At 32.9% G+C, this 115,343-nt stretch carries 117 protein-coding genes, 2 tRNA genes and 1 other RNA gene (1 of these 120 running past the window's edge); 69 read left to right on the top strand and 51 right to left on the bottom strand.

Translation table 11 applies throughout. From position 1 onward, the window contains the following. Nucleotides 1-224, bottom strand: partial view of an AAA family ATPase gene (locus ACXHHC_RS14185; protein ID WP_458227026.1) — the 5' portion only. The gene continues 325 nt to the left of window position 1, outside the view; the window shows 224 of its 549 coding nt (coding positions 1-224); the start codon lies at nt 222-224; the stop codon falls past the left edge of the window. A gap of 86 nt (nt 225-310) precedes the next feature. Between ACXHHC_RS14185 and ACXHHC_RS14190 the strand changes: the two genes are divergently transcribed. Genes ACXHHC_RS14190 through ACXHHC_RS14210 form a run of 5 tightly spaced genes read left to right on the top strand, consistent with a single transcriptional unit; the run spans nt 311 to nt 5,372 of the window. Further along, complete coding sequence (locus ACXHHC_RS14190) at nt 311-592, top strand: DUF493 family protein (RefSeq protein WP_458227027.1); 282 nt, start codon at nt 311-313, stop codon at nt 590-592. A gap of 24 nt (nt 593-616) precedes the next feature. Continuing rightward, entirely contained in the window at nt 617-2,215 is a 1,599-nt protein-coding gene (locus tag ACXHHC_RS14195) for a peptidylprolyl isomerase (RefSeq protein ID WP_458227028.1), read from the top strand. A 2-nt stretch (nt 2,216-2,217) separates the two neighbouring features. After that, nucleotides 2,218-3,063 carry a hypothetical protein gene (locus ACXHHC_RS14200; RefSeq protein WP_458227029.1) on the top strand — a complete coding sequence of 282 codons (846 nt, stop codon included), beginning with the start codon at nt 2,218-2,220 and terminating at the stop codon, nt 3,061-3,063. Continuing rightward, nucleotides 3,050-4,402 carry a peptidylprolyl isomerase gene (locus ACXHHC_RS14205; protein ID WP_458227030.1) on the top strand — a complete coding sequence of 451 codons (1,353 nt, stop codon included), beginning with the start codon at nt 3,050-3,052 and terminating at the stop codon, nt 4,400-4,402. The genes ACXHHC_RS14200 and ACXHHC_RS14205 overlap by 14 nt, the downstream gene beginning before the upstream one ends. Before the next feature lie 55 nt (nt 4,403-4,457). Beyond that, nucleotides 4,458-5,372, top strand: coding sequence for an ion channel (locus ACXHHC_RS14210; RefSeq protein WP_458227031.1), 915 nt, complete (start codon nt 4,458-4,460; stop codon nt 5,370-5,372). Between the two features lies 1 nt (nt 5,373). Here ACXHHC_RS14210 and ACXHHC_RS14215 read toward each other — a convergent pair whose 3' ends face one another. Beyond that, entirely contained in the window at nt 5,374-5,562 is a 189-nt protein-coding gene (locus ACXHHC_RS14215; RefSeq protein WP_458227032.1) for a hypothetical protein, read from the bottom strand. Nucleotides 5,563-5,594: 32 nt separating this feature from the next. Here ACXHHC_RS14215 and ACXHHC_RS14220 point away from each other — a divergent pair, with 32 nt between their 5' ends. From ACXHHC_RS14220 to ACXHHC_RS14245, 6 genes are all read left to right on the top strand, one after another. Beyond that, entirely contained in the window at nt 5,595-5,981 is a 387-nt protein-coding gene (locus ACXHHC_RS14220; RefSeq protein ID WP_458227033.1) for a pyrophosphohydrolase domain-containing protein, read from the top strand. 37 nt (nt 5,982-6,018) lie between these two features. After that, a complete protein-coding gene (locus ACXHHC_RS14225) occupies nt 6,019-7,332 on the top strand; it encodes a D-arabinono-1,4-lactone oxidase (RefSeq protein WP_458227034.1) in 1,314 nt (437 codons plus the stop codon). A 63-nt stretch (nt 7,333-7,395) separates the two neighbouring features. Further along, on the top strand, nt 7,396-8,061 hold the full coding sequence (locus ACXHHC_RS14230) for an HAD family hydrolase (protein ID WP_458227035.1): 666 nt from the start codon (nt 7,396-7,398) through the stop codon (nt 8,059-8,061). Then, a complete protein-coding gene (locus ACXHHC_RS14235; protein WP_458227036.1) occupies nt 8,062-9,279 on the top strand; it encodes an NAD(P)/FAD-dependent oxidoreductase in 1,218 nt (405 codons plus the stop codon). A gap of 35 nt (nt 9,280-9,314) precedes the next feature. Then, on the top strand, nt 9,315-9,656 hold the full coding sequence (locus ACXHHC_RS14240; protein ID WP_458227037.1) for a hypothetical protein: 342 nt from the start codon (nt 9,315-9,317) through the stop codon (nt 9,654-9,656). A gap of 98 nt (nt 9,657-9,754) precedes the next feature. Further along, complete coding sequence (locus ACXHHC_RS14245) at nt 9,755-10,324, top strand: pentapeptide repeat-containing protein (RefSeq protein ID WP_458227038.1); 570 nt, start codon at nt 9,755-9,757, stop codon at nt 10,322-10,324. A 148-nt stretch (nt 10,325-10,472) separates the two neighbouring features. Here ACXHHC_RS14245 and ACXHHC_RS14250 read toward each other — a convergent pair whose 3' ends face one another. Then, entirely contained in the window at nt 10,473-10,703 is a 231-nt protein-coding gene (locus ACXHHC_RS14250) for a hypothetical protein (RefSeq protein WP_458227039.1), read from the bottom strand. 131 nt (nt 10,704-10,834) lie between these two features. Next, nucleotides 10,835-11,707 (bottom strand): IS3 family transposase, encoded by an 873-nt coding sequence (locus tag ACXHHC_RS14255; RefSeq protein WP_458227040.1) that lies wholly within the window; start codon nt 11,705-11,707, stop codon nt 10,835-10,837. Between the two features lie 135 nt (nt 11,708-11,842). Here ACXHHC_RS14255 and ACXHHC_RS14260 point away from each other — a divergent pair, with 135 nt between their 5' ends. Beyond that, complete coding sequence (locus tag ACXHHC_RS14260; protein WP_458227041.1) at nt 11,843-12,229, top strand: transposase; 387 nt, start codon at nt 11,843-11,845, stop codon at nt 12,227-12,229. A gap of 5 nt (nt 12,230-12,234) precedes the next feature. Beyond that, complete coding sequence (locus ACXHHC_RS14265) at nt 12,235-13,125, top strand: IS3 family transposase (protein WP_458227042.1); 891 nt, start codon at nt 12,235-12,237, stop codon at nt 13,123-13,125. 78 nt (nt 13,126-13,203) lie between these two features. Here ACXHHC_RS14265 and ACXHHC_RS14270 read toward each other — a convergent pair whose 3' ends face one another. Next, the gene (locus tag ACXHHC_RS14270) at nt 13,204-13,947 is read right to left on the bottom strand and encodes a tyrosine-protein phosphatase (RefSeq protein ID WP_458227043.1); all 744 of its coding nucleotides are present in this window, start codon (nt 13,945-13,947) and stop codon (nt 13,204-13,206) included. Between the two features lie 152 nt (nt 13,948-14,099). Between ACXHHC_RS14270 and ACXHHC_RS14275 the strand changes: the two genes are divergently transcribed. Continuing rightward, entirely contained in the window at nt 14,100-15,056 is a 957-nt protein-coding gene (locus ACXHHC_RS14275) for an acetyl-CoA carboxylase carboxyltransferase subunit alpha (RefSeq protein WP_458227044.1), read from the top strand. A gap of 54 nt (nt 15,057-15,110) precedes the next feature. On the opposite strand, the gene ACXHHC_RS14280 is transcribed toward ACXHHC_RS14275, so the two are convergent. Further along, entirely contained in the window at nt 15,111-15,680 is a 570-nt protein-coding gene (locus ACXHHC_RS14280) for a uracil-DNA glycosylase family protein (RefSeq protein ID WP_458227045.1), read from the bottom strand. 109 nt (nt 15,681-15,789) lie between these two features. On the opposite strand from ACXHHC_RS14280, the gene guaC reads away from it, so the two are divergent. The 7 genes from guaC (at nt 15,790) to ACXHHC_RS14315 (ending at nt 24,218) form a co-directional block, all read left to right on the top strand. Continuing rightward, nucleotides 15,790-16,830, top strand: coding sequence for a GMP reductase (gene guaC / locus ACXHHC_RS14285; RefSeq protein ID WP_458227046.1), 1,041 nt, complete (start codon nt 15,790-15,792; stop codon nt 16,828-16,830). Nucleotides 16,831-17,067: 237 nt separating this feature from the next. Then, nucleotides 17,068-18,648 (top strand): tetratricopeptide repeat protein, encoded by a 1,581-nt coding sequence (locus ACXHHC_RS14290; RefSeq protein ID WP_458227047.1) that lies wholly within the window; start codon nt 17,068-17,070, stop codon nt 18,646-18,648. Beyond that, complete coding sequence (locus ACXHHC_RS14295; RefSeq protein ID WP_458227048.1) at nt 18,648-20,258, top strand: glycosyltransferase family 2 protein; 1,611 nt, start codon at nt 18,648-18,650, stop codon at nt 20,256-20,258. The genes ACXHHC_RS14290 and ACXHHC_RS14295 overlap by 1 nt, the downstream gene beginning before the upstream one ends. A gap of 15 nt (nt 20,259-20,273) precedes the next feature. Then, nucleotides 20,274-21,050: a glucose-1-phosphate cytidylyltransferase gene (gene rfbF / locus ACXHHC_RS14300; RefSeq protein WP_458227049.1), complete on the top strand. Its 777-nt coding sequence runs from the start codon at nt 20,274-20,276 to the stop codon at nt 21,048-21,050. Then, complete coding sequence (gene rfbG / locus ACXHHC_RS14305) at nt 21,044-22,144, top strand: CDP-glucose 4,6-dehydratase (protein WP_458229262.1); 1,101 nt, start codon at nt 21,044-21,046, stop codon at nt 22,142-22,144. The genes rfbF and rfbG overlap by 7 nt, the downstream gene beginning before the upstream one ends. Beyond that, a complete protein-coding gene (locus ACXHHC_RS14310; RefSeq protein ID WP_458227050.1) occupies nt 22,135-23,037 on the top strand; it encodes an NAD-dependent epimerase/dehydratase family protein in 903 nt (300 codons plus the stop codon). The genes rfbG and ACXHHC_RS14310 overlap by 10 nt, the downstream gene beginning before the upstream one ends. An 11-nt stretch (nt 23,038-23,048) precedes the next feature. Beyond that, complete coding sequence (locus ACXHHC_RS14315) at nt 23,049-24,218, top strand: glycoside hydrolase family 26 protein (RefSeq protein ID WP_458227051.1); 1,170 nt, start codon at nt 23,049-23,051, stop codon at nt 24,216-24,218. A 119-nt stretch (nt 24,219-24,337) separates the two neighbouring features. Here ACXHHC_RS14315 and ACXHHC_RS14320 read toward each other — a convergent pair whose 3' ends face one another. The 5 genes from ACXHHC_RS14320 to ACXHHC_RS14340 form a co-directional block, all read right to left on the bottom strand. Then, on the bottom strand, nt 24,338-25,711 hold the full coding sequence (locus ACXHHC_RS14320; protein ID WP_458227052.1) for a 3-keto-disaccharide hydrolase: 1,374 nt from the start codon (nt 25,709-25,711) through the stop codon (nt 24,338-24,340). 111 nt (nt 25,712-25,822) lie between these two features. Beyond that, a complete protein-coding gene (locus ACXHHC_RS14325; protein ID WP_458227053.1) occupies nt 25,823-27,277 on the bottom strand; it encodes a serine hydrolase in 1,455 nt (484 codons plus the stop codon). Between the two features lie 61 nt (nt 27,278-27,338). Further along, nucleotides 27,339-28,922 (bottom strand): L-aspartate oxidase, encoded by a 1,584-nt coding sequence (gene nadB / locus ACXHHC_RS14330; protein WP_458227054.1) that lies wholly within the window; start codon nt 28,920-28,922, stop codon nt 27,339-27,341. Between the two features lie 3 nt (nt 28,923-28,925). Further along, nucleotides 28,926-29,924, bottom strand: coding sequence for a quinolinate synthase NadA (gene nadA, locus ACXHHC_RS14335; RefSeq protein WP_458227055.1), 999 nt, complete (start codon nt 29,922-29,924; stop codon nt 28,926-28,928). 77 nt (nt 29,925-30,001) lie between these two features. Further along, the gene (locus ACXHHC_RS14340; RefSeq protein ID WP_458227056.1) at nt 30,002-31,075 is read right to left on the bottom strand and encodes a branched-chain amino acid aminotransferase; all 1,074 of its coding nucleotides are present in this window, start codon (nt 31,073-31,075) and stop codon (nt 30,002-30,004) included. A 128-nt stretch (nt 31,076-31,203) separates the two neighbouring features. Here ACXHHC_RS14340 and mnmD point away from each other — a divergent pair, with 128 nt between their 5' ends. Both mnmD and ACXHHC_RS14350 read left to right on the top strand, forming a co-directional pair. After that, nucleotides 31,204-31,875, top strand: coding sequence for a tRNA (5-methylaminomethyl-2-thiouridine)(34)-methyltransferase MnmD (mnmD, locus tag ACXHHC_RS14345; protein ID WP_458227057.1), 672 nt, complete (start codon nt 31,204-31,206; stop codon nt 31,873-31,875). Further along, complete coding sequence (locus ACXHHC_RS14350) at nt 31,872-32,006, top strand: hypothetical protein (RefSeq protein WP_458227058.1); 135 nt, start codon at nt 31,872-31,874, stop codon at nt 32,004-32,006. The genes mnmD and ACXHHC_RS14350 overlap by 4 nt, the downstream gene beginning before the upstream one ends. Nucleotides 32,007-32,015: 9 nt before the next feature. On the opposite strand, the gene ACXHHC_RS14355 is transcribed toward ACXHHC_RS14350, so the two are convergent. The 5 genes from ACXHHC_RS14355 to ACXHHC_RS14375 form a co-directional block, all read right to left on the bottom strand. After that, nucleotides 32,016-32,930: a bile acid:sodium symporter family protein gene (locus ACXHHC_RS14355; protein ID WP_458227059.1), complete on the bottom strand. Its 915-nt coding sequence runs from the start codon at nt 32,928-32,930 to the stop codon at nt 32,016-32,018. 86 nt (nt 32,931-33,016) lie between these two features. Continuing rightward, a complete protein-coding gene (locus ACXHHC_RS14360) occupies nt 33,017-34,312 on the bottom strand; it encodes a serine hydrolase domain-containing protein (protein WP_458227060.1) in 1,296 nt (431 codons plus the stop codon). Between the two features lie 12 nt (nt 34,313-34,324). Continuing rightward, on the bottom strand, nt 34,325-34,639 hold the full coding sequence (locus ACXHHC_RS14365; RefSeq protein WP_458227061.1) for an SdpI family protein: 315 nt from the start codon (nt 34,637-34,639) through the stop codon (nt 34,325-34,327). Between the two features lie 11 nt (nt 34,640-34,650). Continuing rightward, nucleotides 34,651-35,232 carry a YIP1 family protein gene (locus ACXHHC_RS14370; RefSeq protein WP_458227062.1) on the bottom strand — a complete coding sequence of 194 codons (582 nt, stop codon included), beginning with the start codon at nt 35,230-35,232 and terminating at the stop codon, nt 34,651-34,653. 3 nt (nt 35,233-35,235) lie between these two features. Further along, nucleotides 35,236-35,511: a DUF2089 family protein gene (locus ACXHHC_RS14375; protein WP_458227063.1), complete on the bottom strand. Its 276-nt coding sequence runs from the start codon at nt 35,509-35,511 to the stop codon at nt 35,236-35,238. Nucleotides 35,512-35,714: 203 nt separating this feature from the next. Between ACXHHC_RS14375 and ruvC the strand changes: the two genes are divergently transcribed. Continuing rightward, on the top strand, nt 35,715-36,272 hold the full coding sequence (gene ruvC, locus ACXHHC_RS14380; RefSeq protein WP_458227064.1) for a crossover junction endodeoxyribonuclease RuvC: 558 nt from the start codon (nt 35,715-35,717) through the stop codon (nt 36,270-36,272). A gap of 160 nt (nt 36,273-36,432) precedes the next feature. Continuing rightward, nucleotides 36,433-37,557: a radical SAM family heme chaperone HemW gene (hemW, locus tag ACXHHC_RS14385; protein ID WP_458227065.1), complete on the top strand. Its 1,125-nt coding sequence runs from the start codon at nt 36,433-36,435 to the stop codon at nt 37,555-37,557. Here the strand turns inward: hemW and ACXHHC_RS14390 are convergent. Both ACXHHC_RS14390 and ACXHHC_RS14395 read right to left on the bottom strand, forming a co-directional pair. Beyond that, the gene (locus ACXHHC_RS14390; RefSeq protein ID WP_458227066.1) at nt 37,554-39,497 is read right to left on the bottom strand and encodes a tetratricopeptide repeat protein; all 1,944 of its coding nucleotides are present in this window, start codon (nt 39,495-39,497) and stop codon (nt 37,554-37,556) included. The genes hemW and ACXHHC_RS14390 overlap by 4 nt on opposite strands. A gap of 26 nt (nt 39,498-39,523) precedes the next feature. Further along, a complete protein-coding gene (locus ACXHHC_RS14395) occupies nt 39,524-40,870 on the bottom strand; it encodes an aldehyde dehydrogenase family protein (protein WP_458227067.1) in 1,347 nt (448 codons plus the stop codon). Between the two features lie 70 nt (nt 40,871-40,940). Here ACXHHC_RS14395 and ACXHHC_RS14400 point away from each other — a divergent pair, with 70 nt between their 5' ends. The 3 genes from ACXHHC_RS14400 to ACXHHC_RS14410 all read left to right on the top strand — a co-directional run bounded on the left by ACXHHC_RS14400 (nt 40,941) and on the right by ACXHHC_RS14410 (nt 42,725). Next, entirely contained in the window at nt 40,941-41,300 is a 360-nt protein-coding gene (locus ACXHHC_RS14400; RefSeq protein WP_458227068.1) for an MmcQ/YjbR family DNA-binding protein, read from the top strand. Nucleotides 41,301-41,373: 73 nt separating this feature from the next. After that, a complete protein-coding gene (locus tag ACXHHC_RS14405) occupies nt 41,374-41,982 on the top strand; it encodes a GDSL-type esterase/lipase family protein (RefSeq protein WP_458227069.1) in 609 nt (202 codons plus the stop codon). A 14-nt stretch (nt 41,983-41,996) separates the two neighbouring features. Beyond that, entirely contained in the window at nt 41,997-42,725 is a 729-nt protein-coding gene (locus tag ACXHHC_RS14410; protein WP_458227070.1) for an esterase family protein, read from the top strand. Here ACXHHC_RS14410 and ACXHHC_RS14415 read toward each other — a convergent pair. Both ACXHHC_RS14415 and ACXHHC_RS14420 read right to left on the bottom strand, forming a co-directional pair. Beyond that, complete coding sequence (locus ACXHHC_RS14415) at nt 42,722-43,189, bottom strand: OsmC family protein (protein ID WP_458227071.1); 468 nt, start codon at nt 43,187-43,189, stop codon at nt 42,722-42,724. The two genes, ACXHHC_RS14410 and ACXHHC_RS14415, sit on opposite strands and share 4 nt — an antisense overlap. Further along, nucleotides 43,179-44,579, bottom strand: a complete 1,401-nt coding sequence (locus ACXHHC_RS14420; protein ID WP_458227072.1) for a dipeptidase — start codon at nt 44,577-44,579, stop codon at nt 43,179-43,181. The genes ACXHHC_RS14415 and ACXHHC_RS14420 overlap by 11 nt, the downstream gene beginning before the upstream one ends. A gap of 89 nt (nt 44,580-44,668) precedes the next feature. Between ACXHHC_RS14420 and ACXHHC_RS14425 the strand changes: the two genes are divergently transcribed. Together ACXHHC_RS14425 and ACXHHC_RS14430 are read left to right on the top strand one after the other, a co-directional pair. Beyond that, a tRNA-Leu gene (locus ACXHHC_RS14425) sits at nt 44,669-44,750 on the top strand. Nucleotides 44,751-45,136: 386 nt separating this feature from the next. Continuing rightward, nucleotides 45,137-46,693, top strand: a complete 1,557-nt coding sequence (locus tag ACXHHC_RS14430) for an alpha-L-fucosidase (protein WP_458227073.1) — start codon at nt 45,137-45,139, stop codon at nt 46,691-46,693. Nucleotides 46,694-46,757: 64 nt separating this feature from the next. Here ACXHHC_RS14430 and ACXHHC_RS14435 read toward each other — a convergent pair whose 3' ends face one another. Both ACXHHC_RS14435 and ACXHHC_RS14440 read right to left on the bottom strand, forming a co-directional pair. Next, nucleotides 46,758-50,321 (bottom strand): TraB/GumN family protein, encoded by a 3,564-nt coding sequence (locus tag ACXHHC_RS14435; protein ID WP_458227074.1) that lies wholly within the window; start codon nt 50,319-50,321, stop codon nt 46,758-46,760. A 127-nt stretch (nt 50,322-50,448) separates the two neighbouring features. Next, entirely contained in the window at nt 50,449-51,081 is a 633-nt protein-coding gene (locus ACXHHC_RS14440) for a hypothetical protein (RefSeq protein ID WP_458227075.1), read from the bottom strand. Between the two features lie 78 nt (nt 51,082-51,159). Here ACXHHC_RS14440 and ACXHHC_RS14445 point away from each other — a divergent pair, with 78 nt between their 5' ends. Next, nucleotides 51,160-51,699, top strand: a complete 540-nt coding sequence (locus ACXHHC_RS14445; protein WP_458227076.1) for a Smr/MutS family protein — start codon at nt 51,160-51,162, stop codon at nt 51,697-51,699. A gap of 59 nt (nt 51,700-51,758) precedes the next feature. Here ACXHHC_RS14445 and ACXHHC_RS14450 read toward each other — a convergent pair whose 3' ends face one another. From ACXHHC_RS14450 to ACXHHC_RS14460, 3 genes are read right to left on the bottom strand one after another with little or no spacing between them, the layout of a single operon-like run. Beyond that, nucleotides 51,759-53,486: a phospho-sugar mutase gene (locus tag ACXHHC_RS14450; protein ID WP_458227077.1), complete on the bottom strand. Its 1,728-nt coding sequence runs from the start codon at nt 53,484-53,486 to the stop codon at nt 51,759-51,761. Between the two features lie 58 nt (nt 53,487-53,544). Then, nucleotides 53,545-54,498: a glycosyltransferase family 2 protein gene (locus ACXHHC_RS14455; RefSeq protein WP_458227078.1), complete on the bottom strand. Its 954-nt coding sequence runs from the start codon at nt 54,496-54,498 to the stop codon at nt 53,545-53,547. Between the two features lie 6 nt (nt 54,499-54,504). After that, nucleotides 54,505-55,020, bottom strand: a complete 516-nt coding sequence (locus ACXHHC_RS14460; protein WP_458227079.1) for a DUF4199 domain-containing protein — start codon at nt 55,018-55,020, stop codon at nt 54,505-54,507. 141 nt (nt 55,021-55,161) lie between these two features. On the opposite strand from ACXHHC_RS14460, the gene ffs reads away from it, so the two are divergent. Next, nucleotides 55,162-55,260: signal recognition particle sRNA small type (gene ffs, locus ACXHHC_RS14465), an RNA gene on the top strand. A 69-nt stretch (nt 55,261-55,329) separates the two neighbouring features. Here ffs and ACXHHC_RS14470 read toward each other — a convergent pair. Continuing rightward, nucleotides 55,330-56,184, bottom strand: coding sequence for an RluA family pseudouridine synthase (locus ACXHHC_RS14470; protein ID WP_458227080.1), 855 nt, complete (start codon nt 56,182-56,184; stop codon nt 55,330-55,332). A gap of 116 nt (nt 56,185-56,300) precedes the next feature. On the opposite strand from ACXHHC_RS14470, the gene ACXHHC_RS14475 reads away from it, so the two are divergent. Together ACXHHC_RS14475 and dusB are read left to right on the top strand one after the other, a co-directional pair. Then, on the top strand, nt 56,301-56,627 hold the full coding sequence (locus ACXHHC_RS14475) for a 2Fe-2S iron-sulfur cluster-binding protein (RefSeq protein ID WP_458227081.1): 327 nt from the start codon (nt 56,301-56,303) through the stop codon (nt 56,625-56,627). A 100-nt stretch (nt 56,628-56,727) separates the two neighbouring features. Further along, nucleotides 56,728-57,732 carry a tRNA dihydrouridine synthase DusB gene (dusB, locus tag ACXHHC_RS14480; protein ID WP_458227082.1) on the top strand — a complete coding sequence of 335 codons (1,005 nt, stop codon included), beginning with the start codon at nt 56,728-56,730 and terminating at the stop codon, nt 57,730-57,732. A gap of 95 nt (nt 57,733-57,827) precedes the next feature. Here dusB and ACXHHC_RS14485 read toward each other — a convergent pair whose 3' ends face one another. Both ACXHHC_RS14485 and rbfA read right to left on the bottom strand, forming a co-directional pair. After that, a complete protein-coding gene (locus tag ACXHHC_RS14485; RefSeq protein WP_458227083.1) occupies nt 57,828-59,027 on the bottom strand; it encodes an ABC transporter permease in 1,200 nt (399 codons plus the stop codon). A 12-nt stretch (nt 59,028-59,039) separates the two neighbouring features. Then, nucleotides 59,040-59,435: a 30S ribosome-binding factor RbfA gene (gene rbfA, locus ACXHHC_RS14490; RefSeq protein WP_458227084.1), complete on the bottom strand. Its 396-nt coding sequence runs from the start codon at nt 59,433-59,435 to the stop codon at nt 59,040-59,042. A gap of 274 nt (nt 59,436-59,709) precedes the next feature. Here rbfA and ACXHHC_RS14495 point away from each other — a divergent pair, with 274 nt between their 5' ends. From ACXHHC_RS14495 to ACXHHC_RS14515, 5 genes are all read left to right on the top strand, one after another. Further along, nucleotides 59,710-60,588 carry a cell division protein FtsX gene (locus tag ACXHHC_RS14495; protein WP_458227085.1) on the top strand — a complete coding sequence of 293 codons (879 nt, stop codon included), beginning with the start codon at nt 59,710-59,712 and terminating at the stop codon, nt 60,586-60,588. Nucleotides 60,589-60,591: 3 nt separating this feature from the next. Then, entirely contained in the window at nt 60,592-60,828 is a 237-nt protein-coding gene (locus ACXHHC_RS14500; protein ID WP_458227086.1) for a DUF3098 domain-containing protein, read from the top strand. A 21-nt stretch (nt 60,829-60,849) separates the two neighbouring features. Further along, on the top strand, nt 60,850-61,644 hold the full coding sequence (locus ACXHHC_RS14505) for an undecaprenyl-diphosphate phosphatase (protein WP_458227087.1): 795 nt from the start codon (nt 60,850-60,852) through the stop codon (nt 61,642-61,644). A 123-nt stretch (nt 61,645-61,767) separates the two neighbouring features. Beyond that, the gene (gene truB / locus ACXHHC_RS14510) at nt 61,768-62,475 is read left to right on the top strand and encodes a tRNA pseudouridine(55) synthase TruB (protein ID WP_458227088.1); all 708 of its coding nucleotides are present in this window, start codon (nt 61,768-61,770) and stop codon (nt 62,473-62,475) included. Between the two features lie 94 nt (nt 62,476-62,569). Next, entirely contained in the window at nt 62,570-63,865 is a 1,296-nt protein-coding gene (locus ACXHHC_RS14515) for a hypothetical protein (protein WP_458227089.1), read from the top strand. A 109-nt stretch (nt 63,866-63,974) separates the two neighbouring features. On the opposite strand, the gene ACXHHC_RS14520 is transcribed toward ACXHHC_RS14515, so the two are convergent. Beyond that, complete coding sequence (locus ACXHHC_RS14520; protein WP_458227090.1) at nt 63,975-64,451, bottom strand: ABC transporter ATPase; 477 nt, start codon at nt 64,449-64,451, stop codon at nt 63,975-63,977. A 52-nt stretch (nt 64,452-64,503) separates the two neighbouring features. Continuing rightward, entirely contained in the window at nt 64,504-65,142 is a 639-nt protein-coding gene (locus tag ACXHHC_RS14525) for a thioredoxin family protein (protein WP_458227091.1), read from the bottom strand. A gap of 85 nt (nt 65,143-65,227) precedes the next feature. Between ACXHHC_RS14525 and ACXHHC_RS14530 the strand changes: the two genes are divergently transcribed. Next, nucleotides 65,228-65,785 carry a hypothetical protein gene (locus ACXHHC_RS14530; protein WP_458227092.1) on the top strand — a complete coding sequence of 186 codons (558 nt, stop codon included), beginning with the start codon at nt 65,228-65,230 and terminating at the stop codon, nt 65,783-65,785. A 37-nt stretch (nt 65,786-65,822) separates the two neighbouring features. Here the strand turns inward: ACXHHC_RS14530 and ACXHHC_RS14535 are convergent, their stop codons facing one another. The 6 genes from ACXHHC_RS14535 to ACXHHC_RS14560 all read right to left on the bottom strand — a co-directional run bounded on the left by ACXHHC_RS14535 (nt 65,823) and on the right by ACXHHC_RS14560 (nt 73,554). Then, complete coding sequence (locus ACXHHC_RS14535; RefSeq protein WP_458227093.1) at nt 65,823-66,305, bottom strand: regulatory protein RecX; 483 nt, start codon at nt 66,303-66,305, stop codon at nt 65,823-65,825. A 65-nt stretch (nt 66,306-66,370) separates the two neighbouring features. Further along, nucleotides 66,371-66,910: a porin family protein gene (locus ACXHHC_RS14540; protein ID WP_458227094.1), complete on the bottom strand. Its 540-nt coding sequence runs from the start codon at nt 66,908-66,910 to the stop codon at nt 66,371-66,373. 99 nt (nt 66,911-67,009) lie between these two features. Further along, nucleotides 67,010-70,453 (bottom strand): efflux RND transporter permease subunit, encoded by a 3,444-nt coding sequence (locus tag ACXHHC_RS14545; protein WP_458227095.1) that lies wholly within the window; start codon nt 70,451-70,453, stop codon nt 67,010-67,012. Between the two features lie 7 nt (nt 70,454-70,460). Then, nucleotides 70,461-71,597, bottom strand: coding sequence for an efflux RND transporter periplasmic adaptor subunit (locus ACXHHC_RS14550; RefSeq protein WP_458227096.1), 1,137 nt, complete (start codon nt 71,595-71,597; stop codon nt 70,461-70,463). A gap of 15 nt (nt 71,598-71,612) precedes the next feature. Further along, a complete protein-coding gene (locus ACXHHC_RS14555) occupies nt 71,613-72,941 on the bottom strand; it encodes a TolC family protein (protein WP_458227097.1) in 1,329 nt (442 codons plus the stop codon). Between the two features lie 7 nt (nt 72,942-72,948). Continuing rightward, complete coding sequence (locus tag ACXHHC_RS14560; protein WP_458227098.1) at nt 72,949-73,554, bottom strand: TetR/AcrR family transcriptional regulator; 606 nt, start codon at nt 73,552-73,554, stop codon at nt 72,949-72,951. A gap of 220 nt (nt 73,555-73,774) precedes the next feature. Between ACXHHC_RS14560 and ACXHHC_RS14565 the strand changes: the two genes are divergently transcribed. Together ACXHHC_RS14565 and ACXHHC_RS14570 are read left to right on the top strand one after the other, a co-directional pair. Continuing rightward, nucleotides 73,775-74,746: a polyprenyl synthetase family protein gene (locus ACXHHC_RS14565; RefSeq protein ID WP_458227099.1), complete on the top strand. Its 972-nt coding sequence runs from the start codon at nt 73,775-73,777 to the stop codon at nt 74,744-74,746. A gap of 60 nt (nt 74,747-74,806) precedes the next feature. Then, nucleotides 74,807-74,880, top strand: a tRNA-Ile gene (locus tag ACXHHC_RS14570). Between the two features lie 126 nt (nt 74,881-75,006). On the opposite strand, the gene ACXHHC_RS14575 is transcribed toward ACXHHC_RS14570, so the two are convergent. Together ACXHHC_RS14575 and ACXHHC_RS14580 are read right to left on the bottom strand one after the other, a co-directional pair. Beyond that, nucleotides 75,007-75,162 (bottom strand): hypothetical protein, encoded by a 156-nt coding sequence (locus tag ACXHHC_RS14575; protein WP_458227100.1) that lies wholly within the window; start codon nt 75,160-75,162, stop codon nt 75,007-75,009. Between the two features lie 243 nt (nt 75,163-75,405). Further along, a complete protein-coding gene (locus ACXHHC_RS14580) occupies nt 75,406-75,561 on the bottom strand; it encodes a hypothetical protein (protein ID WP_458227101.1) in 156 nt (51 codons plus the stop codon). Nucleotides 75,562-75,849: 288 nt separating this feature from the next. Between ACXHHC_RS14580 and ACXHHC_RS14585 the strand changes: the two genes are divergently transcribed. The 7 genes from ACXHHC_RS14585 to ACXHHC_RS14615 are packed head-to-tail and all read left to right on the top strand — an operon-like array spanning nt 75,850 to nt 82,090. Then, nucleotides 75,850-76,263: a response regulator gene (locus ACXHHC_RS14585; RefSeq protein ID WP_458227102.1), complete on the top strand. Its 414-nt coding sequence runs from the start codon at nt 75,850-75,852 to the stop codon at nt 76,261-76,263. Continuing rightward, the gene (locus ACXHHC_RS14590) at nt 76,264-76,803 is read left to right on the top strand and encodes a heme NO-binding domain-containing protein (protein ID WP_458227103.1); all 540 of its coding nucleotides are present in this window, start codon (nt 76,264-76,266) and stop codon (nt 76,801-76,803) included. It abuts the gene before it with no gap. A 3-nt stretch (nt 76,804-76,806) separates the two neighbouring features. Next, complete coding sequence (locus tag ACXHHC_RS14595; RefSeq protein ID WP_458227104.1) at nt 76,807-78,786, top strand: PAS domain-containing sensor histidine kinase; 1,980 nt, start codon at nt 76,807-76,809, stop codon at nt 78,784-78,786. A gap of 10 nt (nt 78,787-78,796) precedes the next feature. Next, nucleotides 78,797-79,930, top strand: a complete 1,134-nt coding sequence (locus tag ACXHHC_RS14600) for an FIST signal transduction protein (RefSeq protein WP_458227105.1) — start codon at nt 78,797-78,799, stop codon at nt 79,928-79,930. A gap of 2 nt (nt 79,931-79,932) precedes the next feature. After that, nucleotides 79,933-80,982, top strand: a complete 1,050-nt coding sequence (locus ACXHHC_RS14605; protein WP_458227106.1) for a sensor histidine kinase — start codon at nt 79,933-79,935, stop codon at nt 80,980-80,982. Nucleotides 80,983-80,985: 3 nt separating this feature from the next. Beyond that, the gene (locus ACXHHC_RS14610) at nt 80,986-81,303 is read left to right on the top strand and encodes an Hpt domain-containing protein (protein ID WP_458227107.1); all 318 of its coding nucleotides are present in this window, start codon (nt 80,986-80,988) and stop codon (nt 81,301-81,303) included. A gap of 10 nt (nt 81,304-81,313) precedes the next feature. Then, nucleotides 81,314-82,090, top strand: coding sequence for a LytR/AlgR family response regulator transcription factor (locus ACXHHC_RS14615; protein ID WP_458227108.1), 777 nt, complete (start codon nt 81,314-81,316; stop codon nt 82,088-82,090). Here the strand turns inward: ACXHHC_RS14615 and ACXHHC_RS14620 are convergent. Next, nucleotides 82,082-84,163, bottom strand: coding sequence for a tetratricopeptide repeat protein (locus tag ACXHHC_RS14620; protein ID WP_458227109.1), 2,082 nt, complete (start codon nt 84,161-84,163; stop codon nt 82,082-82,084). The genes ACXHHC_RS14615 and ACXHHC_RS14620 overlap by 9 nt on opposite strands. Before the next feature lie 134 nt (nt 84,164-84,297). Between ACXHHC_RS14620 and ACXHHC_RS14625 the strand changes: the two genes are divergently transcribed. Together ACXHHC_RS14625 and ACXHHC_RS14630 are read left to right on the top strand one after the other, a co-directional pair. Continuing rightward, nucleotides 84,298-85,566, top strand: coding sequence for an oligosaccharide flippase family protein (locus ACXHHC_RS14625; protein WP_458227110.1), 1,269 nt, complete (start codon nt 84,298-84,300; stop codon nt 85,564-85,566). Between the two features lie 98 nt (nt 85,567-85,664). Further along, a complete protein-coding gene (locus tag ACXHHC_RS14630; protein WP_458227111.1) occupies nt 85,665-86,867 on the top strand; it encodes a glycosyltransferase in 1,203 nt (400 codons plus the stop codon). Here ACXHHC_RS14630 and ACXHHC_RS14635 read toward each other — a convergent pair. From ACXHHC_RS14635 to ACXHHC_RS14645, 3 genes are read right to left on the bottom strand one after another with little or no spacing between them, the layout of a single operon-like run. Next, nucleotides 86,857-88,377: a cellulase family glycosylhydrolase gene (locus ACXHHC_RS14635; RefSeq protein ID WP_458227112.1), complete on the bottom strand. Its 1,521-nt coding sequence runs from the start codon at nt 88,375-88,377 to the stop codon at nt 86,857-86,859. The genes ACXHHC_RS14630 and ACXHHC_RS14635 overlap by 11 nt on opposite strands. Then, nucleotides 88,377-89,555 carry a hypothetical protein gene (locus ACXHHC_RS14640; RefSeq protein ID WP_458227113.1) on the bottom strand — a complete coding sequence of 393 codons (1,179 nt, stop codon included), beginning with the start codon at nt 89,553-89,555 and terminating at the stop codon, nt 88,377-88,379. Before ACXHHC_RS14640 ends, ACXHHC_RS14635 begins: the two co-directional genes overlap by 1 nt. Next, nucleotides 89,556-92,639 carry a hypothetical protein gene (locus ACXHHC_RS14645; protein ID WP_458227114.1) on the bottom strand — a complete coding sequence of 1,028 codons (3,084 nt, stop codon included), beginning with the start codon at nt 92,637-92,639 and terminating at the stop codon, nt 89,556-89,558. A gap of 356 nt (nt 92,640-92,995) precedes the next feature. On the opposite strand from ACXHHC_RS14645, the gene ACXHHC_RS14650 reads away from it, so the two are divergent. From ACXHHC_RS14650 to ACXHHC_RS14660, 3 genes are all read left to right on the top strand, one after another. Continuing rightward, complete coding sequence (locus ACXHHC_RS14650; protein ID WP_458227115.1) at nt 92,996-93,760, top strand: glycosyltransferase; 765 nt, start codon at nt 92,996-92,998, stop codon at nt 93,758-93,760. 259 nt (nt 93,761-94,019) lie between these two features. Then, nucleotides 94,020-94,340 carry a glycosyltransferase gene (locus tag ACXHHC_RS14655; protein ID WP_458227116.1) on the top strand — a complete coding sequence of 107 codons (321 nt, stop codon included), beginning with the start codon at nt 94,020-94,022 and terminating at the stop codon, nt 94,338-94,340. Nucleotides 94,341-94,650: 310 nt separating this feature from the next. Beyond that, the gene (locus tag ACXHHC_RS14660; RefSeq protein ID WP_458227117.1) at nt 94,651-95,415 is read left to right on the top strand and encodes a glycosyltransferase; all 765 of its coding nucleotides are present in this window, start codon (nt 94,651-94,653) and stop codon (nt 95,413-95,415) included. Nucleotides 95,416-95,528: 113 nt separating this feature from the next. On the opposite strand, the gene ACXHHC_RS14665 is transcribed toward ACXHHC_RS14660, so the two are convergent. Together ACXHHC_RS14665 and ACXHHC_RS14670 are read right to left on the bottom strand one after the other, a co-directional pair. Next, nucleotides 95,529-95,933: a cupredoxin domain-containing protein gene (locus ACXHHC_RS14665; RefSeq protein ID WP_458227118.1), complete on the bottom strand. Its 405-nt coding sequence runs from the start codon at nt 95,931-95,933 to the stop codon at nt 95,529-95,531. 121 nt (nt 95,934-96,054) lie between these two features. Next, on the bottom strand, nt 96,055-96,642 hold the full coding sequence (locus ACXHHC_RS14670; protein WP_458227119.1) for a riboflavin synthase: 588 nt from the start codon (nt 96,640-96,642) through the stop codon (nt 96,055-96,057). A gap of 51 nt (nt 96,643-96,693) precedes the next feature. Here ACXHHC_RS14670 and pdxA point away from each other — a divergent pair, with 51 nt between their 5' ends. The 6 genes from pdxA (at nt 96,694) to accC (ending at nt 101,660) form a co-directional block, all read left to right on the top strand. Further along, nucleotides 96,694-97,731 (top strand): 4-hydroxythreonine-4-phosphate dehydrogenase PdxA, encoded by a 1,038-nt coding sequence (pdxA, locus tag ACXHHC_RS14675; RefSeq protein WP_458227120.1) that lies wholly within the window; start codon nt 96,694-96,696, stop codon nt 97,729-97,731. A 73-nt stretch (nt 97,732-97,804) separates the two neighbouring features. Then, the gene (locus tag ACXHHC_RS14680) at nt 97,805-98,341 is read left to right on the top strand and encodes a YceD family protein (RefSeq protein WP_458227121.1); all 537 of its coding nucleotides are present in this window, start codon (nt 97,805-97,807) and stop codon (nt 98,339-98,341) included. A 12-nt stretch (nt 98,342-98,353) separates the two neighbouring features. Next, entirely contained in the window at nt 98,354-98,548 is a 195-nt protein-coding gene (gene rpmF / locus ACXHHC_RS14685; protein ID WP_010135057.1) for a 50S ribosomal protein L32, read from the top strand. Nucleotides 98,549-98,716: 168 nt separating this feature from the next. Beyond that, complete coding sequence (locus ACXHHC_RS14690; RefSeq protein WP_458227122.1) at nt 98,717-99,712, top strand: beta-ketoacyl-ACP synthase III; 996 nt, start codon at nt 98,717-98,719, stop codon at nt 99,710-99,712. Nucleotides 99,713-99,770: 58 nt separating this feature from the next. Further along, on the top strand, nt 99,771-100,262 hold the full coding sequence (gene accB / locus ACXHHC_RS14695; protein WP_458227123.1) for an acetyl-CoA carboxylase biotin carboxyl carrier protein: 492 nt from the start codon (nt 99,771-99,773) through the stop codon (nt 100,260-100,262). 51 nt (nt 100,263-100,313) lie between these two features. Then, nucleotides 100,314-101,660, top strand: coding sequence for an acetyl-CoA carboxylase biotin carboxylase subunit (gene accC / locus ACXHHC_RS14700; RefSeq protein WP_458227124.1), 1,347 nt, complete (start codon nt 100,314-100,316; stop codon nt 101,658-101,660). Between the two features lie 72 nt (nt 101,661-101,732). Here accC and ACXHHC_RS14705 read toward each other — a convergent pair whose 3' ends face one another. The 3 genes from ACXHHC_RS14705 to ACXHHC_RS14715 form a co-directional block, all read right to left on the bottom strand. After that, entirely contained in the window at nt 101,733-102,569 is an 837-nt protein-coding gene (locus ACXHHC_RS14705) for an IS3 family transposase (RefSeq protein WP_458229263.1), read from the bottom strand. Beyond that, nucleotides 102,566-103,075 (bottom strand): transposase, encoded by a 510-nt coding sequence (locus ACXHHC_RS14710; RefSeq protein ID WP_458227125.1) that lies wholly within the window; start codon nt 103,073-103,075, stop codon nt 102,566-102,568. The genes ACXHHC_RS14705 and ACXHHC_RS14710 overlap by 4 nt, the downstream gene beginning before the upstream one ends. A gap of 205 nt (nt 103,076-103,280) precedes the next feature. After that, entirely contained in the window at nt 103,281-104,735 is a 1,455-nt protein-coding gene (locus ACXHHC_RS14715) for an IS1182 family transposase (protein WP_458226392.1), read from the bottom strand. 143 nt (nt 104,736-104,878) lie between these two features. Between ACXHHC_RS14715 and ACXHHC_RS14720 the strand changes: the two genes are divergently transcribed. From ACXHHC_RS14720 to ACXHHC_RS14760, 9 genes are all read left to right on the top strand, one after another. Further along, nucleotides 104,879-105,835 (top strand): asparaginase domain-containing protein, encoded by a 957-nt coding sequence (locus tag ACXHHC_RS14720; protein WP_458227126.1) that lies wholly within the window; start codon nt 104,879-104,881, stop codon nt 105,833-105,835. Between the two features lie 109 nt (nt 105,836-105,944). Continuing rightward, nucleotides 105,945-106,760: a MotA/TolQ/ExbB proton channel family protein gene (locus ACXHHC_RS14725; RefSeq protein WP_458227127.1), complete on the top strand. Its 816-nt coding sequence runs from the start codon at nt 105,945-105,947 to the stop codon at nt 106,758-106,760. Nucleotides 106,761-106,768: 8 nt separating this feature from the next. After that, complete coding sequence (locus ACXHHC_RS14730) at nt 106,769-107,215, top strand: hypothetical protein (protein WP_458227128.1); 447 nt, start codon at nt 106,769-106,771, stop codon at nt 107,213-107,215. Nucleotides 107,216-107,226: 11 nt separating this feature from the next. Continuing rightward, nucleotides 107,227-107,844 carry an ExbD/TolR family protein gene (locus ACXHHC_RS14735; protein WP_458227129.1) on the top strand — a complete coding sequence of 206 codons (618 nt, stop codon included), beginning with the start codon at nt 107,227-107,229 and terminating at the stop codon, nt 107,842-107,844. 9 nt (nt 107,845-107,853) lie between these two features. Further along, a complete protein-coding gene (locus ACXHHC_RS14740; protein ID WP_458227130.1) occupies nt 107,854-108,327 on the top strand; it encodes an ExbD/TolR family protein in 474 nt (157 codons plus the stop codon). Nucleotides 108,328-108,493: 166 nt separating this feature from the next. After that, complete coding sequence (gene eno / locus ACXHHC_RS14745; RefSeq protein ID WP_458227131.1) at nt 108,494-109,786, top strand: phosphopyruvate hydratase; 1,293 nt, start codon at nt 108,494-108,496, stop codon at nt 109,784-109,786. Nucleotides 109,787-109,919: 133 nt separating this feature from the next. Next, nucleotides 109,920-110,399 (top strand): N-acetyltransferase family protein, encoded by a 480-nt coding sequence (locus ACXHHC_RS14750; protein WP_458227132.1) that lies wholly within the window; start codon nt 109,920-109,922, stop codon nt 110,397-110,399. Nucleotides 110,400-110,607: 208 nt separating this feature from the next. Next, on the top strand, nt 110,608-111,030 hold the full coding sequence (locus ACXHHC_RS14755) for an HD domain-containing protein (RefSeq protein WP_458227133.1): 423 nt from the start codon (nt 110,608-110,610) through the stop codon (nt 111,028-111,030). A gap of 6 nt (nt 111,031-111,036) precedes the next feature. Beyond that, the gene (locus tag ACXHHC_RS14760; RefSeq protein ID WP_458227134.1) at nt 111,037-111,246 is read left to right on the top strand and encodes a hypothetical protein; all 210 of its coding nucleotides are present in this window, start codon (nt 111,037-111,039) and stop codon (nt 111,244-111,246) included. 56 nt (nt 111,247-111,302) lie between these two features. Here the strand turns inward: ACXHHC_RS14760 and ACXHHC_RS14765 are convergent, their stop codons facing one another. The 4 genes from ACXHHC_RS14765 to ACXHHC_RS14780 form a co-directional block, all read right to left on the bottom strand. Beyond that, complete coding sequence (locus tag ACXHHC_RS14765; RefSeq protein WP_458227135.1) at nt 111,303-111,911, bottom strand: superoxide dismutase; 609 nt, start codon at nt 111,909-111,911, stop codon at nt 111,303-111,305. 144 nt (nt 111,912-112,055) lie between these two features. Continuing rightward, nucleotides 112,056-113,375, bottom strand: coding sequence for an aspartyl protease family protein (locus ACXHHC_RS14770; RefSeq protein WP_458227136.1), 1,320 nt, complete (start codon nt 113,373-113,375; stop codon nt 112,056-112,058). 67 nt (nt 113,376-113,442) lie between these two features. Next, a complete protein-coding gene (locus ACXHHC_RS14775; protein ID WP_458227137.1) occupies nt 113,443-113,865 on the bottom strand; it encodes a DUF523 domain-containing protein in 423 nt (140 codons plus the stop codon). A 36-nt stretch (nt 113,866-113,901) separates the two neighbouring features. Then, entirely contained in the window at nt 113,902-115,245 is a 1,344-nt protein-coding gene (locus ACXHHC_RS14780; RefSeq protein ID WP_458227138.1) for a glycosyltransferase 87 family protein, read from the bottom strand. Nucleotides 115,246-115,343 lie beyond the last annotated feature (98 nt).

The following is a 115,343-nucleotide window of genomic DNA, read 5'->3' on the forward strand; positions in this document are numbered from 1 at the left end:
GTATTGGCACTGGCATCAAACTGTTCTATTCTTTTATTAAGTATGGTTTCACTAAATAAAATAGGGTCCGATAGAAATAAATTTTTGTTGCCCTCTCTTTCTGCTTTTTGTATTATTTCTCTGGAGATTTCTTCCATACAAAAAAAGCCTTCTTCTATAAGAAGGTTCAATGTTGTGGATTTTCCAGTTCCAGGAGCACCCGTAAGAACTACTTTTAGTGACATATAGCAAAATAAAATTGAATACTAGTTAAGTAAAAATAATAAATATTATAGTTTTGTAGGCTGATGTTCTAGATGAAAGACGAATTATGACAAAAAAGGAAACGTTTTATAGAGATTTAAAGATAAAATTAGAGGAGAATACTAAATTTCCTTCGGATTATCTATACAAGTTTATTGTACCAACGGATAAAAATCAAGAAAAAGAAGTGTTAGCAGCTTTTGTGGGTAAAAAGATTGCTACTGCTAAAAAGGCTTCTAAGAATGGTAAATATGTTAGTATTTCAATAAAGTTAAGAGTAAAAAATGCAGATGAAGTAATTCAGAATTACTACAGTGTAGAAGGAATAGAAGGATTGATATCGTTATAATTGCTCAAAATTAAAGTTTAAAAGATGAAAAAGTTTTTAGTCGCAGTTGTTTTGTCGAGTTTAGTAGTAAGCTGCTCTGTTTTTAGAAAAAATAAAGAACAGGTGTTGTTTTATTTAGATGGGACTCCTAGTTATGTTTCAGAGTTTAAGGATTTGTTTCAACAAAATAAGAATACCATTTCTAATTCAGATTTAGATCAGAATCTAAAATTGATGGTAGATTATAAGTTAAAATTAAAGCAAGCTAAGTTAGAAGGGTTAGATACCTTAAGGCAAATTAAAAAAGAGTTAAAGGGGTATAAAACAGATTTAGCAGCACCTTATTTAACAGACGATGAAACGTTGCAGAATCTTTTAAAAGAAGCATACCACAGAACAAAGTGGGAAAGAAGAGCGAGTCATATTTTAATTTCTATTGAGAATAACGATACAGTAGCTGCTTTAAATACTATAGAAAAAATTAAAAAAGAATTAAAATCGGGTGCTGATTTTGGTGATTTAGCGGTAAAGTATTCTGCAGATAGAAGTGCTAAAACCAACAAAGGAGATTTGGGTTATTTTTCAGCGTTTAAAATGGTATATCCTTTTGAGCAGGCTGCGTATACTACTCCTGTAGGAACAGTGTCCGAACCAGTAAAAACTCAGTTTGGTTACCACTTAGTAAAAGTTGTAGACGAGAAAAAAACAGCGGGTAAAGTTCGTGTAGCACACATAATGTTACATGATTTAACATCTAAAGGAAAGCAAAAAATAGATTCTATCCACGGTTTGTTAAAAAATGGTGGAAGCTTTAGATTGTTGGCAAAAGAATTTTCTACAGATGGTAGAACAAAAAATAACGGTGGAGAGCTAAGGCCTTTTGGAAAAGGAGACTTGCCAAAAAGTTTTGAGAATGTAGCATTTGCTATGAAAACAGAAAACGAGCTGTCTGCACCTTTTACAACTCCATATGGTTGGCATATAGTTCAGTTTAAAGGTAAAGACACTATTGCTAGTTTTGAAACGCTTAAAAAAGACTTAAAGAAAAAGATATTAAGTAGTGATAGAGGTAGTAAGCCTAAAGAGGTTGCATTTGCTAAATTAGAAGCCAAGCATACGGTTACTTTTAACAAGGTGGCACAAGAGGTGTTTAAAGATAGTAAAGTGTTAAAATTTCCTTCGGATAGTTTACAAGCAGTGTTTTTAACAATAGATCAAACAGAATATTTACAAGAGGATTATTTAAATTTTATTAAGTACAAACGATTAAAAGATCAATTGTCTTTGGTAGAAAGTTACAAGCAAGCTAAATTAAAAGATTACATCATAGATCATTTAGAGGATGAAAATCTAAAATTTAAAAAAACAATAGATACCTACAGAAAAGGACTAATGATATTTGAATTGATGAAGTCTCATGTGTGGGATGTGCCAAAGAAAGAAGAAGAGAAAGTAGAGGTATATTACAACGAGAATAAAAGTAAATACAATGAAAAAGGAACTGCTTTTAAAGATGTAAGAGGATATGTAGAAAGCGACTATCAGAATATGATAGAGAAAAAGTGGTTGCAAGAATTAAGAGATAATAGCGAAATAAAGTTTAAAAAAGGAGCTGTTAAAAAGTTAAAGAAAACCGATAAGTAAGAATGAATAAGTGGTATCCTTTTTTAGTTGTATTAGCTTTGTTTGCATGTGATGTAAAGCAAGAACCAACTATAGCTAAAGATTTAGCAGCTAAAGTCTATGAGTATACGTTAACCAACGATGAGTTAAAGTCTAAAATAGCGACTACAGATTCTAAAGTAGATAGTATTAGGATATCTAAGCAATACATTCAGGAATGGGCAAAAAAGAAACTATTGTATAGAAATGCCATTATCAATTTAGACAAAACGGATGAGCTAGATAGAATGGTAGATGAGTACAAGGAAGAGTTGTATGTGTCTTACTATAAAAACGCTCTGGTGAACAAAAAATTAGACACTTTGGTGTTTCAAAAAGAGATTGATAGTTTTTATGTGCACAACAAGGCTAACTTTAAGTTAGGCGAGACTTTAATTAAATTTAAATACATACATTTAGCCCCTGAACAAAGAAAGCGTAAAACGGTAAGAAAGCTATTCCTTTCGGGCAAACCAGAAGATCAACAAAAGTTATTAGAAGCGTATAAAACGGTAGATGATTATTCTTTAAATGATTCTGTATGGGTGTCTCTAAAAGATGTATACGTACAAAAACCAGAGTTTCCAACATTAACTCAGTATCAGTTATCTAAGGAGAAGATATTAGTTGAAACAAAGCTAGCCGATAGGAGTTATTATTTAATTTACATACAAAAGGTACTAAATATTGGAGATGTAGCTCCGTTGCCGTATGTAGAGAAAACAATTAAGAGTATATTACTACATAAAAATAAGATGAAGTTTTTCAATCAAATGGAACAAATTTTGATTGATGATGCTGTAAAACAAAAGAAGTATGAAGTTTATTAAGAAGAGCCACTTGTTAGGTGTGGTCTTATTGAGTATTACAAGTGTATTTGCTCAGGATAAGATTAAGATAGATGGTGTTGCTGCGGTGGTTGGTGATAAAATAATTTTAGATTCAGATATTGCAAAATACAAGCAAGAAGTAGAATCAAGATCAGAGGGGAAAGTAACTTTTGATGACTGCCAAATATTAGAGGATGTAATGAGTCAGAAACTATTGGCTCACCAAGCAGTTATAGATAGTGTAATTGTGTCTGATGCAGAGGTGAATTCTGGGGTAGATAGAACCTTAGCTCACTTTAAGCAACAAGTTGGTAACATGAATAAAGTAGTGGAACTGTACGGTTTTGATGACTTAGAAGATTTAAGGTCTGAGTTGACAAGAATAGAAAAAGAAAACTTATTAATTCAAAGAGAGAGAGCAAGTGTTGTTAGCGATATTGCTGTAACTCCAGAAGAGGTTCGCTTTTTTTACAACGATTTAAAACAAAAAGGAGATTTACCAAGTTTTGGTATAGAGGTACAATTGTCTCAGATAACTATGAGAGCGGCTGCAACTAAAGAAGCAGAACAAGAAGTTATAGATAAGTTAAATGAGATAAAGAAAGAAGTAGAGACCGGGTACAGCATGCGATTAAAAGCAATATTGTATTCAGAAGATCCAGGGGTTTCTCAAAATGGAGGAAAGTATACCATAACAAGAGAGAGCCAGTTTGTAAAAGAATTTAAAGAAGCTGCTTTTAGTATAGAAGAAGGAGAGGTTTCAGAACCGTTTAAGTCTCAGTTTGGGTATCATATTTTACAAGTAGAGAAAGTAAAAGGTCAACAAAGAGATGTAAGACACTTATTAATTAAACCAAAAATTGACGATGCAAAATTAACTTCTGCAAAGAAAAAAATAGAATCTGTTAAAGCTCAAATTTTAGCAGGTGAGCTTACTTTTGATGCTGCGGTAAGAAAACACTCAGATGATGAAGCTACAAAATTAAATAAAGGGAAATTGGTAAACCCTTATACAAACGATGCTAAGTTTGAGCTGAATAAAATGGATGCTAAGTTGTTCTCTAAAGTAGATAAATTAAAAGAAGGGGAACTAACAGATGTGTTTTATGAAGAGACTAGAGAAGGAGAAAAAATGTACAAGTTCATAAAAGTGGTTAAGAGAACAGATGCACACGAAGCAGATTTGGTAAAAGATTATGTGAAGATTCAGGAATTGGCTTTGCAGAAAAAACAACAAGAAACTTTAGAGAAGTGGTATAACACAAAAATTAAAGATACTTACGTAAAGCTCAACGGTAAATTCAAGGATTGTAGCTTTAAACAAAATTGGAAACACTAAATTAACAGCAGTCTTGAGAAATCAAGGCTGTTTTTTTTTAATTTAGTTGCTTCGTATGGCTAAAAAATTAAAAGACCCAGGTATAGGTCATAAGTCCAATAGAAATGCACAACGAATTATTGTTGATGGACAACCCAATATAAGGCATATAAACAAACCTAAGAGTGTTGACGATTTGTATACGTACTTAATCGACATTCCTTGGTGGTTGTTTTTATTGTTTGTGTTGTGTGGATACGTGTTGATAAACGCTTTTTTTGCTTTGGTGTATTTATGTATTGGAGCACAGGAGTTTTTAGCAACTACGGGGAGTGTGTGGAAAGACTTTGCTTATTTGTTCTTTTTTAGTGCGCAGACAATTACTACGGTTGGGTATGGTGCTATTGCCCCCAATGGAGTGTTGGCAGGTTTTATTTCGTCTTTTGAGGCATTGATAGGTTTATTATCCTTCTCATTTATTACAGGGCTTTTGTATGGTCGATTTTCGAAACCCAAGGCCAAGATCAAATTTTCTGATTTTTTGGTAGTAAGAGATTTTGAAGAAAGTAGAGCACTTATGTTTAGGGTGATGAATAGAAGGACCAATATGATGATAGAGCCTGAGTTGAACGCGGTAATAAATATCACAGAGAAGAAAGAGAACGGAGAGTTTAAAAGAGAGTTTTACCAGTTGCCTTTAGTAAGGAATAAAATTATGTATTTGCCTACTATGTGGACTTTGGTTCATAAACTAGACGAGGATAGTCCTTTGACTAAATACTCTAATGAGGAGTTAAAAGAGCTAGAGGTAGAAATATACATTCTGTTTAAATATCACGAACAAGCATTTAATCAACAAGTGTATCAAATGCAGTCGTACGATTTTAGTGAGTTAAAAACAGATTATAAATTTGGTGCTTCTTATGCTTTTGATGCGCATGGGTACACAGTAATAGATCATGATTTGTTAAATCATATAGAGAAAATGTAGACTATTTTAAAGCAAGTCTAACCATAACAAAAGCAACGGTAATAAGAATACCTAAAGCAAAAACTGTAATGGCTGCATTTTTATAATGAATTTTATGAAGTTTTAAATCTTTACGATAACTCCATATCATAGCACTAGTAAAAGCAATAATAAAGAATATAGCAAAGTAAATTTGTCCCGTAGAAAACATAAAAAATAATTTTCCCCAAAATTACTAAACAAATGAAGAATAAAATCAAAGCAGTTCAAGAATTTCACACCGCGTATAAGTTAGGTTATAAAGAAGCTCCTATAGCAGCTATTGGAGATAGCAAGATAGATCTAAGATTTAATTTAATGGACGAGGAAAATAAGGAGTATTTAGAAGCTGCTAAGAATGGAGATTTGGTAGAAGTGGCAGATGCTTTGGGTGATATGTTGTACATACTTTGTGGAACCATTATAGAACATGGAATGCAACATAAAATAGAAGAAGTTTTCGAAGAAATTCAGCGTAGTAACATGAGTAAATTGGGAGAAGATGGAGAACCTATTTACAGAGAAGATGGAAAAGTGTTAAAAGGGCCTAATTATTTTAAGCCTAATATTGCTAAGATTTTAGAGAATTAACAACTATAGAGTAATCAAATAACACCTCCCCCAAATTTTGAAAGGTTCTGGTAAAACAAAAAAAGTAAAAGAGTGGGTAAGCTGGAATAAGAATATAAGGCATCCCTACGAAAAAATTGTAAAGGTTACCAAAGAAAAAGAAATTGTAAAAGCAGTCTTAAAACACGACTCAATACGTGTGTTCGGTAACAGGTATTCTTCATCGGATATATGTGCTGGTACACAGGCTTTAATAGATATAACATCGTACGATAAGATTGTAAAGATAGAGATGTCTAAAAAAGAAGTAACCATACAAGCTGGTGCAACTTTAGAAAGAGCTTTAAACGCAATCCAAGCTTGTGGTTGGTGTATTCCTTGTTTGCCCGATATTGATAAGGTAACCGTTGGAGGTGCTTTATCTACAGGAACACATGGAACCAATGGATTTATTTTAGCCAACTATGTGTCTAAGTTTAAAATGGTGTTGGCAGATGGAACTATAAAAGAGTACACAGACAAAGATAAAGAAATGCCTGCGGTAAGAATGTCTTTAGGTGTGCTAGGGGTTATTTCTGAAGTTACTTTTAAATGTGAGGATAATTATAAGTTGCATTTAAAGGAAGCACCCATGAAAGACAAAGAATGGGTAGAAAATTTAGATTTGTATTTAGCTACTTACGATTTTGTTCGTATTCTTTGGCTTCCACATACCAATCACGGTTATGTTATTTTGGGAAATAAGGTGCCGTTTAAATACGAGTACAAAAATCAAAAAGACCCTAACTACCTAAAACATCGTAGAAAGATGTCTAAAAGGTTGTATAAGAGAACTCATAAAAAGCCTAGGTTTACTACACGAGCTAATAAAATATTGTACCGTATGTTTTTTAGACATAAAAAAGAACATGTAGGTTCTTTGTACGATGCAACCGTAACCAAGAGCAGAGGGGTAACGATGGAGTTGGCAGAATGGACTGTGGAGTATACCAAGTTTAAGGAGTTGTTTTTTGAGTTAAAAGAAAAATTAGACGATATAGCTAATGATGCCTATGTTCACGTACCAATGGATGTACGTTTTCTAAAGAAAGATGATATATGGCTAAGCTGTGCATCGGAAACAGATGTGGTAACCATGGGCTGTGTTTGTAGAAATGCTGCTGCCGCAAATGAATATGAGGCTTTTAATTTAATAGAAGAAGTTTTTTTAAAGTATGGTGCAAGGCCACATTGGGCAAAACGATTTAAAATAAAATACAAGGAGTTGTCTAAGTTGTATCCAAAATGGAATGATTTTGTAAAACTAAGAGCGGATTTAGATCCTAAAGGAAAGTTTTTAAATGGATACTTAAAAGAATTACTTGTAAAATAAAAATGACAGCCTTAAAGTTTATACTTTTAGGCTGTTTTTATAAACCAAAAATTAACTTAACAAATGAAAAAATTACCTTATCCTAAAGCTATTTTATTTGACTTTGACGGTGTCATTGTTGATAGCTTTAAAAGTCATTATTCGGCTTGGACATCAGCTTTTAAAGTATTGTTTAATCAGGATATTTGTCCTTTTCCAGAAGCTACACATGCAGGGAAAGCTCCACATATTATTGCAGAGTATTTTGCGGAGTTTGGAGGAGATATTAGTAAGGCAGCTGAGTTAAATAAACTAAAGCAAAGACATTTATTAACAAAACCAACCCCGCCAGATTTATTACCGGGTGTACGAGAGATAAAATCTTTTTTAGATAAGAAAAATATAATACATGGAATTGCGAGTAATGCTTATACTGCTTTTGTAGAGAATTCTTTAAAACATGCTGGTGTTCCTTTTCCTGTATGTATGGGAGTAGATCAGTTTTCTGAGCCTAAACCAAGCCCGGTTCCTTACTGGACTTTGGCAGAGAGATTGGGTGTAAAAGAAGAAGATTTTACAAAAACGCTTATTTTTGAAGATAGTTTAACAGGAATTAAAGCTGCAGCTGCTACTGGTATGGTGGCTATTGGTTTGTTAACTCAGTATACAGAAGAAGAGTTAAAAGCTAATGGAGCAGTTAAAGTTTTTCCTACGTTGTTAGAAGCGTATCAAGAATTAGTATCAGAATAGATGAAGAAATACGATGTAATTATAGTAGGAGGTGGGGCGGCTGGATTTTTTACAGCGATTAACATCAAAGAAAAAAACGAGTCTCTTTCTGTAGCTATTTTAGAGAAAGGGAAAGAAGTACTCCAAAAAGTTAAGATTTCAGGAGGAGGACGTTGTAATGTTACCCATGCTTGTTTCGATCCTAAAGAACTTACCGAATTTTATCCAAGAGGAAAAAGAGAACTGTTAGGGCCTTTCCATCAGTTTATGACTGGAGATACGATGGAGTGGTTCGAGAATCATGGAGTGCCTTTAAAAATAGAAGCAGACAATAGAATTTTTCCTGAGTCTAATTCTTCTCAGTCTATTATAGAGTGTTTCTTAAATGCTACTCACCAGTTGGGGATTGATGTATTAAAAAACACAGGGGTAACCACTATTGATAAAATAGAAGATACTTGGAAAGTAAGTACGAAAGAGTTGGAATTCGAGTGTGATAAACTGGTGATTACAGCAGGAAGTAGCAAACAAATGTGGAAGTTGTTAGCGGGGTTAGAACATAAAGTAGTAGCCCCCGTTCCGTCTTTGTTCACGTTTAATATTAAAGATCCTTTACTAACGGATTTACCTGGGGTTTCTGTTCAGAATGTGGCAGTAAGCATAAAAGATACCAAGTTAACAAGCACAGGTCCTTTGTTAATTACGCATTGGGGAACTAGTGGACCAGCAGTGTTAAAATTATCCGCTTTTGGAGCTATTTTGTTGGCGGAAAAAGACTACCAATACCAAGTAAAAGTAAATTGGTTGAATTGTAACAAACAACAAGCCTTAGATGTATTGTTTCAGATGAAAAAGAAACAAGCGAAGTCTATTATAGAAAAACACAGCCCTTTTGAAACCATTAGCAAACGTTTGTGGAGTCGTTTTTTAGAGGTTTCTGAAATTGAGGGTCATACCAAATGGGCAGATATATCGAATAAAAAGTTAGAGGTACTGGCTAATCGTCTTACCGATACGGTGTTTCATGCCCAAGGGAAAAGTACCTTTAAGGATGAGTTTGTAACTGCTGGAGGTGTAAACTTAAAAGAAGTAAACTTTAAACGTTTTGAAAGCAAGTTACATCCAAACCTGTTTTTAGCAGGTGAGGTGTTAAATATAGATGCAGTAACAGGAGGATTTAACTTCCAAAACGCATGGACTGGTGGTTGGGTGATTTCGGAAGCGATAGCGTATTCTTAAGTGTTTTTATATATTGTTTTTTCTAAACTTCTGTTATGATAAAGATTTTTGCTAAGTATCTTTTAAAAATTATATACAATCAAGCATGTTTTTTCTCAAAAATTGATAGCTCTGTTAGTTTGAGAATGAAGTTTGGAGGTATACTTGGATTTTATATTTGTTTTTGGTTAGCATTTTTTAAATTATTGCCGTTAAAAAGGTATGGTGGCATAGTATTTATTTATTGCTCTCTATTTATAATCGCTTTGAGTTTCATAGTGGGGTTTTTTATGAAATTTGAAAAAATTGATTCTATAAGTTTTAATAAAAAAGAGAAAATTATGAATAGGGTTATTTTGATAGCTCTTGTTTTAATTCTAATTTTTTTAAAAAACTAAATGATTGCTCTTTTATGCTCGAACTAGATGGTTCGGATTTAAGGTGCAAATCCTAGCCATTTGGGTGATTTCGGAAGCGATAGCGTATTCTTAAAACTATGGATGCATATTTTGATGAAATAGCAATAAAAAATAAGACCTACGTTAAGGGTGAGTTTGAACAAGGAGAGTACGAGCAATGTACATTTATAAATGTAGATTTTACTCAGGATAGACTGTATAAAATTATTTTTGTGGATTGTGAGTTTGTGGACTGTAATCTATCCAATATCAGTATAAAAGACACCTCTTTTCAGAACATTACTTTTAAAAACTGTAAACTGTTAGGTTTATCTTTTGAAGAATGCAATGACTTTGGCTTTTCGGTAAATTTTGAAAACTGTCAGTTAGATCATTCTTCTTTTTACCAAGTAAGATTAAATGGAGCTAGCTTTAAAGGTTCTAGTCTGATGAACATAGAATTTACGGAAGCAGATTTAGAAAAGGCCAACTTTGCTCACTGTGATTTATCAAAAACTATTTTTGAAAATACTTTTTTAGAAAAAGCAGATTTTAGAACTGCAATTAATTACCAAATAGCACCTGAAAGAAATAAAATACGAGGAGCAAAGTTTTCGTTGGAGCAGGTAAAGGGTTTATTGGCTGATTATAAAATAGTGATAGAATAACGGGGATATTAAGCAAGACGAAATTTAGAATCACGAATTTTACTTAACCAAGAACCAAGAACCAAGAACCAAGAACCAAGAACCAAGAACCAAGAACCAAGAACCAAGAACCAAGAACCAAGAACCAAGAACCAAGAACCAAGAACCACTAAGCTACCTCCCCTCTATGAGGTCTTAAAGCATCTCTATAGGTTTTCATATCTTGCTCGTCGACTACAATAAAAGCTGTAGCCCACATTTCGTTTACTTCGCTATGATCTATTTCGTAGTAGTTTAACGTTTCTGTTTCAGCAAATTCTTTTAAGTGTATGCAGTGATGCTTGGCAGTTCCTAAACCAGTAGGTCCTTTGAAATCCCAAATCAGTTTTATTTTTCTCATGGGGTGAATTTATATGTCTTGTCCTAAATAATCGATACAAGATTAATAATTTAAAGGTAATGATATTTTATATTGCTACCTTTCTCTTTTTGTACGATTTATATTTGAGTTCTTTTTGTCTATGCATTTGGTTAGGAGTTAATAAATTGTTTGACCAGTGTGGTCTTATTTGATTGTAAATTTTTAGTCAATTCCTTTCTGTTTTCAAACTCAACATCTCGAATATCAATAGTAAATTCTTGCTTTAACACCCCATTAACCCTTTCAGCTATTGCATTTTCATAAGGGGCATACTGCTCAGTCATACTAGTCTCTATTTGGTTATCTACCAATAGCTTTTGATATTCATTAGAACAATATTGTAGGCCTCTATCAGAATGATGTATCAGTGGCTCATTTATATATTTTTCATTTTCAATAGCCATTTCTAAAGCTCTGATAGAACCAGATACATTTAAGCTTTTAGATAAATCGTAACCTACAATTTTCTTTGAATAAGCATCGGTTATTAAAGCTAAATAGCTAGGATTGTCTCTATCTCCCGTATAAGTAATATCACTTACCCATGCTTGATTAGGCCTAGTTATTTCTAACTCCTTAACTCTGTTTTTATGTTTTTTAAAACGGTGATGAGAGTTAGTGGTTACATGATATTTTCGTTTTGGGTAAATAAGCATATTATTAGTTTTAAGAATATGAAACAATTTATCCCGACCAACCTTTAGTGTGCTTAATTGTGTTTTTAAAATATGATATAACTTTCTTGTTCCTATTCTAGGCATTTGAATACGAATAGTTTTAACCAACTCTACCACTTGATTTGCTAAAGATTGACGATGATTGAGTCTTTGTAAATCCCTATAATAAACCTGACGATTTACCCCGAGTAGTTTACAGGTAGCTGTTATGCTTTGTTGCTCTTGTTGAGCATGCGTTCTAACAACTTGGGGTTTAAAAGACAAACTATAGTCTTTCTGTGTGCGTTTTTGAGGAATGTTTTCCATAAATAATAATGTTGAACTGTATCATTATTTTAGGACGGACAATATATTCATAAAAAAACTCTAGTAAAATTAACTAGAGTTTTTTTAAAGAAAGAATGTCCCGTTCTGAAATAGCGTTACACTAATTTTTTAGCAATGAATAAAAATTATGTAAAGCGTACTCAAAAGGACTACACTATGTCCTTTAAACTTCAAGTAGTATCAGAGATTGAGCGAGGTGAACTTTCCACAACCGCTGCTCAACGTAAATATGGTATCCAAGCAAGAAGTACTGTTGTAAGTTGGTTACGAAAATATGGTAACTTTGATTGGGAAAATCAAACTCCTTCCAATATGCCCAAGACTCCCGAACAAAAATTAATGGAACTTGAACAAAAGGTTCGATTATTAGAAAAACAAAAGGCACATTTAGAAAAACAATTAGAGCAATCCGATAAGAAATCTATCTTATTTGATATGATGATTGATCTGGCTGAAAAGGAGTATAATATTCCTATCAGAAAAAACTCCAAACCCAAGTAATCGATATGTTTAGAATAGATTATCAGCAAAGTATCTCCGCTACCTGTGAGTTACTTGGGGTGAGCAGACAGGTATATTATAGAGCGGTACAATCAAAGAAAAAAAAGAAAGAAATAGCTCAACAAGTAGTTGATTTAGTTGTTTCTATTCGTGGGAATCAACCTCGTATTGGCACAAGGAAATTGTATCATATTTTACAACAGCCTTTACGGGAATTAGGAGTGGGTAGAGATAGGTTGTTTAAGATTCTCAAAGCAAATCATCTATTAATCAAACCCAAACGAAGTTATCATATAACCACTAACTCTCATCATCGATTTAGAAAGCACAAGAATTTGATTGAGCATCTGAGTATTACAAGACCAGAGCAGGTATGGGTATCTGATATTACTTATGTGGGAAATAGACAAAATCCGATGTATTTATCACTAACAACGGATGCTTATTCCAAGAAGATCATGGGCTATTCTCTAGATAATACCCTTGAAGTAAATGCTAGTATTAAAGCATTGAAAAAGGCTATCAAAAATAGAGTATACCCCAAAAATCAATTAATTCATCATTCCGATAGAGGGCTGCAATATTGCAGTAATAGGTATCAAGAAATACTTAAGAAAACAAAAATCAAATGTAGTATGACTGAGTCCTATGATCCTTATCAAAATGCAATAGCAGAAAGAGTGAATGGTATTTTAAAACAAGAGTTCTTAATTAATACTTCAAAACTGAATATTAGGTTAATGTCAAAGGTCGTAGAAGAAGCTATCAAAATATACAATACTCAAAGGCCTCATTTATCATGTTTGATGAAGACTCCTGAACAAATGCATAAACAGGACACAATAAGGATAAAGTCCTATAAAAAGAAAAATATCATCACAAATCATGATTTGTGATGATATTTAATAAATTTAATCTTTTATAAAACTGTAACGGTTTTTTAGGACGTAACACATATAGCCTATTGTCTGTTTTTAAAAAGAAAAAGTGTCTATGTTGTTTTTAAATAGAGGCTGTAAAAGTTCTTGATTTTTAGCCGTAGCTAATTTTTCTATTACAGGCAAGTGTCTTTCTTTGTGTATATCTGTTCCTACATAAGTATATAGGTTGTTCTTTAATAATTTATGCGCTGTTTTCATTACCTCTTTTCCATAATGACCCGCTAAAGAAAACAAATTCAATTGCAATAAGCATCCCGCATCTATCAATTCTTTATAGATAGCAAAGTTATTATGATAAAATAAGTAACGCTCTGGGTGTGCCAATACAGGTGTGTACCCTTTTAGTTGAATTTGAAATAGAATTTCTTTTAGATTGATTGGAGGGTTTAAAAAAGACATTTCAACTAAAAGATATTTGCCTTTTAGCGGTAATATATCATCCTTTTCTAAAAGGTCAGAAAAGAAAGGGTCCATTAAATATTCGGCAGCAGCATGAATTTGGATGTGCTCTAGTCCTCTTTTATTAAGTTCTTCTTTTAAATATAGCTCTGTTTCTTTTATGGTAGTAGAACTATTTTCCCAAACACCGCCTAATACATGTGGAGTAACTCTAAAGTTAGAAATTCCATATTTGTTTAAACCTTGTATTAGATTTATAGAGGTCTCTATGTCTTTAGCACCATCATCAATTCCGGGAAGAATGTGTGAGTGCATGTCTACAAAATCAGAAGGGAAAAACGCATTAAGATCTATTTGCTTTTTTTTAAAGAATATCATGCTGCTTGTTTGTTCTTTTTAGTTGCGTAAAATTACTGAAAAACTCTTGATGATGAATATTTGACCTGTGTTATTGTTAATTAAAAAAAAGTCAAAATTTATCGTGAATGATTTGAAGTTAGTATATTTGTCGTCAGCCCAAATTTAGAACAATGGAATATTTAGATTTTGAATTACCAATCAAGGACTTAGAAGAGCAGTTAGAAAAATGTGCTGCTATTGGTGAAGAGAGTGATGTAGATGTTACCAATACTTGTAAAGAGATTGAGGACAAAATAGCCAATCTAAAGAAAGAAATTTTTGAAAACCTTACACCTTGGCAAAGAGTACAATTGTCAAGACACCCAAATAGACCTTATACCCTAGATTATATTAAAGCTTTGGCAGGTGATACCTTTATGGAGTTACATGGAGATAGAACTGTTAAAGATGATAAAGCAATTGTAGGTGGTTTAGGAAAAATTGGGGATCAGAGTTTTATGTTTATTGGTCAGCAAAAAGGTATTAATACCAAAATGAGACAATACAGAAACTTTGGTATGGCAAACCCAGAAGGATACCGTAAAGCGTTACGTTTAATGCGTATGGCAGAAAAGTTTGGTATTCCTGTGGTAACTTTTGTTGATACTCCTGGTGCTTATCCAGGTTTAGAAGCTGAAGAAAGAGGACAAGGAGAGGCAATTGCTCGTAATATTTTTGAAATGTGTGTATTAAAAACACCTATTATCACAATTATTATTGGTGAAGGAGCTTCTGGAGGTGCTTTAGGAATTGGTGTTGGAGATAGAGTGTTAATGATGGAGAATTCTTGGTATTCTGTAATTTCTCCAGAAAACTGTTCTACTATCTTATGGAGGTCTTGGGAGTTTAAAGAGAAAGCAGCAGCTGCTCTTAAGTTAACTTCTAAAGATATGAGTGCTTTAAAATTGGTAGATGGTGTTATTCCAGAACCTTTAGGAGGTGCGCACGCAGATAGAAATACTACATTTGAGACTGTTAGAGAAACGATAATTAAATCGTTAACAGAATTACAAAAGAAAAATGTAGACACTATGGTAAACGAGCGTATTGATAAATATGCAAATATGGGAGTTTACGAAGAAAAATAGTATACAACTACTTGTAGTAAGATATAAAACCAAAACATATTGTTTTGGTTTTTTTTATGTTATAATTTCTTGAATTCGAGCTCTAATATAGGGAAGATTGTCCTTTTCGAACCATTGATTTTTCTTTAACCAAATATTATTTCTAGGTGATGGATGAGGTAAAACAATATGTTTAGGCGTATATAAATGAAAATTTTCAACCGTTTCGGTTAGTGTTCTTTTTGCAGTTGGTAGGTAGTGTTTCTGAGCATAATTCCCAATCAAAATAAATAATTCGATATGTTTTAGCTGTTCAAAAAGTAAAGGATGCCATTTAGGAGCACATTCTTTTCTAGGGGGTAAGTCTCCTGTTTTACCTTTGCCAGGATAACAAAATCCCATGGGGATAATGGCGAAAATTTCTGTATTGTAAAAAGTTTTACTGTCAACAGCTAGCCATTCACGTAGTCGTTCACCACTTTTATCGTTCCATGGTATTCCCGTATTGTGGACTATACTACCTGGAGCTTGGCCTATAATGGCAATTTTGCTTTTAGGGTGCGCAGTTAAAACAGGATTGATTCCATGTGCAAGGTGTTTCTCGCAGATGGTACAGTTTTTTATTTCTTCTAAAAGTTGCTCCATTGGGTTAAAGTACTAATAAATTGTTGATAAGTTTAAGCCTAGAACTGACTTTTAGAAGTGTCTATGTTTTTAAGAAACCTTACATTTAATTAGAACAAAAGACAAGCTTATGCGTATAGAGTACGATATTAAATTAGGTTTTAAAGATGTTATGATTCGTCCTAAAAGATCCACCTTAAAAAGTAGATCTCAAGTAGATTTGGAAAGAGAATTTACTTTTCTAAACAGTAAAGCTACATGGAAAGGAGTTCCAATTATGGCTGCCAATATGGATACTGTTGGTACTTTTGAAATGGCGAAAGAATTATCTAAGCATAAAATATTTACAACGATTCATAAGCATTACTCAATAGAGGAGTGGGCAGCGTTCTTAAAAGGTGCTTCTAGTGATGTGGTAGAGTATATTGCTGTGAGCACAGGAACTGGGGCTAAAGATTCGGAAAAGTTAGCACAAGTTTTAGCATTGTCTCCAGATTTAAAATTTATTTGTGTAGATGTAGCGAATGGCTATTCAGAACATTTTGTAGATTTTGTAAAAGCTACGAGAGAGAAATATCCGTATAAAGTTATTATTGCGGGGAATGTAGTTACGGGAGAAATGGTAGAAGAATTGTTAATTTCTGGAGCAGATATCATAAAAGTAGGAATTGGTCCAGGGTCGGTTTGTACTACTAGAGTAAAAACAGGAGTTGGGTATCCTCAATTATCTGCAATTATAGAATGTGCAGATGCTGCACATGGACTAAGAGGACAAATTATTAGTGATGGTGGTTGTGCCATACCAGGTGATGTTGCAAAAGCTTTTGGAGCAGGTGCCGATTTTGTAATGTTAGGAGGAATGTTGGCAGGGCACGACGAAAGTGGAGGAAAGGTTATTGAAAAAAATGGCGAAAAGTTTAAGCAATTTTATGGAATGAGTTCTAGCACTGCCATGGAAAAACATGTAGGAGGTGTAGCAGAGTATAGAGCAAGTGAAGGGAAAACAGTGGAGGTTCCTTACAAAGGAAAAGTAATTAAAACACTTCAAGATATTTTAGGAGGTATCAGAAGTACTTGTACTTATGTTGGGGCTCAGAAATTAAAAGAACTGACAAAAAGAACTACTTTTATACGAGTTGCAGAACAAGAAAACAAAGTATATACACGATGATTTCTGTTTTAAATTCTGTGTTAAAAAGAATAACATAGGCGTTTTATAAAAGAATGATAAGAGAAAGCCTTACTTTTAATGGTATCGTAACATAAACTCTGCTATTAATCAGAAACAGGACAAAAAAAGATTTATATCTTTGCTCTTGAATATGACAAATGTTAACTCTACTGTATTGTGGGCTTAGTATTTGTCTTTAATTTTTTAATATAGAGAGTTAATAGCTCCTTTTTTTGATTGATGAGATACAGAGGTTTGATATTAGCAATGGTTCTTCACTTTTTCTCCTTGGGGTTTTCTCAAGAAACGGAGAGGAAAGTGATATTGGAAAGTATTCAGAATGAAATAGAGACCAAAGATCAAAGGGTGTTGCAGGGGATAAGATCGCTTATAGAAAGAGAAGAGAACTATAAGGCGAAAGAAAGACTTGGTAATTATATTAAAACCCACCCTAAAGATCCACAAATTACATGGTTGTATGCGTATGTTTTACATATCAATAGAAACTATAAACTTTCAAGAGAAACATACAGAAAAGCGATGTCTCTAGCACCTAAAAACAATAGTATAAAGATGGATTATGCTAGAGTGCTTTACGAAAAAGCTCAATTTAAAAAGGCAGTTACGGTATTAGAAGGGCTTAGGAATCTAGATGACAATTTAAAGGCAGAAGGATTAATAATGTTGGCCAAAATAAGTTACTGGCAAGGGAATATAGATAAGTGTAAAAGAATTATACGAAATTTTAGAAGTGAGTTTCCTGGTTCTGATAAATTAGATGAGTTGTCTGTTGAAATGTCTAATGCTACCGCAATTTATGCAAAGGCAAGTTATGAAATGCAAACAGACAGTCAGCCATTGGATTATTCTGCCATTAAAGCAGAAGCAGGAATGTATAAATCAAAATTTTTTAGTCCTAAAGTAGAAGTAGCAAGTTATACATATACTCCTACAGCAAGTGCAATGGTCTTAAAAGTAAGCAATCAGTTTTATTTTTCTAGTATTGGACTTTCTGCAACAGCTAACATAGGAACTTTTAGTAACGATGGAGGGAGTGCTTCTTTGTTTGGTGTTACGTTGAATAAAAAATTACCATATAGAACTTCCGTAACTTTAGGGTATAATGTAAACCCTGTTTTGGGTACAATTGCTAGTACTGTAAAGAATGTAACAAATACAACAATTTCAGGAGGAATAGACTACAGCAACAAAATATTTTCTACGAATTTAGAATACAATCAGCAAAACTTTACTGTAGAAGGTACAGAGGATAATACCATAAAAAATTATGTTTTTTGGATTATTAGTCAGCCCATAAAAATTTCTAAACTAGAATTTCAAATAGGATATAGTTATGGTTATTCAGACTCTGAAAAAGTTTTTTACATAGCAGATGCTGCCGTTTTTAGTGAACCTGAAACGGCAGAGGAAGGAGAAGAAGTAGAAGAGCCGCAGTTATTGAGTTATGAGAAAATATATGATCCCTATTTTACACCTAAGGGCTTAGAGTCTAATTCTCTTTTATTAGTTGCTAACTACGAAATATTTGACTTTTTAGAAGTTGGTGGGAAAACAAATTATGGTATAGAAGCAAAGGCTATAAATCCTATTATAGAAGAATCTTCTATAACGGTGTTAAATCCTAAAGGAGATCTCTATTTGCCAACAGAGAAAACATTATTTTATCCATCAGAGTCTTCTCTGTATGTAAAGTATTTCGTGAATAGTCAATTTACTATCAAAGCAACGTATCTGTACCAAGAAACGTTTTTCTACGATAGATCTAATATAAGCTTAGAAGCAAAGTATAGATTCTAATGAATGTACAATTAAGAGATGATTTATGGGTTTTTAAGCAAGCTAAAAATGTAAAGTTTGTAGACAAGATAGTTCTGCTGGTATTAGCCATTGCCGGAATTATTAGTATTGTGAATTTAGCTGAGTGGTGGTTTAGAAAAGAACATATAAGCAACTTGTTTTTGTTTGTGCTGTTAAGTCTGTTTTTTTGGTACGGAATTATAAGAATTGCTCTTATATGGGTTAATTATTTGCGTTTAAATAAACCCAAAGAAGTTCCAGTTCCCGAAAAGAATTTAAGTGTAGCTGTTTTTACAACATCGGCACCAGGGGAGCCACTTTCTATGTTTGAGAATACTTTTAAAGCTTTGCAGAATTTAAATTATCCACATACTACTTACTTGTTAGATAGTACCGAAGATGTTGCTTTTAAAGAATTGGCCGAAGCGCACGGAGTGGTTTGGTTAGACATGGTTGGAGTTCCGGGAGCCAAAGCGGGGAAAATAAACGAGACCTTAAAAAAGACATCCGAAGAGTTTATATTAATATTAGATCCAGATCATATTGTATTTCCTGAGTTTTTAGATCAGACCTTAGGTTTTTTTAAAGACGAAAATGTAGGTTTTGTACAAGTAAGTCAAGGGTATTATAACATGTACCGTTCTTTTACTGCCAAGGGAGCTGCAGAACAAACCTATACATTTTATGGACCCACTCAAATGGGATTAGATGGTTATGGTGGGGCGGTAGCTATTGGTGCCAATTGTACTTTTAGAAGGAAAGCTTTAGAGAGTATTGGCGGTCATGCACAAGGATTAGCAGAAGATTTACAAACGTCAATTAGAATTCACTCAAAAGGGTGGAAATCTATTTACAATCCTGTTATTGTAAGTCGTGGATTGGTACCCGAAGATTTTGCTTCTTTTTGTAAGCAACAGTTAAAATGGGCTAGAGGAGTTTTTGAGTTGCTTTTTGATGAAATGCCACCATTACTAGGCAAACTAACGTTCTGGCAAAAAGTATCATACCTGTCTATTGGTAGCTATTATTTATTTGGTGCTATTACTGCTTTTTTTATCTTCGTACCTATTCTGTATTTTTTTACAAAGATATCGCCTGCTAGAATGGATTTTGCGGAGTTTTTAACGCACGGTGCAACGATATTTACGATAGCTATTTTAATATATAGTTATGTACAGAGGTTTTTATGCGATAGAGAAACAGAAAGAGGTTTTCACTGGAGAGGAATGATATTAAAGTATTCTTGCTGGCCAGTTTTTACCTATGCTTTCTTTTTAACGTTGATTAATAAAAAGATACCTTATATACCCACAGCAAAAATTGCAGAAAGAAAGTTTATGAATCCTTTTGTAAAACCGCTTATTGTATATGTGGTTCTTTTTTTGCTAATGATGGTTGGAGTGTATGTTGAGAGGAAATATTTTATACCTCAGAGTGAACTAATATTCACTGCGCATAGAGCTTGGGCTATGATGGGATTTGCTATGATTGCTGTTTTACAAAGTATTGGAGGGATTTTTGCAGCTTATGAAGCTGTGCATTTAAAGGTGGAAGATGCATGGAGTAGAATTAAAGTAAAAGAAAATAAAGAAATAAAAATTAAGAATTAAAACTAAAAGAGAACTATGAAAGTATTATTATTGGCTGGTGGGTTTGGTACAAGATTTAGTGAGTCTACTAATAAAATACCTAAACCAATGATTCCAATTGGTGGAGAGCCAATATTATGGCATATCATGAAAATTTATTCTAAGTATGGATTTAATGAGTTTGTTGTTTTATTAGGTTACAAGGGGCACATTATTAAAGAGTATTTTGCAAACTACTTTTTGCACAATAGCGATGTTACCATTGATTTAACCAATAATGAAATGCAAATTTTAAACAATACTTCTGAACCTTGGAAAATTACCTTGTTAAATACAGGTTTACATACCATGACAGGGGGAAGAATTGCACAAGCAAGAGAGGTTATTGGAGATGAAACATTTATGTTGTCTTATGGAGATGGTGTAGGTAATATTGATATTCAAAAACTAGTGAATTTTCATAAAAACCATGATAGGGCTGTAACCATGACAACGTTCCAACCTAGTGGACGTTTTGGTGGTGTTTCTATGGATGAAGAGTCTGGAGAAATAAGCTCGTTTATTGAAAAACCGAAAGGAGATGGTAGGTGGATTAATATAGGTTTCTTTGTATGCGAACCTAAAGCGTTTGATTATATAGGAGATGATTTTTCTACGGTTTGGGAGAAAGAACCTTTAGAGAACTTGGCAAAAGATGGTGAGTTATCTGGTTATAAGCATTATGGATTTTGGAAACCTATGGATACTTTAAGAGATCATACGGAGTTGAACGAAATGTGGAGAAATAAAGAAGCAGAGTGGAAAATATGGTAGATTTTGAAAATCTTTTCGGAGGTGTTTATAAAGGTAAAAAAGTACTATTAACTGGGCATACTGGTTTTAAAGGTTCTTGGTTGGCTCTTTGGTTAGAAAAAATGGGAGCCAAGGTATATGGTTATTCTTTGGAAAATACAGAGCAGCACCATTTAGATTATTTAGATTTAAAAATACAACAAAATCTAAATGACATAAGAGATACTGATGAGTTGGAAAGATATTTTAAAGAAGTACAGCCAGATATTGTTTTTCATTTAGCAGCACAAGCTTTGGTAAGACCTTCTTATGAAAATCCTGTAGAAACGTTTTCTTCTAATGTAATGGGGACATTACATATTTACGAAGCTTGTAGAAAAACACCTTCTGTAAAGGCTATTGTAAACATTACCAGTGATAAGTGTTACGAGAATAAAGAGTGGTCTTGGGGATATAGAGAAAATGAGGCGATGGGAGGATACGATCCTTACAGTGCATCTAAAGGATGTGCAGAGTTGTTGACTGCTTCTTATAGAAATTCGTATTTTAACACTAAAGATTTTGGAACCAAACATAATGTATTAATCGCTAGTGGTCGTGCAGGTAATGTAATTGGTGGGGGTGACTGGGCTATTGATAGACTGATTCCAGATATTGCAAAGGCAACTTCTAAAGAGGAAGCTGTTTTAATAAGAAATCCTAAAGCAACAAGACCTTGGCAACACGTTTTGGAACCTCTAAGTGGTTACTTAACTCTAGGATGGAAGTTGTTAAATAAGGAAGTTTCTATAGCCGAAGGTTGGAACTTTGGGCCAGATTTAGATAGTAATTTACAAGTTGGAGAAATTGTAAAACTATCCAACAAATATTGGGATAGTGTTAAGATTGAATTCAGCAAGAATACCGATGAGCACCACGAAGCAAACTTATTAATGTTAGATTGTTCTAAGGCAAATAAGTTGTTAAAGTGGAAAGGTGTTTGGGGGATAGACCAAACCATTGATAAAACAATTAATTGGTATAAAGAGTTTTATTTAAATCAAAAAATCATGTCTTATGCAGATTTAGAAGCATATGTGACAGATGCTAAAGCAGCTAATATAGTATGGGCATAGAACTAAAAAATAAAAGAGTTTTAGTTGTTGGTGGTAATGGCTATTTAGGTTCTTTTTTAGTTAATGCTTTGCACAAAGAAAAAGCAATCGCTTATATTGCTTCTATAGATTGTAAAACGGAGGGACAATTTTATCAATTAGATATTACCAATTTGGAGGCTACCAGAAAAGTAGTACAAGAAATTAAACCCGATGTAATTTATCATTTAGCGGCAAGTATTAGTAGAAATAGAGATTTTTCCATTTTTAATGGCATGTCTAAAGTAAATGTAGAAGGAACACTAAACGTGCTAAAAGCAATAGAAAATTTAGATACTCATTTTATTTTTACATCTACAAGTGAAGTATATGGTAATAACGAATCTCCATTTCATGAAGATCAGTTTCCTAAACCAGTATCTCCCTATTCTTTAACAAAATATCAAGCAGAGTCCTTAATTAATACCTATTGTACCAATCATCAAAAAAAGCACACAATTTTACGCGTGTTTAATTTTTATGGAGAAGGAATGCCTGTGTCTTTTTTTATTCCTCAGATGATTCAGACCCTAAAAAAGGGAGAAGACTTTTTAATGACCAAAGGAGAACAAGTAAGGGATTTCTTATATGTAGATGATGTTGTAAATGCCATGTTGCTTTCTGCTGGTAAAGAAAAAGCATACGGACAAGTGTTGAATGTTTGTAGTGGAGAAGGAACTCAATTAGCAGAATTGGCTCTGGAGGTACAGACCAATTTACAAACCAATGCTAAAATAGTATTGGGAGCTATTCCGTATAGAGATAGTGAGGTTTGGGAAATGATAGGAGATAATAAAAAAATTAAAGATTGTATTGGTTTCTCTCCAAATGTGAGTTTGGCGGAAGGAATGCGAAGAGTAATAGAAAATACGTAAAAAGAACGTCTATGTTTAAAAAAATTTCGAGATTATTATATGTTGTTCTCGCTATAGTACTAGGTTACTTTTTGGTCTATTTAATTGCGGCTGCCAGTGATCGTTCTAAGGGACCTATTGAGGCAGTTTTAGAAAGAGTAAGCGATTGGGTCTATGGAGTAGAACATAACCTAATTTTAGAAGAGAGAGAAGAAAATAGAGAAAATAAGCTGGCATGGTTTGCCCAACAAAAAGAAGATAAAAATGCTTTAATAAACTCTAAAGTTATTTTGTTTGGAGCTTCTGATGACTCTAAAGAAGAATCTTATGAGAGAATCTATAATTTAGAAGATTCTTTGGCTATGTCTTTTCCTATCATTCATATCTATCAAGCTTGGGGAGAAAAATCGGAACATAAGTTTCCTGTTAATAAAGTAGAAGCAATTAGCAGAACAGGTTCTGTACCGCTAATAAGTTGGGAACCTTGGTTGGCTTTGTTTAGTCAAAAAAACTTTCCTAAAATTAAACCCAAAGAAGATAGAGATAAACATTGCATGACAAGTATTGCACAAGGAGATTATGATTCTTTTATTTTTGATTGGGCGATTGAAGCAAAGAAATTTGGGAAACCAATCTACATTCGATTGGGGCATGAAATGAACGATCCATACAGATATCCTTGGGGGCCTCAGAACAGCGATCCTGTAGAGTATATTTCTGCATGGAGACATGTGCATAATGTGTTTAACAAGGCTGGTGCTACCAATGTAATATGGGTTTGGAGTCCGCACTTGGCTTATGGAAAGTTTAAAGAATATTATCCTGGGGGTGACTATGTAGATGTAGTGGCTACAGGAGCTTTAAATTATGGAACAAGTACAAGTTGGAGTAATTGGTGGTCTTTTGAACAAATTTTTGGTAATTTTTATAAGGACTTAGCTTTTTTTGAAAAACCAATTATGATTGCTGAATTTGGTTCTTTAAAACCAGGAGGTAATAGAGCACAATGGTTTTCACAGGCTTTAAACAATTTTCATGAAAAGTATCCATTGGTAAATTCGGTATTATTCTTCCATTATTCAGCAGATGGAACTACTACTTATAAATCTGTTAGTTGGTATATAGTTGATGATTCTGAAGTTACACAAGCTATTAAAGGAGCATTAAACAAATGGGATGCTGCTATAAAGCAACCAGAGTAAGATGTTTATTTGTGTATCTTTAAATTAGATATAAAAAATGCTTCCTTGTTTAGGAAGCATTTTTTGTTTTCAAGATATCTTATGATATATTTTGTAGTTATATCACCTTTTAAAGAGTCTTATAGTTCTTTAATTTTAATGTTTTTAAAGTGAACTTCGTCACCATGGTCTTGTAGTAAGATTAAACCTTCTTTAGCTTCTCCAAACTTAGGCCATTTTTTGTATTTGCTATACTTTACCAAAGCTCTCCATTGTTGGTTTCCTCTTACATATTCTACCATTTTACATCCGTTTAAAAAGTGTTGTACTTTAGCTCCATTTACAACAATACGAGCTCTGTTCCATCCTTCTTTGTTAATGTATTTTTTTGTGTATAAAGACGGAATGTATTCTTGCGCATCTCCTCTAATTAAATCGTATAAAGAAGAGATTGTTCTGTTACCATCGTTTCCTCTTTTTGCATCTGGATGTTTCTTGTCATCCAAAATTTGGAACTCACAACCAATAGCAGATCCTTTTCCTTTGTTTAATTGTGTATCTACAAAATATTTAATTCCACTGTTAGCTCCAGGCGTGTATTTAAAATCTACTTCTAAAATAAAATTCTCGTAAGGACGTGTAGTTACAATATCTCCTCCGTGAACAGATTCTCCACCACCAGAAGCATGTACCGTTAAGATCCCATCTTTCATGGTCCATCCTTTATCTGGAAAATCATTTCTTTTAGCACCTCTCCAACCGTTAGATGTTTTTCCATCCCAAAGTAATTTCCAGTTGTTATTTTTCTCCTCTGTTGTTAATTTATTGGTTAAATAGCTAATTACAGGAGCAGTGGTTTCAAATTGGTAGTTTTCATCAATTTCTGTAATGTTGATGTTTTTCCACATTGTTTTCTTACCTACTTTTTTACCACCACCTGCATGCACTTGTAAAGCAATAAAACCTGTTTCTACTTGGTTCTCTACTAAATTAGATACGTTTACACCGTTTAACCAAGTTGCTATTCTATTTCCGCTTGCTATTACTTTAATTTTATTCCATTGTTCATGTTTGTAAGCCGCTTTAACTTCTGGGTTGTATTCTACTGTATACCTCCAGTTATACCTACTCTGATCGAAAATACCTCCTGTCCAACCTCTTGGTGATGGATCTGCTTCTACCTGTGGTCCGTAAACAGAGTTTTTACCTTTAGACTTGTCGTACTGACTTCTAATTTGAACTCCTCCGTTTAAGATGTCATTAATTTTAATTTCGTACTCCAAAATGAAGTTGGTATATTTCTTTTTAGTCGCTAAATAGGTGCTTGGAGAACCTTTGGTTGTAACTCCTACAATAGCATTGTCTTCTACATAATATTTAGCAAAACCATTTAAAGCTTTCCAGCCTCTTAAATTTTTTCCGTTAAATAGGGCTTTCGTTTTTCCTTGTGCACTCACATTTGCTGTTGAGATTCCAACAAAAAGAGCACAGATAACTAATAAACTTTTTTTCATTTTTAGGTTTGATTTTTAGATAATTCAAATATAGTGTGCGCAAACGGTAAATGAAAATTTATTATTTGAATAAATAAAAAGAAACTTTGGTGATTCTTTTAAATAGTCTTGTTATTTCTTCCCCATCTCTATAGCTATAATCTCTTTTCCATAATTCCCTAAGTAATGAGTTAAAAGTTTCTCGTATACTTTATAACCATCATCTACATTGGTGAAAATTAGAATTCCTTGTTGGGTTCTAGGGAAATAAAAAAAGATGGTTTGTGCACCTCTGTCTGCTCCACCGTGGGATAAAGCGTAATTTCCGTCTTTAAAATCGTAACGTTCAAAACCAAGTCCAAAATGTTTCCCGTTGTTAGAAGCCACTTGTGGTTTGTGCATTTCACTACTCAATCCTTTATCATTTATAGAAGAAAGAATAAAAGTAGCATAATCTGGAATGGTTGTTAACAAGTCGTCAGCAGCATTGTTTATTTGTCTTTTGTGGGTTTTGTAGACATCTCCTTTAGGGTTGTAACCCGCTACAACTCTACTTTCGTCAATTTTATCGTTCCAGACATATTGTGTATCTGTCATACCTAAAGGTTCAAAAATTAACTCAGAGGCTAATTCGTTCAAAGATTTCTTAAACTTCTTTTCTAAAGCCCTACGTAAGTACTCCATTCCTTCTCCTGAATACTGATATTTAGTACCTGGTGTAAAAAGGAATTGTAATTTTTTATTCCTCCAGTTTGGAAAACCTGTTTGGTGACTTAATACATGCCTAGTTGTTAGTTTTTTAACTCTAGCATCGTCTTTAACATCAGGGTCTACCCAATATTTATATAAAGGTTTGTCTAATTTCCACTTTCCTTGACTAATTAATTTTAAAGCAACTACAGCGGTTACAGGTTTGGTAAGCGATGCTACGTTAAAAATAGTATTATACGGAGCTCTTTCTCCGTTGTTTAATTTACCTATAACTTTAATTTCTTGCAGTTTTCCTTGTTTGATGATTCCCAATCCTAGGGTAGGAATATTATTTTCTTTTAGCCATAATTCTAGGTTTTTAGAGTTTTCTAGATCTATTTTTGGATGCACCATTTTAGCTTGATGATTATAGCTTAAGCTGCGCGTAAGTTTCCAACGATTGTTTTTTAGTTGCCAAACATGTGTAAAGTCCGCAGAGCTTCCAAATCTTTCTTTTTGTCCTTTAATACTTTCAAAAAAGAGGTGGGTTCCAGTTTGTATGGCTCCATAGAGCTTCTTTTTATTATAAAGTGGGTATATGTTGGTAGATCCTTTTACGAGTTCTCTTCTTGCCTGATAATTATCAGGAGAACCACAGAGTCCGTTTTTTAGGTTGTATAAAAATGTTTTCTTGTTAGAGATACTGTCTTTGTCATGAAAAAACTCAAAATCTTCACTGTATAAGTTTTTAAATTGATTAATATCACAAGTATTAAACCCCACTGAAAAAAGTAGACTGTCTAGTTTAATAATAGTTTGGTAAATGTTAGACTTAGGAGAGACTTGTGCTACAATAGATGTAGTTGCGAATACTAAAAAAAGGAATAGTTTTTTCATATGCTAAATATAGAGAAATCTATCAAGCACCATGAGTAAACTTATTAAATCGAGTTATTTTTTACTCAAAATCTTTGTTGTAAAAACCACCTTTGTTTTCGGTACGTTCCATAGAAGATTGAATAATTAAGTAGGCATTGGTAATTAAATTACGAAGCTCACAAATAGGAACAGACAGTTTTGCTGTTTTGTACAATTCTTTATTTTCTTGGTATAAAATTTCCAAACGATTCGCAGCTTTTTGCAAACGAATATCAGAACGTACAATGGCAACGTAGTTACTCATTATCTTCTGAATGTCTTTTCTATCGTGGGTAATTAAGATTTTCTCTTTGTTTAAAGAAGTATCGGTGTCGTCCCAGGCTGGAATGTCCTCTTTAAAAGAAATTGTATCAATAATAGAAGAAGCATGCTCATAACTTCTATGTGCATACACAACAGCCTCTAATAAGGAGTTAGAAGCTAATCTATTGGCTCCATGCAACCCTGTTCTAGAGCATTCTCCGCATGCATATAAATTTTCTATAGTAGTACATCCGTTTTTATCTACAGCAATTCCACCACACACATAATGAGCAGCAGGAGTCACTGGAATAAAATCTGTATGTACATCAATTCCTAAAGTTTTACATTTTTCGGTAATGTTAGGAAAGTGTTTTACAAAAGCTTCGTTTTCTAAATGTGTACAATCTAAATACACATAGTCTTCACCGGAAATTTTTAATTCGGTGTCTATGGCTCTTGCTACAATATCTCTAGGAGCTAACTCCAAACGAGTGTCGTATTTTTCCATAAAACGCTCTCCTTGCGTATTTCTTAAGTAAGCTCCTTGTCCTCTTACGGCTTCGGTAATTAAAAAAGCAGGAGATTGTGCTGGTTCTTGATATAAAGCGGTAGGGTGGAACTGAATAAATTCAAAATCTTGAATTTTAGCTTTTGCTCTATAGGCCATTGCAATCCCATCACCAGTAGCAATTTTTGGGTTGGTAGTAGTTCTATAAACCTGTCCGCTTCCACCAGCAGCTAAAAGCGTTGTTTTAGCTTGTATGGTTTTAATTTGTTGACTTGCTTCGTCTAGAACATAAGCTCCGTAGCAAACAATATGGTCTCTGTGAGTTACCGTTTTTTCGTGACCCTGTGCTCTTAAAATATGGTGATCCGTAATAAAGTCTATGGTAAAATGATCTTCTAATAGCGTAATATTAGGAGTATTTACAACTCTGTCTAACAAGGCACGAGCAATTTCGTAACCTGTGATGTCTTTGTGGTGTAAAATTCTATTTTGCGAATGTCCACCTTCTCTTCCTAAGCTATAGTCACCGTCATCGGTTTTATCAAACTTAGTTCCCCATTCAATCAATTCATTCAAACGCTCAGGAGCTTCTTCAACCACCATGCGAACCACTTCTTCATCACATAAACCATCACCCGCAATAAGAGTGTCTTGTACGTGTTGTTCAAAAGAGTCCGCATCTGTATCTACCACTGTGGCTATTCCACCTTGAGCATATTTGGTATTGCTTTCTTCTTTTTCTGCTTTGGTCACTAAAATTACCGAAGCATCTTTATGGTTGTCTGCAACCTTTAAAGCATAAGAAAGTCCTGCAATACCAGAACCGATTACTAAGAAATCTGTTTGAATCATAGATTATTTAGAAAGAGCCAACATTTTTTCGATAGGAGCCAATGCTTCTGCAGCTAATTTTTCTTCTACCTCTATAGCAGGCAATTCATGTTCTAAACATAAGAATAATTTTTTCATAGTATTCATTCTCATGTAGAAACATTCACTACAAGCACAAGTATTATCTTCTTCTGCCGGAGCAGGAATTAGATGTTTATTTGGCACTTGCTTAATCATTTCGTGTAAAATACCCGCTTCTGTAGCAACAATAAATTTCTTGTTTTTACTTTCTCTTGCGTATTTTAACAATCCAGCAGTAGAACCAATATACGTTGCTGTTTTTAAAATATGTGATGGAGATTCTGGGTGAGCAATAATTTCTGCATCTGGGTGCTCTGCTGCTAAGTCTAATAATTTTTCTATAGAAAAAGCTTCGTGAACCATACATGCACCGTCCCATAATACCATGTCTCTACCTGTTTGCTTGTTAAGATAATCTCCTAAGTTTTTATCTGGAGCAAAGATGATTTTTTCATCTTTAGGGAAAGAGTTAATTATTTTTACTGCGTTAGAAGAGGTACAAACAATATCACTTAATGTTTTAATCTCTGCAGAACAGTTGATATAGGTAACCACTTTGTGGTCTGGGTATTTTTCTTTGAATTTTCTAAAATCTTCTGGCGGACAAGAATCGGCTAAAGAACATCCTGCTTTTAAATCTGGTAACAATACCTTTTTGTTAGGATTTAAAATTTTTGCCGTTTCTGCCATAAAATGAACCCCAGCAAAAACGATAATATCTGCTTTGGTTTTTGCAGCTTCCTGAGCTAATTGTAAACTATCCCCAACAAAATCTGCAATATCTTGAATAGCTTCTTCTTGGTAGTAGTGTGCTAAAATAACCGCATTCTTTTCTTTCTTTAGTCTATTAATCTCTGCGACATAGTCTGTGTTGTCTTCTACACTAATATCTAAAAAGCCTTTGTTGTCTATATTTTCTTTTGCTTGAGCTAAAGTGTCCATTTGTTAAAAAGATTTGGAATACAAAATTACAAAAAAAGAGCCATTTAGGCTCTTTTTGTATTATTAGTCGTACTTATTTAGATTGACCTTACTTGATATCTCCATCCAAAAGTATCTTCCGATTTTCCTGTTTGGATATCTGTAATTTTTTGTTTGAATAAAGAAGCAAAACTATCGTCTAACTTAGGTAAGTCATAATCAGTTCCTTTAAAGTTAAAGCTAACAATAGGATTGATTACAGCTGCAGTACCAGCTCCAAACATTTCCTTTAAGCTTCCGTTTTTAGCCGCTTCTTCAATTTCGTAAACAGATACGTCTCTAACTTCTACGTTAATTCCCTCTCTTTCCGCAATAGCAATTACACTTTTACGTGTAATACCATCTAAAATACGGTCAGATGTTGGTGCAGTAATTAAAGTATCGTTTACTCTAAAGAAAACGTTCATCGTTCCAGCTTCTTCTAAGTTTTCGTGTGTACTAGCATCGGTCCAAACAATTTGTTGGTATCCTGCTTGTTGTGCTAATTTAGTAGGATAGAATTGCCCTGCGTAGTTTCCTGCACATTTAGCAAAACCAACCCCTCCATTTGCAGAACGGCTAAATTTATCAGCAAATAATACACTTACTTCTCCACTGTAGTATGATTGCGCAGGAGACAAAATCAGCATAAACTTATATTTTTTTGCTGGATTTGCAGATACTCCAGGTTCTGTTGCAATAATGAATGGTCGGATGTACATAGAACTTCCTTCAGTAGTCTGAATCCATTCTTTGTCAATATTTAACAATGTTTCCATTCCATCAAAGAACAAGTCTTTAGGGAATTCTGGAATTGCCAAACGCTCCGACGATTTGTTTAAACGATTTAAGTTCTCCTCAGGTCTAAATAACCAGACGACCTCATCAAACGATTTGTAGGCTTTCATTCCTTCAAATACAGCTTGACCGTAGTGAAATACTTTGGCTGATGGGTCTAATGAAATAGGACCATAAGGTCGAATTTGTGCATTCTTCCACTCCCCATCAACATAGTCACATTCAAACATGTGATCTGTAAAGATTTCTCCAAACGATAAGTTGCTAAAATCTACCTCGTTTATCTTGGTAGTTGTAGATTTAGTAATCGTGATGTTCTGGTTGTTAATTCCCATGATTCGTTTGTAAAAAAAATAAATAATGCAAACGCAAAAATAAATATAATATTCCTAATAGAAGCATTAAAAACGCTTTTTCGCAAACTATATTATTAGCTATCTTTGCCAAAAGAATTCAAACCATTTTGAAGAGACAAATTATCATAACATCCGATGGGTCTACCACCATACACCTGCCAAACTGGAATGAGAGTTATCATTCCACACATGGTGCTATTCAGGAAGCTTATCATGTTTTTATAGATAATGGCTATAAGGCTTTAGATTCTGATGAGATTTCTATTTTAGAAATAGGTTTTGGAACTGGGTTGAATGCTTTTATTACACTCTTAGAGACTTCTAAAGAAACGCGTAAGGTAAATTATGTGGGGGTAGAGGCTTATCCTGTAAGAGAAGACGAACTGCTTGCCTTAAATTATGTTTCTGAGTTGGAAACAAGAAACTTAGCGCATAAGTTTGAAGAAATGCATTTAACTCCTTGGAACAAACCACAGCAGGTGAGTCCTAATTTTACATTGACCAAACGTCAAATGTTTATTCATAATATAACAGACGAAGCTGCTTTTGATTTGATTTATTTTGATGCCTTTGGAGCACGTGTACAACCTGAACTTTGGACAGAAGAAATTTTTGAGTTGATGTTGAAAGCACTAAAGCCAGGAGGTAAATTAGTTACCTATGCTGCCAAAGGAAGTGTGCGTAGAGCTATGCAAGCGGTAGGTTTTGAAGTTGAAAGATTGCCTGGACCTCCGGGAAAAAGAGAAATGTTAAGAGGAACTAAAACAATAGAAGAATGACAGAGTTTTCTAGAACAAGAAGAAAAAAGCCTAACAGAGGTAGAGTAATTTTATTAGTGGTAGTGTTGTTTGTTGTATTGTATTTGTTAAAAAATGCAGATGCATTGATTGCTGCATTCTTTGGACAATAGTTACTAAAGTTAATCTTTCCTTTTAAAAACCTTTACAAAACTAATCCCCGCTACATTGTGCCAAACACTAAATAGTACAGATGGGAGTGCAATAATTTTTGAAAAATGAAGCAAAGCCAGAGTTACTCCTAAGCCTGAGTTTTGCATTCCTACTTCAAAGGCAATGGTTTTACAAACATCTTTTGGGAATTTTAAAGCTTTTGCAATTCCATATCCACTAAAGAACCCTGTTAAGTTGTGTAGGACAACAGCTAGAATAACCAGTAAAGGGAAACTCTTTAAAGTTTCATGATTCAATCCTACCACACAAGCAATAATCAAAGCAATCGAAAAAATTGAAATCGAAGGAAAAATAGCGATGATTGGTTGAATTTTCTTTTCGAACAATCGTCTTAAGACCAATCCATCAATTAAGGGGAAAATAACAATCCAAAACGTAGTTTTAATCAGAGCAAAAAAGGATACGTCTATAGATTCTCCTACCAAAGAATAAATCCAAAAGGGAGTTAATACAGGAGCAAGTAATGTAGAAACCAAGGTCATAATAACCGATAAAGAAATATTTCCTTTGGCCAAATATACCATTACATTAGAGGCTGTTCCACCCGGACAAGATCCTACAATAACCAATCCTATTAATAGTTCTTGGGGAAGTTGAAGCAATTTTCCAATTCCAAAAGCCAATAAGGGCATCAATATAAATTGTAAAGCAACTCCTACAAATATCCATTTGGGTTGTTTTCCTACTCCAATTAAATCCGAAAAGTTTAAGGTAAGTCCCATACCCAACATAATAACACCCAATAAAAAGGGGATGTAGCTTTTTAAATCTATAAATGTGTTGGGAAAGAAAAAGCCAATTGCAGAGAAAATCAATACAATGGCAAGAAAGTTTTTTTCTATTTGATGCAATACTACTTTCATAAAAAAGTTTTGCTGTAAACTTACAAAACCATTTTATGAAAGTAGTTTAAAAAGGAGTGTTAAAGCAATAGATTGTAAAGAGTAGCCTATTCTTCTTTGGTGAATAAATAACGTTTTCCTTGTATTAAAATAAATTGTTTCTTTTTGGGATTAAAATTTATCTGAATCCCAGCAGTTTCGAACTTAAATATATTCGGTTTTATTGTTTTATCTAAAACAAAAGAGCTTTGACCCGTTGCTTGTGCTGTTAGTTGTTTTTTAGCATTGATTGCAATGGTCATTTTTAAAGGGAGTTGTTTAGAGCTATACGTTCCTAACAATTGAGAAACATCACCGTAATTTTTAAAATCAGGTAGTTGATACTTTTCGTTAAAAACAGCTTTTAGTATTGTAATACCAATGTCATTTATGTTATTGCGTTCTCCGTTAGAAATAATAGCAAGTGCTAGTTTTTCTTTTGGAAAATAAGAAACGATGGAACGATACCCGTTAATACGTCCATTATGACCTAGAGAGACTTTATTTTTAAAAGGAATTCTAAAAATTCCCATTCCTACACGACCTTTTAATGTAGTCATTTTTTCCAAACTTTCCTTAGTGATGAGCTTTTCATGAAATAGTCCTTCAATAAATAGGTTTAAATCACTAGGAGTAGAAACAATTGCACCTGCTCCCATAGGGATTGAAGAATGTGTTGTTTTTTGACCTAGCCAATTGTTTAGGTACAGGTATGATTTACTGTTGGGTTCTTTATCGTAATAAGTTTGTGTTAGGTGTAAGGGTTTGGTAATGTACTTTTCTAGAATTTTACCATAGGGTAGATCAAAAACACTTTCTAGTATATAAGATAAGACATAGTAGTTAGAGTTGCTATATTTAAATTTAGTATCGGGAGCAAAGTCGCTACCTGAATCAACTATCAAATCAAGTACTTCTTTTTGGGTTTTAGGTTGCGTTCTATCCCATTTTCTATATAAAGGCTTCCCCGTATAGTTTGCAATTCCGCTTCGGTGATATAATAAGTGTGCAATAGTTATTTTAGAACTGTTTTCAATTTCTGGCAAAAAAGAATCTAATTTGGTGTCTAAGCTCAATAACTTTTTTTCAATTGCCAAAAACGTCAATACAGACGTAAAGGTTTTAGAGACAGAACCTATTTTATAGGTGGTTTTTGCATTGTTTTTTACATCGTTAGACAAATCACTAAAACCAATGGATTTCTCGTAAATTGTTTTTCCTTCTTTAGACACAGAAACACTTCCCATAAATTGGTTATTTTCTTCTAAAGTGTTAAAAAACTGATCTAGTTTTTTTGAGTCCAGCTCTTGTGAAATCAATAACTGGAAAGTAAGAAATGAGAGTAATAAGCAAATTTTTTTCATTTGAGTATGTGTTTATTTAAACTTACGTTTTAATGTAATTTCTGTGTCTAGAATTAAATAGGCTACAGCAAGTAATGTGATTGTTAAATTGTACGGTTCAGGAAATGAAACTTTTAAAAGAAAACTTACAAGTCCCAAGGAGCATAGCAATCCCCCGATGAGCATCATTTTTTTTGCGCTATATATTTGTGCAAAATCCCAACTCTCCTGATTTTTCATGGATCTAGGGGTTTTGTATCCATAAAGGAAATTGATGTTTTTAGGAGGGAATTTATACATAATAAGCCCTGTGATTAAAAAAATAGGCGGTATAATTAAGAGTAACATGTTTTTAAGATTTAATGAAAGAAAGAGATGAGTACTTTAGAAAGTATTTCAGCACTTATCAAGGCAACAATAAATAGTATTACAGGTTTTTTACCTTTTCCATTGGTGGCAGTTTTATATCCATTGTATAGCAAGGCAATCATCCAAACTAAAAATAGAATAGAAACAATACTAAAAACAATAATTAGTACAAGGTTAGCAATTGAAAGGTTCTCTATAGTTCCTGTTTTCTGAATTTCGAGCAATTTGTAGGTTGCATTTTGTATGGTGTTATTAATATTAAATAAGGGAAGTAGTGAATAAGGAATTCTACTGACCAAAATACTACTTAGGATGTCTATCCATCGGGTTTTATTATTTACTATTTTTCCAACAATATATAATGGCAGAAGAAGGCAAAAAACATTGATGAAATTATCTACAAAAGTTTGTGTTAAGAATGGGTTTGTGTTTAAGTGAAAGTCCAAAGCTCCATCAAACCTAGCATTGAATAAAAAAGCCAAGTAAGAACCTAAAAGAGTACATATAATTCCAATAAAAATTAATGTTTTTTCAGCGTATTTTTCAAAAGGGTTGAATAAAATGGTTTTCATAGTCTAGTTATTTTGTAATGCGTTTATTTTTTCGATAATATCATCGAGCTTGTTTCGAACAGTAGGGTAGCTTTTGTTCATTTTGGCTGCCATGGTTTTTAAACTACCGCTAGACATTAAAAACTCAAACGCAAATTCTTGATCTTCTACAGGGAGTTGTAATAAAATAGGTAAGGAGTAGTTTCCAGATATTTTAGTTTCACAAGAATCACATGTTAATTCACTAACAGCTAATTTGTTTTCGCAGCTTGGACATTTTATGGGTAGTTTTTTAATCATAGACTTTAATATTGTTAAGTCAAATGTAAATAAAATTTAAATATAATTCAATTTTGTTTCAATAAAGTTAATTTTAGGTTTGTTATTGTTAAGGTGGTTTTGTAATAAACGAATCAGATGTTCAACAAATCAATTTTTAAATTTATGACAGAATAAATTTAAAATTGTATTGGGTATCTTTGCTGGAATCCAAAAACAAATCGTTGGCTACAGAAAAAATCATATTAGGAATAGATCCAGGAACTACCATAATGGGGTTTGGAGTTATAAAGATTATCGGAAAGAAAATGGAATTTGTTCAGATGAACGAGCTGCACTTAAGTAAGTACAATGATCCTTATGTAAAATTAAAATTGATTTTTGAGCGTACCATACAGTTGATTGATACCTATCACCCAGACGAATTAGCCATTGAGGCACCTTTTTTTGGTAAAAATGTACAATCTATGTTAAAGTTAGGTAGAGCACAGGGGGTGGCAATGGCTGCAGGTTTGTCTAGAGAGGTACCTGTAACAGAGTACTTACCTAAAAAAATAAAAATGGCCATTACGGGGAATGGTAATGCTAGTAAAGAACAAGTAGCACTAATGTTAAAAAGTCTACTGAATTTAAAGGAGTTACCTAAAAATTTAGATGCTACAGATGGATTGGCAGCTGCCGTTTGTCATTTTTACAATAGCGGTGTTAAAGTAGGAGGTAAGAATTATTCGGGTTGGGCAAGTTTTGTGAGTCAGAATAAGGATAAAATCACTGGAAGGTAATGTGCAATGAACAATTTACAATGTGTAATTAGCAATTTAGTAATTGAGAATTACGAATGACGAATTGAGAATTACGATTTTTCTTAACCATTAACCATTAACCATTAACCATTAACCATTAACCATTAACCATTAACCATTAACCATTAACCATTAACCATTGTCCGGCATCTACATTCATATTCCTTTTTGTAAAAAAGCATGTCATTACTGCGATTTTCATTTTTCTACTTCTTTAAAGTATAAGGAGGCTTTTCTACAAGCTTTAGAAATAGAAATGGAATTAAGAGCTAATGAGTTCAAAGGCGAAGTAGTAGAAACTATTTACTTTGGAGGTGGAACACCTAGTGTTTTAGAGATTGATGAGATAAAGGATATACTTTTTGTTGTTCATAAATACTACAGTGTAGTCAAAAATCCAGAGATTACTTTAGAGGCCAATCCAGATGATTTGTCCAATGATAAAATACGATCTTTAGCACAAACTCCAATAAATAGGCTGAGCGTAGGGGTGCAGTCTTTTGGAGACAAGGAATTGCAAATGATGAATAGGGCTCATTCGGCAAAGGAAGTGCTACAGTCATTACAAACTGCCACTCAATTATTCCAAAATATCACCATTGATTTAATGTACGGAATTCCGGGGTTGAGTAATGAAGAATGGGAGGCAAACATTCAACAAGCGTTGGATTTTGGAATTCAACATATTTCCTCATATGCTTTAACGGTGGAAGAAGGGACAGCCTTACATCATTTTATTCAAAAAGGAACGTATCCAGAATTAGATGAGAACTTAGCAGCTACTCATTTTAATATTTTAGTGGATAAACTCACAAAAGCTGGATTTGATCACTATGAAATTTCCAATTTTGGAAAACCAGCCTTTTATTCCAAACACAATACCTCTTATTGGTTAGGAAAAACCTATTTAGGTTTTGGGCCATCTGCTCATTCTTATAATGGGAATATCAGAAGTTGGAATGTATCCAATAATGCCAAATATATAAAGACGTTAAATAAGGGGGAGTTACCATCAACCCAAGAGGAATTATCTAGAGCGGATGTTTATAACGAATTGTTAATGACAGGCTTGCGAACAATTTGGGGAGTTTCTTTAGAAAAAATTGAACAAGATTTTGGAGCACAAAAATTATTAGAACTGAAACAACAAATAACACCATTCGTGGCACAAGGAACTTTAGTGGTAGAAAAACATCAGCTAAAAACAACCCAAAAAGGGAAATTCTTAGCCGATGGTATTGCTAGTGAATTGTTTTGGGTTTAATCGACTTTTTTACAGGGAGTAAGCGTTAATAATCTATTTGTAAGCTTATTATTTACAAAAGGTCTCAATGCCAATTCGTATGCATCAATATCTACAATTTTATAGATAAGGTATTTACTACGGTTGTTCTTAGGTATTAGATACAACAATTTGCTTTTGTATCGAATAGAAAACTCTCCCTCAAAATTTTTAGTTTCTGAAGAGAATTGAGCTTTTTGAATTCCTTTTAGGTTGATGGTAAATTCTAATTGCTGATTTTTTTCAATTTCTTTACCTAATTTTTCAATCTCAGTTACAGACCAACAACTCTTTAAATATTCTTTTATTTTTTCTGATAAAGTTTTCTTGTTTGCATAAGCATTTCTTTCAACAGCTTTTTGTTTTCTGTATGCTTTGTATTTTTTTAATTCATTATATCTTTCTAACAAGGCTTTAGATTCAGGAGCTAGTTTTAGTCCTTTTTCTAAAATTGAAAACATAGTATTTACTTCCTTGTATTCATATGATGTAGCAGCAGTAATATAAGCTCCGTCAACAAAATTTGGATCTATTTTTAAATCTGGAGCCTCCTTCATTACTTGCTCAAATTCAAGAATTCTCACCAATCCATCTTCTTTGTCTTTACGCATGTAAGCCTGGTAAATTGCTCTTAAGTAGCTACCTGTATAGCTTAGTTGATAGTATTCATTATCTCTTAAAAAAGGGAATACTTCAAAGTAAGTGTTGAACTTGTTTAATTGCTCATCTGTATCTGTTATTACAGATATCATTCCGCTAAACGTATTTTCAATATTGTTTTTAGTTTGTAGGTTGTTAGGGTTGATTAATAAACCTTCGGAAAGATGATGAATGGTTTTTTCATAATCTCTTTTTAGGTAAAAGTAATTAGCTAAAGCCTCATGATATAGCTCTTGAAAATCGTCAAACTCAACATCTTCATTTACGTTGTTTTTAAATTCAGAAAACAAGGTTTCGAACTTTTCTAGATTTTGGGTTTTAATTAAGAATTCATCTGCTGCAATACGAAATGTATTGAGTACTTGGTTTTTCTCTAGCTGATTTTCATGACTGATATTTAAAAACTTTGCAAATTGTTTACCATTGTATTTTTTTGCTACTAAATCAGTATTAATAACTTGTGCAAGAGTTGCATAGTATAAGTGATTTGTTTGATTGTCAGGGTTTAAGAATAGAGCCTTTTCTAGAAAAATTAGGGCTTCTGAGTTTTTATCCTCTGTAGCTAAAATTTTTGCCCTTTGGTAATAACTAACACCTGCTAATTGTGTTTTATTAATGGTATTGTTAGCGCTAAAGTGAGTCTTAAATAATTCGTCAACACTATAAGATTCTTTTTCTGTTGAAGAGATTAATTTTTTTTCTGCTAAGTAGTTTATGTAAGCCTGTTTAAATTGATGATCGTAGCTAAAACCTCCTCCCTCAGGTAACCTTGATGGTTGAAGTATTAATTTGTTTCCATTGTTAAAAATTAACAAATAAACACTTCCGTTAGCATAATTAATAGAGTATGGAACTTTATAATAATCTAGTAAAATGGCACCTAACATCGCAGCCGATGTAGCGTTGTATTTATTGTTTTCTAAAAGTTCTTTAAACGATCCGTCGTATTTGTAATCTTTGTAGAAATAGGTTTCTAAAAACTTAGAAATACTTTTAATTTTCTTTTTTGTGCTTTTGTTGGCTATTTTCTTACTGTCTAATCTTTTTTGAATGCTTGTAATCTTACTGTTTAATGAACTAAGAGCTATTGAGTCGTAATCAATAGAAAAAAGTAAATCCGTAAAGTTCTCAGCATCATTGTTTAATGATTTAGAAAAAGATACTTTTTCAAAGTTTGAGCTAAAAGAAATGTCATCAACTGAAACTTGAGAAAAAACAGAAATTGTAAATAATCCAAATAAGAGTCCTAATTTAATTTTCATAGTTAAATTTTAAGACTCAAAAATAATTATTTGGTCTTAATTACGACCGTTTTTGCGTTTAAGAAACTCTTAAATCCTTCTTCGCCTAACTCTTTTCCATATCCCGAGTTTTTTACTCCTCCAAAGGGAAGTTTAGGATCTGAAACTACCACCGAATTGATGGCTACATGTCCTGCCTGAATTAGAGAAGCCATGGTTGTTGCTTTTTCTATGTCTTTAGACCAAACTGCTGCTCCAAGGCCATAGTCGGTATTGTTAATTTGGTCTATCAGTGTGTTTTCTTCCTCGTAAGGAATTAAACATAAAACAGGTCCAAACACCTCTTCTTGTAAAACAGGGTTTTCTGGATTTACTACAAGTAGTGTAGGGGGGTAAAAAGGTGCAGCTATTTTTCCGCCAACTATTAATTTAGCACCGTTTGTAACAAAATCTTCTACTTGTTGTTGCAGTATAGGTAAAAATTCATCTTTAGCTATGGGACCAATATTTGTTGTTTTGTCTAGCGGGTTTCCAAGTACTAGTTCGTTTATTTTTTTTGTTAAAATTGTTACAGCTGCGTTTATATCATCCCTAGGAATAAAAATTCTTTTAGCAGCTATACATACTTGTCCTCCATTTTTTAATCTAGAGGTAAAAGCGTTGTTCAGTGCATCTTTTAGATCGGCATCCTTAAGAATGGCAAATGCATCTGTACCGCCTAGCTCTAAAATAGATTTTTTTAAATACTTACCCGCCAAAGCAGCAACAGAACTTCCTGCTCTTGTGCTACCAGTAACGCAAACTCCTTGTGTTGCTTTGTGGGCAATAACAGATTCTACTTGTGGAATATCTATAGTTAAATTTGTGAACACGTTTTTTGGAAAACCAGCATCTAAAAATAGTTGTTCTATGGCTTTAGCACACCCAAAAACATTAGGAGCATGTTTTAAAATACAAACATTACCCGCCAACATATTAGGAATTGCATAACGAAAAACCTGCCAAAAAGGAAAATTCCATGGCATAATACCAAAAACAGCTCCAGAAGGATGGTAAGAAATATAGGTGGAGTCTGTTTGTTTTTTAGGTGCTAAAAATGTTGGTGCATTCAATACAAAATAATCTACCAAGGTTGCGCTTTTTTCTATTTCTGCCAATGCCTCTAAAAGAGGTTTTCCCATTTCGTTAGAGATTAAGAGTGCCAAACGCTCCTTTTTTTCCAACAGTAGGCTCTTAAAAATCTTAAAGAGTTTAATTCTATCCTCTAAAGGAGAAACAGACCAAGAAGTAAAAGTATCTGCAACTAAATTTAATTCAGCAGCTAGTTCTTTTTCGCTTAAAAAAGAAAAGTTCTCAAGTGCTTCTTGAGTGTATGGATTTTTGCTAACAATCATGTATCTTGTACAAAGTTTGGAATGCAAACTTACAAAATGACTTGAAATAATAATTTGAAAGTTTTAAGTAATGAATATTGAAGCGTTAAGAGACTATTGTTTACAGAAAAAACATGTAACAGAAAGTTTTCCTTTTGATGAATCTACATTGGTTTTTAAGGTTGTAGATAAAATGTTTGCACTAACTAGTTTAGAGCGTTTGCCTCATGCTGTAAATTTAAAATGCAATCCAGAGTTGTCAATAGAATTAAGAGAGAATTACAATGCCGTAACAGCAGGTTACCATATGAGTAAAAAACATTGGAATACTATAACGTTAGCATCTGATATGGATGCAGTGGAGCTTACAAAGTGGGTAGACCATTCGTATGATTTAGTAGTAAGTGGTTTTTCTAAAAAAAAGCAGTTGGAGTTGGGCTTTACGAAATAGTTAAATAACAGATGTTTAGGAGCAAAGAGTATATTTTAAATATCTTTGCATTCTGTTTTAAAAGATTAGGAAGATGTTTTGGTATCATGAAGAATTAAATAGGCTAGAAGAAGAAAAAAAAGAGGTGGGTTATACTCCAGAAATGGTTTTTTACGGTAGTTCATCTTTTAGATTATGGGACGATTTACCAGAATTGTTTAAAGAATATAAACCTATTAACTTAGGATTTGGAGGATCTACATTAGCTGCATGTTCGTGGTTTTACAAGAAAAACTTTGAAGGATTAAATCCCAAGTCGGTAGTTATATATGCTGGAGATAATGATTTAGGAGATAAAAGACACCCAGAAGAGGTGGTCTTATTTTTTAAAACTTTGTTAACACAAATTAGAGAAGATTACGGGAATATTCCTGTTAGTTTTATTTCTATTAAACCGAGTCCTGCAAGATGGGATTTAGCGGGAAGTATTCATTACACAAACGGTAATATAAAAAAGTTAACCAAGTACGATGAAAATTTTTACTACGTTGATATTTATGAAGCAAGTTTAGATGAAGCTGGGCAGCCTAATGAATCTTATTACGGAGAGGATAGGTTGCACTTAAGTAAATTAGGATATAGAGTTTGGTATGATATCATCTCCAAACATTTAAAGAAGATACATAAGTTACAACACACGTAAATTTAAATGAAGCTATGAAAAGAGAATACCATAAGTGGTATAGTACGGTTTTGGAAAGGGATATGGAACTATTAGTATTTGGGCATGCTGGAGCCAAGGTTCTTTTTTTTCCTCCTAGAATGGGACGTTTTTATGATTATGAAAACTGGAGAGTAATTAAATCTTTAGAAGATAAAATAGAAGCAGGATATATTCAGGTGTACTGTTTAGACAGTATAGATACCGAGACTTTTTATAACAATTGGGCAGATCCAGCTCATAGAATTTACAGGCATTGTTTGTATGAAAAATATATTTTAGAAGAGGTTTTTCCTGTAATGGAAGAATTAAACGATGATCCTAATATTATTTCTGCAGGTTGTAGTTTGGGAGCGTATCATGCAGTAAACATTGCAATGAGGCACCCCACTAAATTTTGTAAAGTAGTAGGGATGAGTGGTCGTTATGATTTGACTTTTTCTAAAGAGTACTTTAACGATTTAATGGCAGGACATCGTGACGAGAATGTCTATTTTAACATGCCTACTCAATACCTAAAAAATGTAGATGATCCTGTTTATATAGAGCAAATCAATAAAATGGACATTGTCTTGGTCATTGGTAAAGAAGATTTGTTTTTAGAAAACAACTATCAGCTAAAAACCATTTTAGACGAAAAAGGAATCTCATATCAATTCTACGAGTGGGACGAAGAAGCTCATAAAGCCTACTACTGGAGGAGAATGGTGAAATTATATATTTAATTAGCCACTTTTATTGTGGGTTGATGAATAATCTTAAAATTACAGGATCTAGCAATAAAGCAGTATTCGTTTGCTTTGGAAAATAGATCCTGTATTTTTTTTATTTCTTCTGATGAGTTTACAACAATCTCTGGTTGTAGCATCACTTCTTTAAATTGACCACTCCCGTTGGGGTTTATCTCTAACATTCCTGTAGGCTGGTCTTTGTAACTTTTAATACTAATTTTTTCTTTACCACAGAGGTAAAAGAAAGACATCATATGACAAGAGGACAATGCAGCTAGTAGTATTTCTTCTGGATTGTAAAGCTCTGCGTTTCCGTGAAAAGTAGCATCTGCAGAACCTGTAATAGAAGGTTTGTTTTTAAAATGTAATTCGTAGGTTTTGTTGTATCTATATCTTTTTTCAATATTTATACCTCCCAACCATGTTAAACCAATTTGGTAAGAATAACTATGCTTCATTCTCTAAGTATAAGTCTGTAAAATGTTGATAGAAATAAGGGATGGTTTCAATTCCTTTTAAGAAATTAAATACACCAAAATGTTCGTTAGGCGAGTGGATGGCATCGCTATTTAATCCAAAGCCCATTAAAATAGTATTGCTGTTAAAGACTTCTTTAAATAATGCTACAATTGGAATACTACCGCCAGAGGGTTGAGGTACTGGAGCTTTATCAAAAGTTTGCGAATAAGCTTTATAAGCTGCTTTGTAGCCAATACTGTCCAACGGAGTCATATAAGCATTTCCTCCATGGTGCGGTGTTACTTTAACTTTTACCGATTTTGGAGCAAGGCTTAAAAAGTAATCTGTAAAAAGCTGTGTAATCTCGTCAGGGTCTTGATTGGCAACCAAACGCATAGATATTTTAGCAAAAGCTTTAGAGGGTAATACTGTTTTGGCTCCTTGTCCTATATAACCTCCCCAAATTCCATTTACATCCAGTGTAGGTCTCACAGAGCTTCTTTCGTTGGTAGAGTATCCCTCTTCTCCGTATTCTTCTTCTATTTCTAGCGCTTTATTGTATTTTGTCTGATCAAATGGAGCTTTGGCCATTTCTGCTCTGTCCTCATCGGGCAAGTCAACAACCTTATCATAAAAACCCGGAATGGTGATACGGTTGTTTTCATCCTGCAGTTTTGCAATCATCTGACTTAAAATATTAATAGGATTGGCAACTGCACCACCAAAGAATCCTGAGTGTAAATCTCTATTAGGTCCTGTAACTTCTACTTCTACATAACTTAAGCCACGTAGTCCAGTAGTAATAGAGGGCTGTGTATTGGAAATCATTCCTGTATCAGAAATTAGAATCACATCATTGCTAAAAAGTTCTGTATGTTCTTTTATAACGGCTTCTAAACTAGGAGAACCAACTTCTTCTTCTCCTTCTATCATAAATTTTACATTACAAGGTAGTTGGTTGGTAGCTATTAAATATTCAATTGCCTTTACATGCATAAAGAACTGTCCTTTATCATCGCAAGCACCACGCGCAAAAATAGCTCCGTCTGGATGAATGTCTGTTTTTTTAATTGTGGGTTCAAAAGGTTCAGAATCCCATAATTCTATAGGGTCGGCAGGTTGTACGTCGTAATGACCATATACTAAAACTGTAGGTAGGTTGGTATCAATAAGTTTATCGGCATATACAACGGGGTTTCCTTTTGTTTTAATTTCTTGTACATTGTTACAACCAATTTTTTTTAAAGTATTTGCCACAGCATTCGCTGTCTGTAAAATTTGTGGATTAAAACTAGAATCAGCGCTAATAGACGGAATTTTAAGTAGTTGGAAAAGTTCATCTATAAATCTTTGCTGATGATTTTGTATATATGTGGTAAGGTTTTTCATACGTTGATTAAATGTATGACTAAAATATAATTTTTCTCTTTGGAAATTGTAAGTATTGTTTATATTTGCACTCGTTAAATTATTAACAAGCGGGCGTGGTGGAATTGGTAGACACGCTAGATTTAGGATCTAGTGCCGCGAGGTGTGAGAGTTCGAGTCTCTCCGCCCGTACTATAAAACTTCAGTGAGAACTGGAGTTTTTTTGTTTTAAAGTGGAGAGGCGAGAAGTTTATGCAGAGCATAGTCGAAGTAAGTCTCTCCGCCCGTACTATAAAACTTCAGTGAAAACTGGAGTTTTTTTGTTTTATAAAGTTTCTTCTTAAGAAACTTAGTAGTTCACCTTTTGTCGGTATTGTGTTTTTTAAGCCTATTTGTATGATAGCTATTTATTTGTTTTAAGTCGGATTTGTGTTTTTATTGGTTTGATTTGTTAAGTGTTGTTGAATTGTCAAATTATAACTTTGGAGTATAAAGAAATAGTGGGCCTAACTGGTTTAATTTAAAGTGTTCCTATTTGTCCAATTTTATAATAACAAACAAGTAGTCAAAATAAAGGTATGATACGTATAAAAAAGGTGAATTCTCTTATTTACATAATCATTTTATGTGTAAGTAGTCAGTTGGTAAATGCCCAAAAAAAATTTAAACCCACTTGGGAGTCTTTAAAGAAGTATGAAATTCCAGAATGGTTTAAAGATGCCAAGTTTGGAATTTTTATTCACTGGGGACCAACCACGGTACCTGCTCATGGTCCTGCAGAATGGTATGGTTTTCAAATGTGGAACGAAGGTGTTGTAGATGCATTGGGAAATCCAGAAAAGAAACCTTCTAGTTCCTATACATACCATGTGGAAAATTTTGGAAAGCCAGAGGATTTTGGGTACACCAAGTTTATTCCAATGTTTAAAGCAGAAAAATTTAATGCAAAAGAATGGGTGGACTTGTTTCAGGAAGCTGGAGCTAAATACATTGTACCTGTGGGGGAACATTGCGATGGTTTTGCGATGTATAACTCAAAAATTACCAGATGGAATTCTGTTAACATGGGGCCTAAGAAGGATATTGTGGGAGAAATATTTAAGGAAGCCCGATCTAGAGATATGAAGGTAGGAGTATCTTCTCATTTTGCGTATGGTTGGCATTGGTGGACTTATAAAGATAAGTTTGAAACGACTGATCCTAAGTTAAAAGATTTTTACTGGGACAAGCATAAAAGATGGGAGCCAGCATCTAAGTCATATATAAAACATTTTTACAAACGTACTTCAGATTTAATGAGTCAATATAAACCAGATTTATTGTGGTTTGATTTAGGTTTTAGCGAACCAGCATATGAAGAAACTCGAAAGAAAATATTTGCAAATTATTACAATCAAGGGTTGAAGAATAACCAAGAGGTAGTTTTAAACTATAAAAATATTAGATACCGTGGAGCACCTGATGGAACAGCAGTTTTAGATGTAGAAAGCGGAAAACTAGATAGGATAAGAGAGAAAGTTTGGCAAACCGATATGTCTTTAGGGGGGTATAGATGGGGCTATACCAATAACTATGTAATGAGAGAAGCTGGAGCATATATAAATGACCTAATAGATGTAGTTAGTAAAAATGGATGTTTGTTATTGAATGTTGCTCCTAATAAACACGGAGTAATTCCAGCACCGCAACAAGTTATTTTAAAGGAAATAGGAGCTTGGTTAAAAATAAATGGAGAAGGAATATATAGTAGTAGACCTTTTGAGGTATTTGGGCAAGGACCTACCAATGCTGCTATGAAATTACACGGAAACTCACATGAGTCTGGTTTTACACCAAATGATTTTAGATACACTAAAAATAACCAAACGGTGTATGCTTTTTGGTTACAACCAGATGATAGAAAGGTAATCGTGTTAGATGCATTAGGAGCAGAGGATAGAGTAATTAATGATGAAATAGTAGAGGTTAGCTTGTTGGGTTCTACAGAAAGTATAAAATGGATTCAACAGAAAAATGAATTGGTGATTGAAGTACCTAAAGGAGTGAAGCTAAAAAATGCTTTGTGTTTTAAAATTCAATTAAAGGACAAGCCAAGCGATATTTTAGGAGGAAAGAATACCAGAAAAGATTTTTAATAGATTTTATAAAACCAACAAAAAACGCTTCATAATTAGTGAAGCGTTTTTTGTTGGTGAAAGACTAATATCTAGGATATCTGTCTTCTTCTAGATTGACTCTTTTTCGGTTTTTTAACCTGATTTTTTCAGTTTCGATGTCAAGTACTTTATCTATTTCTTTTGTTTCATCTAAAGTTTGGTTGGTTTTTTTGTGGTATGATTTAACACCAATAGTCGCTTCTTTTTTAAACGCAATGTAACTTAGTTTCCAGTCTTTATTGTACGATTTGGAGTTGGGATGAGGTTTAGATTTATAAAAGTAAACTTCATAAGGCGTTTTTGCCAACTTAAAATCTCTAGTACCTATAAAAGCGATGGAGTCTTTTAGACCGTTGTTTTTGTTGCTTTTAAATAAATAAGATTTATAGACTTCTTCTTTTGTTTTGTATTCTTTAGGGAAGATGTCTGTTTTATTGATTTTGTTTAACTTTTTAAACAATACCCCTCTACTACCTGTAGATGCTAACAGCGATTTGAAGAACTTTTTTTCTAGTTTTTTATCTTCTTTAAGTCTTAGGGCTACATAGGTGCTTTTAACATAGTAATTGTCTGTATAATCTAGTCTGGTAAAGAATTCTTTAACATTTTTTTCTTTTCTATACGGGAAAAGAATTTTTACAAAATTATTTAATTCATCATTTTCAGAATAGTAGGTAGAACTGCTGTATCCATGGTTAGAAGATTTGGCGGTAATTTTTTTACTAATTTGTCGCTTCAATTCTATTTTGGCATCTGTAATAATTTGATCTTTATAAGCTTTGTATGTAGCAGGATCTATTATTTCTTTTTCTACCAATTTTGCTAAAAGTTGGTAAATAGGATCTTTGTATTCCGAAATTGTACTATAGGTTAACACCTCTGGGTATAAGTTTTTGGCAACCTGTAGAGAATCTCCAAGTTTACTAAATAAAGAACTAATATTATATTCTGAAGATGTTAACGGAATATCTGTTTTAAATAGCTTTAACAACCTTTTGTAGGTTTCTTGGTTTGATTGATTTGCCAATGCACTTGCAATTGCAAATTGATTGTTAGGGTTGTCAAAAGAACTTTTGTAGGTTTTTTCTAAGAAATTTTGAACTTTCTTATTCTTAAATTTTGCTATTTTCTGTATAAGACTCTTTTTAATATTTAATTGATTGTCTGCAAACTCATACTCTTTTAAAAGCTTTAATAGTTTATTGGTCTGACTTTCGTTAAAATCTATTAAATAAGAGGAGTTTAAAACAATACTATCTTTATTTTTTAAGGCTGTAATAAATAGGTCTGTCTTATCTTTAAATAAAGGTTTTCCTATAATGGTGTCTTTAGGAGTAAAAGATGTAAAAAACTGTGTAACAAACTCACTTTCCTTATGTAGTGTGTCTGTAAGTGTTTCTAAAGTATAAATTACATGATTAGAAACCAAGTGGCTCACTTTTATAGCTTTGCTACTAAGCGAATCCTTTAGTAAATAATTATAGTAGTATCCGTTTTTGTTTTTACCCTTTACCTTATTGTCAATTATAAAGTTTTTAGAACTGCTATCGTAGTAATTGTTATAAAGGTGTTTAGATATAGGGTTTGGAGAGTAACTTATATCGGTCCATAGAGAATCAATGTTTTTGTAAGAAACTAAATCGTGTTTTTTTTCTAGTGTTACAAAAACAGATTCGTTCGCTCTACTGGTATAAGTGGCACTTTTTGTAAAAGATTCGTAGTCTTTCTTTTTATTGTTTCCGTAGTGGTTGTAGGTTTTTTTAAACTTAGGCTTAACGGTAGATTTTACAGTAAAAAATAACGAAGTATCTTTTTTAATCTCAAATTTTTCTTCGGGATAAGCAAAATCAGTTAGCTTAAAAGATGAGAAAAATGCATTGTTTGGTTTGTCTGTATTAGACAAACAACCTAGTAAATAATAATGACCTGCATTTATGTATGTTTTTAAATGCAAGTATTTGTTTAAAGAGGTATTTAATTTAGAGGTACTGGTGTAGCTTTTTTCTTTTTGAGAAAAAGTGAACTCATTTTCGTTAAATTCAAATTTATGGTTTTTGTAAAAACGTTCTTGAATTCTTTTTAATTCAAAATTATCTTCTTCTATGTAGTTTACATCGTTTAAAGTCACTTCTTTTACAAAATAATAGTTGTCATTGGTATCAATTGCTTGTAAAAGTCTATTTCCAGTATTCGATGAGTTGGTAAATGAATGGTACGAAGGTACATCTACTTTAAAACCTCCATAAGTAGGTGTTACTGTTTTAAATTTAGAAGTTGTGTTGTTAAACTTAAGAGAGTTAAAAAATTGTGTTCCATGATTTTTAACATACTCTTTTTTACCAGCCATTTTAAAAATTAATATTTCTAAAGGGGTAAAGAAAATCTGGTATTGTTGGTAATCTCCAGATTTGGTTTTGTTTACAATGTTTAAGCCTTTAATCCCATCTTTTTCGATGTCTGTTTTTGATATTATTTCTCCAGGTATAGATTCTGTTAACAGTCTATTGGTTTTTATATCGTCTAGTTTGTTTTTGTACAAACCAGAAAAAGTACTAATTCTGGTAACAATTACATAGGAACCATTTACCAAATCGGGACACAAAGAAATGGTATTGTTTAGGAAGTCAATTTCGTAAAGTTTGTTTGGAAATTTTCCTGTAAAAAATCCATCAAGGCTAGTTTGTTCCGTAAATTTAGTGTCTATTATTTTGGTGTCTATTTTTTCTTTTAGCTGCTTGCTTTTTAAAGTTTCTTTAGATATTAAGGCAGTTACTTTGTATCCTTTGTCTCTTAGGAGTTGAAGCACTCCTTTTTCTCCTGCTAAATGTGCAGCTCCAATGGCAGAGAATAAACTTCCTTTTTTTGCAATTTTATCAATGTTATCAGCCATTTCTTCATTACGCTTGTAAAGCATATTGTCCATGTAAGATTCGCTGTTAAAGCCTTTGTTTAAAGAGTCTAAAAAAGAAATATTTCGGTCTCTATAAGCGTTGTTCATTAGTTGGTAGTAGTTCTGTTTTTTTAGAAGCTTTTGCAACCACAGATCTTTCTTTTTCTTAGAGCTACTAGATGTTGCTTTTTTTACCAAGTAAGAAGAACGCTCAAAATCTTCTAAACTGTAAATGGGTTTGTTCCATTTTTTACCAGACTGATATATGAACATGTCTAAAAAAGTATCTTCCTGAAAGTTTAAAGCCATTGGGCTTGTTCTATACAAGACTCCATTTAAAATCATGTTTTCTCTAGAAAGAAAGAACATTAATTGCTCTTGTTTGTACTTTTCTAATTTAAAAGGATTGTTGTAGAAGTTAGAGTTGGAAGAGCTTAAGAAGCTTTTTAACTCGTTGTTTAATTCATTCTCTTTGTATAAGAAATCGAGCCAATAGGTTGGGTCTGTTTCTAAAGCAACAAAATCAGATTCCATTAACGATTCAAAAAAAACATCGTCTAAGTGGAATGCTATTTTTTCACTAACATGCATTGTCCCATATAGGTAGGAGTCTTTTTGTAAACCGTTTCCAGAAATTTTCCAGAGGAGGCTGTTTTTTTCTTGAGCTTGTAAAATTAGTGTAACAAAACAGGTAAGAATAAAAAGTGTTCTTTTCATCAAAATAATATCTTTTACTTAACAATAGGGTGTTACTCAAAAGTATTAAAAGAGTTTTTATATAAACAATAAAAAAGAAAAAAGGTTTCATATATGAAACCTTTTTTCTTTTTCTGTGTAGCAAATTTTACAATTGTTCTTTCACTTTTTTAAAAATGAATCCTATTTCTCCGGCTATTAACATTGAGCTGTTAATATAAGTTTCTTTTTGATCTGATGCTCCATCGCTAGTTTTTGGATCTGCATATGGTAAATGAAAACGTTCTTCTGCATCTATAATTACAGGGCAGTTTTTGTCTGCATGATCGCATGTAGTAATTGCAATAAAAGGAGATTGGTTTATTTCGTTTTCTATCAATTTAGAAAAACCGAGTACTTCTTTTGTGGCTCCTTTATAGTTAATAATATACTTAGGGTTTTTATGGCTAAATTCTTCTAAACTGAATTTAAAACCACAATGTTCTAAGGCTTTTATTGTGTTTCCGTGAAACGCTGTAACTGCAGTACCGCTAGAAAAACTATTTCCAGTATCAATGCCAAAATATTCCATTGCATAATAAGCCCAAATTTGTGAAAACTGACTTCTTCTGGAATTATGGGTACAAATAAAATTGATATTTACATTGCCTTTTTCTTTGATTGTGTCGGCTATTTTATTTGCAATTTTTTCTAACAAGATTTCTCTATTATTAGCTAAATTTGTGTTCTTAATAGCTTTTTCAAATATATCTTTTACGTAGTTTTTTTGAATGGTTGTCATCAGCGCATACTCTTTCTTATTAAGAAACAAATATATAGAGTGATAGATAATCAAATGTTAATATATAATTAAGTAAAAATGAAACTTAAAATAGGCGATAACGTATTGATCAAGGATAGTGTAGGTAAGGGGAGTGTTGTTAAAATAGTACAAGACAAAGTTTTTGTGCTAGATGAACATGGTTTTGAAATTCCTTACCAGCAAGACCAGTTAATCTTAATAGAGATTGAGCAGTCTGAACTTAGCAAGTATTCTGATATAAATAACAAGATGCTTCGCCAGAAAGAGCATTTGGTTGAATCTCCTAAAAGAAGTTCAAAAAAATCAAAACAAGAAAAATACGGGGTTGTAATGGAGGTAGATTTACATATAGAAAAACTGGTAAAGTCTATTTCGGGCATGCAAAACGCAGATATTTTAAACAAACAATTAGATACTGCAAAGCACAAGGTTGAGTTTGCTATTAAAAATAGAATTCCTAAAATAGTATTTATTCATGGGGTTGGAGAAGGCGTTTTAAGGGAAGAGTTGTATAGAATGTTTAATAGATATTCGCTTAGATATGAAGATGCATCTTATCAAAAATATGGATTGGGAGCTACAGAGGTTTCGTTTTAAATAAAAAAGAGCTTACTATTAATAGTAAGCTCTTCTTATTTGGGTAAGTATGTTATTAACTAGCTTAATTTTAACTCAGTAATAACATCTTGTATTTTTTGATCTAGTTTAGCTTCAGCCTCTACAGCCTCGTCTATACTGTTTAATTCTCCTTTAACACCAAAGTAGAACTTAATTTTTGGTTCTGTACCACTAGGTCTTACACAAACTTTAGTTCCGTCTTCTGTATGGTAAATTAATACATTAGATTTAGGCATGTCAATTGCAGTTTCTTCACCGGTAAGAACGTTTTTCTTTATAGAAGATTGGTAATCGCAAATGTATGCAACTTTAGAACCTACAATTTCTTTCATTGGGTTCTCTCTAAAATCAACTAACATTTGTTGAATTTGAGCAGCTCCATCCATCCCTTTCTTAGTGATAGAGATTAAAGATTCTTTGTAGAATCCGTGTTTAGCGTAAATGTCTAATAATTTTTTGTACAAAGTAGTTCCTTCTGCTTTTGCATGGGCAACCATTTCACAAGCTAATAAACAAGAAGTAACAGCATCTTTATCACGTACAAAGTCACCAATCATATAACCGTAACTTTCTTCACCACCTCCAATAAATTCTTTGGTAGGGAAGTCTGCAATAGATTTTCCAATCCATTTAAAACCAGTTAAAGTAATAACCGTTTCTAAACCATAGTAGTCTGCCAATGTTTTTAACATTTCTGTAGATACAATAGTTGTAGCTATAAATTGGTTGTCTTTTAGTCCTCCGTTTTTCTTCTTTTGTTGAATTAAGAAGTCGGTCATTAAAATCATGGTTTGGTTACCATTCAACAACTTCATGTTTCCGTCTAAATCTCTTACAGCAATACCTAAACGGTCACTGTCAGGATCTGTTCCCATTAAAATATCAGCTCCAATTTCGTTAGCCATGTTGGTAGCCATTTCTAAAGCTTCTGTTTCTTCTGGGTTTGGAGACTTAACTGTAGGGAAGTTTCCGTTTGGTTCTTCTTGTTCTTTAACAATGTTAACATCGCTAAATCCTGCTTTTTTTAATACAGCTGGTACAGACATTACAGAAGTTCCGTGTAAAGGAGTAAAGACAATTTTTACATCTTTACGGTCTTTAGTTCCATCTACAAATGCTCCGTGTTTAACAGAAGCTGTATGGAAAGCATTGTCTACTTCTTCTCCAATATATGTTAATAAGTCGTCATTTGCTTCAAACTTAATATCTTCAAAGTTTACTTTGTTTACATCGTCAATTACCATTCCATCTGTAGGAGGTGTAATTTGACATCCGTCAGATCCGTATACTTTATAACCATTGTACTCAGGTGGGTTGTGAGAGGCTGTTAATACAATACCTGCATCACATCCTAAGTAACGTACCGCAAAAGATAATTCTGGAGTGGTTCTTAAGTCATCAAATAAGAAAACTTTAATTCCGTTTGCTGTAAATACATCTGCAACTATTTTTGCAAATTCTTTACTATTGTTACGGCAGTCATACGCGATAACTGCTTTTAATTCATCTTTAGTAGTGTTGTTTGCTAATAAAAAATTAGACAAACCTTGAGTAGCTTTACCAATAGTATATTTGTTAATTCTATTAGTACCAGCACCCATTACCCCACGCATTCCTCCGGTTCCAAACTCCATGTTTTTATAGAAACGGTCTGTTAATTCTTCAGGGTTGTTGTCTATTAAATCTTGAATTTCATTTTGAGTTTCAGCGTCAAAAGTTGGTGTCAACCATAGCTTTGATGCTTCAATAATTTCTGGATTTACCATAGTATTAATCGATATAGGTTATTGGTTTTGTTAAAGCGTAAATATATATAATATCAATTTATATTTCTTTTTCTGTATAATATAAATGTGTTATTTTTCTGTTTTTTAAAATCATCTCTCCTATAAACCCTGCAATAAACAACTGTGTTCCAAGTATCATAGAGGTTAATGCAATGTAAAAAAGAGGGGTGTCTGTAATTAATTTTGCTGGTTGGTGGTAATAGAAAACGGTAATCAGTTTTTCAGTTCCTAGATAAAAAGCAACTCCTAAACCAATTAAAAACATAAAAGTTCCTATCAAGCCAAAAAGGTGCATGGGTCTTTTTCCAAATTTAGATAAAAACCATAGTGTAATTAGATCTAAAAAACCATTGGTAAAACGATCGATACCAAATTTGGTAACTCCATGTTTTCTTGCTTGATGCTGTACTGCTTTTTCACCAATTTTTGTGAAACCAACGTTTTTAGCCAATATTGGGATGTAACGGTGCATTTCTCCTGTTACATCTATATTTTTAATGACTTGTTTTTGGTAAGCTTTTAAACCACAGTTAAAATCATTTAATTCTATACCAGATGTTTTTCTGGCAGCCCAGTTAAACAGCTTAGAAGGAATGTTTTTACGGATTTTAGAATCGTAACGTTTCTTTTTCCATCCACTTACAATATGAAAACCTTCTTGCGTAACCATGTTGTACAATCCCGGAATTTCTTCTGGGCTGTCTTGCAAGTCAGCATCCATGGTAATAATAACGTCTCCTTCGGCTTTCTTAAATCCTGCATTTAGTCCTTGCGACTTTCCAAAGTTTTTTAAGAACTTAATACCTTTTACATTGCTGTCTTCTTGTTGTAATTGCCTAATTACCTCCCAAGATTCGTCAGTACTCCCATCGTCAACAAAAACAATTTCGTAACTGTAATTGTTTTGCTTCATTACAGAAACAATCCAACGGTGTAATTCCGGTAAAGACTCAGCCTCGTTTAGTAAAGGTATAACAACGGAAATCTGCATGGAGAATTATTTATTTCTAACAAATATAGCAGTAATTACTGCTGTTAAGAAACCTATAAATAAGTTTACTGCTAAACTAAATAATATGGTACCAGGAATAAAAGCATTGTTTGCTAACTGAATCGCATTTTTTAGATCTTCTTCTTTGTCTATTGTTCCACTTGCAATTAAACGTTCTCTGTTCATTTCTTCGAATTTAGCCAAGGTATCTGGCTCAATATTGTAGATAAATAAAAGAGAGTAAACAATGTAAACAAAGGCAGTTAAGAACCCAATAACAAGCCCCGGTTTTATAACGTGACCAAAACTTTCAAAACTACTGTGTTTGCTTAAATATATAATTGCAAAAACAATTACTGCTACAGGAATTAGAAGGCCTAAAGCAGAAAAAATAGAGGTTTGTTCTCCTAAATAAGGATTATTACCTGTTACTGCATATATGATAAGTTGGTTTAAAACGATTAAAAAACCAGAAATCAATCCGAACTTTAAGACGGGTTTGGTACTAAAAAATGAATTCATTAATAAAAAGATGATATTATTTTGAAGGCAAATATAACCAAATATTGTGCTAAAACACCCTGTTACAATAAGATGAATTGAATGTAAAAAAATGATGTGCTAAATGTTGTGAGAATTCTATTAAGGTTGTACATTTGCAGCCGGCAAGTCCTACACGACTAGCTCCCTTGGAATCCCCCAGGGCGGGAACGCAGCAAGGGTACTTGGTTGTAGCGGTGCGATGTAGGTCGCTTGCCTTTTTTTATTCTTGAAAAATAGAAGTTTATCTATATAAAGTCCATTAGTTTTTAACTAATGGATTTTGTGTTTTTAAGAGAATAAGTGACGGAACTTTTTAGGAAGTTCTTTTTCTACATGTAGTGTTTCTTTGGTGTACGGATGTAGAAACTCTAAAGAAAAAGCATGTAAGTAAAGCCCTTTACCTTTTAATATTTTTCCTTCTATACCATAGGTAGTATCTCCTAGTATAGGAGTGCCTAAGTGTGCACAGTGAATTCTTAACTGATGTGTTCTACCTGTTTTAGGACTAAACTCTACTAAATTTAAAAATTCATATTTTTCAGAAGGTATAGACTGTAAAACTCGGTATTCAGAAATACTTTCTTTTTCATCAATAGGGAAATTTACGGTTCCCTCTAGTGGCATTTTACCTTGTGTAACGGCTAGGTAGTTTTTTTGAATCGTTTTATTTTCAAATAACCTTCCCAACTCTCTAATACTATCTGCGGTTTTACCAATTAACAACAGTCCGCTCGTAGCAAAATCTAATCTGTGTACAGGTTGCGGTTTTACTACATTGGCCTGAGAACTGGGTTTTAAATTAAATTCTAATGCGTTGGTTACTGTTTTGGCTTTGTTTCCGCTAACTAATAAGCCAGCTGGTTTGTATATAACCGCTAAATAATCATCTTCAAAAAGAACATCTAATTTTAAATCTATATTTCTTTTGATAAGATTTTCATCTTCTAATAGTTCTATAAGTTCATCACCAGAAATAAATTGACCAGAAACCCCACGTTTACCATCCACTAGAACTAAGCCTTTTTTAATCGCTTTTTTAATTCCAGCTTTACTTGGGATACTAGCAAAAATACCCACAGCGTAATCGGACAAACGTTGAGGTTGTAAAGTATTTAATGCTTTGTGAGATTCTATGACTTTCATGAATGACGAAACTACTACATTTAGAGCAAATATGTGAACGTAATTTTTTAATTATTACAGGATAGGTTGTATATTTGCGACCTAATTTTCGACAACACAGTCAAATAAACAAGATTATGTCTGATATTACAGTAAAAATTAAAGATAGAGAAGGAGTTGTTCACGAGTTACAAGCCCCTACAGATATGGCTATGAACTTAATGGAACTTTGTAAGGCTTATGAGTTGCCAGTAGAAGGAACTTGTGGAGGTATGGCAATGTGTGCTTCTTGTCAGTGTTATGTATTGTCAGATCATCAATTACCCGAAATGCAAGATGCTGAGGAAGATATGTTAGATCAGGCATTTTATGTAGAGGATAACTCTCGTTTGGGATGTCAAATTCCTATTACAGAGGAGTTAGATGGATTAGAAATTGAATTGGCTCCTGAATCGGAAGTTTAATTTACAGAACAAATAAATTTAGAAGTCCTCCTTAATTGAGTTTAAGGAGGACTTTTTGTATCTTTGCAAGCCTTTAAATTGAGTTTAAAATCAGAAGATTATGGTGAAAATTGGTGATATTGAGTTAGGAGAGTTTCCTTTATTGTTGGCTCCAATGGAAGATGTTAGTGATCCTCCCTTTAGAGCTTTGTGTAAAGAACAAGGTGCAGACGTTGTGTATACAGAGTTTATTTCTTCTGAAGGACTGATTAGAGATGCAGCCAAAAGTGTTAAGAAACTAGATATTTACGAAAAAGAACGTCCTGTTGGAATTCAGATTTTTGGTGCCAACTTGGAGTCTATGTTGCGTACTGTAGAAATTGTAGAAGCTTCTAAGCCAGATATTATTGATATTAATTTTGGGTGTCCTGTAAAGAAAGTAGTAAGCCGTGGAGCTGGTGCTGGAATTTTAAAGGATGTAGATTTAATGGTAAAGTTAACCGATGCCATGGTGAAACATACCAGCTTACCTGTTACGGTAAAAACTCGTTTAGGATGGGACGAAAGTTCTATAATGATAGAAGAAGTAGCAGAGCGTTTGCAAGATGTAGGTTGTGCTGCAATCTCTATTCATGGTAGAACGCGTGCGCAAATGTATAAAGGAGATGCAGACTGGACTCGTATTTCTGCGGTTAAAAACAACCCAAGAATGCACATTCCTGTATTTGGGAACGGAGATGTAAATACTCCAGAACGTGCAGTAGAAATGCGCGATGATTATGGGTTAGATGGTTGTATGATTGGTCGTGCGAGTATTGGAAATCCTTGGTTTTTTAAAGAGGTAAAACACTTTATTGCTACTGGAGAACATTTGCCTTCTGCTTCTGTTGCAGATAGGGTAGAGGTGGCTCGTAGACATTTACAAATGGAGATTGATTGGAAAGGAAGCGAACGTCAGGCAGTAATGGAAACCCGTCGTCACTATGCAAACTACTTTAAGGGAATTCGTGATGTAAAAGAATATAGAAATCGTTTGGTAACCGAAGATACTGCTGCAGGTGTTTTTGGAGTGATGGACGAAATCATAGAGCGTTTTGGGAACGTAGAGAATTTTATGCAACGTTAATATAGTATTGAGTAGTTAGTATAGAGTATTAAGTTTTTTAATTGAAATTAATAAACAAACCATGTGCTGACTACTTTGTACTACGTACTCAAAAGCTACTGCTTTTGCACAAACCTCTTAGAAATTCGACCGCTTGCTAACAAACTAGCCAGGGCTCCAAAAGTTACAATGGTAATGCAAACCACCCATACATTTTGCCATTCAAAAGCAACAGGATAGGCAATGCTTGGGTTTATCATAATTAGTTCTAATGATATTTGAGCTTGTACCGCTAAGTAACCTAATACTATTCCAACGAACATACCTATTAGGTTTAGTAAGAATCCGTAGAGTGCGAAAATTCGACGGACTTTTTTAATTGGAGCTCCAATATTTAACAGAGTTCTAATGTCTTTTTTCTTGTCTACAATTACCATAATAATGGTTCCACTGGTGTTAGATAATACCATCATAACCACTAATAAAGACACCAAGTAAGCAATTAGTTTTTCTGAGTTTAGGATTTTGTAAAAAGAGCTGTTGATTTCCTCGTTTCTTAAAATGTTAAAATCAGGAAATATACTTTTTAGGTAAGAGGTGGTTTTAGTTATATCATCTGAATTCATAACTTTTATATCAATATAGCTCACCTCGTTTTCTTTCTTGCCTAATAAAGTTTGGCTTAGACTTAATGGTGTGTATATGTATTTGCTATCTTCTTCGTTAGGAGCAGATAATACACCTATTAGTTGTGGGAGTACTTTTCTAAAGGCATTTTTAGGATTATTGATATACCCTTTTCCTGTTTTTGGCACATAAGTATCTAGTCGATCTGTGTATACATTTAAGTCTAGCTGACGATACATGGTGTAGCTAACAATACAAGAATTAATGCTTTCTGGTGCAAACCATTCGCCAACAATTAGTAAGGAGTCTACAGGAATTACGCTATTAAAAAGCGAGTCTACCCCTTTTACAATAGCAATTTCTTCTTTCTCTTTATTTTTAAAAAAAGCACGTTCCTCTAGTATTTGTGAGTACACAATTTCCGAAGGACTTTGTTCTAGTTGTGTTAGTAGGTCTTTTGTTACCTCAAAAGTTTTTCCTTTTGTAGGTTGAATTCGTATGTCTGGTGTATTAGTTTCTAATACAGTTAAACTGTAATCTTTAATTCCAGAAAAAACCGACAATACAATAAACAATGCCATGGTTCCCGCTACTACTCCCAAACAAGCTAAAATTGTAACAATGTTTATAATGTTGTTACCACTTTTAGACTTAATGTATCGTTGCGCAATATATAAAGGAAACTTCAAAAGGAGTGTAGGTTAAGATTTTTTACGTTTGTCTAAAATCTCAGGATTCTCAATAGGGTTTTTATCTTTCCCTTGTAAAGAATTGTCTATATCTTCTATATAGTCCAAAGTATCGTCACCATAAAACAATAAGTTGGGCATACGTCTTAGTTGGTGTTTGGTACGTTGTGCTAATTCATGGCGAATAGCAGGTGTATTAGTTGTTACTGCTTTAATAATGGTGTCTCTTTTATCCGAAGGGAATACACTTAAGTAAGCTTTTGCTTGTCCCAAATCTGCAGTTACTTGTACTTTAGAAACGGAAATAATTACCCCCATCATTCCATTTCTAGCATCGGCTTGTAATACCTCTGCTAAATCTTTCTGAATTACTCCTGCAATTTTCTTCTGTCTGTTAGATTCTTCCATGTTGCAAAGATACGATTTGCAATTAACAATTTGCAATGTACAATTGGCAATATCAACATTGTGCTATAGAATTTCTGCTTTCATTCTTAGGTTTGTCTTTTTCAAATAAATAGATGCACGAATCAACTAACAAACGGATGGATAAAGATTAAGAATTGTGTTAAGGTTTAAGCCTATAACCTACAACTTAAAGCTTGTTTGATAAAGCAAATGAAAATTGCATAGTTAATCGCTAAATACTACCTTGCAACACAAAATTAGGAAAGACGTAAACATGTCCAAATCTTTTGAAAAATACCAAAAAAGACGTTTAAAAGCTTCGTACTTATCTGTAGTACTTAGTATTACGTTGGTATTAATGTTGGTTGGTTTTTTAGGTCTAACCGTTTTAAAGTACAATCGTTTAAGTGGTTATTTTAAAGAGAAGGTATCTGTGACCTTGTTTCTTAAGAACAATTTAAAAGCCACAGATAAAAAAGGGTTGGAGGCCTTCTTGCAAAAGAAAGAATATATCAATACCATCAATTTTGTATCAAAAGAGCAAGCAGCAAAAGATTTTAGCAAAGAGATAGGCGAGGACTTTTTAACTTTTTTAGGAGACAATCCATTAAAGAGCTTTTACGAAATTAAGCTAAAAGCAGACTTTGTAAGTCCAGCAAAGTTAATTTACATTACAAGAGAACTAGAAGAAAATGCTTTTATAACCGAGGCAGCTTACGATGCTCCTTTGGTAGATTTGTTAACCAAAAATATTAAGGCAATAGGATTTTGGTTGTTTGTAGGAGCTTCTGTACTTGCTTTTATCGCTATTTTATTGCTTAATAGTTCTATTAGATTGTCAATATACTCAAAGAGATTTACGATAAAAACCATGCAAATGGTGGGAGCTACCAAATCATTTATTCGCAAGCCTTTTATATGGGCAAGTGTGCGTTTAGGATTGATAGGAGCTTTTTTAGCATCGGCAATTATTTTAGGCTTGTGTTATAAGGTAGATCGTAAGTTACCTGCTTTGGCACTGTTAGAAGATATTGAAGTATTGTCGATTGTTATTGGCGGAGTTTTTGTGGTAGCCTTTGTAATTACCGCGTTTAGTTCGTTTTTAGCAACGCAACGTTTTTTAAGGTTAAAAACCGATCAACTTTATATATAAGATATGAAAGGAAAATTTGCACAAGACTTTGTGTTTGGAAAAAGAAACTATCAATTAATGATTATAGGGTTGATAGTAATTGCTGTGGGATTTGTTTTAATGTCTGGTGGTGGATCTGATGATCCAGAGGTGTTTAATGAAGCAATGTATAATTTTAGAAGAATTCGTATTGCACCTACTTTAGTGTTAATAGGATTTGGAATAGAAATCTGGGCAATTTTAGCAAAACCAACCAAATAAAGAAATAAATCAACAATCAACATGGGAATTATTCAAGCAATTATTTTAGGGATTATTCAGGGATTAACTGAATTTTTACCTGTATCATCTAGTGGACATTTAGAGCTAGCAAAGTTTATTTTAGGCGATACTTCTGTTCCAGAAGAGAGTTTAACTTATACGGTAGTTTTACACTTTGCAACGGCGTTAAGTACCATTGTAATTTTTAGAAAAGATATTGGTCAAATTTTAAAAGGTTTGTTTCAGTTTAAGAACAATGACGAGTTCTGGTTTTGCGTAAAAATTGTATTGTCTATGATTCCAGCAGTGGTTGTAGGGTTGTTATTTGAAAAACAATTGGAAGCATTTTTTGGAGGAAATATTCTATTTGTAGGGTTTATGTTAATTGTTACTGCAGTTCTTTTATTATTTGCAGATAAGGCTAAAACTACGGATAAAGATGTTTCTGTAGGAGGATCTATTATTGTAGGGATTTCGCAGGCAATAGCTATGTTACCAGGTATTTCTCGTTCTGGTGCTACTATTTCTACCTCGGTATTATTGGGGATTGATAGAAGCAAAGCAGCAAGATTTTCTTTTCTAATGGTAATTCCATTGATCTTTGGAAAGATTGCAAAAGATATTTTAGGAGGAGATATTCATTTTACAACTGAAGAAGCTATCCCTATGGGAGCTGGTTTTGTTGCTGCTTTTTTAGCGGGATTACTAGCTTGTCAGTGGATGATTGCTTTGGTAAGAAAAAGTAAACTAATTTATTTTTCAATTTACTGTGCTATTGTAGGGGTTATTGCTATTGTGTATACATACGCAAAGTAGAGATTGGGAAGAATATTATTTATTATTTCAGCCACAACTTATTAGCCATTTAGGTCATCTAGCGGAGTTAAGATGCGTTATAATGGATAAATAAAGGCTAAATTATATTTTAAATCAAACTAGATGAAAACACTAGAGGAGTATAAGGATGGGCAGGTGTTGTTGATAGACAAACCTCTACACTGGACATCATTTCAGGTTGTAAATAAGCTTCGTTGGGTAATAAAGCAACACTTTGGTATAAAAAACATAAAAGTAGGACATGCAGGTACTTTAGATCCTTTAGCTACAGGCTTGTTAATTTTATGTACTGGTAAGTTTACCAAGAAAATAGAAACTTATCAAGCACAACATAAAGAGTATACAGGTACTATTACTTTGGGAGCTACCACACCAAGTTACGATTTAGAAACAGAGGTAGATAAGACCTATCCAACAGAACATATTACGGAGGAGTTAATATACGAAACAACGAAACAGTTTGTAGGAGAGATAGATCAAACCCCCCCCATTTTTTCGGCTATTAAAAAAGAAGGAAAACGTTTGTATGAGTTAGCCAGAGAAGGAAAAACTACAGAAATAAAATCTAGAAAAGTTACGATTTCAGAATTTGAGATTACCAAAATAGATGGACTCAATGTGGAGTTTAGAGTAGCTTGTAGTAAAGGAACGTATATCCGATCGCTAGCTTACGATTTTGGCTTGGCTTTAAATTCGGGTTCACACTTATCAGCTTTACGAAGAACTAAAATTGGAGATTTTAGTGTTGATGACGGCATCTCAGTTACTGAATTTTTAGAAGATTTTGGGCTAGTTTCTGAAGAGAAATAAAATATTTAAAATTGAAACATTATACAGAGAGTCATACTATAGTATGACTCTTTTTTTGTTTTAAAAGTTATATTTGAGAAACCAAAAAAATACTATGAAACCAATAACAATTCTATTTACATTCTTTTTTAGCGTGGCAATATTAGGTCAAGATTTAGCAGTTAAAAGAATAGTTGAGTATCCTGACGTTTATAAAAAGACAAAGAAAGTCTATACCGTTTTAGAAAAACATGATAGAACCAGACATGGTGACTATAAAGAGTATTACAAAAGAGATTTAGTGGTTTCTGGAGTGTATGAATATGGTCAGAAAACAGGGAGTTGGATATATAAAGATCCCGAAGGAGATTATTTACAAAAGGGAAGTTTTAAAAAAGGGAAGGAGTCTGGAAAGTGGGAGAAATATTATAAAGGGAATCTAATTGGTGAGGTTTTGTATAATGATAATGGGGTAGTAATTGAGTCTAAGTATTATGATATTGATGGCAATGTAACAGGGGATTATTACTACGATGAGTTTCTTAAGATTGGTAAGGGGTATCGAGAATATTTAAATGGAGCAAAAGTTGAGTACATGAACTATGGAGAAGATAAAGTGAACCATGGAGATATTAAAGTATTTTATCCGAATGGGTTCTTATTACAAGAAAAAAAATATAACAAAGGAAAGCTATTTTGGGTATCTAATATTTATAAGAATGATGGCACTGTAGCTAGAAAAGTTGTTTTGAATAACGGAAAAGGTCAAGACATAGACTTTTTTATAGATGAGCTTATATGTAAAGGTGAGTTTATAGGTAAAACGGTAACTACTTATAAGGATAGTATTCCTAATGGTAGATTTTTGGAGTACAATAAAGAAGGAGATTTAAGAAGCATGGGCTACTTATTTAAAAGTGAAAAGGTTGGTGATTGGAAAGTGTGGTCTAGTAAAAAAAAGCAATTAGTAGGAAAAAAATATAAAAAGTTAACGCAAGAAAAGATAGATAAGAATTATACAGAAAGAGCACTGCCCTATATTAATGGAACTAATTTAAAGCCTGTTTTATTAATGCAGAATAGAAAGGAGAAGAAAGGAAATAAATTCCATAAAAAAGAGTTTAGCGCTACGCTAAATAAGTTCTTTGCTAAAAATGTTGACACAAAATATCTGGCTAGTTTGTTAGATTCTTCAAATTCATCACAGGTTCATAGGGTTGCATGTATATTTAAAATAAATGTCTATGGAGAGGTAGATGATGTAAAAGTAAGAGCTAAAAAAAATCAAAAATTAGTTAAAAGATATGTTACAGGGGTTTTAAATAAGGCACCAACTTTTATACCTGCTCATGTAGATTATAGGTTTGTAAATTTAAAATTTAGTTTACCAATTGTTTTTAGAGTTGAATAATAAAAAGGAAATATGAAAAAAATAATAAGTTTAGGTTTGGTATTGTGTTCTTTTGTTGTTTTTTCACAAGATTTAGATACAGAAAAAGTAGTTAAGAAAATCAAAGGTTTTAAAACATTCTATTGTACCAAGTATCTTCTGCCGGTAGCTCCCAGTCTGACTCTAATTCTTCTTTGGTGTTGATGAGGTTGTTAAAAACAATGGTATTGGCTGTAACACTTTTGTTTTTAATGAGTTTTTTAAACTCTTTAACTTCTTTGTATTGAACATGCTCTCCTTGTTTAAAGCAAACATTTAGTTTGTCTAACAGTTCAATGTTGTGCGTAGACTGTAGTTTAAAAATAAAAGAAACCAACTCATCAATTAAAGAAGTAGTTACTGGTTTTTCTGGGTTGATACCAATAATAATAAACCTTTGATAGTCAATTTTAAAGCTAGCTTTAATACTGTTGTTAGTAGTCCAATTTTGCATAAATTCTTCAACCTCTTTTTGGATTTGAATTAACAAATCGGGGTAGAATTTTTTGTTGCTAGGATATAAAAAAATCTTAGCGTTATTTTCTAGCTGATCAAAGTCTACTAACATACCTGTTTTGGTTTAGCCACAAATATATTAGCAATCTGCAAAATATGGGTAATTATTTGTCAAAAAGTACGGTTTCGTTTTTTATAACAATATTTATCATTAATACTTTTAGATCATTTAGTGTATCTACTCCTTTATTTTTGTTGTACCATATTTGTAATTGCTCTTTAAACTCGGTAGTAAGACCTCCGTGTTCTCTTTTAAAATCGTTCACCTTTTTTGTAGCTGTAGTTGGTCTAGGCCCCCAGTCTCCAACAACTTTACCTTGTTCGTTTAAGATAATTAACCTTGGAATGGCAGCATTACCATTGGTTAAAAAATAATTCATTAACGTTGAGTTTTCATCTCTAAAAGCAACTTTTAGATCAATATTGGGGGTTTGTTCGGCAATTTTGTGCATTACGGGCATTGTTTGTGCTGCATCTCCGCACCAGCTTTCGGTTAAGACCAACCAAGTATATTTTTCATTTATACTGTGAATTGTTTTTAAAGAATCATCATCTATCGTAAGCGTTTTATTCAAACGTTTCATTCTAGATTGGTTTAGTTTTGTGTATTTCACCATTTCTTCGGATTGGTCAGTTCCAGAGCTGCTTTTAGTTTCTACAAAGGCTAGCATTTTTTCTTGATACTCATTGTAACTAAAAGAATTTCTTAAAGTACTGTAAATGGCATCTGATAAATTCGGCATAGTTTTAGTTTTTAACATACTTTTAGACGCAAGATTTTTTGTTGCTTACATAAAATCACTAAAGAATCTTACTATATTTGATCCTATGAAAAAAATAATATTTTACACCTTGTTAATGAGTGTTTTAGCGGCTTGTGAGACTGATAAAAAAGTTTCAATCTCTGAAGAAAATACTCAAGAACAGAAAAAATATTCGAATCCTAAAGATGAATTTGTGCAATTTGATACCTTAAAGGCAGAAGCAGTGGTCTACAAAGATTCTATTGCGAATTGGAAAGGTTATCATAAGGTGGTGGAAACTCTGGAGAAATTAAAAAATAATACTCCTAACGAAGCTTTAAATATATCGGAAGAATTGGTAGACAATGTAAAATTGATGAAAGATTCTATTACCGTAACTCAACTAAAGATAAGAGGTGTTAGAGCAAGATTAAATGCATTGTATAATCAATCTCTAAGGTTAAAGGAGATGAAGAATATTCCTGCAATTACAATTCCAGAAGTAAAAAAACAAACACAGGGTCTATTTGTTATTTTTAGAATGATAAATAGAAAAATAGATGCTGTATACAAACAAATAGATTTTGAAAATGAATTGGTAAAAGAGAATTTTGTTTTTTCTAAACTCGATTCAATTCAATAGAGTAGAGTGCATTGTTTTTAACTAAACAAATCAACATCTACATATCATATTTTTCTAAAGCCTCGAAAATAAGATGAGACTCGTAGCCTTTACGAAGTAAAAAATCTACTACTTTTTTCTTTTTCTTAAAGAAGTTAGGCTCCTTGGTGTTTTGCCATTTTTGTTCGCTAAGATTTGCAAGCGTATCGAAGTAGTCTGAAGTGTCTATTTCTTTTAAAGCAGTTCTAATATTGTACTCCGAAATGTTTCGTAATTTTAGTTCTTGCGTTATTCTAACCTTACCGTATTTTTTAATTCTAAATTTTCCTCTTGCAAAGCTTTGGGCAAAACGTTCTTCGTTTAAAAAGTTGTGTTCCATTAAGTGCAGTAAAATAACTTCGCACGCTTTTGGAATCATATTCATTTTACGTAGTTTATCTTCTACTTCTTTATGACAACGATCTTGGTAAACGCAATAGTTCTCTAAAGCTCTTTTGGCTTCTTCTACAGTATATGTTTTTTGTGATTTTTTTTGTAGCATTGTTACAAAAGTAAGAAGCCTGTTTGTATGTACAAACAGGCTTCTTACTTTTAATTATTTAATATTTAGAACTTATAGGCTAAACCAATATTAAAGAAGTTGTTCTTTATACTTGCATCTTCACTACCAGTGTACGAATTGTTTAACTGAAAACTATAGGTAAGATCAGCAGATAAGTTTTCGCTTATTTCATATCCAGCTCCTACTGTCAAATTTATACCAAAGTTTGTGTAATCATCTTCTGATTCTTCTAAGATATAGTTGATTTGAGGACCTACAGCAGCATAAACTGATTCTGCTAAATAATATTTTGCCAAAATTGGAAGTTGTAAAACCTTAAATGTCTCATCTTCACCATCAATGTCTTCAAAACTATAACTAGAGAACAATAAGCTAGGCTGAATGCGTAAAGTTTCACTCGAAGTTATTTCTGTAAATAACCCAATAAAAAAACCAGATTCATCTGCACTAATATCAAAACCATCACTTTCAAATTTTTGAGTAATACTGGAATAACCAGCAGTAATTCCAAATTTAGAATCTTGTCCTTTTGCAGTGCTAATACCTAGTACAGCAACTACTACTAATAATAGAATTTTTTTCATAAGACGAAGCTAATATTTCAAAGTTAACTTTAGGTTATACTGTAAATAAAATAGCCTGTGAAAATACACAGGCTGCTTTATTTTGAATTCTATAATTAATTAGTTCTTAATTCTCACTTTTAATTTATGCAACAAGTAGAAAACTATTGGTACAATTACTAAGGTAAGGAAAGTCGCAAAGGTCAATCCAAAGATTACTGTCCATGCTAAAGGCCCCCAGAATATAACGTTGTCTCCACCTACATAAATATGTGCATCTCCTTCGTTAAATAATCCGAAGAAATCTATATTAATACCCTGTGCTAAAGGAATTAAACCAATTACGGTAGTAATAGCGGTTAAGATTACAGGTCTTAAACGTGCTTTACCTCCTTTTACAATAGCTTCGTAAGCATCTGCCACACTAATAACCTTTCCTTCGGGTAATGCTAACTCTTCAGCACGTCTGTCAAACAATAACTGTGTGTAGTCTAATAATACCACACCGTTGTTTACTACAATACCAGCGAGCGAAATAATTCCCATCATAGTCATCATAATTACAAAGTTCATTCCAGCTCCAATCAATCCAAAGAATACACCTGTAAAACTTAAGAAAATAGCGAACATAATAATTCCTGGTTTGGTAACCGAATTGAATTGGAATACCAAGATAAACGCAATCAATCCTAGTCCAGTAAACAAGGCTCCCATTAAAAAGGCCATTTGTTTGTTTTGCTCTTCAATTTGTCCTGTAAAATCAAATGTTACGCTTTTAGGAGCATCAAAATCTGCCATTTCTGCTACAATTTGTTTTACTACCGCTCCAGCATCTGTAAAACCAGGGGCTAAAGCAGAGTATACTGTAACAGTTCTTTTTCCATTTTTGTGCTTAATAGCACTAAACGAAGAAGTGTTTTTCTTTGTAATAACAGCAGAAATAGGTACTTCTTTTAATTGTCCGTCTATCTGACTACGGAAAATAATGTTTTGATTAAAGATAGCGCTCGTGTTGGTTTTATCTTCTTCTTTAAAACGAACATAAATATCGTAATCTTCACCATTTTCTTTATAAACGCCTCCTTTTTCTCCAAAGATAGATCTACGTAATTGGTTGGCAACCATTCCTACAGGCACTCCTAAAGCACCAGATTTTTTACGGTCAACCACTACTTCTAAAGCTGGCTTTTGTTTGTTTACGTCTACTTTAAGCTCATCAACACCCGGAACATTTTTTTCTGCAATAAATAATTGCATTTTATTCGCAACGGCAATTAACTCATCATAATCGTCTCCCTGAATTTCTATGTTGATAGGATATCCTGCAGGAGGTCCTACTGCTTCTTTTTCCACAGATATAGATAGTCCAGGATACTTACCTTTTAAGGCTTCTTGTACCTTGATACGTAATTCTTCTGAATCTAATCCATTACGGTATTTAAACTGTCTCATAGAAGCGGTAATTTTACCTCTATGCGGCATGTCTGGACTTCCACTGTCTGTTTGTGGATTTCCTGCTCCCATACCTACTTGAGATACAGCAGATTCTACCATAAAGTTTTCTCCGTCTTTAAAATACATTTCGTTGTTTAGTACTTTATAGACGTCTTTTTCAACTTTTTTGGTAATGGCATTTGTTTTTTCAATATCTGTTCCTTGTGGGTATTGTAAATACACAATAATTTGGTTAGGTGTGTTGTCTGGGAAGAACTCAACCTTAGTTCTACCAGATTCTACAGAGGCACCAAAGAATGCAAAAGAAGCAACTAACAATATAATAGTTCCAATTACAAATACATAAGGTCTCCATGAATTCAACGCAAAACGTAAGAACTTCTCGTAGAAATTTTCAAAACCAACCAATACAACATTTTGGAACCAAGTAGCTAATTTTTTTATTCCGTATTTGTAAGCCCAGAATAATACAATTGTAACTAACATTACACTTCCTAATCCTCTATAAGCACCTCCAAATAGTAAAATAGGAATTCCTAAAACAGCCAGTATAATAGTTAGTCTTACCAGTTGTTTTACGCTTAGTATTTTCTGATCGATATTCATAAACTGAGATACCAATACCGAGTTAAAGAATAGGGCTACAAATAAAGAAGATCCTAATACAATAGATAAAGTAAGCGGGAAGTAAATCATAAACTGCCCCATTACACCTGGCCATAAACCTAAGGGTACAAAGGCAGCTACAGTGGTTAAGGTAGAAATAATAATAGGACCTGCAATTTCACCAATACCTTTTTTGGCAGCTTCTAGGCGATTCATTCCTTCTTCTTCCATTAAACGATATACGTTTTCTACTACTACAATACCGTTATCTACCAACATTCCTAGTCCCATAATCATTCCAAAAAGAATCATAGTGTTCATGGTATATCCTAATGCTTCAATCAACATAAAAGACATAAACATAGACATAGGAATAGCAAAACCTACAAATAGTGCGTTACGGAATCCTAAGAAGAACATTAATACGGTAACTACTAATAAAATACCAAAGATGATATTGTTTACGAGTTCGTCTACTTGATTTAATGTCTTAGAAGACATGTCGTTAGATATAGATACTTTTAAATCTTTGGGTAGTAGGTTTTTTTCAGCATACTTAATAGCTTCCTTTACCTGATCGGTAGCAGCCACCATATTTTTACCACTACGTTTTTTAACGTCCATCATAACTACATTGTGTCCCCACTCGCGTGCATATGTAGTCTTTTCTTTTTCTTGAAACTTAACTTCCGCTACATCGTTTAGGTAAACAATTCCACCTTGTTTTTTAACAACAAAGTTTTCTAATTCTTTAGGATCTTGAACTTCTCCTAAAACACGAATGGTTCTACGTTGTCCGCTAATAATTAAGTTACCAGCAGAAGTTGCTATATTTTCTTGGCGGATGGCGTTTAAGATATCATCAAAGCTTACTTTTGCGGCCATCATTTTATAAATGTCCACAGCAACTTCTACTTCTTTGTCTTGTGCACCACGAATATCTGCATCTTTAATTTCCTTAATTTCTTCAATTTTATCCTGAACCAATTCAGCATATTCTTTTAACTTTTCTACAGGGTAGTCTCCAGAAATACTTACGTTCATAATTGGAGTTTCCTCTGCAATGTTTAAGTCAAAAACAGCAGGATCTACTTTAGCTCCGTTAAATGTAGGCCAGTCTTCTCCTGCTTTTACAGCATCTACTTGGTCTTTTACTTTAACTTTTGCTTGTTCAACGGTTAATTTTTCATCAAACTCAATAATAATTACCCCCATACCTTCTTCAGATGTAGAGTTAATTTTATTTACGTTACTTATTCCCTCTAGTTTTTCTTCTAAAGGATCTACAATTAAACGTTCTATATCTTCTGCTGTATTACCTGGGTAAATTGCATTTACATATATTTTAACTTCTTTAATCTCTGGAAAGTCTTCACGAGGCAAACTATTGTAAGCAGACAAACCTAGAATAAAGATCAGTGCAATCAATACATAAATAGTGGTCGTGTTGTTTATAGCCCACGATGACAGCACAAATTCTTTTATGGTCTTTTTGTTGTTCATAATCTTGTTACTTTATGATAGAAACTTCTTGATTGTCTTTTACAGATCTTGCACCTTCGATAATAATCTCAGCACCTTCTGCCAATCCTTTTAAAATTTCAATGTTGTCTCCTTGTGTTTTTCCTGTTTCGATAAAGGTCTTTTTAGCAGTAGCCGTTTTTCCTTTTTTAGCAATTACATAGACGTACTTGTCGTTATGCTCGTTTTCCGAAATAATACTTTGTGGAATTAAAAAAGCATGTTCGTTGTGGTAATCGTTAATGTTTAATTTAACGGTCATGTTAGGTTTTGCATCCACTTCTTTAGGTACATTCATCTCTATTTTAAAGTTTCTACTAGCAGGGTTTATAAAGCTTCCAGTAGAGCTAACTGTTGTTGCTGCTGCTGTTCCTAGGATAGGAAACACTGCTTTTACGGTTTTTCCTTTGGTAACCGAAGTGATGTACGTTTCTGGGATTTGAGCCGTAATAGTCATGTTGTCTAAATTTACAATACGAGCAATAGGATTCTGTCCAGGGCTTACCAAAGAACCTTCATCTGTAATAATGTCGTCAATTGTTCCTGTAAAAGGAGCTCTAACATTTACTTTGTCTAATTGTGCTTTTATTTGTGCAACTTGATTTTTACTAGCTAAGTAGTTTGCTTTTGCTTGTAAGAACTGAATTTCAGAACCTATTTTCTGATTCCATAAACGCTCTTGTCTTTCAAAAGTAATGTTGGCTAAATCTGCCTGTGCTTCTGCTTGTGCTAGTTGGTTTTTTAAACCTGCATCGTCAATAATTGCAATCACTTGCCCTTTGCTTACTTTTTGTCCTTCTTTAACTAAAACTCTTTTTAAGTTTCCGCTAAATTCTGGTTGAATTAATAAGTTTTGTTTTGTTTCTACATTTCCTTGTACTTCAAAAGTGTGGTAAAAGTCCGTTACTTTAAGTTTAGTTGTAGAAACTAAGGCCAATTTCTTTACGGTATCTAATTTAGAAATAGCAGTTTCTAAGCTTTTAATTTCTTGTAATAAAGAAACTCTTTGAGTCTTGATAGCCTTTAAATCATTAGATTTTATAATGTCTTCTGTAGAAGTGGCTTTTGGTTGACAAGAAACGAGTATAACAACTGCTAGTCCTGTTAGTGTTAATATTTTTTTCATGATTTTATTGTTGTTTTATTTTGTTAAAGATTCTAGTTCAGCTTTTTTATTGATAAGATCTACCATGGCTTGTAAGTATTCATTTTGACTACTGTACAATTGCATTTGAGCCTGTCTTAACTCAAAACTAGTAGATACACCTTCTTTGTATTTAATGTTGTTTTTCTTTTCAATTCTTTCTGCTAAAGACAAGTTGTCTTTTTTGTTTGTTAATGTATTTTGTGCCAATTCTAAATCTGCCAAAGCATTTTTAACATCTAGGTTAATTTTAATTTTAGCATCTGTTAATTCGTTTTTAGCTTTATCCCAGTCTAAAAGTGTTTGTTTTCTTCTAGCTTTTCCTTGGAACGAAGTAAAAATTGGAAAGTCAATAGATAAACCTACTGTTCCTGTTGTAAACCACTGCTGATCGTAAAAATCTCCAAATTCTTGACCAATTCCTAAGGTTCCTATATTGGCAAATCCAGCAATACTAGGAAGTACTCTTGCCTGCTCGGCTTTGTATAGTAATCTTTTTGCTTCAACATTGTTTTCGGCAATTTTATAATCTATATTGTTTAAAATAGAGAAGTTTTTGGTAAGAGTAGGAGTGAATATTGCATCTTTAGTAAGAAGGTCTAAAGAGTCTGTAATGGTTAAGGTTTTGTTTTCTTCAATACCCAATAACATCTTTAACAAATCCTTAGAAAAGTCAGAGTACTGCTCTAATCTAGTTTTGTTGTTCTCTAAATTGTTTAATGTAATTTTTAGTTGTTCTAAATCTTCTTCTTCAACAAGACCATTTTCTAATAACTTGCTTGTTTCGTTAATAGTAAGGTTTAAACTTTTTATGTTTTTGTCTACAATGTTTAAACTTTCTTGGTTTAGTAGTACATTTCCATAAGTGTTTGTAACGGCTTTGATAATTTCTTTATCTGTTTTTTCTTTAGCATTTTCAGAAATCTCTAAGAAAACCTTTGCAGATTGTAACCCAACTAAATAAGTACCATCAAAAATTAATTGTGTTAAGGTTGCTGCAGGTTTAATTTGTTGTTTTGGGAAAATGAAAGCCAATAAGTTAGGTCCTTCCTCACTACCAGTAGCACTTAGTTCGTCTGGAAGTAATACATTGTTGGTGTATTCAATCTTACCATTAATTTGTGGAAGCCCTGCAGATATAGCTTCCCATTTTCTCCATTTAGCTCTTTTAATATCCAAATCGGCATTTTTAACCGATCTGTTGTGTGCAAGCGCATAATTAATAGCCTCTTGCAAAGAAAAAGAATTTTTTTCTTGCGCTTTTAGCTGCAAGGGAATTACAAAGTATGTAAGAATACATACAAGTAGAAAAAACGATTTTCTCATAGTGTTGTTATTTTATTTGGTTGTTTGTTATTGTATTTAGTATTTCTAATCCTTTATTTGTAGCAATGGCTCTAATGTGGTAATCTAGAACTAACTCCATTAGTTCTGTTTGTTTAAATGATTGTTTAGGAAAAATTTCTTCATCTTTTATTCCTACAATACCAACATAGTACATTCTAGATATAAATTGAATATCTATATTATTCCTATAGCTTCCAGAAGCAATTCCTTTTTCTATATTTCTAACAATACAGTCGTTAACAGCTGCTAGTTGTTTGGTTTTTAGGTTTTGATGTATTTCTGGGAAAAATTTTTGAAGTTGGTAAAAAGGAGAACTTTCTTCATTTTTTAATTTCTCAAGAACAAACCTCTTTACTTCAAATAGCTCTTCTATTGCATTTAGGTTTTGTTCACAAATTTCGTTGATACCACACTCAATATTTTCATGCATAAACAAGGTGGTTTCGTTTATCAAATCTGTTTTGTTACTAAAATGAGTGTAAATAGTTTTTTTAGAAATCCCTAAATCCTTAGATATGTCGTCCATAGTAACGCTCTTAAAACCATAGGTTAAGAACATTTCGTTGGCTTTGTTTAAAATTTTTTCTTTCATGTATTGATGAATTTCACAGCAAATATATGTAAAATGGAAACTAATAAAACATTAAAAGTTTCCTTGGTTTATTTTTTTAATCAATGTTAATAAGAATACTACATAAAGTAACAAAAGGAAACTTTAAGAAGCAAATTAGTTTCCTTAGCCTTTTTTAAAGTTTAAGTTAGGCTTTTGTAAAGTGCAAGTTTGTTATACATTTACCCTAAAATTTCATTTCATGGATTTATCAACTTACAGAGATTCTTTTTTATCTTTTTTAGAAGATCAGGTTCAAATTAAAGAGCCTTCAAATTTATATAAACCAGTAGATTATATATTAAAATTAGGGGGGAAAAGAATAAGACCTTTATTGGTTTTAATGAGTTTACATGCTTTTGGAAAAGATTTTAAAAAAGGATTAAATGCAGCAATGGCTGTTGAGGTGTTTCATAATTTTACCTTACTGCACGATGATATTATGGACGATGCTCCTTTAAGAAGAGGGAAAGAAACAGTTCATGAAAAATGGGATGTAAACACTGCTATATTGTCTGGTGATGCTATGATGATTATGGCAAACCAGTATTTAGAAGTTTATGAAGCTGGTATTTATAAGAAGTTGATGCAGTTGTTTCAAAAAACGGCTATTGAGGTTTGTGAAGGGCAACAATACGATGTAGATTTTGAAACTAGAAATGATGTTACAGTGGATGAATATATAGAGATGATTCGATTGAAGACATCTGTTTTGGTAGCAGCCGCATTAGAAATGGGAGCTATTATTGCAGAGGCTTCTAATAAGGAAGCCAAAGCTTTTTATCAATTTGGATTAAATCTTGGATTGGCTTTTCAATTACAAGATGATTATTTAGATGCTTTTGGAGATCCTAAAACTTTTGGTAAAAAGGTAGGAGGTGATATTGTAGAAAACAAAAAGACGTTTTTAGTATTAAAAGCAGAACAAGCCTTAAAAGGAGAAGATTTAGAATTGTTTACTAGTTATTACACCAAAGAAGGTGCAAACGAAGAAAAGAAGATTCATGACGTTAAACAATTGTTCGAAAAATCTGGAGCTGTAACGGCTATTAAAGAAGAAATAGCGTTGTATACTCAAAAATCTTTTTCGGAGTTAGAGCATTTAAATATTAGCAATGAGTCTAAAAATCAACTAATTGCTTTCGGAAATTATTTAATGGGTAGAACTGTTTAGTAATAAGCATAAAAAATGTTTGCTCGAATGTAAAAATATAGTAAATTTGCCACCGCTTTAGGTCTCATAGCTCAGCTGGTTAGAGCACCTGACTCATAATCAGGGGGTCCTAGGTTCGAGCCCTAGTGGGACCACTACCTAAAGCCAAAAGCTTCACTTTTTAGTGGAGCTTTTTTTGTTTCCACGTATTTAGTAAGTAACTAAAATTAAAAAAGCCATCTATAAATTTATAGATGGCTTTCTTTTAGTTTTTATAATTGCTAAGCTACTTTAGCAATTCGTTGTTGTAATAAGTTAAAATGTTCGGGTACTAAATTCTCTTTTGCATCTTTAAACGTTGATACATACAAATAAGGGCTTGTATCTTTGGCTTTTTGAATCAAATCAAAGTACTGATTGTAAGTAAGTTTTTTCATAGTAGAAAGTTTAGTGTTAGTGTGTAATGTGAAGAAAATCAGTTTAGGGTATGTGGTTCTTAACGTGAAAATGATAGAGGGGGTAGCTTTCACTTACGAGTTAATTTTAATTATTACTTACGCTAAAAATTCATTTCGACATGATTAAGGTATTAAATTAAAGTTTAATTAACAATTAATTAACGTCTCTATTTCTTTCTTTTTAACTTATGTTAATTTAAGTGCTTGTTTAAATAACCATCTCTAGGCAGGTTTAGCAAGTTGTTGCTGTAGTTGTATAAACTGCTCTGGAATTAAATTCTTTTTTGCATCCTTATACATTTCTATATGTAAGTAATGATTGGTACCTCTAGTTTTTTCTATAAGATTTACGTATTGGTTGTAGGTTAAATTTTTCATAGTGCTTTCCATTTAAAGTTTGTTTCATCAAAAGTAAGTTGCATGTAATCGTGATTTTACAAACTTTCGTTTAATGGTAATTATCCTATTGTCGTAAGTTTAGAAAGCTCGATGAGCTGAAAAAACACACAAATAATACCAGTTTTTACCATTCGTCGATAGTAAGTTGCATTTCATCGATAGTTAAAATGGACACATCGAGTTTAAAGGGATTCGAGTTGTTTATAAATTACTTTTATACTTTGGGGCAGAACAATAAAACAACAATCAACTAACAATTTTAGCATTATGGGGTCTAAATTAAATATCTTGTTAATAGAAGATGATACTATTGAGGTAATGAAATTTAAGAGAGCAATCTCTAAATTGAGTTTAGATCACAGCCTACAAAATGCTGTAAATGGGGAGGATGCATTAAAAATATTAGCGCAAAAAGATAGGTTGCCAGATATTATTTTATTAGATTTAAACATGCCAAAAATCAATGGTATTGAGTTTTTAACGATCCTTAAAAACGATGAAGTCTTAAAATACATTCCTACAGTTATTTTAAGTACTTCTAATAATAAAAAAGATTTGCTAGAGTGTTATAAAATTGGAATTGCGGGGTATGTTCTTAAACCCTTAAAGTACGAGGATTATGTGTCCAAGATAGAGAAACTTCTAGCTTACTGGAGTGTAAATCAGTTAATAACAGTATAGATGAAGGGAATTATATTTACGGAATTTTTAGAGTTAGTAGAAGAGAAGTTTGGACTAGAAATGGTGGATCAAATTATAACTGAATCTGAGCTAGAGTCTGGTGGAGCATATACATCAATAGGAACATACGAGTTTTCCGAAATGTTACAGCTTATTACCAGTCTTAGCAAGAATACTTCTATAGCAGCAGATGATCTACTGTTGGTTTTTTCTCAACACTTATTTAAAGGGCTTACCAAAGCACATCCTAATCTTGTAGAACATTACAAAGATCCAATGATTTTGTTATCTTCTATAGAAAACCACATTCATGTAGAGGTACAAAAAATTTATCCCGATGCCCAGTTGCCTACCTTTGAAATGGTTAGTCAAGATGAGAACAAAATGGAGATGATATACAAATCTGATAAAGGATTGTATATGCTAGGGAAAGGACTTATGGAAGAGACTTTTAAACTATTTGGTCAAAATGCAGAAATCACTTACGAAAAATTAAAAGAAGACGGAACGGAAGTTAAGTTCATACTAGTAAGATCTTAGGTTATGAGTAGTCGTGAAATAGAAATATTAAAACGCACATTAGCCAGAGAAAGAGCTGCAAGAAAACAAGCAGAAGAAATTTTAGAAAAAAAATCTGAAGAACTTTTTTATTTAAATCAAAAAATTAAAGATTCTAAGGAAAAAGTAGAGGCATTGCTTCAGGTAAAAAACTCTGAGTTAAAAGGTTTTTTTGAGAACATTGTAGATCCTTATATTATGATGGATCTATTTGGAAATGCGATCAAAATGAATCAAGCTGCAGAGGAACTGACAGGTTACAAACTCTCGGAGTCTAGCCTTAATTTAATGAAGTTAACCATTCCAGAGGAACTTCATATTATAGAAAGTTCTTTTCATTCGTTACATTCTAAAGGAAGAATTGCAGATTTAAGAATTACTTTAAAAACGAAACAAGAAGAAGAGAGACTTGTGCATTTAAATGCAAGTATTATTTACGATGAGCATCATAAGCCAGTAGCAGCCCAAGGAATTTTTAGAGATATTACCAAGCAGAACAAAGCCAAGATAAAGTTAATGGAGTCGGAGGATAGAATGTCTACCCTGTTATTAAGTTTAGAAAGTGGAGTTGTTTTAGAGGATCAAGAAGGGGAAATTGTACTAACAAATCAAAGTTTTTGCGACCTGCTAGAAATAGAGTCTAAGCCTGCAGATTTAAAAGGGAAACAGGTTGTAGATGTTATCAAAAAATCGAACTTTATTTCTAAAACATCTAAAGATTTTATTCCTAGAACTATAGAGATCTTACACGATAGAAAAGTGTTAGAGGGTGAAGAAATAGAACTAACCGATGGGCGAGTTTTAAAACGAGAATACACACCTATTTTTAAGGATAATACCTACAAAGGGCATCTTTGGAACTTTAAAGACATAACCTTAAGAAAGAAATATCAAAAAAGTTTAGAGGCAGAAAAGCAAAAGTATAGTAATATTATTGCGAATATGAATTTGGGCTTAATGGAGATGGATAAAGCTGGAAGGATTATTTATGTAAATCAAAGTTTTGAAGAGTTATCTGGGTACAATAAATCTGAATTACAAGGACAAAGAGCTATAGATTTCTTTTTAGAGGAAAAGGATAAAGAAGATTTTGTGGCTTTGGCCAAAAGAAGACAGCAAGGAATTTCTGATTCTTATGAAATAAAAATAAAGAATAGAAGAGGAGAAGAAAAGATATTGTTGGTAAGTGGTGCTCCAAACTACAACTTAAATGGAGTCTATATAGGAACTATTGCTATTAACTTTGATATTACCAAGCTAAAAGCATTAGAAAGCCAGAAGGAACAATTACTTAAAGAATTAGAAAAAAGTAATGAAAATCTTCAGGAATATGCACATGTGGTGTCTCACGATTTAAAATCTCCTTTGCGTAGTATAGATGCATTAATTTCTTGGATAAAAGAAGATAATGTTGGTAATCTAAACGATACAACTTTGGAGAATTTTCAAATGATTGAAAAAACATTAGAAAAAATGGAGGGGCTCATCTCAGATGTATTGGCCTATTCTAGTGTTGGTGCCAATGTACAGTTAAATGGGCAGGTGAACATACAGGAACTAGTAAATGATTTGTTGGAAGTAATGTATACACCAGAGCACATTAAAATTAACACCAAAGATATGTTGCCTACGCTTAGTGGCGATAAAGTAAAATTACAGCAAGTATTTCAGAATTTATTGAGCAATGCTATTAAGTTTTGCGATAAGGAAGAGGGAATCGTATCTATTGGATGTAAAGATATTGGTGGTTATTATGAATTTTCTGTTACAGACAATGGAATAGGAATAGAGAAAGTGTACTTTGATAAAATTTTTGAAATTTTTAATTCTTTAGAAGAGCGAAAAGACTCTTCTGGAATTGGTTTGTCTATAGTGAAAAAAATTGTAGAACTACATCATGGAAGGGTGTGGTTGGAAAGTACTTTTGGAGAAGGGACAACTTTCTATTTTACGTTAAAAAAATAAAAATTCTGCTATGAAAAAAGTTCAATTAAAAAGGAGTCTTACTGGAAATTGGAATCCTATTGGGGAAATGTTGACATTAAAGGAGCCTTTGGTGTTGGTTTTTGGGAATCGTTTGGTTTTAGATGAGATAGCCATTTATAAAGAGGTAAGAGAAATTTTTACCGACGGACATATTGTAATTGGTTCTACTTGTGGGCATGTTACCAATACTTCTATTGAAGATAAAGAAGTAGTAGTTACCGCAATTGAGTTTGAGAACACTAACTTTTTAGTAAAAAGAAGTAGCTTGTTAGAGACAGATAAAGATAGCTATAGAACAGGACAAGATTTAATGGCTAAATTTCCAAAAGAGAATTTAAAATATGTAATGATAATTTCTGAAGGAAGCTTTGTAAATGGTAGTAAGCTTGCTCAGGGAATAGAAAATTCATTACCATCTGAGGTTTTGGTTACGGGAGGTTTGTGTGGAGATGCAGAACGTTTTGAAAAAACAATAACTGCTTACAACGAAGCACCAAAAGAAGGAGAGGTTGTTGCTGTTGGGTTTTATGGAGATACAATTGAAGTGTCGTTTTCTAGTTCTGGAGGTTGGACACGTTTTGGTCCTCAGAGAACGATAACTAAATCTGATGGGAATGTATTGTATGAGTTAGATGGAAAGCCAGCATTAGATCTTTACAAACTGTACTTAGGAGAAAAATCAAAAGAGTTGCCTAGTGCTGCTTTATTGTATCCGTTAGATGTAAAAGTTGTAGGAGACGATCAGTCTATAGTAAGAACTGTTTTGGGAATAGACGAAGAAAAAAATGCTATGATTTTGGCAGGAGATGTTCCCGAAGAGTCAACGGTTCATTTAATGATGAGTAATGTTGATAATATTGTTTTAGCAGCAGAAAATGCAATAAATATAGCCAATGAAGAAAGAGAAAAAGCAGCAGAACTTATTCTGTTTGTAAGTTGTATAGGGCGAAAGTTAGTACTCGATCAAAGAGTAGAAGAAGAGGTGGAAAATGTGGTAGAGGTAGCGGGAGATTCTTCTACTGTGTGTGGTTTTTATTCCTATGGAGAGATTGTTCCGTTTAACGGTCAGGATAGGTGTAAACTCCATAACCAAACAATAACTCTCACTTTAATAAGCGAATAAAAATGAATCCATTACTAAAAAGACAACTAAAAAAATATGGGTTTGAGAATGTTGAAAAAGAGTCTGAACTAGGGCTTTTTTTGGAAACAATAGGGAGGTCTTACGATAATTACGAGAATCAATTTGGAATGCTGCAGCGAAGTATGATGATTAGTTCTGAAGAATTGTACGAGGCTAATCAACGTTTAAGAGATGATGCAAAGCAACAACAAGAAATTATAGAACAATTAAAGAATGTGGTTGCAGCATTAAACGGAGAACAAAGAGATGAATTAGGGGCTTTGCAAGATGTTTCTCAGGAGAATTTAACCGCTTTAATGGAGAAGCAAGCACAAGAAATTGTTAGAATAAATAAAGAAAGAGCAGAGTTGTTAGATGAATTGGCAAGTCAAAACGAAGAGCTAAGTGAATATGCACATGTGGTTTCTCATGATTTAAAGTCTCCTTTAAGAAGTATAGATGCGTTAACAGCATGGTTGGTAGAAGACTATAGTTCGTTTTTAGATACTGAAGGAAAGGAAACTTTAGGCTTGATAAGAACCAATGTAGAAAAAATGGACTCCTTAATTACGGGGATTTTAGAGTATTCTACCATAGATAAGAATAATTACCAGCCTTATAAAGTAGATTTAAACGTTTTAATGCACGAGTTGATTCGTTTTATAGAGGTGCCTAATAATATAGAAATTAATGTAATACAGAATTTACCTACGATTCTTGGAGATAAGTATAGACTTCAGCAGTTGTTTCAAAATTTGTTAGTGAACTCTATAAAGTACAACGATAAAGAAATTGGAAGTGTAGAGATAGGTTTTGTAGACGTTGGTAAGTTTTATGAGTTCTATGTAAGAGATAATGGTAAAGGAATAGAGCATAATTATTTGGATAAGATTTTTAAAGCATTCTTTAGATTAGAGGCCGAAAATAGTCACAAGTCTATAGGAATAGGATTGTCTATGGTTAAGAAAATTGTAGAGTTATACCATGGTAGAATTTGGGTGAATTCTGAAGTTGGAGTTGGAACAACGTTTTATTTTACATTAAAAAAATAGCATATGGAAAAGCCAAATCTTAATTATATTAAAGAAATATCGGGTGGAGATACTGAGTTTGAAAAAGAAATGATTGGGGTTGTTAAAATGGAGTTTCCATTAGAGAAAGATGTCTACAAGCAAAATATTCTAGCTGATAATAAAATAGCAATTGCAGAAATAGTTCATAAGATTAAACATAAATTTAGTATATTAGGTTTGGAAGAAAGTTATGAAATTGCGATGGATTATGAAGAAAACCTTAGGGATGGGAATTACCAATTGAAGGAGGAATTTGAGGAGGTTTTAGTAACAATTACAACGTTTTTAGCATCGCTTTAAAAAAGAATCTATGAATTGTATTATTATCGATGATGAAGCTACATCGCGATTGGTTATTAGAAGACTTTGTGGACATGAAGAAAGTTTGCATGTATTAGAAGAGTTTCCAAACGCTATCCAGGCAATAAAGTTTTTAAATCAGAATCAGGTTGATTTGATTTTCTTAGACATTCATATGCCTGATTTTACAGGATTTGATTTTATTCAAACAATAAAAAATCCTCCACAGGTTATTTTAATTACTTCAGACAGAAACTTTGCAATTGATGCTTTTGAGTACGATTGCATAGTGGATTATATTGTAAAGCCTTTGGAGTTGCCTAGGTTTCTTAAAGCCATTCAGAAAGTAGCCAAAGTAAAAAAAGTGAATCCTGTACAGGAGAAGCCTAACGAAGCATTGTTGTCTAATTCAATACCGGTAGATAAAGAATCTTCTGCCATAGCATTAGATGCTACTTCTAAACAAGAAGAAACAGACAACGAACTTTATGTAAATATTGATAGAAGACTGGTGAAAATTAATATTCCAAGCATCTATTTAATAGAAGCTAAAGGAGATTATATTCAGATTAAGACAGAGGAAAAAAACTATATAGTACATTCTACTATGAAAAAAATAGAAAGCAAATTACCTGGTGATTTGTTTCTTAAGATTCATAGGTCTTATATTATCAATACCAAAATGATTATTGATATTGAAGATAATAGTGTATTGATAAAAAAAGACGTAGTTCCTGTAAGCCGATCTAATAGACCAGAGTTAATGAAACGTTTAAATCTATTGTAAAGATTTAAACAAGGGTTTTTCTAAAAATCTCCAAGTAAATTTCAGTCCAAATTCTGTATACTCAAAACCAACATCGTTAGGGTTTACTGCTGCTGCTGCAATATTACTAAAAGAGTAATAAGTGTCTAGTAAGGCATAGTCGTTAAATTTATAACCTAAATTGGCTTGTGCTCTATAAGCACTTATTTTTGGGTTTTTCTCTATATATTGGTATCCATATGCAGCAGTGATCCCGTAAAAAAGAGTGTTGTTTTTTGCAGACAATTTGTCTTTTATAAGATTTACAAAAAGTTCCACAGACTTAAACGCCGAAGGACTAAAATAAGTAGTAGGCTTTTGTTCTGCATACGTAATGTATTGAAAATTCATTCCTGTTTTTATAGCAGGTTTTTTTAAAAGGTTGTAGTACAAAGAGGTGAATAGTAAGTGTCTTTTGTTTTGATCGCTCTGGAAAGTGTAAAAGTATTGTGTAAACCAACCAAGGTTAAAAGTTGTGTTTAGGTTGTAGTTAAGAAACACATCGTTTAACACAATTTCTTTGTTTAATAATTCCGCATTAAAGTTTTGAGTTTCTCTTTTGTATCCAATGTCTAAATTTTGACGTTTAAATGGAGTTGTTTTAAAAAGAACAAGAGCGGTTGCTTGATCGTATTCTGTTTTTTCTCCATTGTTTGATCCTTGTACTCTGTTGGTTCCTATAGTTCCTGTAACGTTAATTTTAGAGTGTAATTGATACGATAAACCAAAGTTCATAGTTTCAGAGGTACTCTCATTATTTGTTCTATTGTTTGTTGCGTTTTTCTGATTAAAAGATGTTAAGATACTTGTTTTTATACTTACAGGTAAGGTTAGGGAAAGTTCGTAAGTATTGTTTTTACTTTCTCCAATGTCGTAACTATGACTAGCTTTTGTGTTTAAAATAGGAGTGAAGCTTGTTTTTATTGTTTTTATAAAATTTACCGCATCTTTTTGATTTGGAAAATGAGTTAAGGTTGTGTTTGCTGCGTTTAAAGCTTCTTTAATTCTGTTGTTTGCTTTTAGAGCATTTGCTTTTCCAAGATTACCATCAAAAGAGGCAATGTCTTTGTCTAAAATTTGATCGTATTTTGTAAGGCTATTTTTAAAATCTCCGGTGTATGTGTATAAGGTCGCTTGGAGACCTAGAATCCAACTTTGGGGTTCTTTTCCTTCAGAAATTTTATCTATAAATTTTTTAGCGTCTTTGTATTTTCCATTCCAAATTAAAGCTTGGGCATATCTTTCTTGAGTGTTTTTTGTGTCTTTAGGAGTGCTGTTAGGAGTAATTTCTGCAAGAGTTTGTTTGCTTATCTCCAAAGCCATTTTGTTCTTGTCTTGTAAGTGTGCTATTAAGGATAGGTTGTTTTTTGCAGTAAAGTATAAAGTGGTGTCTTGTTGCATGTTGTTGTAAACATCAGTGGCACTTGTGTACTTTTTGGCAATAATATAGGTGTTTCCTAAATTTAGTAAAATGTCTTTGTCGTTTGGAAAAAGCTCTAAATCTTTAAGTAGGTTTTCAATCGCTTCGTCGTATTCTTGGTTTTGTACTTGTTGATTGGCCATTCCTAAATAGATGTACTTTTTAGAAACCATCGCGTTTGGATTTCCAGGGATTACTTCTAGTGCTTTGTTTACGTAGTCTAAAGCATTGTCGTATTTCTTTAGGTTCGAAAAAGTGTTTGCATAACCCAGTAAGGCAGCAAAGCTTTGGTCGTTTTTTTGGATCAATGCCTCGTAAAATTTTTCTGCTTTTTCAAACTGATTGCTCCAGAGTAAAGATTCAGCATAATTTAACTCTATCTCAAAGTCGTTAGGGTAATCGCTCAACATTTCGGTAAATATTGTTACTGCTTTGTTTGGTTTACCGTTTAAACCTACAGCTCTACCATAACATAATTTTGCAGTTTTGTTTTTAGGAAAATCTGTTAAAATTTTAGAAAAGAACACCTCTGCTTTGGCGTATTGTCCAGTTTCTAAAAAATTAAAACCCTTCTGCATTTGTTGCGAAAAACAAAGACTTGTTACAAAAAGAAATAGAAAGAAAGTTTTTTTCATTGCGAGCATTTTTCATTCACAATTTACGTATTAAAATTCATTCATTCATCGATAATAAATTGCGATTAGACGAAAAAAATAAGCAACATGACTGCTTTGCTGTTTTTTTGTAATAAATTGTAATACAGCTTGAAATGAAAAATATCGCTATGTCTATTGCTAGAAAAAGAATTTTTACACAAGAAAATTTATTCATGTTAAGTGCTCTTGTAGTAAATGGAGGAAATTATTTATACAATCTTTTACTTGGGAGAATTTTAGGGCCAGCTCACTTTTCTGATGCTGCGATCCTTATTACAATGTTATTGATTCTTTCTTTTGTTGCCATGACATTTCAATTGGTTGTCGCAAAATTTTCAGTAACAATTCCCAACGAGTTTTACAATCCTTTTGTCGCTAAAATATACAAGTATTCTACTATAGCTGGGGTAGCATTTGGTGCTTTGGTCGTGCTTTTTGCAGGTCAGCTACAAGATATATTTCATACCACAACGTCTAATATGTTTACCATTTTCGGCTTGGGAATACCTTTGTATTTTTTTATGAGTGTTAACAGAGGTTTGTATCAAGGTAAAAAGGAGTTTAAGTTGCTTTCTATTACTTATCAGTTAGAAATGTTGTCTAGACTTGCCATAACGCTTGTACTTGTGTTTTTGTTTCCAACGAGGTCTTCAGAAGTAATTGCTTTGGGGGTTTTAGTATCGTTACTAGTTGGTTTGTTCCCGTTTAAATTTAATAAAGAGTATCTTAAAAGTTATATTTCTTTACCTAGTGAAAATTGGATTTTAATCAAAAAATTCTTTCTAATAACGGCTTTCTATGAGTTGTCACAAATCATAATTAATAATAGCGATATACTTTTAGTAAAACACTATTTTAATCCATACGATGCTGGGTTGTATGCATCTTTAGCGTTGATAGGTAGAATTGTGTATTTTATAGCATGGATGTTTGTAATGTTGCTATTGCCTACCGTGGTTCAGTTGCATAAAGAAGGGAAGAATACCACCAAAGTTTTAACAAAATATGTGGTATACATATCGTTTATAGCGGTAATTATTATTGTTGCATGTAAATTATTCCCCGTGTTAATTGTAAAGCTTTTGTTTGGAGATGCTTATGTATCTATAGCTAATTTAATGTGGAAGTATGCTTTTGCTACGGGTGTTTTTGCTGTTGCTAATATTTTTGCATATTACTTTTTGTCTTTGGATAGATATGTTCCCGTATTGGTTTCTGCAATTTTTGGAGGAATGCAAGTGGTGTTAATCGTTTTGTATCATAATAGTTTAGAGCAAGTGGTTCATATGCAGATGATTGCTATGTTGTCTTTGTTGTGCATACAGTTAGCCTTTTTTGCATGGGAAAGCAACAAAAAGATGGTTGCTCCAAAGGAAGCGTAATATTTACCATTAGTCGATTGATACAAGTCGTTTGTCGATAATTGTGATATATAAAGAAGAAGAAATTTAGTTTTACCCTGAAATAAAAAATAAAGAAAATGAAATTAGCTATTGTAACCGCCTATCCGCCAAGTAAAGTAACCTTAAATGAATATGCATATCATTTGGTTAAAAGCTTTAGATTAAAAGAAGAAATTACAGAACTGGTCTTGTTAACTGATAAAACCTTAGACGAAAAAGATATTGCTTTTGAGCATAAAGGATGTAAGATAACAGTAAAAGAGTGTTGGTCTTTTAATAGCTATAAAAATATATTAAGTGTAGCCAAAGCAGTAAAAGAGGTAAAGCCCGATGCTATTTTATTTAATCTTCAGTTTATGAAGTTTGGAGATAAGAAGATGGCAGCGGCTTTGGGGTTAATGTTGCCAATGCTTTTTAAAATAAAGAAAATTCCAACCATTGTTTTATTGCATAATATTATGGAGGAAGTAGACTTAGGAACTGCTGGTTTTACTTCTAATAAGTTGATGCAATCTATTTATGGTTTTATAGGAACTACATTAACCAAGCTTATTTTACAAGCAGATGTAGTTGCTGTAACTATTAAAAAATATGTAGATGTTTTAACATCTAAATACCATGTAGACAATGTAGTTTTAATTCCTCATGGTACATTTGAAATAGCCGAAACACCTAACTACGAAACTGTGCCTGGTCCATTACAAATAATGACTTTTGGAAAATTTGGAACGTATAAAAAAGTGGAGCTAATGATAGAGGCTGTAGAAATGATAAGAAAACGAACAGATTTAGATTTAGAGGTAGTGGTTGCTGGTACAGACAATCCTAATGTTCCTGGATATTTAGCTCAAGTTCAAGAAGAGTATAAAGAAGTTTCAGGGTTACGTTTTACAGGATATGTAGAAGAAGAGGAGGTTGCTCCTTTATTTCAAGAAAGTGCAATGGTGGTTTTTCCGTATACGTCAACAACAGGTAGTTCTGGTGTTTTGCATCAGGCAGGAAGTTATGGGAAAGCTGTTGTTATGCCAGATTTAGGAGATTTAGCCTTGTTGGTAAAAGATGAAGGGTACAAAGGAGAGTTCTTTAACCCTACGAGTGTGGAAAGTTTGGCAGATGCTATTCAGAAAATAGCAGAAGACGAATTGTATAGAGTAAGCTTAGGACAAGCAAATTACAATGCTGCAACTGCTTATCCAATGAGTACAATTGCAGATATGTATTTAGAAAAGTTTAATGGAATTATTTCTAAAAGAACAGTCGTAAATTCTGTTAAGGCTTAGAGATATATTGAAAGGATTTTTTGGGTTGCTGATTTTTATTGATAAACCCAAAGTGTTTTTGAATGTTTTTTCTCCAAGGAAGTTTACCAACAACTTCCTTGGGGATTTTTGTAAAGTCGTATAATGTCCAAGAAAGAAATTCAATCTGATTTGTTTGAGCGATCTCTTGAAATTTTTTGTGATAGTTAGCTTGGTCCTCTTCTGAGTTTCCAAAAGGATTCCAGAAACCTCTATAGGAGGATATTCCATATTCTCCCAAAACAATGTCTTTGTTGGGAATGGCTTTCTTTAACGCTCCGTATTCATCAGCTAGTTTGTTTAAGTCTTCGTAATAGTGAAAGGAAAGAAAATCTACTTCTCTATGCAGTATCTTTGCACTTTCTATATTAGACCAACCTATAGTAACTGGGTGAGTTTGGTCTGTAGATTTTACGGTTGTTAAAATTTGTTTTAACCAAGCAATCACTTTTTCCTTACCTCTAGATTCAAAATCTAAATTAGGTTCGTTTTTTACATCCCAGGCAAGTAAAGCAGGATGGTCTTTGCAGTTTTCTACAATGGTTAATGCATGCTTAATATTTAACGTCCAATCTAAAACATCGTAATTTCCATAGAAGTCGAATAGTGTAAGAATTACTTTAAGGTTTTTATCCTGTGCACAATCTAATAGCTGTTTTAATTTTGCCAGTTTTTCAGGCTTTATTTCAGACTTTCCAAAATCCTCGTATTGAATAAATACTCTAATTGTGTTTAGGTTTGCTTCCTTAATAATGTTAAAATCTTTTGAGAGAACTTCTGTGCTGAATTCTTCTCCAAATAAGTCCCAAGGAGTGTCTCTAGGATAGTAGTTAATTCCTTTTACGGTTACATCTAAGTTTTTACTAGGAAAGTTTAACTGGTGTTTTGTGGTGGGTTCGGTTTTTAAAATATGTCTAATTCTCCAAAAACCATCTTCTAGTAAAAGAATGTATCTATACGTGTTAACTTCTGTTGTAGCAAATTGAAGTTTTTTGTTTTTATAAATACGTTTATGTTCTCTTACATTGCTATCTGTAATAACAACTTGTTGTCCGTCTTCGCTAAAGAAATCTATAGAGGTATTATGATTTAAACTGGTTGTGTTTATGGTTATGTTTTTGCTTAGGTTGTGTGCAATACCGTCAGAAATAGTTTGTAAAGAGCTTTTGGTAAAGTAGTCTTTAAGACCTTTAAGGGTGTTTTTTTTAAAAGCGATGCTTTTTACATACCATGCGTTTAAGTAATCTTTTTCAATTTTTTTAAGGGTAACTTGGTCCATCTGCCTTCCCAATGTATGGTCTATATTCCAGTTAATTATAGGTTGGTAGTGAACGGTTTCGTTTACCTTATTGTAAAGCATTAAATTCCTGTCGGCTCCAGTGTTTAGGTAAGTAAAAACAGCACTTAATCCAAAAACAACAATAGAGCTAATGCCTATATATAAGATTATTAATAGGGCTTTGATTGTATTTTTATGTAGACTTAAAGTCATTAGTTTTTTATTTTTAGTTCTTTAGAAATTTCTGCAGCTCTCACAGTAATTTTATATTCTTTATTAGGCTCTAAAATGTTTTTTAGCTTAAAATTAGCAAAGCCTTTCTCGGATTGTACGGTGAATGAATTTACGAGTTCTTCTTGGTGGTATATGTTTAGGTGAACCATTAAGCCATCGGGTAATATTTGGCTCATAAAGCTTTTAAATGGTCCAACTACAAGAAGCATTTGATCTTTTTTATAGCGTATCGGAAAGTCTTTTACGGCCTTGATATACTCAATTTGAATAGAATTACTTTGGCAAAATTTATCTATAAAAGCATGTACAGTCCATGTTTCTTGATGGTCTGGGTGTACCATTTGAGATGTAGCGACTCCTCTAATACTAATACCCTGAGTTTGAAGTAAATTTCCTTTTTTGTCTAAAATGGTGAAGTTTACAATGGTTCCATCAGCAATAATATTGTCGTAACGATCTTTTATGGTAGAGGTATAAAAGGAGGTAATTTGATTTCCGTCTGCATATTGATGAATTCTGTTGTAGAAAATGCTAAAGTCCGTAGGTGTGCTAGGAGTTATTTCTAAACTTAGTTCTTTGGAGGTAAGGTTTAAACACTCAGAAGTAATAAGTGCTCTATTGGTTTTAGTTCCCCCGTAAATGGTTGAATAAGCAAAAAGGCCATCAGTTTTTATTATTTTTTCATTAGCGGTTCCGTTTAAACTTTTTTTAATTTTTACCGGAGTTCCTTTACTCAATGGGTTGTTTAAGCTGTCTGTAGGTATGGTAACGATCATGCTTTTTTCATCAAAACCAGCTAATATGCTGGGAGGCCCTAAATAGGTTTCAATTTTATGAGCTTTTTTAATAGGAGTAATATCAATTCTTCCAGAGTGCTTTTGGTGAGGTTTGCTTAATTCCCAATACAACCAACCTGTTTTTTTAGTAATAAAAAGAGGTATGGTGTATTGTGTAATCTCTTTTTGTATTTCAGGGAAAACCAGCGTGTTGCTATAACTGTTGCTACAGTACATAGCTGTTGGTTTGGTTAAGTTTTTAAATCTAAGTACAATGGTAGTTCCTGCCTCGTAACTTTTGTGCAGTGGTTCTAGCTGTACCTGCCCCAAGGTAGCGTTTGTAAAGAGAAAAAATAAAATATGTAGTAATAGTTGTTTCATTTAATAAGGAACACCGGTGTAGTTGTTAATTTCAATTTTAATATATGAATAGTTTGGGTGATTTACTTTCTGCAAGTTAAAATCATTGTAGTGTAATCTGTATTTGGTGATTGATTCTACAATAGATTTATTAGGAAGTCCATTTACAAAACAAAATTCCATACTGTCGTTTATTACTTTAGAAGGAGCCGATATTATTGGGTACTTAAAGAATAGTTTTCTTTGTTGACGAATTCCTTCTGTTAAATACATGTCGTCTACAAAAACAATTTTTTTGTTTTCATCGTAATACGATATTATTAATTGCGGAATGGTAGATTGCATAGTTCCGTAATTAAATAAAGTTCCTGATATGGAAGTAGGATTAATTGATGAGCTTGATATGGCTACTTTTTTATATAAATCGGATCCAGAAACATTACCTGCGGCTTGTAAGTTAAACTTAACAGGCATTTCTTTAAAGTCAATATCGGTAAACATATCTGGGTCAAAAGTTTTAGGAGATACTTCGTGAGACTCTACCCAAGCAGTTCCTTCAAAGTCAATTTTAAATGAAGTGGTTTCTTTGGGTAGTAGTTTGTGTTTTATTTGATCTTTGGCATTGTAGATTGCTAGCTGAATATCATTCTTGCTGTATAAGCTTCCTTTTAGCACTACATCTGCGGGCACATTGTCTATATTCTGAACCTCTCCTATAATAGAGTATTTTCCTTTGTATAGAATAAGTTTGGCACTTAGTATTTCTAATACAGGTTGTTTTAAAACGTCTTCATGATAAGTTTGCTCTGTGGTTACTCTTCTTCTTCCTTGGTTATAAAACTTAGGCTTATTTTCTATGTATAGTTGATCTGGTGGTAGATCTTTACTGTTGGTTTCTGGGTTTATGTACCATTTGTTGTTAATTTTTACAAGTGTTTTTATGGTACTGTCTTTAATAACTTTTAACGCTGTAATCCACTCGGTATTAACTTTTATAGTAGCTGTACTGTCTGTTTCTTTTAACGTTAAAGTTTCTATACTATCTAGTTTTGCATAAGAACTGTATAGACCATCGGTAACAGCAATTTGCAACATGTATTGAGCTATAGATATATCGTTTTTAGGGTTTAATAAACTATGTGCTTTTTCAAAACGTTTAAAATCTAGTGCGTCATAGTATGTAAGTAGTGCGTTGTTTGCTGTTTTTTGCGAATCGTTTTTTATGTAGAAAGTATAGCAAGAAACGCAGACTATAACAATTATTAATGCTCCCCAAAAGTGTTTAAATACAATTAACCACCAAGGAATTTTTTTAGCGGTGTAATGTTCTTTAAGATAGTCTGATTTTTTTGACTGAGTTGTTTTTAAAGTTCTTGTAAGTACCGACCTTAAATTTATTAAAAGTGCTAAAACTACGGTTCCCACAGGAATAGTTCCCCAATGTATTTTTTGCCAGGTAGAGATATCTATTCTAGGAAGTATTACACTTACTGGAGGCACATTTAACTTTTCCCAAACCATAATTCCATTTTCTAACTGTCGTAATCGTTGCCAACCACAGAAGTATAGGATGGGATCGTAAAATTTATCATTAGAGAAAATGTATTTTAGGTTGTATTTGTCTGGTACAGTAAGGAACTGTTGTAAGGAACCAATTCCTTCAATCCCCAAAAATTTAGAGTTTTCTAATCTCTCTACCGCTCTTGTTGTAAGTTCTGGCAGTCTTCTAGCCGAATGATAATTTCCATCTACCGTCATGGCTTTGGTATTTGTAGATAGCCAAGCCATTTGATCTCCAAAACCAAGAGTTAAATACCTCCATTGATCATGATGATCTTGATTTAAGAAATTAATGATAGGTAGCATTTTAATTTTTTGTGGCTGGGTAGGTCTAAAATACCCTAGGCTTATGGTGAAAATGGCCATAAATAAAAAATTCAATGCTAAAAAAGCTCCAATCATTCTGTGGTATATTGACCCTAGTCTTTTTTGTATTTTTTCTTTTAAATCTGTTTGAGAAAATCGCAAAGCAAATTCACCAATCATTGGAATAGACATAATGGCTGCCCATAACGTAAACCTATCTAGTGTAAGTATGTTAAATGCATTTTCTCCTAATATCATTTTAGGTAGAGGAGTGGTTCCTCCTGTACCAAGTAATGTTAACATAGAAATGGAGAGTCCAAAACAGATAAAACGCTTGCTGTAATACCTGTAAAAAATATATGGAAGTAAAAATAATACCGCTCCCCATGGAATTAGGAAAAAAGCCAACCCAGAAGAGGTTACTTCTAAAAAATTATCTCTAGAACCATGCGGAATAGGGACTTGTGTTATAGGATTGTTCTTAGAGTTAATCCAGTAGGGTAGCATGCAGAATATGATGATAAACAGGGAGGTTAGTCCGAAAGAAATAATTCGAAAAAACAAGGTTTTAAAACCAAGAAGGAAATCTAAGAAATTAATTTTTTGAATTCCTCCTTTTTGCTCTCCTGTATAATCTATAATGACTGTTCCTATTAAAGGAAAGATAAAAAATACCATTCCAAAAATGGGAGTAACGTGGTGCGAGGTGACAGTAACAGCTATAAGTGATGTAGAGGTGAAAAAATATTTGAGTTGTCCTTTTTTAATCCATAGGTAGATTTCTGGCAAGGAGTGCATTAGTATAGATACTCCTATAATACTAGGCAGTTGGCCAAATATATGCAAGGTTTCTATAAATGTGGACGAAAGGCTGGCTATAATGGCAGCAAATCCAGCAGCAGATCTATTGGAGGTGATTAGTAATGAAAAACGATACGCACCAGTGATGTATAAAACAACACCAATGAGTGTTACTGAAAAAAGACCAAATTTAAATCCTCCTATATACGAAAAAAGAGCTATTGCCTGATGTACAAGCGGAGGGTAGCTTGTAACGGTAAATCCTGTATACCATTTAAAGTTCCAAGGTTCAAACCAACTAGTAGAATAATGTTCTGCAAAGAAAAGATGAATGAGTGCATCGTAGGTCTTTTCTATAGTAAAAAACATAGCAGAGCCATGAAAAATAAGACCTATCAAAATAGCAGTTATCAGATATTTATTGGTGCTTTCTTTCATTTATAGCTTTTTTGGTTCTTGTTTGGACCGCCAACCTAAAGATATAATATTGTTTTTATCGATAAAAGGTTTTGTAAACCTAATTAAGCATATAGTTTAAGAATGAATACTCCTCTAAAGTATCAATAACTATATGTGGTGTTTCTTCTTTAGTCTTTAAAGGTGTTTAAAGTGTTTGTCTAACCTTTTATCGAACATTATTTAGTCGAATGGTTCGATAAAAGGTTTAGTCGTTGGTTAATATTCATTGGTCTAAGTAGAATGTTTGGTTGTCTAAAATTCAGGAAATCAGGCTCTTTGCGTTCGTAATTTTGAAGTGTAAACAATAGTCAAAAACACAAAAAAACTTAGAAATTATGAAAACTGGAATCATCATACCTTGCTACAACGAAGCTAACAGATTAGACACAAAAGCATTTGCAGATTTTGCTAAAACACACAACGATTACCATATCTGTTTTGTAAACGATGGAAGTGCAGACAATACCTTAGAAGTATTACACAGTGTAAAATCAGAATCGCCAACTAACATAAGTGTAATAGATGTAAAGGTAAATGCAGGAAAGGCAGCAGCAGTAAGATCGGGTGTTCAGTATTTAGATCAAAAAGAAGATATAGGTTATGTAGGATTTATAGATGCAGATTTATCTACAGATTTTGAAGATTTTAAAAGTTTGGTAAAAACCTTAAAGAATAATGACGAATTGACTTTTGTGTACGGATCAAGAGGAAAAGGAGAAGGGGATATTGAAAGAAACTTTTTTAGAAACATTTTTTCTAAGATCGTAAAAGGAATTGTGTTTTTAATTTTAGGATTACCAATAGAAGATACACAGTGTGGAGCTAAAGTATTTAAGAAAGAGATTATCAATGTAGCTTATGGAAAATCTTTCTTAACAAGATGGTTGTTTGATGTGGAGATCTTTATCAGGTTAAAAAAATATTATGGAGCTAGTGAGGTAATGAATAAAGTTTATGAGCAAGCATTAACAAGATGGGTACATGTAGACGACTCTAAATTAGGAATGAAAGATGCAGTGCAAATTCCTTATAAATTATTAACTATTTGGGTTTCTTATAGCTTAATGAATACGTATAACACTATTGGCTTGGCAAGCTAGTAGTAGTGACAATAGGACTTTATATATTATAGGTCCTATATGTTTTGAATTGAAGTTTACATTTGTTTTTAATAGTTTGAATTATTGTTATAAACCACTCATTACTTTGTTTTTACAGCAAATATCGATGAGTGGTTTTATCGTTCTCTATAGTTCGTTAAACTGCAATTAAATGTGCTTTGTCTAAAATATCAATTTTCGCTAAGGATAGCTTGTAATTTAGCAATACAAATAGGAAACAAACTTAAAATTAAATATTATGAAAACTGGAATTATCATATCGTGTTACAATGAAGCAAGTGGATTAGATGCAACAATCTTTAACGGGTTTAGCGGAAAGGATTATCATATTTGTTTTGTTAATAACGGAAGTTCTGACAATACGCTAGAGGTTTTAAAAAGTGTAAAGGCTAAAGCTCCAAGAAGCATAAGTATTGTAAATGTAGATAAACGTACATTAGAGACAGAGGCAGTGCAAAAGGGGGTACTCTATTTAGATAAAAAAGAGGATGTAACTTATGTAGGGTTTGTAAAAGCTAACTTATCTGCAGATTTAATGAGAACTCTTAAGGTGTGGTAGGTTCATAGTATAATATATAGATATATCATTAGTGCGGTATATTACTTTTTCATAGCAATTTTAATAGTAGAGCTCTTCTTTATATAAGGAGAGTTTTTTTTGTTTTTAGTCTTAAAAGGTGTTTAAAGTGTTTGTCTAACCTTTTATCGAACATTATTTAGTCGAATGGTTCGATAAAAGGTTTAGTCGTTGGTTAATATTCATTGGTCTAAGTAGAACGTTTAGTTGTCTAAAATTCAGGAAATCAGGCTCTTTGCGTTCGTAATTTTGAAGTGTAAACAATAGTCAAAAACAAAAAAACTTAGAAATTATGAAAACTGGAATCATCATACCTTGCTACAACGAAGCTAACAGATTAGACACAAAAGCATTTGCAGATTTTGCTAAAACACACAACGATTACCATATCTGTTTTGTAAACGATGGAAGTGCAGACAATACCTTAGAAGTATTACACAGTGTAAAATCAGAATCGCCAAGTAACATAAGTGTAATAGATGTAAAAGTAAATGCAGGAAAGGCAGCAGCAGTAAGATCGGGTGTTCAGTATTTAGATCAAAAAGAAGATATAGGTTATGTAGGATTTATAGATGCAGATTTATCTACAGATTTTGAAGATTTTAAAAGTTTGGTAAAAACCTTAAAGAATAATGACGAATTGACTTTTGTGTACGGATCAAGAGGAAAAGGAGAAGGAGATATTGAAAGAAACTTTTTTAGAAATATTTTTTCTAAGATCGTAAAAGGAATTGTGTTTTTAATCTTAGGATTACCAATAGAAGATACACAGTGTGGAGCTAAAGTATTTAAGAAAGAGATTATCAATGTAGCTTATGGAAAATCTTTCTTAACAAGATGGTTGTTTGATGTGGAGATCTTTATCAGATTAAAAAAATATTACGGAGCTAGTGAGGTAATGAATAAAGTTTATGAGCAAGCATTAACAAGATGGGTACATGTAGACGACTCTAAATTAGGAATGAAAGATGCAGTGCAAATTCCATATAAACTATTAACTATTTGGGTTTCTTATAGCTTAATGAATACGTATAATACTATTGGCTTGGCAAGCTAATCTTTTTCATAGCAATTTTTTTTTAAAGTAAAAGCTCTTTCTGTGGGTAGGAAAGAGCTTTTTTTAGTTGTTATTAACAATAAATAATGGGAGTTTTTACTGTCTTAATATATCTAATCTATAATTTTAATTTCACCAGCCATCATTTCGTGATATCTACACACGTAGTATAATGTTTCTGGAGCATCTTTAGGAACTGAAAAAAGGATAGTGCTTTCGCTTGTACCGTTATTCGTTACTCCGTCGTCGTAAGAATTGTCTTTACCTGCTGTTTTTTCAGTTTTAATAAAGAATGGATGGTTGTATGCTACCACGTTAAAAACATAAGTTTCCCCTCTTTTTAAGGTAAGAGTTGGGTTTTTAGCTTTTGCTAAGCCTTCGCTTTCTATTATGTAGTCTTTGTTGGTTACTGCATCAACAGTAAAAGTAGCTATTGGGGTTTTGTCTCCACAATTAGTAGTAAGAAGACATATAAAAAGAGTTACGGTTAGTGTAACCAGTTTTAAACAGTGTTTCATTTTGTACTTTGTTTAAAACAAACTTAGTAACCTTTTAATTTTAACAGGTTGCTATTGGATTTAATTATTTCTGTTTTTCATCAGTTTTACGAGTGAAAAACAGAAATAATTTTTGTAGGAATTAGTTGATGCTAGAGATTTTAGCAACATATTTTCCAATGACATCAAACTCTAAATTTACAACAGTTCCTGCTTTGTAGTGTTTAAAGCGAGTGTGTTCAAAAGTATATGGAATAATAGCTACGCTAAAAGTGTTAATGCCAGAATTCACTACTGTTAAACTAGTACCATCAATAGTAATAGAGCCTTTTTCTATGGTAATGTTGTTTAGAGTACTATCGTATTCAAAGCTAAAGAAGTAACTACCATCTTTGTTTTCTACAGAAGTACAAGTAGCTATTTGGTCTACGTGACCTTGTACTATATGTCCATCCAAACGGTCTCCTAATTTCATCGCTCTTTCCAGGTTAACTTCATCGTTAACAGCTAACAGATTTAGATTGGTTTTTTGAAGTGTCTCGTCAATTGCAGTTACCGTATATTCATTGTCGTTAATAGCTACAACTGTTAAACAAACTCCATTGTGTGCAACACTTTGATCTATCTTTAATTCATTAGTAATGTCTGATGCTACAGTAATGTGTAGGTTCGTATTTTCCGAATTTAATTTTTTTACAATCCCCTTGGTTTCAATAATTCCTGTAAACATGATAAATATTGTTTTAAATGACTAATTTTGACAACTCAAAATTAATACATAATGGAGGAAAATAATACAATTCGAGTTGGAATTTCGGTAGGAGATTTAAATGGTATTGGAGTAGAATTGATTTTAAAAACCTTTGAAGATAAAAGGATATACGAACTGTGTACCCCTATAGTATTCGCATCAGATAAAGTAATTACTTTTTATAAGAAAGAATTAAAGTATAATCATTCCGTATTTACAACCAATAACCTAGGTAATATTCAAGAAGGAAAGTTGAATGTTTTAAATGTGTGGTCTGATTTTGTAGATATAAAACCAGGTACACCAACAGAGGTTTCTGGTCAAAAAGCATTTGAGTCTTTACAAGCTGCTACAGAAGCGCTAAATAACGGTTTGGTAGATGTTTTGTTAACAGCACCTATAAGTAAAGACAATATACAGTCTGAAGCGTTTAGTTTTCCTGGGCATACAGAGTACTTAGAATCTAAAATTAAAGGAGAAAGTTTAATGATTCTAATGTCTGATGATTTAAAAATGGGATTGGTTACAGGGCATGTGCCATTGGCTGAGGTTCCTAATACTTTAAGCAAAGAGTTAATTAAAAAGAAAATAGACATACTATATAAGTCTTTAGTGCAAGATTTTAAAGTATCTAGACCAAAGTTGGCTGTTTTGGGGTTGAATCCGCATTGTGGAGACAACGGTGTGATAGGTAAAGAAGACGATGAGTTGATAAGACCTATATTAGAGGAATATCAAGAAGAAGGAAAGTTAGTTTATGGGCCTTATGCAGCAGATGGTTTCTTTGGGAATAAAAGCTATTTAAATTTTGATGGTGTGATATCAATGTATCACGATCAGGGGTTGGTAGGGTTTAAGGCTGTTTCTTTTGGTAACGGTGTTAACTTTACGGCTGGTTTAGATAAGGTAAGGGTTTCTCCAGATCATGGAACTGCTTTTGATTTGGCAGGAAAAGGAAAGGCGAATATTTCGTCTTTTAAGGAAGCTTTGGAGACCGGAATAGCCGTTGCACGTAATAGAAAAGAGTATTTAGAATTAACAAAAAATACCTTAAAGCCTAAAAAATAAGAAATTAGTGTTTTTGGTTTTGTTTCAAGGAAATGTTTTTGTAAGTTTGCACGCTCAAATTGATGTTTTTTAAATGAAACGGTTTAAAGAATTTAGAATTCCTTTTGTTGGATTAAGAGATGGAGAGCATCAGTTTGATTTTCAGATTGATAGAGAGTTCTTTGATGCTTTTGGTTTTGATGAGTATGAGGAGGTTGATTTTAAAGTAACATTATTGTTAACTAAGAAAACAACTTTTATGGAGTTAAAACTCGTAGCAGATGGTACTGTTAAAGTACCTTGTGATGTTACAGGAGAGGAATTTAACATGAAGGTGGAAGGAGATATGGAGTTGGTTGTAAAGTTTGGAGAGGCTTACAACGATGAGAGAGATGATTTATTGATTTTGCCTCAGGAAGCTTATCAAATAGAAGTACAACAATATATATACGAGTTAATTGTATTGTCTGTACCTCAAAAAAGAGTAAAGCCTGGAGCAGAAGATAATGAATTGGAAGATGCAGAAGTATTAGAGGCAGAATTAAGAAGCGATCAAGAAGAAAAGAATAGTAAAGAAGAAAGTACAGACCCTAGATGGGATCAGTTAAAACAATTATTAGATAAAAAATAAAAATTTATAGCAATGGCACATCCAAAGAGAAAAATCTCAAAAACAAGAAGAGATAAGAGAAGAACTCATTATAAAGCTGTAGCTCCACAAGTTGCTGTAGATCCAACAACTGGAGAAGCACACTTATACCACAGAGCACACTGGAACGAAGGAAAATTATACTACAGAGGACAAGTTGTAATCGATGCTACAGAAGCAGAAGCTTAATATTGTCTTTTAGTACCAAATTATACAAGTAAACCCTCATTTTATGAGGGTTTCTTTGTTAAATTCAATAAAATCGAGCAAAAAAGGGGCTTTTTTAAACAAGTATTAGAAATAAATTTTATTACTTTGGCTCACCATTTTGTTTAAAGTTTTCTTAACAATCATTTTATGACAAAAATTAGTGCTGCTATTACAGCCGTTGGGAAATATGTCCCTGATTATGTGTTGACTAACAAAGAGTTAGAGTCGATCGTAGATACGAATGATGAGTGGATTACAACTCGTACAGGTATTAAAGAACGTAGAATATTAAAAGATAAGGATAAGCCAACGTCTTACTTAGCTATAAAAGCAGCTGAGGATTTAATCCAAAAAAGAGGAATAGATCCAAAAGAGATAGATATGGTGCTTGTAGGAACTGCTACTCCAGATATGAATGTAGCCTCTACTGCCGTATTTGTTGCAACAGAAATTGGAGCTGTAAATGCCTTTGGGTACGATTTACAAGCTGCTTGTTCTAGCTTTTTATATGCAATGTCTACTGCCGCAGCTTATATAGAGTCTGGTAGGTACAAAAAAGTATTGATTATTGGAGCAGATAAAATGTCTTCTATAATAGACTACGAAGACAGAGCAACATGTATAATTTTTGGAGATGGTGCTGGTGCTGCATTATTTGAACCGAATGAAGAAGGTTTAGGTTTGCAGGACGAATACTTAAGAAGTGATGGTATTGGACGTGAATTCTTAAAAATGGAAGCAGGAGGATCATTAAATCCTGCAACGCACGAAACTGTAGATAACAAGCAACACTTTATTAGACAAGAAGGGCGTACTGTATTTAAATATGCCGTTTCTAATATGGCCGATGCAGCAGTTAAAATTCTAGAAAGAAATAACCTTAGCAAAGAAGATGTAGACTGGATGGCAGCGCATCAAGCAAATACTAGAATTATAGAAGCTACTGCTAATAGAATTGAATTGGACAAAGAGAAAGTAATGATGAATATTCAGAATTACGGAAATACAACTTCGGGAACTTTGCCATTATTACTAGCAGATTATGAGAGTCAATTAAAGAAAGGAGACAATATTGTTTTTGCTGCTTTTGGAGGTGGATTCACATGGGGTGCTATTTATCTAAAATGGGCATATAACTCATAATTTTTTTATAAATTAAACTAATAATTAGTAAATAACTTACTTAATATAACTATCTATTATGGAATTAAAGGACATTCAAAATTTGATAAAATTCGTTGCTAAGTCAGGAGCAAGCGAAGTTAAGTTAGAAATGGAAGATGTTAAAATCACTATTAAAACAGGTGAAGAAAAAGGAGAAACAACTATAGTACAACATGCTGCTCCATTACAAATGGCTGCACCTGTTGCTCCTGCTGCTGCACCAGTTGCTCCAGCTGCACCAGTTGCTGCTACACCAGCTGAAGAAAAGTCTGCAGAAGATGATTCTAAGTATGTTACAATTACATCGCCTATGATTGGAACTTTCTACAGAAAGCCATCACCAGATAAGCCTTTATTTGTAGAGGTAGGAGATTCTGTACAGGCAGATTCTGTTGTTTGTGTAATTGAAGCAATGAAATTATTCAACGAAATTGAGTCTGAGGTATCAGGAAAAATCGTAAAAGTATTAGTAGAAGATAGTACTCCAGTAGAATTTGGACAACCATTATTCTTGGTAGATCCATCTTAATCGTTAGATCGATTAAAATTTTATAGTACTAATTTTTCTAAAAGAACGAATATGTTTAAAAAGATATTAATTGCCAATAGAGGTGAGATTGCTTTACGTGTGATTAGAACATGTAAGGAAATGGGAATTAAGACGGTTGCGGTATATTCAACTGCAGATGCAGAAAGTTTACATGTAAAGTTTGCTGATGAAGCAGTTTGTATTGGACCTGCACCAAGTCCTGAGTCTTACTTAAAAATGGCAAACATTATTGCTGCTGCAGAAATTACAAATGCAGATGCAATTCACCCAGGTTATGGGTTTTTGTCAGAAAATGCTAAGTTTTCTAAGTTATGTCAAGACCACGATATTAAATTTATTGGAGCTTCTCCAGAAATGATTAATAGAATGGGAGACAAAGCCAATGCTAAGTCTACTATGATTGCTGCAGGTGTACCTTGTGTACCAGGAAGCGAAGGAGTAATAAAAGACTTTGCGGAGTGCGAAACTTTAGCTGTTTCTACAGGTTACCCAGTAATGTTAAAAGCTTCTGCCGGTGGTGGAGGTAAAGGTATGCGTGCTGTATGGAAAGCTGAAGATTTAAAAGATGCATGGGATTCTGCTCGTCAGGAATCTAAAGCTGCTTTTGGAAATGACGATATGTACATGGAAAAGTTGATTGAAGAGCCACGTCATATTGAAATTCAAATTGTAGGAGATTCTTACGGTAAAGCTTGTCATTTATCAGAAAGAGACTGTTCTGTACAACGTCGTCACCAAAAATTAACGGAAGAAACACCTTCTCCGTTTATGACAGAAGAATTAAGAGAGGCAATGGGTAAAGCTGCAGTTGCTGCTGCAGAATACATTAAGTACGAAGGTGCTGGAACGGTTGAGTTCTTAGTAGATAAGCACAGAAACTTCTACTTTATGGAAATGAATACTCGTATTCAGGTAGAGCACCCAATTACAGAAGAAGTAGTAGATTACGATTTAATTCGCGAACAAATTTCTGTAGCTGCTGGAGTTCCTATTTCTGGTAAAAACTATTTGCCAAAATTACACTCTATTGAATGTAGAATTAATGCGGAAGATCCTTTTGCAGGATTTAGACCAGCTCCAGGAAAGATAACATCTTTCCATGCACCAGGAGGTCATGGAGTTCGTTTAGATACGCATGTTTACGCTGGTTATACAATTCCACCAAACTACGATTCTATGATTGCAAAGCTAATTTGTACTGCACAAACTAGAGAAGAAGCAATTAGTAAAATGAGACGTGCTTTAGATGAATTTATCATTGAAGGTGTAAAAACAACAATTCCTTTCCATCGTCAGTTAATGGATCATCCAGATTATATTGCTGGTGACTATACTACTAAATTTATGGAAGATTTTGTAATTGAGAAAACAGTCTAAAAACATAGACTATTATATATAAAAAAATGAGAGCTATTTTGGACTAGCCCCCAAAAGTTGGACGGTTAAAAATTACTTATAGAACTGAGCTCGATATTTTATCGGGCTCATTCCATTTAAAATCGATGAGATTCTCTTCTCATTATAATAGCTAATATATTCTTTAATTTCCTTTTCTAGTTGATTAATTGAGTTCCATTTTTTTAGGTAAAATAGTTCTGATTTCAAAGTTCCAAAGAAGTTCTCAATAATAGCATTATCTAAACAATTTCCTTTTCTAGACATACTTTGAATGATATTGTTTTTTTTCAATAAAGTCTGATATCTCTTCATTTGATATTGCCACCCTTGGTCAGAATGCAGTAATGTTTTATTAAGCTTATGCTTTTTAAAAGCTTTGTCAAGCATGGTTGTTATTTGTTTGAAGTTAGGGCTTCTAGAGATATGATAACTTATAATTTCTCTGTTATATAAGTCTATGATTGGTGATAAATATAGTTTTTCACCCAGAACTTTAAATTCTGTAATATCTGTAGCCCACTTTTGATTAGGTTTTAATGCCTTAAAATTTCGTTGGAGAATATTAGGAGCTATTTTTCCCTGACTCCCTCTATAAGAACGATATTTTTTTATTCTGACTAGAGACTTTAACTTCATAGATTTCATTAATCTAAATACTGTCTTATGATTGATCATTATTCCTTGATTATTTAACTCTAAGGTGATCCTTCTATAACCATATCTTCCTTTGTTTTGATGATAAATCTGAGTAATTAACTTTTTAATAAGTTCATATTTGTCAGGCTCTCTACTTTTTTGCAAATGATAATAAAAGCTACTTCTAGCCATATTCACATGCTTTAACAATAGTGATAAATCATGTTTATGCCTTAACCCATCTATGGCTATTGCTTTTTCTCTCTGGTTTGAGCTAAGGCATGTAACTTTTTTAGCAAATCAAGTTCTGCTTTTAAAGATTGATTCTCTTTTAAAAGTTCTTCTTCTTTAGTTAATGGTTTAGATTTACTTCTTGTATGTTTAGTCTTCATACCAATAGGTCTACCTTTAGGTTTATCTTGTAGACCCTCCAAACCTAAAGAATTATAGCGTACCCTCCAATTATGTATTACAGAATCTCCTCCGATATTAAAAATTAAACTAGCTTCAGCCATAGAGAGATTGTCTCTATCTATAGTCTGTAATACATTTAGTTTAAAAGATGGAGAGTAATGCTTTGTTTGTTTTGGTAATAATCCTTGTAGACCATCTTTCTCATACTGCTGACACCAACGGTAAACAATAGAATGATGAAGCTTTAATTCTTTACAAATACTAATAACTGATCGATGTTCTTTAAAAAACAACAAAACACATTTACGTTTAAATTCAAATGTGTACTTTACTTTTCTAGACATAAAAATACCCCCAAATTGTGTCGAGGCTACTGACAAAGTATGCTTATTTTGTAAAAAAGGTTTTTCAAAAAGAGATTTGACATGTAAATGTTGAATCTCTTTTTTTATTTCAATACTTTTTTGGGTTAATTTTTGAGACTTTAAAAGAGTTTGAAGAGGTTGTTTATAGCCTTTTTATAGGCTTTAGTTTTAGAACTATTCGTTCTTAGCTTAATTTCAAAATTCTTTTAAGATTTACAGCAAAAATGGTCAAAGCACCTTGCATTTGCATATTTTCAATACCATACGAGGTAGCTCTTCCATAACCATGAACATTTTTTAGTTCACCATTTTTAGCTTCTATCTTATAGCGATGCTTTGATTTTTCTTTAAAATAGTCTGTTTTTTCAAAATCAATTTGCTCTTGGTGTATTTTTGATTTTATGGATATCGAATATGTTTTTGACTTAGCTCCTTCTTTATAACATCCTTTTCTTAAAGGGCAGTTTTTACATTTTTCGACATTAAAATAATAGGTGATTACTTGATTTTTCTGAGTATTCTTCTTGCCTTGAATTGCTTTTTTTGTTGCTAGATGTCCAGCAGGACAAACAAACATATCTGCATCTTTATTATAATCAAATTCATTTTCTTTTTTTCTGAATCCTTGACTAATCGCAGGATTTAACTTTGCTACTATTTGAATGTTTTTTTCTTTGGCTAATTCTAAATTTTTCTTGCCTGAATAAGCTGCATCCCCAATAACTGTATCTACAGCTATTCCATTTTTTTGACTTTGCGCTATAAGTTCTGGCAAAATAGGTCCATCTCCTTTTTCGCCTGAAGTAACAACGGCTCCTGTGATAATTCTTTCTTGTGTCATGGCCAGATGACTTTTAAATCCAAAAAAGGAACTATCTGATGACTTGTGTCCTATTTTAGCATCCATATCTTTAGATACAACTTCTTGTTGGTGTTGTTCTATATCATCGATAGATTCTTTTAATAGGTTCAATTTTTCTTTTACAAAAGGTACTTCGCTAATTGTTGGGGAAGCTTCAAGTAAAGTTTCTAACTTTTTACTATAGGTCATTTCTTTTTCTAAATCATTACAATCGTTTTTAGTAGGCATTTTATGTTTCCAATCTTCCTTGTAGGTATAAACAGCTTTTCGAAGTTGTTTTGATCTTTCTCGCAAGATATCAATAGCTGAAGATGGATTAGATTTGGATAAAGTATGCGTAGCATCAACAATGATAGAACCCGAACGGATGATTCCTTTTTCGACAGCAATACTTACGGTTTTGTTAATTAATAAATCTAGTAAATTGGTGTCTTTAAGACGTTGCCTACGGAATTTTGTTAAGGTACTTGGATTGATTACTCCCTGCTCAGGTAGCATTTCTAAAAAATACTTAAAAGACATGTCATAACGAGAACGATCTACCACATCAACATCTGATAAAGTGTAAATCACTTTTAATAATAGGTACTTGAAAAGTTTTACAGGGCATTCAGCTGTCCTACCTTGATCTATGGAGTATTTATCTAAAAGTTCTTCATAAATAAAACTAAAATCTATTAAGTCATTGATTTTTCTTAATAAATTATCTTGGGGAACTATCAAATCGTAAAGTGAACTATATTCACTTAGACCTAAAGTTTGTTGTTGATTCAGCATAAAGAAAAATACAAAAAAAGAAGAATAGAATTTAATAATTCTATTCCTCTTTTTTATAAATATACTTTTTCAGTAGCCTCAATTGTGTCTAACATTTTGGGGGCACTCTATTTAGCTCTCATTTTTTTATTAAATTCGATTCTATGAAATTATTGTTAATCTACACAGGCGGTACTATTGGTATGGAAAAAGATTCTAAAACGGGAGCTTTAAAACCAGGTGCTATTCATGTTATACAAAGTTGTGTTGCTTCAGAATTTAAAGATGCTGCAATTAATTATATACAAACGGAGCAATTAATAGATTCTTCTAACTTTAATTTAAAAGCATACCAAGAGTTAGCTACTATTGTAGACAACAATTACAACACATACGATGCCTTTTTGGTTCTAATGGGTACAGATACAATGTCTTATATTAGTTCTTTACTAAGTTATTGTATCCAAGGTTTGTCTAAACCTATAGTATTTACAGGGGGGCAATTGCCTTTGGTTGCTAAAGAGTCCGATAGCAAAGAGAATTTAGTGGGTGCTGTTTCTGGTTTGTTAAATGATGAATTTCCGATAGAGGTTGGTATTTATTTTTATAAAAAATGGATGAGAGCGGTGTTAACATCAAAGATTCATACGGACAATTTTGATGCCTATAGAGAGTTAAAAACGAATAAAACCTCCATAAACTTATCAACAAAAAGGTTTGAAATTGTAAATAAAATAGAGTCAGAATTTATGATTTTGAAATTTTCACCTTTTTATAATCACAATTTTTTAAAGAAAATTTTAGCGATTCAAAGTTTAAATGGCATCATTTTAGAGGGATTTGGTTCGGGGAATTTACCCGATTTTGATGATGAACTACTAAGTCTTTTTAAAAAAAGGATTTCTCAAGGTTTTCGCGTAGTCGTTGTAACTCAGTGCTTAAGAGGAGGAGTGACCTTTGGAAAATACGAAACGAGCTTAAAAGCAGGTAAATTAGGTTTTATAAGTGGAGGAGAACTAACTACAGAATCTGCATTAGCAAAGATGATGTACTTATCAACAAAGGAATTGAATTGTCAAGAATATCAGCGATTCTTTGCAGAATCCATGAGAGGTGAGTGATAATAATGTTAAGAATATTTAATGATAGAATATTTTTTAAAGTAAACATTTTTTTGTTACTTGCTCATCGTTTATCAATTATCATTAATAGTATTTAATTAGAATAGAAATGAAAAAAGTTTTTAGTATCCTAGCTATTGCAGGATTAATGTTCTTAGGAACTTCAAATGCATTTGCACAAGAAGAAGCTACTGTAGATTCTACTAGCGTAGCAGCAACTGAAACTGTTGCAACAGAGGAACCAAAAGAGGAAGCACCAGCAGCTGCACCAGAAGAGGCTAAGCCAGAAGCAGAAGCTACTTTCCACCAAATTTTAAAGCAACGTTTTATTGAAGGTGGAGCTGGATTTATGGGGATTGTATTGGTAGCATTAATCTTAGGATTAGCAATCGCTATTGAAAGAATTATTTATTTAAACTTAGCTACTACAAACACTAAGAAATTAGTTGCTAAAGTAGACGAAGCATTAGCTTCTGGAGGAGTTGAAGCAGCAAAAGATATTTGTAGAGATACAAAAGGACCTATTGCTTCTATCTTTTACCAAGGTTTAGATAGATCTACTGAAGGAATTGATGCTGCTGAAAAAGCTGTTGTTGGTTACGGAGGAGTTCAAATGGGATTATTAGAGAAAAACATTTCTTGGTTATCTTTATTTATTGCATTAGCACCGATGTTAGGGTTCATGGGAACAGTAATTGGTATGATTGATGCATTTGATGCTATTCAGGTAGCAGGAGATATTAACCCAGCAGTAGTAGCAGGAGGTATTAAAGTAGCCTTATTAACAACTGTATTTGGATTAGTTGTAGCAATTATCTTACAGATTTTCTATAACATTATTATTGCAAAAGTAGATAGTATCGTAAACAAGATGGAAGATGCATCTATTTCTTTAATTGACTTATTAGTTAAATACAAAAAATAATTAGTATTATGAGTAGTAAATTATCACAAATATTAACTATCGTAATACTTGTTATCGCTGTAATCGGTATCGTATTATTTGCAGGAGTTTTAACTGCTGGAGATGAAGCTGATGCTGTGTATGGTAAAGTAAGCCCAATGGTTGAGTTTTCAGCTTGGTTACTTTATTTAGCAGGAGCTATAACTGTTGTATTCGCTATAGTTAACATCTTTAAATCTCCAGAAGATTTAAAGAAGATTGCTATCAATGTTGCTTGTCTAGGACTTGTATATGTAGTTGCTTATGTAACTGCTTCTGATGCTGCGGTATTAGATGTACAAGGACAAATCTTAGAAGGAGGAGAAGCAGGTTCAACTTCAAAATTAATTAGTACAATTATTAATTATAGTGTGTACTTAGGAGCAATTGCTTTAGCAGCAGTTGGTTTTGGAGGAATTAAATCAGCAATTAAATAATAATAACAGATATGGCAAAGAGAGATATACCAGAAATCAACGCAGGTTCTATGGCAGATATTGCTTTCTTGCTACTTATCTTTTTCTTAGTAACGACTACTATGGATACGGATTCAGGGGTTTTTAGAAAATTACCTGAGAAGCAACCAGAAGATGTAGAACAACCGCCAGTAAAACAAAAAAATATCTTCGAAGTAAACATCAACCGTTTAGATGAATTATTAATCGAAGAGGAGCCAGCTAAAATCGAAGATGTTAGACAAATGGCTATTGATTTTATTGATAATGGAGGTGGAACGTACGAAGGTAAATCATGTGACTACTGTGGAGGAAAGAAAGATGAATCTTCATCTGACCACCCAGCAAAAGCAATTATCTCTGTACAAACAGCACAAACAACTTCTTACGGAATGTACATTTCGGTTCAGAACGAGTTGTTAGCTGCTTACACCGAATTAAGAAATAGATATGCAAAGAAATATTTAACAGGAAAGTATAAAGGATTATCTTATACAGATTTGTTAAATATTCAGAAAGCTGATAAAGAAAACGAAGATGTAAAAGCTGCAATCGCTAAGGTAAAGAAAGCTTACCCAGAGATTTTAGCAGATGCGAAACCAATTAAATAATAGAAGCGTATGTCAAAGTTTGGAAAAAAGAAAAAAGATGTACCTGCAGTAAACACTGCAGCATTACCAGATATTGTATTTATGCTTTTATTCTTCTTTATGGTTGCTACAACTATGCGTGAAACTACACTTTTAATAAAAGCACCAAAGTTACCAAGTGCAACAGAGGTGAAAAAGTTAGAGCACAAAAGTTTAGTAAGTACCATTTATGTTGGTAAATCCAAAAATGCATCGGGAGGAAAAGGAGATAAAATTCAATTGAATGATAAAATTTCTTCTGTAAACGATATACAGAATTTTATTTATTCTGAGAGAGATAAACACGATGCTGAAGAGCAAAAAGCGATGGTAACTTCTATCAAAGCGGATCTTAAAACAAACGTGGGTACTGTATCAGAAATTAAAGATCAATTGATTGATATAAATGCCTTAAAGATTAGTTACTCTTCGGGTACCGGAGATGTCTCTAACAACTTTAAATAATAAATTAACATCCGTCAATCGACGGATGTTTTTTTTATGAACCTTATGTTAAATTACGATAACGAATAGGTTTTCGAAACTTATTTATATAATTTCACATTCCGTTTCACATGTTGTGTAAATTGCACACGTAAACTTTAATAATAATAATTTAAATCATAATAATATGAGCGTTATAGTTAACATTCATGCAAGACAAATTTTTGACTCAAGAGGTAATCCTACTGTAGAAGTAGATGTAGTTACTGAAAACGGAGTTTTAGGTAGAGCAATTGTTCCTTCTGGAGCGTCTACTGGAGAACACGAAGCTGTAGAATTAAGAGACGGAGGATCTGATTTTATGGGGAAAGGTGTTTTAAAAGCTGTTGAAAACGTAAACACTAAACTTGCTGAAGAATTAATAGGTTATTCTGTTTTTGAACAAAATGCTATTGATAAAGCAATGATTGAATTGGATGGAACTCCAAACAAAGCTCAATTAGGTGCTAACGCTATTTTAGGAGTTTCTTTGGCTGTTGCTAAAGCTGCTGCTAACGAGTTAGAAATTCCTTTATACCGTTACATTGGTGGAGTTTCTGCGAACACTTTACCTGTTCCAATGATGAACATTGTAAATGGAGGTTCTCACTCTGATGCACCAATTGCTTTCCAAGAGTTTATGATTATGCCTGTTAAAGCAAAAGACTTTACTGAAGCTTTAAAAATGGGTACTGAAATATTCCACAACTTAGCTAAATTGTTACACGGACGTAACTTATCTACTGCTGTAGGTGATGAAGGTGGATTTGCTCCAACTTTTGATGGAACAGAAGATGCTATTGAAACAGTATTATCTGCTATCGAAAAAGCTGGATACAAGCCTGGTGACGAAGTAATGTTAGCTTTAGACTGTGCTTCTGCAGAGTTCTACGAAGATGGAAAATACAACTACGCTAAATTCGAAGGAGAAGGTGGAGCTATCCGTACTTCTAAAGAACAAGCTGAATATTTAGCTGAATTATCTGCTAAATACCCTATTATCTCTATTGAAGATGGTATGGATGAAAATGACTGGGAAGGTTGGAAATACTTAACTGAATTAGTTGGAGATAAAGTTCAATTAGTAGGTGATGATTTATTTGTAACAAACGTAGAGCGTTTGTCTACAGGTATTGAAAAAGGTATTGCAAACTCTATCTTAATTAAAGTGAACCAAATTGGTACTTTAACTGAAACTATTGCAGCTGTAAACATGGCACACAATGCTGGGTACACTTCTGTAATGTCTCACCGTTCTGGAGAAACTGAAGATACTACTATTGCTGATTTAGCTGTGGCATTAAACACAGGTCAAATCAAAACTGGTTCTGCTTCTCGTTCTGACCGTATGGCTAAGTACAACCAATTGTTAAGAATTGAGGAAGAATTGAGCGAAGTAGCTTATTTCCCACAAGACAAAGCTTTTAAAGTTCAGAGATAATTCTCTAACAAAGTAAATATTAGAAAGCCTTCTCTTAATTGAGAAGGCTTTTTTATTTTTATAGAACAAAGCTAAGGCTATTATCATTATTGAATGTAGCTAGATTTTGAAAATGATGATAAATGACAACTTGATGGAATATACAATCAGAAAAGGGGAATTAAAAGATGCTGAGGCAATTTTTGCTTTAATACAAGAATTGGCAGTTTTTGAAAAAGAACCGCATGCTGTAGAAGTTACAGTAGAGGATATACAATTAGATGGTTTTGGAGATCAACCTAAATTTGAAGTTTTTGTAGCTGAACAAAACGATGAAATATTAGGGATGGCTTTATTCTATTATCGTTATTCAACATGGAAGGGCAAAACCATACATTTAGAAGACTTAATTGTAAGAAAAAGAGCAAGAGGTAAGGGAATAGGTAGATTGTTGTACAATGAGGTGCTAACCTATGCACATGAACAGAAATTAAGAAGAGTAGAGTGGGCTGTACTAGATTGGAATACTCCAGCTGTTGAGTTCTATCAGAATTCTGGAGCCGAAGTGTACGATGATTGGAGAGTAGTGCAAATGAATGCAGCTCAGTTAAAGAAATATATTGATTCCATTTAGGATAAAAGAAGTATGAATTTAAAAGAGGTCTTTAGAATTCTGTTTTGTAATTATAGTCAATCAACCAAAATGAAACATCAATTTTGGAATGAGTTAGAAGCTAAATTATACTGATAAGGGGCGTTATTATCATAATTTACACCACCTAGAAAATATATATCAAGAGTTACTTCCTATAAAGAAACAGGTACATAATTGGGATATTGTTTTGTTTACACTTTTTTATCATGATAGTATATACAATTCACAGAGACAAGATAATGAAGAGAAGAGTGCAGTTTTGGCTGAAGAAAGAATGAAAACATTGGATGTTCCTAGGGATTTGATTGATTTATGTAGTTATCAAATAAGAGCGACGAAATCTCACGTGAAATCAGACAATCAAGACACAAATTATTTTACAGATGCAGATTTTTCTATTTTAGGAAAAGCTTGGGATGAATATTCAATCTATACTCAAAATGTGCGAAAAGAATTTGCTATTTATCCAGATTCGATTTACACGAAAGGGAGAAAGAAAGTATTAAAACACTTTTTAGAAATGGAGAGAATTTACAAAACAGATTATTTCTACCAAAAATACGAAGAGAAAGCTAAGTTAAATATGCAAAGGGAGTTGGAATTATTATAGAAAGCAATGAATAAGTTAAATACAGAATATTTTAGAACAAGAAACACACATAGATTATTAAGAGAAAAAGAGAAAAGAAGAGTCTATTCTTTTAAGGAACGATTGATAATGGTGTTGATTGGAATATTCATTATATGCTCTGTAATAATACTTCAAAATCATTTACTGAACAGGATAGAACAAAATGAATTAGAGCGTATGGAACTAAAAAAATAAAGCCTTCCAAGTAAGTAGTACTTGAAAGGCTTTTAATATTGTTGAAAACTATCTAATTACTTTGCAGCAGCATAGTTTGCAGAAACAGCTTCCCAGTTAATTACATTAAAGAAAGCGTTAATGTAGTCAGGTCTTCTGTTTTGGTAGTTTAGGTAATAAGCGTGTTCCCAAACGTCTAATCCTAAGATTGGTTGGTTACCACAAGTAACACCTGGCATTAATGGATTGTCTTGGTTTGGAGTAGAACATACGTTTACAGCCCCACCTTTAGCAACACATAACCAAGCCCATCCAGATCCGAATTGAGTAGCAGCAGCGTTAGAAAAAGCATTTTTAAACTCTTCAAAAGATCCAAAAGCAGTGTTAATAGCTTCTGCTAATTCTCCTGTAGGCTCTCCACCTCCGTTAGGAGACATTACAGACCAGAATAAGTTGTGGTTGTAGAATCCACCTCCATTGTTACGAACAGCTCCGTTAGTCATGTCTAAACCTCCTAAGATTTCTTCAATAGACTTTCCTTCTAAATCAGTTCCTTCAATAGCTCCGTTTAATTTAGCAGTGTAAGCTGCGTGGTGCTTTCCATGGTGAATTTCCATAGTTTTAGCATCAATATTTGGTTCTAATGCATCTAATGCATATGGTAAATTTGGTAATTCAAATGCCATTTTATTTATTTTTTATAATTGTGTATTCAAATGTACTAAACAGAACCTATTTATAGAAATTAATTGTTTCTATAATACTATAATTAAACTTTATACTTGTAATGAGCTTTGTTTTGTTAAGTTGTTGGTATATAGTGGTTTGTTTTATATTTCTTGTTTCAGTTGAAAGTTGAATTTTAGTTCTTCTCCATTTCTTTTAACAATCATCTTAATTTTCTTTTTGTCTCTTTCTTGAAATAGATAAATTATGTCTTCTAGCTTTAGATTGTAAAAGTATTTGTGGTTAATTTTTATGATGATATCTCCTTTTAAAATTCCAGCTTTGTGCGCAGGAGAACCTTTAACTACATCTTTAATTATGTACGAGGGTTTAAAGCTATAGGTATAAGCAAGTACAGAGGCTATAAGGTTTTTGTTATCACTACTTCCTGAGTTCGGAATCTTTTGTCTTACAAGCATCATCCCATTGTATACCACGTCTAGCCCGCTCATATTATAGTTAAAATCGCTGGTAAATGATCCTGTTTTCTTAAAAGTAACCTTGTAATTAGGGTAATCTAGCCAAATTTTAAATCTTTTGAGTATTCTACCTCCTATACTTCCATTTCTAGCTTTAAATTTTCTTGCAATTTGGGTAGATTTTTCATCAAGTAAAGAGACGGTTGGACCTTTAATTTCAAATTGACCTAGTTTAAATTTAGTTAATCTGCTTCTTTTTCCATAAACGTGTCCACTAATTCCTTCTCCTAATAAATCATTAAAAAAACGTTTAGGGGTTTTAATATCTTTCTTAGAGTCTTCAAAGAGCCAAATGGCATCACTTCCTCCAGAATCAATTAATAATTTTACATCAATTAGTTTTTCTCCCAAGCTATCCAAACTAATTTGTGTGTCTATATATGGTTTTTTACCACTTAAGGTAAGTGGTTTGGTTACGCATTTTTTACACTTTTTGTATTGGAATGTTTTTGGATTGTGGAACGTTATTTTTTTGTGTTTATAATTGATTTCAACAATTAAGTTTTTTAATAAGCTATAGCCAATAATACCGTGTATGGTTATTCCCATTCTTCCAGAAAAATCTAATGGATTATTAAACGTAACTACAGCAGTTTCGTTAGAGGAACTAAGACCTTTTATACTAAAAACATTATTTTTTGTAGTAATTGTTTTTACACTTTGTCCTAGACCTAAACCTCTAATCATGGTATTACTTGTGTTGGCAAAGTGAATGCTATCTTTTTTAGAAGGGGCAAAAAGAATGGTTTTATTTACTCCTGTATCTAAAATAAAAGAAGATTTTTCTCCATTTACATCTATAGGAATAACAATAATGTTGTTGATTAGTTGAAAGCGGATGGTTTGTTTTTCTTTTAAGGGATCTTTAAAATAAAAACCAGACTGAGCATAGCTACTCACAATAAAAAAGCAACTAAAAACTATATGAAAAAGTTTAGATTTCAATAGACTCTGTTTTAAACTAAAGATACAAATTATAACGAGTAAACAGACTAAAATATAAGGTGTTAACTTATATGTTTTGCAGGTCGTCTTCTGTGGATGTTTTAATAGAGTTTTGTTTTAACAAACTGCAAAAGATACCGTCACCATCGGTTAAATTCCCTGTAAAAGTTCCATCATATATTTTGCCACATCCGCAAGAGGGAGATTTAGATTTTAAAATAGCTTGAGTACAATTGTTATGGAGGGTAATTTCTAAGGCTTTTTTAGCTCCATTAAGATAGGCTTTGGTAATATCCTTACCCTCTTTGTTAATGATTTTGTTTCCTTGCTTTTCTGCTGAAACTCTAGGAGTAGATAAGCCACCCAATTCTTCTGGGCAAACAGTAATTGCTTTTCCTTGGGCTACCAAATCTATGATGTATTGATTGGGTTTCGCTTTTCCATCAAAACGACATGGAATATTTGCCAAACAAGCACTAACTACTTTCATGATTTAAGCGTTTGCTTAAAGATATAAATAAACAAATCAACGAATAAAGGTTAGCTTGTTAAAAGTTTTCCATTTAAAAAGTTCTAGTAGTAAGCATCCAAAAACTAGAATATATTCCAAACCTACAAGCCATAAATTTTCTTGATAAGTACTACTTATATAGGCACTGTAACTAAAAATAACAGCATAAGACCATACTACGGCAAAATTAAATCTTGTAAACAAACTAAGAAACAAAGGAATTGCAATATACCAAGGATGTACTATACTAGATAAGAAATAGTAACAACAGATAACAAATAGCATACTTGTAATAAGCGTTACCTTTTTCTCATTTTTTCTTAAGAAAGACAGTGCTAGCGTAATCGCGATTACTATAAATGGTGTAACCTTACCTACACTTTGAATAATATTGTATCCTTTTACTTTATAACCAATTGCTCTAATTATATAATAAATACTGGCATTGAATTCAAAATTTTGAAAATACAAGTGAATACTAGACATAAAGTTGTCTAGTAGGTCTTGGCTTAAAAAAGGAATGAATAAAATAATATTTACAGCAGCTACAATAACTCCATAAACGATCATTTTCTTGAAACCCAATTTTCTAAAAAATACAGGCAAGAAAATCAAGGGAATTAACTTTATAGATATAGCTCCTGCAAATAAAGTAGCAGATAAATGGTTTTTAGATTTGAATAGGTAATAAAGACTAGCACTTAAAAGTGCAATCATCATTCCTTCGTAATGCAAGTTGCCTGTTAATTCTATAATAATAAACGGGTTTAAAAAATATAGGAATATCTTTTTACTATCAATTCTAAAAAGTTGTAATAGCTTGGTTCCGTAAAATAGGGTAACCAAATCAGACAGCATTAATGTAACTCTCATGATAATGGTACTCAACAATAAGTTTTTACCATCTAACAAGGCAGGAATTCCAAAAGCATATTGATTAAGAGGAGGGTAGCAAGTGTAATGACTCCCATTCATACTTCCCATTCCCTTGTACAAGGTTGCTCCTTCTGCAATAATACTCGTATTGTTTTCGGGTAGAATTAAATAAGGGTTAATTCCTGTAACCCAGGCTCTACCGTCCCATAAAAAACGATAGAAATCATCAGAAAGATTAGGTATTGCAAGAATACAAATAAACCGAAATAGGATTCCAGCAAACACAAGCGATTTGGTATTTAAAACACTGTATTTATATAGGAGTCCAAAGGCAATAAATAACAACGAATACAAAGCAAAAACTCTGGTAAAATCTGTTCTAACAGTATGGTAAGCAAACAGAAAATAGGCAAGGGCAGAAAGAAAAACGACCAACAAGCTATGCTTATTAGTCATTTTAAATGTTGTATTAAATATTTTCATAGCGTTCTACTTATAGCTTGTTGGTCGTGTAATAAAAGAGTTTGTTACATGTTTTTATTCAAAAAAGTACTTTTAATAAACCATCAACCTAAAAGTAA

This window comes from Wenyingzhuangia sp. IMCC45574, from assembly GCF_054182685.1.

Coding starts and splice junctions, on each gene's coding strand:
- ACXHHC_RS14410 (WP_458227070.1), top strand. CDS start 41,997: ATGAAAAGAGAATACCATAAGTGGTATAGTACGGTTTTGGAAAGGGAT.
- ACXHHC_RS14365 (WP_458227061.1), bottom strand. CDS start 34,639: ATGTTACTCTTAATTATACCGCCTATTTTTTTAATCACAGGGCTTATT.
- ACXHHC_RS14195 (WP_458227028.1), top strand. CDS start 617: ATGAAAAAGTTTTTAGTCGCAGTTGTTTTGTCGAGTTTAGTAGTAAGC.
- ACXHHC_RS14440 (WP_458227075.1), bottom strand. CDS start 51,081: ATGACAACCATTCAAAAAAACTACGTAAAAGATATATTTGAAAAAGCT.
- ACXHHC_RS14295 (WP_458227048.1), top strand. CDS start 18,648: ATGAATGTACAATTAAGAGATGATTTATGGGTTTTTAAGCAAGCTAAA.
- ACXHHC_RS14245 (WP_458227038.1), top strand. CDS start 9,755: ATGGATGCATATTTTGATGAAATAGCAATAAAAAATAAGACCTACGTT.
- ACXHHC_RS14725 (WP_458227127.1), top strand. CDS start 105,945: ATGAAAAAAGTTTTTAGTATCCTAGCTATTGCAGGATTAATGTTCTTA.
- ACXHHC_RS14255 (WP_458227040.1), bottom strand. CDS start 11,707: ATGGAAAACATTCCTCAAAAACGCACACAGAAAGACTATAGTTTGTCT.
- rfbG (WP_458229262.1), top strand. CDS start 21,044: ATGGTAGATTTTGAAAATCTTTTCGGAGGTGTTTATAAAGGTAAAAAA.
- ACXHHC_RS14450 (WP_458227077.1), bottom strand. CDS start 53,486: ATGGTAAATCCAGAAATTATTGAAGCATCAAAGCTATGGTTGACACCA.
- ACXHHC_RS14495 (WP_458227085.1), top strand. CDS start 59,710: ATGTCCAAATCTTTTGAAAAATACCAAAAAAGACGTTTAAAAGCTTCG.
- ACXHHC_RS14320 (WP_458227052.1), bottom strand. CDS start 25,711: ATGAAAAAAAGTTTATTAGTTATCTGTGCTCTTTTTGTTGGAATCTCA.
- ACXHHC_RS14530 (WP_458227092.1), top strand. CDS start 65,228: ATGAAAAAAATAATATTTTACACCTTGTTAATGAGTGTTTTAGCGGCT.
- ACXHHC_RS14660 (WP_458227117.1), top strand. CDS start 94,651: ATGAAAACTGGAATCATCATACCTTGCTACAACGAAGCTAACAGATTA.
- ACXHHC_RS14595 (WP_458227104.1), top strand. CDS start 76,807: ATGAGTAGTCGTGAAATAGAAATATTAAAACGCACATTAGCCAGAGAA.
- ACXHHC_RS14615 (WP_458227108.1), top strand. CDS start 81,314: ATGAATTGTATTATTATCGATGATGAAGCTACATCGCGATTGGTTATT.
- ACXHHC_RS14760 (WP_458227134.1), top strand. CDS start 111,037: ATGAATAAGTTAAATACAGAATATTTTAGAACAAGAAACACACATAGA.
- ACXHHC_RS14360 (WP_458227060.1), bottom strand. CDS start 34,312: ATGAAAAAAATTTGCTTATTACTCTCATTTCTTACTTTCCAGTTATTG.
- ACXHHC_RS14215 (WP_458227032.1), bottom strand. CDS start 5,562: ATGTTTTCTACGGGACAAATTTACTTTGCTATATTCTTTATTATTGCT.
- ACXHHC_RS14610 (WP_458227107.1), top strand. CDS start 80,986: ATGGAAAAGCCAAATCTTAATTATATTAAAGAAATATCGGGTGGAGAT.
- ACXHHC_RS14630 (WP_458227111.1), top strand. CDS start 85,665: ATGAAATTAGCTATTGTAACCGCCTATCCGCCAAGTAAAGTAACCTTA.
- ACXHHC_RS14715 (WP_458226392.1), bottom strand. CDS start 104,735: ATGCTGAATCAACAACAAACTTTAGGTCTAAGTGAATATAGTTCACTT.
- ACXHHC_RS14555 (WP_458227097.1), bottom strand. CDS start 72,941: ATGAGAAAATCGTTTTTTCTACTTGTATGTATTCTTACATACTTTGTA.
- ACXHHC_RS14460 (WP_458227079.1), bottom strand. CDS start 55,020: ATGAATTCATTTTTTAGTACCAAACCCGTCTTAAAGTTCGGATTGATT.
- ACXHHC_RS14625 (WP_458227110.1), top strand. CDS start 84,298: ATGAAAAATATCGCTATGTCTATTGCTAGAAAAAGAATTTTTACACAA.
- ACXHHC_RS14775 (WP_458227137.1), bottom strand. CDS start 113,865: ATGAAAGTAGTTAGTGCTTGTTTGGCAAATATTCCATGTCGTTTTGAT.
- ACXHHC_RS14720 (WP_458227126.1), top strand. CDS start 104,879: ATGAAATTATTGTTAATCTACACAGGCGGTACTATTGGTATGGAAAAA.
- ACXHHC_RS14310 (WP_458227050.1), top strand. CDS start 22,135: ATGGGCATAGAACTAAAAAATAAAAGAGTTTTAGTTGTTGGTGGTAAT.
- ACXHHC_RS14190 (WP_458227027.1), top strand. CDS start 311: ATGACAAAAAAGGAAACGTTTTATAGAGATTTAAAGATAAAATTAGAG.
- ACXHHC_RS14735 (WP_458227129.1), top strand. CDS start 107,227: ATGGCAAAGAGAGATATACCAGAAATCAACGCAGGTTCTATGGCAGAT.
- ACXHHC_RS14265 (WP_458227042.1), top strand. CDS start 12,235: ATGTTTAGAATAGATTATCAGCAAAGTATCTCCGCTACCTGTGAGTTA.
- ACXHHC_RS14315 (WP_458227051.1), top strand. CDS start 23,049: ATGTTTAAAAAAATTTCGAGATTATTATATGTTGTTCTCGCTATAGTA.
- ACXHHC_RS14565 (WP_458227099.1), top strand. CDS start 73,775: ATGGATTTATCAACTTACAGAGATTCTTTTTTATCTTTTTTAGAAGAT.
- ACXHHC_RS14520 (WP_458227090.1), bottom strand. CDS start 64,451: ATGTTAGTAGACTTTGATCAGCTAGAAAATAACGCTAAGATTTTTTTA.
- ACXHHC_RS14455 (WP_458227078.1), bottom strand. CDS start 54,498: ATGCAGATTTCCGTTGTTATACCTTTACTAAACGAGGCTGAGTCTTTA.
- ACXHHC_RS14395 (WP_458227067.1), bottom strand. CDS start 40,870: ATGATTGTTAGCAAAAATCCATACACTCAAGAAGCACTTGAGAACTTT.
- ACXHHC_RS14635 (WP_458227112.1), bottom strand. CDS start 88,377: ATGACTTTAAGTCTACATAAAAATACAATCAAAGCCCTATTAATAATC.
- ACXHHC_RS14235 (WP_458227036.1), top strand. CDS start 8,062: ATGAAGAAATACGATGTAATTATAGTAGGAGGTGGGGCGGCTGGATTT.
- dusB (WP_458227082.1), top strand. CDS start 56,728: ATGGTGAAAATTGGTGATATTGAGTTAGGAGAGTTTCCTTTATTGTTG.
- ACXHHC_RS14405 (WP_458227069.1), top strand. CDS start 41,374: ATGTTTTGGTATCATGAAGAATTAAATAGGCTAGAAGAAGAAAAAAAA.
- ACXHHC_RS14605 (WP_458227106.1), top strand. CDS start 79,933: ATGAATCCATTACTAAAAAGACAACTAAAAAAATATGGGTTTGAGAAT.
- ACXHHC_RS14415 (WP_458227071.1), bottom strand. CDS start 43,189: ATGAAGCATAGTTATTCTTACCAAATTGGTTTAACATGGTTGGGAGGT.
- ACXHHC_RS14620 (WP_458227109.1), bottom strand. CDS start 84,163: ATGAAAAAAACTTTCTTTCTATTTCTTTTTGTAACAAGTCTTTGTTTT.
- ACXHHC_RS14340 (WP_458227056.1), bottom strand. CDS start 31,075: ATGGGAATTAACAACCAGAACATCACGATTACTAAATCTACAACTACC.
- ACXHHC_RS14210 (WP_458227031.1), top strand. CDS start 4,458: ATGGCTAAAAAATTAAAAGACCCAGGTATAGGTCATAAGTCCAATAGA.
- ACXHHC_RS14580 (WP_458227101.1), bottom strand. CDS start 75,561: ATGAAAAATTTAACCTACAACCAATACGTAAATCTTATAGAAAAAACT.
- ACXHHC_RS14655 (WP_458227116.1), top strand. CDS start 94,020: ATGAAAACTGGAATTATCATATCGTGTTACAATGAAGCAAGTGGATTA.
- ACXHHC_RS14400 (WP_458227068.1), top strand. CDS start 40,941: ATGAATATTGAAGCGTTAAGAGACTATTGTTTACAGAAAAAACATGTA.
- eno (WP_458227131.1), top strand. CDS start 108,494: ATGAGCGTTATAGTTAACATTCATGCAAGACAAATTTTTGACTCAAGA.
- ACXHHC_RS14280 (WP_458227045.1), bottom strand. CDS start 15,680: ATGGAGCAACTTTTAGAAGAAATAAAAAACTGTACCATCTGCGAGAAA.
- guaC (WP_458227046.1), top strand. CDS start 15,790: ATGCGTATAGAGTACGATATTAAATTAGGTTTTAAAGATGTTATGATT.
- ACXHHC_RS14250 (WP_458227039.1), bottom strand. CDS start 10,703: ATGAGAAAAATAAAACTGATTTGGGATTTCAAAGGACCTACTGGTTTA.
- ACXHHC_RS14325 (WP_458227053.1), bottom strand. CDS start 27,277: ATGAAAAAACTATTCCTTTTTTTAGTATTCGCAACTACATCTATTGTA.
- nadB (WP_458227054.1), bottom strand. CDS start 28,922: ATGATTCAAACAGATTTCTTAGTAATCGGTTCTGGTATTGCAGGACTT.
- ACXHHC_RS14200 (WP_458227029.1), top strand. CDS start 2,218: ATGAATAAGTGGTATCCTTTTTTAGTTGTATTAGCTTTGTTTGCATGT.
- ACXHHC_RS14750 (WP_458227132.1), top strand. CDS start 109,920: ATGGAATATACAATCAGAAAAGGGGAATTAAAAGATGCTGAGGCAATT.
- ACXHHC_RS14445 (WP_458227076.1), top strand. CDS start 51,160: ATGAAACTTAAAATAGGCGATAACGTATTGATCAAGGATAGTGTAGGT.
- ACXHHC_RS14740 (WP_458227130.1), top strand. CDS start 107,854: ATGTCAAAGTTTGGAAAAAAGAAAAAAGATGTACCTGCAGTAAACACT.
- ACXHHC_RS14545 (WP_458227095.1), bottom strand. CDS start 70,453: ATGAACAACAAAAAGACCATAAAAGAATTTGTGCTGTCATCGTGGGCT.
- ACXHHC_RS14500 (WP_458227086.1), top strand. CDS start 60,592: ATGAAAGGAAAATTTGCACAAGACTTTGTGTTTGGAAAAAGAAACTAT.
- ACXHHC_RS14575 (WP_458227100.1), bottom strand. CDS start 75,162: ATGAAAAAACTTACTTACAATCAGTACTTTGATTTGATTCAAAAAGCC.
- rpmF (WP_010135057.1), top strand. CDS start 98,354: ATGGCACATCCAAAGAGAAAAATCTCAAAAACAAGAAGAGATAAGAGA.
- ACXHHC_RS14645 (WP_458227114.1), bottom strand. CDS start 92,639: ATGAAAGAAAGCACCAATAAATATCTGATAACTGCTATTTTGATAGGT.
- ACXHHC_RS14270 (WP_458227043.1), bottom strand. CDS start 13,947: ATGATATTCTTTAAAAAAAAGCAAATAGATCTTAATGCGTTTTTCCCT.
- ACXHHC_RS14475 (WP_458227081.1), top strand. CDS start 56,301: ATGTCTGATATTACAGTAAAAATTAAAGATAGAGAAGGAGTTGTTCAC.
- ACXHHC_RS14220 (WP_458227033.1), top strand. CDS start 5,595: ATGAAGAATAAAATCAAAGCAGTTCAAGAATTTCACACCGCGTATAAG.
- ACXHHC_RS14260 (WP_458227041.1), top strand. CDS start 11,843: ATGAATAAAAATTATGTAAAGCGTACTCAAAAGGACTACACTATGTCC.
- ACXHHC_RS14390 (WP_458227066.1), bottom strand. CDS start 39,497: ATGAAAATTAAATTAGGACTCTTATTTGGATTATTTACAATTTCTGTT.
- truB (WP_458227088.1), top strand. CDS start 61,768: ATGAAAACACTAGAGGAGTATAAGGATGGGCAGGTGTTGTTGATAGAC.
- ACXHHC_RS14435 (WP_458227074.1), bottom strand. CDS start 50,321: ATGAAAAGAACACTTTTTATTCTTACCTGTTTTGTTACACTAATTTTA.
- ACXHHC_RS14590 (WP_458227103.1), top strand. CDS start 76,264: ATGAAGGGAATTATATTTACGGAATTTTTAGAGTTAGTAGAAGAGAAG.
- ACXHHC_RS14560 (WP_458227098.1), bottom strand. CDS start 73,554: ATGAAAGAAAAAATTTTAAACAAAGCCAACGAAATGTTCTTAACCTAT.
- nadA (WP_458227055.1), bottom strand. CDS start 29,924: ATGGACACTTTAGCTCAAGCAAAAGAAAATATAGACAACAAAGGCTTT.
- ACXHHC_RS14420 (WP_458227072.1), bottom strand. CDS start 44,579: ATGAAAAACCTTACCACATATATACAAAATCATCAGCAAAGATTTATA.
- ACXHHC_RS14230 (WP_458227035.1), top strand. CDS start 7,396: ATGAAAAAATTACCTTATCCTAAAGCTATTTTATTTGACTTTGACGGT.
- ACXHHC_RS14765 (WP_458227135.1), bottom strand. CDS start 111,911: ATGGCATTTGAATTACCAAATTTACCATATGCATTAGATGCATTAGAA.
- ACXHHC_RS14710 (WP_458227125.1), bottom strand. CDS start 103,075: ATGTCTAGAAAAGTAAAGTACACATTTGAATTTAAACGTAAATGTGTT.
- ACXHHC_RS14670 (WP_458227119.1), bottom strand. CDS start 96,642: ATGTTTACAGGAATTATTGAAACCAAGGGGATTGTAAAAAAATTAAAT.
- ACXHHC_RS14690 (WP_458227122.1), top strand. CDS start 98,717: ATGACAAAAATTAGTGCTGCTATTACAGCCGTTGGGAAATATGTCCCT.
- ACXHHC_RS14240 (WP_458227037.1), top strand. CDS start 9,315: ATGATAAAGATTTTTGCTAAGTATCTTTTAAAAATTATATACAATCAA.
- ACXHHC_RS14205 (WP_458227030.1), top strand. CDS start 3,050: ATGAAGTTTATTAAGAAGAGCCACTTGTTAGGTGTGGTCTTATTGAGT.
- ACXHHC_RS14535 (WP_458227093.1), bottom strand. CDS start 66,305: ATGCTACAAAAAAAATCACAAAAAACATATACTGTAGAAGAAGCCAAA.
- accC (WP_458227124.1), top strand. CDS start 100,314: ATGTTTAAAAAGATATTAATTGCCAATAGAGGTGAGATTGCTTTACGT.
- ACXHHC_RS14505 (WP_458227087.1), top strand. CDS start 60,850: ATGGGAATTATTCAAGCAATTATTTTAGGGATTATTCAGGGATTAACT.
- ACXHHC_RS14275 (WP_458227044.1), top strand. CDS start 14,100: ATGGAATATTTAGATTTTGAATTACCAATCAAGGACTTAGAAGAGCAG.
- ACXHHC_RS14640 (WP_458227113.1), bottom strand. CDS start 89,555: ATGAAACAACTATTACTACATATTTTATTTTTTCTCTTTACAAACGCT.
- ACXHHC_RS14680 (WP_458227121.1), top strand. CDS start 97,805: ATGAAACGGTTTAAAGAATTTAGAATTCCTTTTGTTGGATTAAGAGAT.
- ACXHHC_RS14525 (WP_458227091.1), bottom strand. CDS start 65,142: ATGCCGAATTTATCAGATGCCATTTACAGTACTTTAAGAAATTCTTTT.
- ACXHHC_RS14430 (WP_458227073.1), top strand. CDS start 45,137: ATGATACGTATAAAAAAGGTGAATTCTCTTATTTACATAATCATTTTA.
- ACXHHC_RS14375 (WP_458227063.1), bottom strand. CDS start 35,511: ATGATTAAAAAACTACCCATAAAATGTCCAAGCTGCGAAAACAAATTA.
- ACXHHC_RS14730 (WP_458227128.1), top strand. CDS start 106,769: ATGAGTAGTAAATTATCACAAATATTAACTATCGTAATACTTGTTATC.
- pdxA (WP_458227120.1), top strand. CDS start 96,694: ATGGAGGAAAATAATACAATTCGAGTTGGAATTTCGGTAGGAGATTTA.
- ACXHHC_RS14515 (WP_458227089.1), top strand. CDS start 62,570: ATGAAACCAATAACAATTCTATTTACATTCTTTTTTAGCGTGGCAATA.
- ACXHHC_RS14350 (WP_458227058.1), top strand. CDS start 31,872: ATGACAGAGTTTTCTAGAACAAGAAGAAAAAAGCCTAACAGAGGTAGA.
- ACXHHC_RS14600 (WP_458227105.1), top strand. CDS start 78,797: ATGAAAAAAGTTCAATTAAAAAGGAGTCTTACTGGAAATTGGAATCCT.
- rfbF (WP_458227049.1), top strand. CDS start 20,274: ATGAAAGTATTATTATTGGCTGGTGGGTTTGGTACAAGATTTAGTGAG.
- ACXHHC_RS14780 (WP_458227138.1), bottom strand. CDS start 115,245: ATGAAAATATTTAATACAACATTTAAAATGACTAATAAGCATAGCTTG.
- ACXHHC_RS14370 (WP_458227062.1), bottom strand. CDS start 35,232: ATGAAAACCATTTTATTCAACCCTTTTGAAAAATACGCTGAAAAAACA.
- ACXHHC_RS14355 (WP_458227059.1), bottom strand. CDS start 32,930: ATGAAAGTAGTATTGCATCAAATAGAAAAAAACTTTCTTGCCATTGTA.
- accB (WP_458227123.1), top strand. CDS start 99,771: ATGGAATTAAAGGACATTCAAAATTTGATAAAATTCGTTGCTAAGTCA.
- ACXHHC_RS14550 (WP_458227096.1), bottom strand. CDS start 71,597: ATGAAAAAAATATTAACACTAACAGGACTAGCAGTTGTTATACTCGTT.
- ACXHHC_RS14650 (WP_458227115.1), top strand. CDS start 92,996: ATGAAAACTGGAATCATCATACCTTGCTACAACGAAGCTAACAGATTA.
- ACXHHC_RS14470 (WP_458227080.1), bottom strand. CDS start 56,184: ATGAAAGTCATAGAATCTCACAAAGCATTAAATACTTTACAACCTCAA.
- ACXHHC_RS14540 (WP_458227094.1), bottom strand. CDS start 66,910: ATGAAAAAAATTCTATTATTAGTAGTAGTTGCTGTACTAGGTATTAGC.
- ACXHHC_RS14585 (WP_458227102.1), top strand. CDS start 75,850: ATGGGGTCTAAATTAAATATCTTGTTAATAGAAGATGATACTATTGAG.
- rbfA (WP_458227084.1), bottom strand. CDS start 59,435: ATGGAAGAATCTAACAGACAGAAGAAAATTGCAGGAGTAATTCAGAAA.
- ACXHHC_RS14665 (WP_458227118.1), bottom strand. CDS start 95,933: ATGAAACACTGTTTAAAACTGGTTACACTAACCGTAACTCTTTTTATA.